Raw genomic sequence first — 115343 nt, 5'->3', positions numbered from 1 at the left:
CCGGAGCGGGCGATCAGCGCCGCCGAGCGGATGGAACGGCGCGTCGATGAAACGCCAGCGCTCGCACCCGCGCTGCGGATGCGCGCGTATTCGCAGATCGGATCGATCTACCAGGGCGCAGGCCATATCCGCGCCGCGGAGGCCGCGTACCTCCGCGCCTACGACGTCTCTTCGCGGCTCGACGAACGCGATGCCGGGCTGGTGCAGGCCGCCACGCTCAACAATATCGGGCTGATCCATGCCGACTATCTGGCCTCGCCCGAGGTGGCCGACAGGTACTACCTCAAAGCCCTGGCCACAGCGGCCAGCGTGGGACTGGAAGACCCCCTGATCGTGCACAACCATGCGCTCAACCTGGTCGCGCTGGAGCGCGATGCAGACGCCATGGAAACGATCGACGCCGGTGAAGCCATGGCCCAGCGCCAGCAGGCCCATACCGTGGTGCATCGCCTGCGCAGCGAGCGCGCGGGCCTGTGGATCCGGCAGGGACACTTGGAAAAGGCCCGGCCGGTGCTGGCAGCAGCCATCCGCGAACAGGCGAAGAACAGGGACCTGCCCGGGCAAGCGGGCTCGCTTGCGAAACTGTCGGTCCTGCAGCGCAAGGCCGGTGAACACGTGCAGGCGCTGGAGACCGCCCGCGCAGCCTGGGCCCTGGTGGACGACCAGCCACAGCCGCAGAAGCAGCGCGAAGTGTTGCTCGCGTGGATGGCGGCGCATGCCGCGCTTGGGCAGGCGGAGCAGGCGCTGGCGGTGGGTGCCCGCCTGCACGGATTGGAGATGGAAGCGCTGAGGCATCAGCGGCTGGAGTTGCTGGCCGACCTGCAGGCGCGGAGCGAAAGCGCACAGGCCCAGCGCGAACTGGAGCAGATGCGCCACCAGGCACAGATCCGCGTGCTGAATGACGAGAAATCCGCGCTGCTGCGTCGTGCGGGCGTGACGCTGATGACCCTGCTGGTGCTGGCAGGTGTCGGCTTCGGCCTGTTGCAGCGTCGCAAGAACCGGCAGCTGCGCAAGGTCAGTGCCACCGATCCCCTGACCGGCCTGCGCAATCGCCGCGCCGCCACGGAGTCGCTGAAGGCCATGTCGCTGCAACGGCCCGCCGCCGGTACGCGCCATGTGCTGTTCCTCATCGACATCGACCACTTCAAGCAGGTCAACGATGGTCATGGCCACCACGCCGGCGACCAGGTGCTGGTGGCGCTCTCGCGCCAGCTGCGCGAACTGGGGCGTGCGGACGACGTCATCGCCCGTTGGGGTGGCGAGGAGTTCCTGATGGCGTGCGCGGACCTGACCGAAGCCCAGGCCTGCACGGTGGCGGCGCGCGTGCAGGAAACACTGTGCGATGTGCACGAGTTGGCGCCAGGCCAGCGCTGGCCACTGACCGTCTCGCTGGGCTTCGCCCCTTTCCCGTTCTTCGACAACACCACAGGCGGTTGGGACTACGCGCTGCGCATGGCCGACCGTGCCCTGTATGCGGCCAAGGACCGTCGCAACGCTTGGGCCGGATTGTGGGGACGCACGCTCCCACCCGGCATCGCCCTTCAAGCGCTGCTGGAGGAGCCTGAAGACGCGATCCGCAGCGGTGCCATCGAACTGGTGGCCAGCTACGCCGTGGAACGTCTGCCGCGCGTGCCAGCGACCCGCGCTGCCTAGGCGGCTTCCGCCCCGGTCCGCTGACGCAGGTCCTGCCGGTAGCGGCGGCTGCACGGCAGCGCGCTGCCATCCTTCATGTGCACGCGCGCATCACCGGTGTCCAGCGGCTCGATCGAGGCCACCTGGTCCAGGCTGACGATGTAGCTGCGGTGGATGCGGGTGAAACGGCGTGGATCCAGGCGGGTCTCGATGCCGGCGATCGTGCTCCGCAGCGGGTAGTCGTGGCCGCGTACCCGCAGGTTGACGTAGTTGCCTGCGGCCTGCAGCCACTCGATGTCGTTGGCCGCCACCAGGAACTCGCGCCCCAGCTTGCGCACCAGGAAGCGCTCCGGACGGTCCACCGGCTCCAACGGCGGACCTTCGTCCGGCTCGGCCAGCAGGCTGGCTTCGCCCTGCCAGCGGCGCAGCAGGAAGCGGTAGCCCTCCACCAGCACGACGATCGTGGCGAAGCTGCGGATATCCTTCAGGTACTCGTAGACCAGTTCGCGAGGCCAGGGGCCGAACTCGTAGGTCATGCCCTGGCTGCGGTAGGCCATCACGCGCAGCGCGACCATGCCGGCGACGTGGATGATGCAGACCACGATGCTCGCCAGCAGGTACTCGGGTATCCGCCGGCGCCAATTTTCCCAATGCAGCGGGAAGCGCCGGGTGTACCAGGCGATCGCCGGGATCAGGACCAGCAGCCACACCAGCGCACTGCTCGCCTCCCAGACGGCCGGCTCCCATGCCTCCACGCCGGAGCCCTGCCGCCGCATGTCGATCAGCGTGGTCATGCTGTTGCCGATGCAGTTGGCGCCGATCATCGCCACCCAGAACCCGATCTCCACCCATCGCCGCCAGGGCAGGTAGCGCTCGTAGGTAGGCGGGGGCTGTTCCGTCATGCGCGCATTCTAGCCCGCGCCTCCCGCAACACCGCCGCAACTCGTCCCTTGCTTCCCTCGATTGGGCCCTGCCCCTCCACCATGCGTCCCTTCGCGATGGCGCGGACATGCACGGCCCCCGACGCTGGCCGCCTTGTCGATGAAGGAGACCACCATGCAACGTCGCCACGATCTGGACTGGGTCCGCGTCTGCGCCTTCGGGCTGCTGGTGCTCTACCACGTGGGCATGTACTACGTGACCTGGGACTGGCACGTGAAAAGCCCCGGCGCCAGCCACGCGCTGGAACCGTTCATGATGCTCAGCTCCCCCTGGCGACTGTCGCTGCTGTTCCTGGTGTCCGGCTGCGCCACGGCGTTCCTGCTCGGCAAGGCGCGGCAGGCCGCCGATGCTGCCGGTGGCCGGATGCGCTTTCTTGGGACCCGTTCGTGGCGGCTGCTGGTGCCGCTTGTCTTCGGCATGCTGGTGATCGTGCCGCCGCAGTCCTACTACGAGGTGGTCGAACAGTTACCTGGCGGCTACCACGAGGGCTACCTGGCGTTCTACGCGCGCTACCTGGCCGGTCATGACGGCTTCTGCGATGCCGACGGCTGCCTGGATGTCCCGACATGGAACCATCTGTGGTTCGTCGCCTACCTGTGGGTCTACACCGTCGCGCTGTGGCTGCTCTGGAGGCTCGGGCCCCGCGCCATCAATGCGGCGGAGCGCCACCTGGGCCCCTGGCTTTCCGGCATCGGCGTACTGGCCGGTCCCGTCCTGTTCCTCGGCGTGGCGCGCGTGCTGATGATCGGCCGTTTCGAGCAGACGCACGCCCTGTTGGACGACTGGTACAACCATGTGCAGTACTTCGGCGTGTTCCTGCTCGGCTTCCTCATCGCCCGTGCGGACGGGGTGTGGGATGCCATCGAACGCCAGCGCTGGCCAGCCCTGGCTGCCTGGCTGCTCAGCTGGGCCGGGTTGGTCGCCTACTTCGCGCAGTTTGCCGACGCAGCCCCGCCCGACTGGGCACGCATGGGGATGCGGATGGCCTGGGGCCTGAACCAGTGGTGCGCCATCGTGGCGGTACTCGGTTTCGCCCGGCACTGGCGTCCTGCCGACAACCGGGCGCTGCGCTATCTGGTGCCGGCGGTGTTCCCCGTCTACATCCTGCACCAGACGGTGACCGTGGTCGTCGCCCACCACCTGAAGCCGTTGGCGATACCGCCGATGGTGGAAGGCCCCTTGCTGGTGGCGATCACCTTCGCCGCGTGCTTCGCCGGCTATGAAGTGATCCGGCGCGTGGGATGGCTGCGGCCCTTGTTCGGACTGAAGCGTGCCGGCGATGCGCCGTCCCGCAGTCCGGAGCCCCTGGCCTGGCCGGAGCGCTGACCGGCGCCCTCAATCGGCCGATTGCCAGTGCCGGATCAGCAGCTGGATGCCGCGACGGTTCTGCCAGTCGTCGGTGTCCAGCTGATAGGCCGCCTGGATGCGGGAAGGCGGTGGCTGGTCGTGCCACCCGTTGAACTGGATCGCGTTCAACGGTGCGGCCTGTCCGGGCAGGCGCAACGAGAACTTCAGGTGCTTCTCGCCCACCACGCGCCAGTCCAGCACGTCGAACACGCCATCGAACATGGGTTCCGGGAATCCCTGCCCCCATGGCCCCGCGCCACGCAGCGCTTCCGCGTGCATGCGGTCCAGCTCGCCGGACTGGAGTTCGCCGTCACTCAGGAGTTCTTCCTGCAGCAAGGCGTCGTCGAGCATCGCGGCGGCATGGCGGTGGAAGGCGTCACGGAACACCGGCAGTGCACTTTCATCGAGCGACAGCCCCGCCGCCATCGCATGGCCGCCGAAGCGCTGCATCAGGCCGGGGTTCGCAGTGTCGATGGCCGCCAGCGCGTCGCGGATGTGGAAACCGGGAATCGAGCGCGCCGATCCGCGCAGCGTGGCGCTGCCCGGCTCTGCTGGCGCGAAGGCCACCACCGGCCGATGCAGGCGTTCCTTCATCTTGGAGGCGACCAGGCCCACCACGCCGGGATGCCATTCCGGATCGAACAGGCATGGGGCGAGCGGCACCTGCCCGTCCTCCGCGACATCGATGCGCGCGAGCGCGGCCTGCGCCTCATCCACCATCTGCTGCTGCACGCCGCGACGCTCGGCATTGATGCCTTCCAGCACGCGCGCCATCTCTTCGGCCTGCGTGGCATCGTCGGTCAGCAGGCAGGCGATGCCGAGGGCCATGTCCTCCAGCCGTCCGGCCGCATTCAACCGTGGCGCGATGGCGAAACCGATGTCGGCTGCGGTCAGGCGCGCCGGCTCGCGGCCTGCCACGCGCATCAGTGCCTGCAGGCCCGCACACGCCTGCCCGGCCCGCAGCCGGCGCAAGCCTGCGCCGACCAGGGCGCGGTTGTTCGCATCCAGCGGCACGAGATCGGCCACGGTACCCACGGCGACCAGATCCAGCAGCGTGGAGAGATCCGGCCCCGCGCCGTCGAACGTGCCCCGTTCGCGCAGGAGTCGTCGCAACGCCAGCAACACGTAGAACATCACCCCGACGCCGGCCAGCACCTTGCTGGGAAACGGGTCATCGCGCAGGTTCGGATTGACGATGGCATCGGCCGGCGGCAACGTTTCGCCGGGCAGGTGGTGGTCGGTGACAAGCACGTGCCAGCCCCGCGACTTCGCCGCCGCGATGCCGGCGTGGCATGCGATGCCGTGATCGACCGTGACGAGCAGGTCGGGTTGCAGTGCGTCGAGTTCATCCACCAGCGAGGGCGACAATCCGTAGCCATGCACCATGCGGTTGGGCACCGCAGGCGTCACGTGCCGCGCGCCGAGCAGGCGCAGGCCGCGCACGCCGACCGCGCACGCCGTGGCGCCATCGCAATCGAAGTCGCCCACGATGACGATGTGGCGGTCCTGCGCGATCGCATCGGCGAGCAACGCGGTGGCGCCATCAAGGCCGCCGAGCTGGTCGGGTGGCAGCAACTGCGCCAGGCGTGGTTGCGCCTGATCCATCGAGAGCGCACCGCGGGCTTCGTAGAGGCGTTGCAGGAGCAACGGCACGCCCTCCGGCCACTGACCATTCGCCGCGATGGTCCGACGGCGGATCTTGGGCGAGGTCATGCCGGAACGTGGTCCGGGCGTAGCGTGTCCAGGCGTTGCATCGGGCGGCGCCAGAGGCGCCAGCGTTGCTCGCGGCGCAGCGCGAACAGCGCGCCATCCTCGAAATCCAGAGTCAGCACGTCCAGCTCGCGCTTGTGCAGGGCGTCCAGCAGGGGCTGCAGTGCGTCACGGCACAGCAGATCCAGGTTGCGCAGATGACGCAGATCGATCAACGCATCCACGCCGCCCTCCCCGCTCGCGTGCACAGGTTCCACCCCGGCCGCATGCGCCAGCGACTGCAACAGCACATCGTTGCCTTTGACCTGGCGGAAACCGGTGCGTACGAAGTCCGGCAGCACGCCGCCGCCCCAGAACCACAGCGAGTTCACCGGCGGCTTGCCCTGCGCGACGCGCTGTGCGTTCCAGGGATGGTTGTGCAGCAGCACCTGCGCTTCGCTGAGCAGGGCACGCCAACGGCGGCCCGCTTCGCCTTCCGGCAGGTGCGCGAACAGATCGTCGCCCAGCACGTCATTCACCGGCGCGAACACCGGGAGTTTCGCCTCGGGCGGCAGGCGCAGGTACCAGCGGGCGGGATCCGGCGCGTCCAGCAGCATGCCGGCATCGCCGAACAGCGGCTTCAGTGCGGGCAGCAATTGCGCGGTGTCTTCGTCGCCCAGCGCCAGCGCCTCGCCATACGCCAGCATGCGCGCACCGTTCATGTCGGGCGACACGCGCGCAGGATCGGCACGCAGCCACAACGCGCCGGCGGCATCCCGTGCGTCGCGCTGGCGCGTCAGGGCTGCGACCGGCCAATGGTCCGGCACCAACTGGAAGTGGCGCCGCAGCTGCGCATGCTCGCCCGCCTCACCGGCCGCGCGATCCGCGCGCCCCAGCGCCCGCGCCACATCGGTCGGCAACGCCTGTCCCACCAGACGGGTGCGCGGAGGCAACAGCAGCGTGGCCTGCGCCATCGGCTCAGTCTGCGTAGGAAACGCTGACGATTTCGTATTCGCGCTGGCCGGCAGGCGCGTCTATCGTGACGCTGTCGCCTTCGTGCTTGCCGATCAGCGCCCGGGCCAGCGGCGAGGAGATCGCGATCAGGCCCAGCTTGATGTCCGCCTCGAGGTCGCCGACCACCTGGTAGCGCTTCTCTTCGTCGGTGTCGACATCGGCCAGCACCACGCGGGCGCCGAACACGATGCGCGTACCGGCGTTGAGCTTGCTGACGTCGATGATCTCGGCGTGCGACAGCTCGCCTTCCAGCTGCTTGATGCGGCCTTCGATGAAGCCCTGCTGCTCGCGGGCGGCATGGTATTCGGCGTTTTCCTTCAGGTCACCGTGCGCGCGCGCTTCGGCGATGGCGGTGATCACTTCCGGCCGTTTCACCGTCTTCAGCAGATCCAGTTCCTGGCGCAGGCGCTGCGCGCCCTGCATGGTCAATGGGGCTCTCACCCTTGAAGCTCCTTGTGCAGTTCCTGCAATGCCAGCACCGGGCCCGTGCCACGGTATTCCAGCGAATGCACCAGCGCCTTGGCGCCGGCAACGGTGGTTGAGTAGGTGACGCGGTGCTGCAAGGCCTCGCGCCGGATCGAGAAGGAGTCGGCAATGGCCTGACGTCCTTCCGTCGTGTTGACGATATACACGATCTCGCCGTTCTTGATCAGGTCCACCACGTGCGGACGGCCCTCGACCACCTTGTTCACCTGCTCGCAGTCGATGCCGCGCTCACGCAGCCATGCGGCAGTGCCGGCGGTGGCCACGATGCTGTAACCGCGGCCGACCAGCTCCTGCGCCACCGGCAGCACGCGCTTCTTGTCCGGGTCGCGTACCGAGATGAACACCTTGCCGGCCGGCGGTGCCTTGATGCCACCGGCTTCCTGCGCGCGCGCCATGGCGGCACCGAAGCTGCGGCCCACGCCCATGACTTCGCCGGTGGAACGCATTTCCGGGCCCAGGATCGGGTCCACGCCCTGGAACTTGGCGAACGGGAAGATTGCCTCCTTCACCGAGTAGTAGTCCGGCACGATCTCCCGGGTAGCGCCCTGCCCGGCCAGCGTCTTGCCGGCCATGCAGCGGGCCGCGATCTTGGCCAGCGGCATGCCGGTGGCCTTGGACACGAACGGCACCGTGCGCGAGGCGCGCGGGTTCACTTCCAGCAGGTAGACGATGTCGTCACCGCCATCCTCGGCAGCCTGGATGGCGAACTGGGTGTTCATCAGGCCGATGACCTTCAGTGCCTTGGCCAGTTCCACCACCTGCCGGCGCAGTTCGTCCTGCGTCTTGGCCGACAGCGAGTACGGCGGCAGGGAGCAGGACGAATCGCCCGAGTGCACGCCCGCTTCCTCGATGTGCTCCATCACGCCACCGATCAGCACGTTGCCTTCGGGGTCGGCGATGATGTCCACGTCCACTTCCACTGCATTGTCGAGGAAGCGGTCGAGCAGCACCGGCGAATCGTTGGAAACCTTGACCGCGTCGCGCACGTAGCGGGCCAGGTCGGATTCGCCATAGACGATCTCCATCGCACGTCCGCCCAGCACATACGACGGACGCACCACCAGCGGATAGCCGATTTCGCGGGCCAGCAGCAGGGCTTCCTGGTCGTTCCGGGCGATGCGGTTCGGCGGCTGCTTCAGACCCAGCCTGTCGACCAGTTGCTGGAAACGCTCGCGGTCTTCGGCCAGGTCGATCGAGTCCGGCGACGTGCCGATGATCGGCACGCCATTGGCTTCCAGGGCCTGCGCCAGCTTGAGCGGGGTCTGCCCGCCGTACTGCACGATCACGCCCTTGGGCTGCTCCAGTTCCACGATGGCCAGCACGTCTTCCAGCGTGAGCGGCTCGAAATACAGGCGGTCCGAGGTGTCGTAGTCGGTGGACACGGTTTCCGGATTGCAGTTGACCATGATGGTCTCGAATCCATCCTCGCGCAGCGCGAGCGCTGCATGCACGCAGCAGTAGTCGAACTCGATGCCCTGCCCGATCCGGTTCGGGCCACCGCCCAGGATCATGATCTTGTCGCGGTTGGTCGGCTCGGCCTCGCACTCGTCCTCATAGGTCGAGTACAGGTACGCGGTGCTGGTGGCGAACTCGGCCGCGCACGAGTCCACGCGCTTGTAGACAGGCTTCACCCCCAGCGCCTTGCGCAGCACGCGCACGGCGGCTTCATTCGTGTTCGCCAGTTGCGCCAGGCGCGCATCCGAGAAACCCATGCGCTTGAGATGGCGCATGCGCGCCTTGTCCAGCGAGCCGAGCCCATCGGTGGCCAGTTGCTGCTCGGCGGCGATGATCTCTTCCATCTGGTCGAGGAACCACGGATCGATGAACGACAGCGCGTGCACCTGCTCCACGGTCATGCCGGCACGGAAGGCGTCGGCAACATGGAACAGACGCTCCGGGCCGGGCGCCTTCAGTTCGCGCCGCAGCGTGGTCAGGTCGTCTTCGCTGGTGAGGTCCAGGCCGGTCGGGTCGAGCCCGACCTTGCCGGTTTCCAGGCCGCGCAGCGCCTTCTGCAGCGATTCCTGGAAGGTGCGGCCCATCGCCATCACCTCGCCCACCGACTTCATCTGCGTGGTCAGGCGCGCGTCGGCTTGCGGGAACTTCTCGAACGCGAAGCGCGGGATCTTGGTGACCACATAGTCGATGGCCGGCTCGAACGACGCCGGGGTGAGGCCACCGGTGATCTCGTTCTTCAGCTCATCCAGCGTGTAGCCCACGGCCAGCTTGGCCGCGACCTTGGCGATCGGGAAGCCGGTGGCCTTGGACGCCAGCGCCGACGAACGCGACACGCGCGGATTCATCTCGATGACGACCACGCGGCCGGTCTGCGCATTGATGCCGAATTGCACGTTGGAGCCGCCTGTATCCACGCCGATCTTGCGCAGCACGGCGATGGAGGCATCGCGCAGGCGCTGGTATTCCTTGTCGGTCAGCGTCTGCGCTGGGGCGACGGTGATGCTGTCGCCGGTGTGCACGCCCATCGGGTCGAGGTTTTCGATGGAGCAGACGATGATGCAGTTGTCCGCCGTGTCGCGGACCACTTCCATCTCGAATTCCTTCCAGCCCAGCACCGATTCCTCCACCAGCACCTCGGTGGTCGGCGACAGTTCCAGGCCGCGGGTGACGATGTCGATCAACTCTTCGCGGTTGTAGGCGATGCCGCCGCCGCTGCCGCCCAGGGTGAAGCTGGGGCGGATGATGGTGGGATAGCCGACGCGGGTCTGGATCTCCAGCGCTTCTTCCAGCGTGTGGGCCACGGCGGCTTTCGGACATTCCAGTCCGATCTCGCCCATTGCCACGCGGAACAGCTCGCGATCCTCGGCCATGCGGATGGCGTCGCGCTTGGCGCCGATCAGTTCGACGCCGTATTTCTCCAGCACGCCGTTGTCGGCCAGGTCCAGCGCGCAGTTCAGCGCGGTCTGGCCACCCATGGTCGGCAGCAGCGCGTCGGGCTTCTCCTTGGCGATGATCTTCTCGACGGTCTGCCAGTTGATGGGCTCGATATAGACCGCATCCGCCATTTCCGGATCGGTCATGATGGTCGCCGGATTGCTGTTGACCAGCACCACCCGGTATCCCTCTTCGCGCAGCGCCTTGCACGCCTGCGCGCCGGAGTAATCGAACTCGCAGGCCTGGCCGATGACGATCGGGCCTGCGCCGATGATCAGGATGGTTTTAAGGTCGTTGCGCTTGGGCATGGGAATCTACTTCTCGGATTGTGTGGGGCCGCCGCCCTGGGCATCTGCTCCAGGGGCGCGTCCGACAGGGGCGATGGACGGGCCACGCTCCACCTCTTGTCCCGGCGCGCATGGGCGCGCACGGGTGCACATCACATCAGGGCACCTGGCGACACATCGCACGCCTTCATGCCCTGGAACATCATCTTGATGGCCGCCATCTCGCCCACCGACTTGCCGTCGGCCTTGTCGCCGTCGCCGGCGAGCACGTCGCCGAAGCCACTCAGTGCGCGGAAATCGCGGTACTCGGGATCGCGCGCGATGGTGAGCAGCGCCAGCAACTGGTCGGCACTGGCCGTTCGCATCAGGTCGGCGGGATCCAGGTCGGTTTCCGTCTTCGCCGAGGCGATGCCGGCCTGCACGATGCTGCCGAACACCGGCGCCGCCGTGCGGGCCAGGCGCAGTTCTTCGTCGAACCGGCCCGGGTGTGCCTGTGCGTACTCGACCACTTCAGCCCGCTTCACACGGCGGAAGCCGTCGCGGGAAAGTTCGCTGCGCAGGCAGGCCAACTGCACGGGCGTGACGGCATCGGGCTTGTCCTGCACCGGCCAGGCGGGATTCTCGCCGGCCGCCTCTTCCATGATGGCGCCGACCGGCAGCATGCTGACCAGCAGGTCGGTCATCTCGTCGATCTGCTTTTCACCGGGCGTGGCGGCGACAGCCGGCAGCGCAAGCGCCATCAGCACAGCGGTGACAGCAAGGCGCACGCGCATCAGCGTGCCTCCATCGAGGCCACGAACCGGTCGAACAAGGGCGATACATCGTGCGGGCCCGGCGATGCCTCCGGATGTCCCTGGAACGAGAAGGCGGGGGCATCCGTCAGTTCGATGCCCTGGTTGGTGCCGTCGAACAGCGAGCGATGGATCACGCGCACGTTGGCCGGCAGCGTCGCTTCATCCACCGCGAAGCCGTGGTTCTGCGAGGTGATCATCACGCGGCCGCTGTCGAGATCCTGCACCGGGTGGTTGGCGCCATGGTGGCCGTGGCCCATCTTCATGGTCTGCGCGCCGGCCGCCAGGGCCAGCAGCTGGTGGCCAAGGCAGATGCCGAACGTCGGAACCTTCTTCGCGATGAACTCGCGGATGGCGGTGATGGCGTAATCGCACGGCGCGGGGTCGCCCGGGCCATTGGACAGGAACACGCCATCCGGCTGCAGCGCGAGCACGTCCGCGGCGCTGGTCTGCGCGGGCACCACGGTCACGTCGCAACCGCGTTCGGCCAACATGCGCAGGATGTTGTGCTTCACGCCGAAGTCGTACGCCACAACCTTGAACTTCGCCGGCGCCTGCACGAACGCGTTGCGGTCCAGGTCCAACTGGCCGTCGCGCCAGGGATACGGTGTGTCGGTGCTGACCACCTTGGCCAGGTCCATGCCTTTCAGGCCGGGGAACTTGCGCGCCGCTTCCAGCGCCATCTCCGCGTTGATGCCCTCGCCCGCCATCAGTGCGCCGTTCTGCGCACCGCGTTCGCGAAGGATGCGCGTCAGCTTGCGGGTGTCGATGCCGGCAATGGCCACGATGCCGCGCGATTGCAGCCACTCCGGCAGGGCCTGCTGGCTGCGCCAGCTGCTGGGGCGGCGCGGCACGTCGCGCACGATGAGACCGGCGCACCAGACCCTGGCGGCTTCGTCGTCCTGGTCGGTGCAGCCTGTATTGCCGATGTGGGGATAGGTCAGGGTGACCAGTTGGCGGGCGTAGGACGGGTCGGTCAGGATTTCCTGATAGCCGGTCATCGCGGTGTTGAACACCACTTCGCCGACCGAAAGGCCGTCGGCGCCTACGGAGTCGCCCTCGAATACGGTACCGTCTTCGAGTACGAGAATTGCGGGTCGTGTCACGGGGTTCGCCTTGGGGTGGAGGAACCCTGCCCCACCGACTTGCGGCTGCAAGAAACCGCGAACGCGGCATTTATCCGGTCCGTGGCGATGGGTAACAGGCGAGCGGGAATTGTACGGGGATGGCCTGTTCAGCGCCACCGTTTTTTTGCCTGTCCGACGGACAGCGCCCGCCCGCGGCGAGGCGTGTTCATATTCCGGCGTCCGTATCGGGACGTCCGGCCGGCCTTCAATCCAGCAGATCCCGCACGTGATAGGCGCCCGGCGGGCGTCCCGACAGCACGCGCGCGACGTGCAGGGCACCACGCGCGAAGACATCGCGATGCGTGGCACGGTGGGTCAGCTCGATGCGCTCGCCGAGCCCGGCGAACTGCACGGTATGTTCACCGACAATGTCGCCGGCCCGCAGGCTGGCGTAGTGCACCTGCGCGCCCGCACTGCCGGCGGCCTGTCCCAGCGTCAATGCGGTGCCGGACGGGGCATCCTTCTTGTGGACATGGTGCGACTCCACGATGTCCACGTCCCACCCCGGCAACGCCGATGCCACGCGTTCGACCACGTCGGCCAGCACCGCCACGCCCAGGCTGAAATTCGTCGCCCACACCAGCGGAATGCGTACACTGGCCGCGGCCAATGCCTCCTGCTGCACCGTGGATATGCCGGTGGTGCCGGAGACCAGTGCCCGACCACGGTCGGTGCACAGCGCCAGCACCGGGTCGAACCCTTCCGGCAGGCTGAAATCGATCGCCACGTCGAAGTCGGGCACGCCCGCCAGCTCGCTGGCCGCGAAGTGGGGCACGCCATCCACCACCCGCTGCGCAGGCGCGCGTCGCGTCACGGCCGCCACGGTCTGGTACACCGCAGGCTGCTCGGCAGCCAGTCGAAGCAAGGCCTGGCCCATCCGGCCGGAGGCACCATGGATCAGGAGACGTATCGGGGAAGTGTCCATGCAGGCATGGTAGCGGGCGCGTGATGCCAACGCGAACCGGGAATGTCCGGATCAGGGAACCTGCGGATAGCCCAGATGGAATCCCTGTGCGAACGGCACCCCGAGTTCCTTCAGCGTCTGCAGTTGCCGCTCGTTCTCGACGCCCTCGGCGATCAGTTCCGCCTGCGTGCCCTGCGCGAACGTCAGGAGCGCTGCCACGAGCGACTGCACGCGCGGACGCTGGTCGATTTCACGCACCAGCGTGATGTCGAGCTTGATGATGTCCGGCGCCAACCTCAGCACGTGGCGCAAGCTGGCGAAACCTGCCCCGGTATCGTCCACGGCGATGCGGACGCCGGCCTGCTGCAGCGAGGACAGGCACTGGCCAAGGCGCGCGTAATCTTCCACGGCGGTGTGTTCGGTGATTTCCAGCACCAGCCTTTCCGGGGCGTGGCCGGCGAGCAGGTCGTGGAATCGTGCGTTGCAGGCGGTTTCGGGCGATACGTTGACGGCAAGGAAGGCGTCATCGGGAAGGGAGGGCAACCGCGCCAGGGCGACCGCTGCGGCGGCCAGTTCCAGTTCCACGCTCAAGCCGCTGCTCGCCGCATCCTCGAACCAGCGGCCTGTCGACAAGTCGTATTCCAGCGGAAACCGCGCAAGCGCCTCGTACCCCACCACCACGCCGTCGGCGAGCCGGACGATCGGCTGCAAGGCCGCCGTGAGCTGCGCCCCGTCCAGCACCTGCAGTAGTCGCTCCCGGGCGTCCTGCGCATGGCGCCGCTCGCGTTCGCCCTGACCCATGCGGGCATCCAGCGCTGCGCGCATCTGCGCATGCTCGATGGCCTTGTACATGCTCGCGGCCACGAGCGTGCTCAAATGCTCGAGCGTCCTGCAGTCCGTGTCCGCGTAGGCGGCGGGCGTGGTCGCCAGGACCTTCAGCACACCCACCACCTGTCCGCGGAAGCTCAGCGGCGCGACCAGCATCGAACGCAACCCCACGCTGCGGCACGCCTCACGATTGACGCGAGGATCCACTTCGCTGTCATCGCATCTCAACACCTGCTGCTCTTCGATGCACCGGCCGGACAAGCTGCCGGACACCGGCAGGCTGAAGCCGACCTGCCCTTGCGCGATCCCGCTGGCCGACCAGTAGCGCATCACGTCGCCGTCGCGGATTTCCAGCACCGCGCCGGCTGAGCGGGTGAGTTCCTGCGCACGATGGGTGATCGCGTCCACGACCTCCTGCGGTTCGGGACCTGCGGCGGCGATTTCGCTTTGCGCCGCGACGATGCGCTGCAGCAACGCAATATCGGCGGCGGCCGACGATGCCGCTTCGCCGCTTCGCATGTCAGGCCACACTGACGACAACGACGTCAATCTGTTATCCCGGCTCATCTCCCCACACTCCCTGCGGATGATGAAAGTGATGCCATGCATGCCGGCACCGGACACACGCGATGCTAGTGGGACGCCACGATCCTGTCGAGTAAACGCATGTATCAGGCGAGATGCCGTACGCATGAAGCGCCGTGCATTGTTTCATTCGTGCGAAGAAGCGCCCGTCAACCGTTTGCCCCAATCCTCGACGGCGCCCTGCGCAAGGCGGCGTTCGAACAGCGCCCGCCATGACGGTACCAGTGGCAGCACCAGCACCTCGCGCAGCAGGCCGGGCTCTGGCGATCGCCGGTACAGCAGCTCGATCAGGCGCGCGAGTGGCCACGCGGGATGTGGCCGCGCCTCCAGCGTCATGCGATCACCTGCCTGCACTTCTCCCTCTTCGAGCACGCGGTAGTACCAGCCGGTCCGCCCCGAGTCCTGCACGCGACGGGCCATGTCGGACACGGCGAAACGGTCCGACAGTTTCCAGCACGGCTGCCGGGACTGGGATACCTCCACCAGCGCCGTGCCCAGCCGGAAGCGGTCGCCAAGACAGATCGCGTCCTCGGTCATGCCATGCGTACTGATGTTCTCGCCGAATGCACCGGGAGCATCGAGCAGTGGATGCGCCCCGATATCGTCGCGCCATCGGGCGTAGTGGTCTGCAGGGTAGTGATGGATGGCCTTGTCCGGCCCGCCATGCACGCGCAGGTCGCCTTGCTCGTCCCCCAGGATGCCCAGCAGGGTGACCCGCTGCTTGCCCTCCAGCCATGATTTCGCGATCGCGCTGCGACTGCCGGGACGGGTGAATTCAACCGCCTTGCCCGCGAACACCCCATCGATGGCCAAGGCCCTCATCTCCGTCGGCGTGCTCATGCCAACACCTTCCCCAGGCCCGTGCCGTTGATGTCACCCACCACACGTGCCAGCGCCCTGGGGTCCACGTCCGCATCGAATCCGATGCGGAAATGCACCTCGCCCTCCGGCGTGCGCGATGAATGAATCGATGACAGGCTGACGGCGTGCCGCTCGAACACGTGCAGCAGAGCACGCAGAGAGCCCGGCCTGTCTTCCGGCAGGTGCACGCTGAGCGCCTGCGTGCCGGCGAGATCGGCCAGCAGATAGCCGATGCGCTCGTAGCTGTAGTTGCCCTCGGCCAGTGTCGTGTCGCCGAAGGCGTCGCGGTTCTCGCGCAGGAATTCCTCGCGGAACGCCGCGCGCGCCATATCCGTCCCCTCGCCCACCAGCGACGCCATCCGGGTGATCTGCGTGCCCAGCGCCCGCAGTGTTTCGCCGGCATAGGGATTCCCGAACTGGATGTCTTCGTAGATGGCCGGATTCAACGACAGGATGCGCGCGATGATCGCCGCATCCATCTCGAAGGATGCGGAGCGGAACGGCATCAATGCGGCCAGGTCGCCGACCCGCGCCGACTGCGCGCGCAGGACGCCCGCCTGGGCCAGATGCGAGGCGTGCACCATGGCCTGCACCAGCGCCATGACCCGGTCGTGCTGCTCGGGCGTCGCCTGCACGCATTCCGCCTCGATTGCAGCAAGGAGCGACACCACCCAAGGCCGCCATGTGTCGAGGCGCGCCTCGCAGACCACCATCACCCTGCCCTTCAGGGTCGGGGCCTTGGGCGGCGCGGTCATCGGATGCAGACCGACCACCTCGGCGCGCGAGGCCAGCATCGCCGCTACCGGCACAGCCTTGATCGAGGTGACATCCAGCCACAACCGGCCAGCCTCGCTTCCCCCGGCAAGCGCCGCATACCGGGCGACCAGCGCCCCGGTGTGGCGGATCGGCGCCGAGAAAACCAGGACGTCCGCCCGCCGCACGAGTTCGGCCTCGTCCGCCGAGGCGGGATCGGCCGGGTCGTGGCCGATGACCTCCAGACCCATGCGCACGCGGAAGAAATGCAGCAGCCAGCGGCCATAGGCGCCTGCGCTGCCGACGATGCCGATCAGCGGAGGGACATTGGGCGTCACGCGCTGCACCGATCGGCGCTCACTGCTTCACCGCTCCTTCCTCTGTCAGGTAGACCACCTGCGCGCGCAGGTCGGGCATGATCTTCCGCATGACCTGAGAGAAACCCTCGTTGTACTCGGGCGAGCACACCGGTCCCGGCGTCCGGTCATCCAGTGTGCGCCGGACATACAAGCGGGCGCCTTCCTGGCGGAACGTCGAGGCGTAGCTCAGCGTACCCTCGTGCAGGCTGACGTCCTTCGGCACGGCGATGATCCGCATCAAGGCAGGAAACTCGAACGTGTATTCCTCTTCCGAGTGGTAAGCGCCGCAACTGCTCTCGCCTTCCGGCTGGTCCGGGTCGCCGAGCTGCGAGGCCACCAGCATGGAGACCGGGGTGAAACTGAGGAACCAGGGCTGCACCTGGAAGCCGCCGGTCGTCGGAATCATCCGGTCGACCTCGAAGTCCGCCTCCATGTTGAAGGTCTCCAGCATCGGCACCGGATCGTCGTACGTCACCTTGCCGTTCGCGGTCAGGGCGTTCCCCCGGAAGTAGTTGCGGACCAGCTTGTCGGCGTCGCCCGCGCCAAAGTTGCGGAACTGCGACCGCGCCGCGACCGCCATGCGCCCGCTCAGTTCCACCCGCTGCGTGCCCTTGATCGAGCCGTCGGGCTGGATGCGGATGGCCGTGCGCAACTTCTGCCATTCCGAGCCCACCTGCGTCGCCGGCGTCGTGGCGCCGTCGCGATGGCCGTCCACCAGCAGCACCGGCTTGCCTGCAGCGCCGTCCGGCAGGCTGCCGAAGGGTGTCGTGGCCGCGGTGGAGTCCACGTACAGGTCCAGGCTGGGGATGTAGTTGATCACGTGGTTGACGACCGATGCGACCGGGATGTCCGGCAGTGTGTACGTGCCTCCCGCATTGATCAGCGCCTGGGTGCTGTCGATGCCGCGCGCCTTCAGCAGCGCCTGCAGCAGGGTCGCGTGGTCCTTGCAGTCGCCCATGCGGTTGTCGAGGACCACGTCCAGGTCGCGCGGCACCACGGCGCCCAGGCCGATGCAGTTACCCGCATAGGTGATCTTCGTGGATACCCATTCGTAGAGCTTCTTCGCCGTCTCGCGCGGGTCCTTGCTCTTGCCCGCGATCTCCGCGGCGAGCGTGCGCAACCGGGGCGTCAGTGCCGCCTTGGCGTTGGCCGGGCCACCGTAGGCCGCCGCGATGTCGGCGTAACTGGCGAAGGTGGAGAACGCGTAGCCCGGGTAGCGGTCGGCGGTGAAGACCGTATCGCGCAGGCTCTCGCGGTCGACTGGCTGGCGGTTGCTCCATTGCCAGCGCACGATCCGGCGGCCGTCGCGCGTTTGGACCGCGGGCTGGGTCATCTGCCAGTTGCGCCACGTGGCCTGCATCGCCTCCGGCGCATCGATGGTCACCTGCACGTCGCCGTAGTACGCGGCCGGGCTGTAATTGCGGATCACCGAGAAATGGCCCGGAAACATCGGCTGGGTGGCCGTCACCCGGTACGTGAACACCGTGATGTCGCCGACGGCGAGTTCCGGGAACACGACGGTAAGCGTCGTCTGGTCGGAGTAGATGGGCGAATCGCCCTCCCGCCCCGAACTGCTGCTGACCTGGTAGTTGCCCTTGGGCACATCGACGCGGCGGCCATCCGGCTTCAGCGTGTAGGCTTCGACCACCTCGGCCTTCTGGATGCTGGTGCTGTAGCTGACCGACGCATCCTTGGCGGCTTCCAGGGCGCTGTCCTTCAGCACCTTGATCGCAGTTTCCTGCTCCTGCACGAAACTGCCATCGGCATTGAGCACGAATCGCGTCGACTCGCGCTCGACCTGCAACGGCCGGTCCTCGGCCGCCCATGCGGGCGCCAGCACGACCAGCGCCAATACTCCCCACCACTTCCCCTTGTTCGTACGCACGCGGCCTCCCTTCATCGTGGACTTGAATGAAAACGGCCCCGGGGTCGCCGGGGCCGTCGCAGGATGCCACAAGCTGCTCCCCCGCGCGGGCGGCGGGGTAGCGCAGGAAATCAGGAGGTCATGCGGTCCCAGAAGCCCTTGACGCCATCCAGGAACGTGGCCGACTTCGGTGAGTGCTTGCGGGCTTCGTCGCCGCTGAACGTGGCCTCGAATTTCTCCAGCAGTTCCCGCTGCTCGGGGGTCAGGTTGACCGGCGTTTCCACCACCACGCGGCAATACAGATCACCCTCGCTGCGGCTGCGCACGGACTTGACGCCCTTGCCGCGCAGACGGAACAGCTTGCCGGTCTGCGTTTCCGCTGGAATGCGGATCTCCGCCTCGCCATGCAGCGTGGGAACGCGCACGGTGTCGCCCAGTGCCGCCTGCGAAATACGGATGGGCACTTCGCAGTGCAGGTCGTCGCCATCGCGCTGGAAGATGTCGTGTTCGCGCACGCGCACTTCCACGTACAGGTCACCAGGCGGCGTGCCCGGCGGGCCGGCTTCACCCTCCCCGGTCAGGCGGATGCGGTCACCGTTGTCCACGCCGGCCGGAATCTTGACCGACAGGACCTTTTCTTCTTCCACGCGCCCGGCGCCATGGCATTCCGTGCAAGGATTCCGGATGATCTGTCCGCGGCCACCACAGGCCGGACACGCCTGCTGCATGGCGAAGATGCCGCGCTGCATACGGACGTTGCCGCGTCCACCGCAGGTGCCGCAGGTCTCCACCTTGCCATCGGCCGAACCCGAGCCCTTGCACGGCGCGCAGGCGACCAGCGAGGGAATGTCGATGCGCTTCTCGACACCGGCGACGGCTTCCTCCAGGTCCAGCTCCATCACGTAGCCGACATCCGCGCCGCGCCGTGCCGCGCGGGCACCGCCTCCGCCGAAGATGTTGCCGAAGATGTCGCCGAAAATATCGCCCATGTCGGGGCCACCGGCACCGCCGCCGCCCATGCCGTGCTCGAACGCGGCATGCCCATGGGCGTCGTAGGTGCGGCGCTTGGCGCCGTCCGACAAGACTTCGTAGGCCTCCTTGCACTCCTTGAACGCGGCCTCGGCGGCGGCATCGCCCGGATTGCGGTCCGGGTGGTGCTTCATGGCACAGCGGCGGTAAGCCTTCTTCAGGTCTTCGTCACTGGCGTCGCGGGCCACGCCCAGGACTTCGTAGTAGTCGCGTTTGCTCATGGAGCCGTGATTCGTGAGGAGTTATGGGTGATTCGCAAAAGCAACTGCCTGTTCGATGTCCAGGATCCGCGACGGAAGAAGTGGAGCTTGCGCTCCACCCTTCCGAATCACGAATCCCGAATCACTCATCACGGCTTCTTGTCGTCCTTCACCTCGGTGAATTCCGCATCGACCACGTCGTCCGCGGGGTTGCTCTGGTCCGCATCGGCGGTGCCCGGCTGCTCCGACGCGGCGGCCGCATACAGCGACTGGGCGGCTTCCTCCAATGCCTTGGACTTGGCTTCGATCTGCGCCTTGTCGTCGCCCTTCATCGCCGTGTCGAGGTCGGCGATGGCGGCTTCAACGCGGCCGATCACGTCGCCCGGCACCTTGCTGCCGTGTTCGGTGATGGCGCTGCGGGTGGCGTGCAGCAGGCCGTCGGCCTGGTTGCGCGTCTGCACCAGTTCCTGAAACTTCTTGTCTTCCTCGCGATGCGCCTCCGCATCGGCCACCATCCGCGCGATCTCGTCCTCGGACAGGCCCGAACCGGCCTTGATCTCGACCTTCTGTTCCTTGTTGGTCTTCTTGTCCTTGGCCGACACGTGCAGGATGCCGTTGGCGTCGATGTCGAACGACACCTCCACCTGCGGCATGCCGCGCGGCGCCGGCTCGATGCCGGACAGGTCGAACTTGGCCAGCGACTTGTTGAAGCGGGCCTGCTCGCGCTCACCCTGCAGCACGTGCACCGTCACCGCGGACTGGTTGTCCTCGGCGGTGGAGAAGGTCTGCGAGGCCTTGGTCGGGATGGTGGTGTTCTTCTCGATGATCTTGGTGAACACGCCGCCCAGCGTCTCGATGCCCAGCGACAGCGGGGTCACGTCGAGCAGCAGCACGTCCTTGACGTCGCCGGCCAGCACGCCGCCCTGGATCGCGGCGCCCAGCGCCACGGCCTCATCGGGGTTGACGTCCTTGCGCGGCTCCTTGCCGAAGAACTCGGCCACCGCCTGCTGCACCTTCGGCATGCGGGTCTGGCCGCCGACGAGGATGACTTCGCCGATGTCGCTGGCGCGCAGGCCGGCGTCATTCAGCGCGATGCGGCACGGCTCGATGGTCTTCTTCACCAGGTCTTCGACCAGCGCTTCCAGCTTGGCGCGGGTCAGCTTGATGTTGAGGTGCTTCGGGCCCGAGGCGTCGGCGGTGACGTACGGCAGGTTCACTTCGGTCTGCTGCGAGCTGGACAGTTCGATCTTGGCGCGCTCGGCGGCGTCCTTCAGGCGCTGCAGGGCCAGCGGATCCTTGCGCAGGTCGATGCCCTGGTCCTTCTGGAACTCCTCGACGAGGTAGTCGATGACGCGCTTGTCGAAGTCTTCGCCACCCAGGAAGGTGTCGCCGTTGGTGGCCAGCACTTCGAACTGCTTCTCGCCGTCGACGTTGGCGATCTCGATGATCGACACGTCGAACGTGCCGCCACCCAGGTCATAGACGACGATCTTGCGGTCGGCGCCGCCGTCGCCCTTGTCCAGGCCGTAGGCCAGCGCGGCCGCGGTGGGCTCGTTGATGATGCGCTTGACGTCCAGGCCGGCGATCTTGCCCGCGTCCTTGGTGGCCTGGCGCTGGCTGTCGTTGAAGTAGGCCGGCACGGTGATCACGGCTTCGGTGACGGTTTCGCCGAGGAAGGCTTCGGCCGTCTTCTTCATCTTCTCCAGGATGCGCGCGGAGATTTCCTGTGCCGACAGCTTCTTGCCGTCGGAGGTCTGCACCCAGGCATCGCCGTTTTCATGCGGAATGATGGCGTAAGGCACCAGGTCCAGGTCCTTCTTCACTTCCGCGTCGGTGAACTTGCGGCCGATCAGGCGCTTCACCGCGTAGAAGGTGTTCTTCGGGTTGGTGACCGCCTGGCGCTTGGCCGACGCGCCCACCAGCACTTCGCCGTCCTTGGTGTAGGCGACGATGGAGGGCGTGGTGCGGTCGCCTTCCGAGTTTTCGATGACGCGGGCCTTGCCGCCGTCCATGATCGCCACGCACGAGTTGGTCGTGCCGAGGTCGATGCCGATGATCTTGCCCATGGTGAATGCTCCCTAGCAAATTCTGTCTGGATCCGGCCGGTGGCCGGGTGGATGGTCTCGATATAGGGGTGCGATGACGCCGTTCAAGCGCCCCGCGAAGGCGTTCAGTCGTGTTTTGCCACGACGACCAGTGCCGGGCGCAGCAGGCGGCCATTGAGTACGTAGCCCTTCTGGAACACCTGCACCACGCTGCCGGGGTCCGCGCCGGGGGCATCGGCCTGGCTGATGGCCTGGTGATGCTCGGGATTGAAGGCTTCGCCGGCAGGGTCGAGCAGGGTCAGGCCATTGTCGCCGGCCACTTTCAGCAACTGCTTGTAAGTCAGCTCGAGCCCGTCGCGCAGCGGACTGGGCTCATTGCCCGCCGCTGCCAGCCCGGCGTCCAGGCTGTCGAATACCGGCAGCAGGTCGCCCAGCAGGCGTTCGTTGGCGAACTTGCGCGCCTGCTCGATATCGCGCGCCACGCGCTTGCGCTGGTTGTCCAGGTCGGCGCGCTCGAGCAGCGACGCCGCGCGCAGCTGGTCCACTTCATTGCGGAGGGTTTCCAGTTCGGCGATCAGCGCGCCTTCGACGTCCTGCGGCTCGTTGCCGCCGCCCAGGTCGGAATCGTGTTCGTGTTGGTTCATTTCGGGTCCCATCGCGGCAAGTCCGGCCGCCCAAGCCCCAACCTATGGGGCCGGCGTTTCCGGATTCAAGGCCGCACCCAGTACATCCGCCGCCGCCTGCACCACCGGAATGATCCGGTCATACGCCATCCGGGTAGGCCCGATGACGCCCAGCACGCCCAGCACCTGCCCGCCCGCCATGTAGGGGGCGGTCACCACCGAGACGCCGTCGTGCGGCGCCAGGCCGGTGTCCTCGCCGATAAAGATGCGTACGCCCGGCGCTCGGATCGTGCGCTCCAGCAACTGCAGGATCTCGCGCTTGCGGGCGAATGCCTCGAACAGGTCGCGCAGCCGTTCCAGATCGGACAGTTCCTGCACGCCCATCAGGCGGGTCTGTCCTGCCAGCACCACGTCGTCGTTGGGTGGCGTGAGGGCCTGCTCCGCCAGTTCGATGGATTCGGCCAGCAACCCCTCCATCTCGGTCTGCGCCCTGCGCAGGTCGTGCAGCAGGTTCGCGCGGATCTCGGACAGGGGCCGGCCGGCGAACTGGGTGTTCAGGTAGTTGGCGATGCGCTCGAGTTCGGACCGGTCGTAGGCCCGGCGCGTTTCGATGACGCGGTTCTGCACGTCGTTGTCGGCGAACACCAGGATGGCCATCACCCGCTGGCCATCCAGCGGCACGAAATCGATGTAGCGGAACGCGAACTGCTCGCGCCGCGGCACGCTGACCACGCCCACGAAGTGGGTCATCGCCGACAGCAGCTCGGAGGCGTTGCCGAGCAGCGCCTGGGTCCCGGCGCCGGCCGGCAGTTCCGAACGCAGCCGGGCCACTTCGCCCTCTCCCAGCGATTTCACCTGAACCAGGCTGTCCACGAACACCCGATAGCCCTGCGCCGTCGGGATGCGCCCGGCGGAGGTATGCGGCGAACTGAGCAGGCCGACCTCCTCAAGTTCCGAGAGGATGTTGCGGATCGTCGCCGAACTGACTTCCAGCCCGGCGTGCCGGGCCAGCGTCTGCGACCCCACCGGCTCGCCGTCGCGGATATAGCGCGAGATCAGCGTGCGCAGCAGTTGGCGGGCGCGCGGATCCAGCGGGGGCGACGGCGAATTCATGTCCGTTAGATAACGTTGCGCCCGCGGCATTGCAAGTCGAGCGCCCCCGGGTGTCTCAGAACCTGAGCCGGCACCGCTTACAATCCGCCGCATGCTCAGACACCTCGCCATCAAGGATTTCGCCGTCGTCCGCGCCGCCGAGCTGGAGTTCGGCGATGGCATGACCGTCATTTCAGGAGAAACCGGCGCCGGCAAATCGCTGCTGGTGGACGCGTTGGGCTTCCTTTCGGGGCTACGGGCCGACAGCGGAGTGGTCCGGCATGGCGCGGAGCGCGCCGAGCTCTCCGCCGAGTTCCTGGCTTCGGCGGGCTCTCCGGCGCACACCTGGCTCGCGGACAACGAGCTCGACGACGATGGACAGTGCCAGTTGCGCCGGGTGATCCGTGCCGACGGCGGCTCGCGCGCCTGGATCAATGGCCGCAGCGTGACGCTGTCGCAGCTTTCCGACCTCGCGGCCCGCCTGGTGGAAATCCACGGCCAGCATGAACACCAGGCCCTGCTCGCCCGCCAGAGCCAGTTGGCGCTGCTGGATGCCTTCGCCCGCAATGGCGACGAGCGCAGCGCCGTGCGTGACGTGGCGCTGCGCTGGAGCACCCTCCTGCGCGAACGCGAACAGTTGTCCGGCCAGGGCGATGTCTCGGACAGGATCAATTACCTGGAGCACCAGTTGGCCGAGTTGCAGCGTGAAGACCTGTCGCCGACCGCGCTGGAGGCCCTGGTGGCCAGCCATCGCCGCCAGGCCCACGCCACCGGCCTGATCCAGGCCTGTGACGCGGCGCTGGGTCAACTGGCCGGTGACGACGCCCCCTCGTTGACGCGCCATCTGCAGCAGGTGCGCGCCGACCTCGCCCGCCAGGCCGAACATGAGCCGCGCCTGCGCGACGTGGATGCGCTGCTGGACGGCGCGGCGATCCAGGTCGAGGAAGCCCTGTCGCTGCTCGGCCAGGTCCGGGACGACCTGGACGGCGAACCCCTGCAGTTCGATGCGCTGGAGCGCAAGCTCGCCCGCGTGCACGACCTCGCGCGCAAGCACCGGGTGCCGCTGGAAGGCCTACAGGAGCAGCACGACCGGCTGGCGGCCGAGTTGGAATCACTGCGTGGTGCGGGCGAGCGCCTGCTCCAGCTCAACGGCGAGATCGACGCGGCCAAGGGACACTGGCGCGATGCCGCCGCTGCACTGACCCGCACGCGCCAGCGCGCCGCCAAAGCACTGGGCGACACCACCACCGCACTCATCGCCGAGCTGGGCATGGGCGGTGGCCGCTTCGGGATCGAACTGGAGCCTCAGGACGGCGAACGCCCGGATCCGACCGGCGCCGAACGCATCGAATTCCTGGTATCCGCCAACGCTGGCCAGCCGCCCCGCCCGCTGCGCAAGGTCGCCTCCGGCGGCGAACTCGCGCGCATTTCGCTGGCGATCGAAGTAGCCGCGCTTGGCCTGGATGCGGTTCCCACCATGATCTTCGACGAAGTGGATACCGGCATCGGCGGCGCGGTCGCCGAGATCGTCGGCCAGAAACTGCGCGCACTCGGCGCCCAGCGACAGGTGCTGTGCGTCACCCATCTGCCCCAGGTGGCCGCGCAAGGCCACGCGCACTACCGCGTCAGCAAAGCGCCGGTGGAGGGCATGACCCAGAGCGCAGTCGAGAAGCTGGGCGCGAAGCAGCGCGAGGAAGAACTCGCCCGCATGCTGGGCGGCGTGGAAGTCAGCAAGGAAGCCCATGCCGCGGCCAAGCGGCTGCTCGCCAACGCGGTCTGATCCACCCTTGTTGTTTACTTGTGGGAGCGACGCAAGTCGCGAAGCGGGGTCGATGAAGCCTCGTCGCGACTTGCGTCGCTCCCACAGCCCGGGATTTCCGGGCTATCAGCGCTTCTTGCGCACGTACAGCACCAGCGAGTGCTCTTCCAGCTCGTAGCCATGCTTGGCGGCGATCTCGCGCTGCAGTTTTTCGATTTCGGTGCTTTCGAACTCGATGATCTTGCCGGTGTCCACGTCCACCATATGGTCGTGGTGGCCGCCGCGGTCGAGTTCGTAGACGGCCTGGCCGCCCTCGAAGTTGTGCTTCAGCACCAGGCCTGCCGCCTCGAACTGGGTCAGCACGCGGTACACCGTGGCCAAGCCGATCTCGTCGCCGTGGTCCAGCAGCTGACGGTAGATGTCTTCCGCGCTCAGGTGGTGCTGGGAGTTCTTCTGCTCCAGCAACTCCAGGATGCGCATGCGCGGGTGGGTGACCTTGAGGCCGACTTTGCGAAGGTCCTGCGATTCCATGGCGTCTCCGTTCACTCTCGGTTTAGCGCCAGCTGCCTGAAGCTCGGTTGCGGCGGTGCGCGGGAGTGTATCATCGGCCCGGTTTCCTACCGTACCTGCCCCATGCGCAAATTCCTGCTGGTCGCCGTCCTCGCTTCCGCCACTGCCGGCTGCGGCATTCTCTACAAGCAGCCGATCTACCAGGGCAACCTGCTCGAGAAGACGGCCGTTGACCAGTTGCAGGTGGGCCAGAGCAAGCAGCAGGTGCAGTCGCTGCTCGGCAGCCCGTCGATCGCCGATCCGTTCCATGCCAACCGCTGGGACTACACCGCCAGCAACCGCACCAATCGCCGTGGCACGACCGAGATCAAGAATCTCACCCTGGTGTTCAACGGCGACGTGCTGGCCAGTTGGGAAGGCGAATACTTCCCCGAAGCCGACCTCCAGCTTTCGCGCGACGTGCGCAAGTTCGGCCCCAACCTGGCCAAGGAAAAGAAGAAGGGCGGCCGCCGCTGAGGCGGGGCTGACCTGCTATCGGCGCGCCCGTCGACGGCGCGCGTCCTTCGGATCGATCAACAGCGGCCGCAGCACTTCCACGCGGTCGTCCTCGTTCAACACCGTTCCTGCCGTCGCGTTCACGCCGTGAATCGCGATCGCCGCCGATTGCACGTCGTCGAAACCGCTCGCAACCAGCGCATCGGCCACCGTAGCGCCCACCGGCAAATCCAGTTGCACCGTCTCGAACCGGTGCGGCCAGGCGCGGATCACCTCCACGCGCATCTCATTCCCCGCGGTCGGCGGCGCGCACGAAGTCGTCCACCATGCGATCCGCCAGCGTCTGGAAGCCGATCGCCATCGCCGGTGCCAGCAGGCGGCTGGAAGGCTCGAATTCCAGCGTCAGCGTGACCTTGCAGGCCGACTCATCCAGCGCATGGAAATCCCAGCGCCCATGCAGCTTGCGGAATGGCCCATCGACCAGGTTCATGTCGATGCGGTGCGGACGGTCCAGCGTGTTCTCCGTGGTGAACCACGTGCTCAGTGAGCCGAGCCCCAGGTCCAGCCGGGCCACCAGGCGCGTTTCGTCCTGCTCGATGATCCGGGCGGCGCTGCACCAGTCGAACCGGCGGGGATAGGCCGCCACGTCGTTGACCAGGTCGAACATCCGGGTGGCCGAGTGTTCGACCAGGGCGCTGCGGCGAATCGTGTGCATGTGGCTCGCGTAGGGTTCCGCCTTCGGCGACAATAGGACGGATGGCAAAGAAACCGGACAAGAATAAAGCAACGGGCACGATCGCGCTGAACAAGCGCGCGCGCCACGAATACCACCTTGAGCAGCGCCACGAGGCGGGCCTCGCCCTGCAGGGGTGGGAGCTGAAGGCCATCCGTGCCGGCCGTGCCAACATCACCGAGGCCTACGCCACCATCCGCAATGGCGAGATCTTCCTGTTCGGCGCGCAGATCACCCCGTTGATCCAGGCCTCGAGCCATGTCGTCGCCGATGACCGCCGTACGCGCAAGCTGCTGCTGCACCGGAACGAGATCGACAGCCTGATCGGCAAGGTCGAGCGCGATGGCTACACGCTGGTGCCCACCTCGCTGTACTGGAAAGGCAACAAGGTGAAGGCCGAACTGGCGCTGGCCAAGGGCAAGCAGACCCACGACAAGCGCGCCACCGAGAAAGACCGCGACTGGGCGCGCGAGAAGTCGCGCGTCATGCGCCGGCACAACAAGGACGCGTGATTCCATCGCGCAACGCGATGGAATCCCCAAGATTCGCTACGCGAATCTCGGGCCCCAACGCTTGCTTCCGATCCCCCATTCGCGCTGACGCGCGAATTCACCCCCTTACCAAGGGGGTTTGGTCTCACCAGGCTGAACACAGCCGTGACTACGCCTTGTGAAGCAGCGTACCCACCCCTACACTGGTACTCGTCAGGACGTTTCTGACTCCCGGGGGTGCACTGGCTTCGACGGGGGTTGCGAAGTTGCCTGGTGCATGCCGAGGGGGCAGCTTTCCTCGTAAATCCAGCGGCAAAACTCTAGTTGCCAACGACGACAACTACGCTCTCGCCGCTTAAGGCGTAAGCCCTGAAACTGCTTGTGTCCGTGCTCGCAGCGTAAGGTCATCATCACGGAATCGCCGGGAGTGGCTGCCTGTCAGCACCCGGTCAACCTAAAACAGGCTGGTTCTGCGGTGCGCTTTGCCCACCGTGCTGCTGCAGGACGAGACTCAACGGCGGGATAAGCATGTAGTACCGGGGATGGAGTGCCTTCGGACGGCGGTTCAATTCCGCCCACCTCCACCATATGAAGAAAAGCCGGAACCGCAAGGTTCCGGCTTTTTCTTTGCCTGCCCGCATCCGTCAGCTCAGATTACCGATGAACGGACCATTTGCCGGTCAGTCGACTTGGTGCTTCCTGTAAAATCGCCGTCTTTTTTGAGCGTCAGCGTGGCAGCAGTACAACAACGGGTGCCGGTGTCGGCCCCGGCCTTCGTCCGACTCCTGGCCCGATTGGGCGATATCGGCGCGCCTTCCGCAGGTCCCGCCCTTTCCGAGCAGTTGGGCCAGTGGATCGACTGGAACCGCGCCATCGCGCTGTCGCGCGTACTCGACGCGGCGCCACCGCCCGGCTCCTTCCCGATCCAGGCCGAGGGCGAAGCAGCCGCCTGCGCCCGCGTACGCGCCACCTTGCAAACCGCCATCACGTGCACCGACAAGCCCGCAAATCCGACCGGCGAGGATTTCGCGCCGTTCCGTCGCCACTGCGTGGACCTCCAGCGATCCATGCTGGCGTCCACCGGCCAGTTGCGCGGGCGGTTGCGCGATGCCCTGGCCACGGGCTCATCCGACCAGGCGAGGCTGGCTGAAGTGGATGCCGTCATGGAAATGACGCTGAGCCCGCGCGAACACGCCCTGCTGGCCACGACCCCTACCCTGCTCGGCCAGCACTTCGAACGGCTGAAGCGGGCCAACGCCGAGGCGCCCGACGATGCCTGGCTCCCTTCTTTCCGCCGTGACCTGCAGGACGTCCTGCTCGCCGAGCTGGATGTCCGCTTCCACCCCATCGAAGCGCTGCTCGCCGCCCTTCGCACTTCGCACGCCTCCGGAACACCATGATCAGAACCCCTCTCCTCGCTGCCCTGTTCCTGCTGGGCCTCGCCATCGTCACCTGGATCGGGGTCGGTTATGTCGGCACGCATGCGCTGGGCGTCGTGGTCACGCTGGTCATCGGCGGCTGCTACGTGGCCGGTGCGATCGAACTGCACCGCTACCGTCAGTCCACCGCCATGCTGGTGCAGGCCGTCGCGGATACCTCCGCCGCCGGCAGTGGCCTGCACGCATGGCTGGCGCTGCTGCCTCCGGGCCTGCGCCCGTCGGTGCGGCAACGCATCGAAGGCGAGCGTGTCGCCCTGCCCGCGCCGGCGCTGACGCCTTACCTGGTCGGCCTGCTGGTGCTGCTGGGCATGCTGGGCACCCTCCTCGGCATGATGGCCACGCTGCGTGGCACCGGCTTGGCGCTGGAAAGCGCCACGGATCTCGACGCCATCCGCGGTTCGCTGGCCGCGCCGGTCAAGGGGCTCGCCTTCGCCTTCGGCACCTCGATCGCGGGCGTGGCCACCTCGGCGGTGCTCGGCCTGCTGGCGGCGCTCTGCCGCCGTGAACGGCTGCAGGCCGTGCAACAGCTCGATGGCGAAATCGCGACCTCGCTGCGCGTGCACTCCCAATCGTTCCAGCGCGAGGAATCCTTCCGCCTGCTGCAGCAGCAGGCCGCGCTGATGCCCGACCTCGTGGACCGGCTGCAGGCGATGGTCGCGTCGATCGAACACCAGAACAACGCCGCAGGCGAACGCCTCGTCGTCAACCAGCAGGCATTCCACGAACGCACCGAGGCGGCGCAGGTACAGCTCGCCGCTTCGCTCGAGCAAGCCCTGAAGTCGGGTGTCGACGCCAGCGCCCGGGCCGTCGCCGCTGCGTTGCAGCCGGCGACCGAAGCGACGCTTGCAGGGCTTGCACGCGAGAGCGCGGCGATGCAGCACACCGTCACCCAAGCGGTGCAGCGCCAGCTCGACGGCCTGACCGCCAGTTTCGGCGCCGCCTCGACTGCCGCGGCCGCCAGCTGGGCCACGGCGATCGAGCAGCAGCGCCAGACCAATGACAGCCTCACCGGCCAGATGCACGCCTTCTCCGAGCAGCTGGCCAGCCGCTTCGAGCAACAGAGCGCGGCCCTTGTCGATGGTGTGTCCACGCGGCTGGAGCACAACGCCACCGAACTGTCGGACAACTGGAACCAGGCGCTTGCGCGACAGGACGCAACCAGCGCCGCGATCGCCGCGCGCAACGAACAAGCGCTGGCGGTGGCTGCAGGCGGCATCGAACGCCATGCCACTGAGTTGCTGCAGGCGATGGAGCACTCGCATGCCGGTCTGCAGCAGACGCTGGCGGCTCAGGACGAACAGCGACTGTCGGCGTGGGCCGACCGCCTGGCCGCGATGAGCGCCACCCTGCGCGAGGAATGGGAACGTGCAGGCGCGCAGACCGCCCGCCTGCAACAGGAGATTTGCGACGCGCTCGCGCGCAGTGCGCAGGACATCACCACTCAGGCGCAGGTGCACGCCGCGCAGACCATCACCGAGATTTCGCAACTGGTGCAGGTGGCGTCCGAAGCGCCGCGCGCCGCCGCCGAGGTGATCGCGGAACTCCGCCAGAAGCTGTCCGACAGCATGGTCCGCGATACCGCCATGCTGGAAGAGCGCAACCAGCTGATGGAGACACTGCAGACCCTGCTCGACGCGGTGAACCACGCCTCCACCGAACAGCGGGGTGCCATCGATGCGCTGGTCGCCACGTCCGCCGACCTGCTGGACCGCGTCGGCACCCGCTTCACCGACCATGTGCAGGCCGAGACCGGCAAGCTCGAACACGTCGCCGCGCAGGTCGCTGCCGGTGCCACCGAGGTCGCCGGCCTGGGCGATGCGCTGGGCAGCGTGGTCGCCCGCTTCGGCCAGTCCAACGACGCCCTGCTTGCGCGCCTGGAAAGCCTCGAAGGCGCGCTGGAGCGCTCGCTCGTGCGCAGCGACGAGCAGTTGGCCTACTACGTGGCACAGGCACGTGAAGTGGTCGACCTGAGCCTGTCCGCGCAGCGCCAGATCACCGTCGACCTGCAACGCCTGTCCGGGGCCGAAGCCGCATGAGCGTGGAGACCGGAGACGACGCGGACCTTGGCGCGCCCGTCTGGGCCAGCTTCGGCGACCTGATGTCGGTGCTGCTGGGGGCCTTCGTGTTGGTGCTGGTCGGCGTCATCGCGGTGCAGGCGCAACTGTCGCAGCGACTGGACGAAGAAGTCCGCAGGCGCGAGCGGGAAACACAGCAGCGCGATGCGCTCGAGAAGGCCCTCGCGGTGCCGCTGGCCGAAGGACGGGTGACGCTGGTGGATGGCCGCATCGGCATCCGCGGCAGCGTGCTGTTCGCGCTGAACTCGGACCAGTTGCAGCCCGAGGGCCGTGACCTGCTCAAGGGTCTCGCCACTCCGCTCGCGGGCTACCTGCGCACGCGCGACGAGATCCTGATGGTGAGTGGCTTCACCGACGATCGCCAGGTGCGCGACAGCAATCGCCAGTTCGCCGACAACTGGGAACTCTCGGCACAGCGCTCGCTCACGGTCACGCGCACGCTGATCGCCGAGGGCGTGCCGTCGTCGTCGGTGTTCGCTGCAGCCTTCGGCGCGGAGCAACCGGTCAGTGCGAACACCGACGAGGAAGGCCGCGCGCGCAACCGCCGCGTGGAGATCGCCCCCATCCCCCGCCCCGCCAAACGCAGCGGTGACGATGGACGGTGACGCGTTGCCGCTGACGGCGCAGCTGCAGGCGTGGCGTGCCCAGGGCGCGGACCGCGCGGACCCGGCGCGCTTCGACATCCTGCAGGCGCTCGCCGCACGGATCAGCGCGCACGAGGGAGAAGCCCGTCGCCTGCTGGAAGCGCGACTGTCCGGGTTGATCCGGGCGTACGAAAAGACCCTGGCGCAACGACCGTCTGCTGCACCCGCAGCCGAGCGCGCGGCCGTGCCGACTTCCGGACTGCGCGAGCTGGTCGCCGCGTTGCAGGCGCGCGCGGATCACGTTCCAGCCACTGACGCATCCCCCGCCGCGCCTGTGCAACTGACCGAAGCGCGCGATACCTGGGCCCGGATCCGCATCGACAGCCAATTGCGTGCGTCCTTGCACAACGTGCCCGAAGATGCCGGCCCGTTGAACTCCGGCATGCTGGTGCATCGCGCCCTGCACCTGATGCGTGCGGTGTCGCCGGGCTATCTGCAGCACTTCATCGCCTACGCAGACACCCTGTCGTCACTGGAACAGCTCCAGCAGGCGGTCGCCCCGCTGACCGCGGCACCGGAAGCCCCGCGCACGACCCGACGCACCCCGCGCAAACGGAAAGCAGTGGCGACGTAGCGGCTGCAGCACGCGTGGGCGTCGTCTGGCATGTGGGTGTGGGAGCGACGTCAGTCGCGATGAAGCGTTACCGATAGCCCCTCGCGACTCACGTCGCTCCCACGCCTTTGCCGGTCGCAGGCGTCTTCGTCATTCCGAGCCCTTTTGGTGGCTCTCAATGTGAGAAGGATGCCATTGCGAGCGCGATCGTTCGGGCTGGATGTGAGAAAGATCGGGCTTCGGGCCTCCTCCGCAAGGCGGGGAGCTCCGAGGATCGCTTTCGGAATGCCATCCCATCGATCTCAGAAAGCCATCGATGGCTTTCCATGCGAGACAGATCGCCTTCCGAGCCCCATCCGCAAGGCTCGGAGCTTCGCGGATCGCGATCGCAGTGCCATCTTCATCGCATTCCGAGTGTCATCGACGGCGTTCCGAATCCCATCGCTGGCTCTCAATGTGAGACAGATCGCCCTCGGCGCTCGAACGTTGGGGCCCCGGAGCCCCATCGCTCACGCTCCGAGCTCCGTCGCGGGGGCTCACGGTGAAACGGCCGCGCGCTCAGGGCATCGGATACAGCAGATGCTGCCGGCGCAGCGCCTCAAACGCCGCCAGCCCCGGCTGCCAGCGCGCTTCGATGACATCGAGCGTGTCGCCGCGTTCGATGGCCGCGCGCAGGTCGCCCACGCCGGCCAGCCGGTCGAAGAACGGCGGCTGGCCGGGCAGGAAAGCGAAGTCCTTCGGGTGCTGGTCGTGCAGGGCCTTCAGGACCGCGATGCCGGTACGCACGGGAAGGAACGCCGCGCGGTCGGTCACGTGCAGTTGCACGCCGCCGCAGGCCTGGCCGGCATGCTTGGAGAACGTGGGCGTGAACCAGGCGGGACGGAAGCGCACGCCGGGCAATCCGAGTGCGTTGAGCCGCTCGGCCAGTGCGCGCGCATCCACCCAGGGTGCGCCCAGGGTTTCGAATGGCCGCGTCGTGCCGCGCCCCTCGGACACGTTGGTGCCTTCCAGCAGCCCCATGCCCGGATACACCAGCGCGGTGTCCGGCGTGGGCATGTTGGGCGACGGAGGTACCCACGGCAACGCACCGCGCAGCGGTTCATCGCCACGCTGCCAGCCTTGCATCGCGACCACATGCAGTTCGGCACCGATGCCGAACGCGGTATTGAACAGCGTCGCCAGCTCGCCGATGGTCATGCCATGGCGGATCGGCATGGGGAACATGCCGACGAACGACGCCAGCGCCGGATCCAGCACCGGGCCCTCAACCCGCACCCCACCGAGCGGATCGGGCCGGTCCGCCACGATCACCGGAATGCCGGCGCGCTTCGCCGCGCGCATTACGCCCGCCAGCGTGTACGGATACGTGTAGAACCGCGTGCCCGCATCCTGGATGTCGAACACCAGCACGTCGACGCCGACCAGCATCTCCGGCGTCGGTTCGCGGTGCTCGCCATACAGGCTGTACACCGGCAACCCGGTCGCGGCATCGCGCGATGAGGCGACCTTGTCGCCGGCCTGCACGTCGCCCCGCACGCCATGCTCCGGCCCGAACAGCGCCACGAGCGTGAAGTCGGTGCGTGCGGCGAAACGGTCCACACTGCTGCGCAACGCATGGTCCATGCCGGTGGCATTCGTCACCAGACCCACGCGCTTGCCGCGCAGCAGGTCCAGGCGCGAGGTGAGCAGGACATCGATGCCCAGCAGCGGTGCCGTGGTGGCGCAATCGCAGGCTGCAGGAGCCGGCGGCGATGTCGCGGCGGATGCCCCGCGCGCGCCGCAGGCCAACACCACGCCGAGCGCCAGCATCGCGATGCGCCGGCGCGGGTGGCGCGGCGCGGCATGCATCGGTCGCGAGTTCCGGGGCATAGTGTCGCTCTCGTTTGCTATCGTTGTCATGACGATAGCAGCCCGCGTCGGGCGCCGCGCAAGGGGAACATCGCCGGTCTCGACACCGTCTTCCGTTGTCTGATGAGGGATCCGATGTCCCGTACGGCGAAATGCATCATGCGAAGCATGTCCTTCCTTGCCATGGCCGGTGTCCTGGCCCCCGCCACTGCGCAACCTGCGCCGTCCCGCCTGGGCGTGACGCCCTCGGCGCAGTCGCAGGACTTCGTGGCGCACAAGCAGCAGTTCCAGTTGCACAGCCTGCTGACCGAACAGCGCCACCCGCGCAGCTTCGACCTGAGCACGCGCATCGCGGCCGACACCACCGACGGACTGGCGGCGCTGCTGGCGGTGGACGAGGACATCGCGAAGGCCCTGCAGGGCGTGGCCGACGATCCGGCACGGCGGGCAGCGCTTGAAGCGGCCTCGCACGACATCACCCGCGCGCTGCGCGACGGGCATCGCCTGTACTTCTATGGCACCGGCTCGACCGGACGCCTGGCTGAAACGATCGAAAGCGGATTGTGGCGCCCGTTCTGGCAGCGTGCCGCGGCATCGCCGGCAATGGCCAAGATCGAGGCGCGCTTTCCCGGCCTGGGTGAGCGCGTACGTGGCGAGATCACCGGTGGCGACCGTGCACTGATCGCCTCGCTGGAAGGCTTCGAGGACATCCCCGAGATCGGCCGCCTGCAGTTGCAGGACAACGGCATCCAGCGCGATGACCTGGTCTTCGCTGTCACCGAAGGCGGCGAAACCTCGGCCGTGATCGGCACCGCACTGACGGCCGCCGACCAGGCCGGCGTGGACGCGCGGCGTACGTGGTTCGTCTACAACAATCCCGACGACGTGCTGCGTCCGTTCGAGCGCAGCCGTCGCGTGCTGGACGATCCGCGGATCACCAAGATCGCGCTGCCCACCGGGCCGCAGGCCATCACCGGCTCCACCCGCATGCAGGCCACCACCACCAGCCTGTACGTGCTGGGCGTGGTGCTGGAGGATGCGACGCGCACGCTGTTGAGCGAGGTGCTGACGGCGGAAGAACTGGCCTCGCTGGGCTTCGGCGAGTCGGGTATTGCCGATCGCCTGCGCGGCTTCGCCGGCATACAGCAGACTGTTGCGGCGGCCGCGCCGAAACTCGCGGCGTGGACCGATCGCGAAGCCGCCGGTTACGCCGCCGGACATCGCGCCACCTATCTGGCCACGCGCGCGTTGATGCCGGTGTTCGTGGATGTCACCGAGCGCGCACCGACCTTCCGGCTCGGCCCGCTGGACCCCGTGGACGCACCGGAACGGCGTTCGTGGATCCAGGTATGGACACCCGCAGGCAATGCACAACAGGCCTGGCAGGCACTGCTGCACCGCCCCTTCCATGGCCTGGACAAGGCGCTGTACCTGCCACCGTTCGAAACCGGCATCCAGGACCCGTACCTGCGCGAATCCGCGCTGCGCGGGCTGGCCAACGCGGGCGACGAACAGCAGGCGCTGTACGACCTGTCGTACTCTGATGCCAACATGCGCCGCAGCGGACCGCAGGCGGGCGATTCCGGCGCGCTGATCCTGCTCGGCGATGAAGCGCATGACGAGGCGAACCGGCAGTGGCTGCAGGCGTTCGCTTCAGCAGGCGCAGACCTGGTGCTGGTGTCGGTCTCCGCACGTCCGCTGGCCTCCGAGGTCGTGCGCGATGCCGCCGCCCTGCCCCGTCCCGTGCCTGTGATCGCGGTGACGGTGCCGCAGCGCGATGCGTTCGAGCTGGACCAGACCATCGCGCTGAAGATGCTGCTCAATGCCCATTCCACCGGCGTCATGGCCAAGCGTGGCCGCGTGGTCGGCAATACCATGACCAGCGTGCAGCCCGGCAACCTGAAACTGATCGGCCGCGCGACCTGGCTGATCCTGTCGCACGTCAATGCGGTGCTGGAGACGCCCGCGTGGCGCGATGCGCACGGTCGCACCGCGCCGCTGGCCTATGCCGAAGCCAATGCGGTGCTGTTCGAGGCGATCGAACAGCGCCGCAACGCACCGGGTGCGAGCGGGTTGCCGGAAGTCGAGCTATCGGTGGTGGCGGTGCTGGATGCGCTGAAGGCCAGCGCGCCGGTCGACTGGAACGCAGCGGCCACGCGGTTGCGAGCCGGTGGACTGAGCCGCTACCTGGCGCCCTACGCGACGACGATGCGCGACCGCTGATCACGCATGCCCTGGTGGGAACGAGGGCTGACTCCGATCAGCCCTGCCCCTTCGCGCGGGCGAAGGCCGCCGCCAGCGCATTGTCGGCTGGCGCTGCGCCGGGCTTGGCCGGGGCCGGGCCACGCCGGTTGTCGCGGGAAGGACCGCGCTCCTGTCCGCGCGACGGACGCGGATCGTTCGCCCGCGTCTCGCGCGGTGCCTGCGGCGCAGGTGCATCGTCGAGGCGGCGCGTCAGCGCGATGCGCTTGCGGGCCACATCGACCTCCAGCACCTTCACCTTGACGATGTCGCCGGCCTTCACCACTTCGCGCGGGTCTTTCACGTAGCGGTCGGCCAGCGCGGAGATGTGGATCAGGCCGTCCTGGTGCACGCCGATATCGACGAATGCGCCGAAGGCGGCGACGTTGCTGACCACACCTTCCAGGATCATGCCCTCGCGCAGGTCCTTGATGTCTTCGACGCCGTCGGCGAAGCGCGCGGCCTTGAACTCGGGGCGCGGGTCGCGGCCGGGCTTCTCAAGCTCTTTCAGGATGTCGCGGATGGTCGGCACGCCGAACTTCCCGTCGGTGTACTGCTCGGGCTTCACCGCACGCAGGAACACGATGTCGCCGACGATCTGCTTCACCTGCCTGCCGCTGCCGGACAGGATGCGCTCCACCACCGGATAGGCTTCCGGATGCACGGACGAGGCATCCAGCGGCTCGTCGCCGTCGGCGATGCGCAGGAAGCCGGCGCACTGCTCGAACGTTTTCTCACCGAGGCGCGGAACGCCCAGCAGCGCCTTGCGCGTGCGGAAGGCGCCGTGTTCGTCGCGGAAGCGCACGATGTTCTCGGCCACCGTCGACGACAGACCGGACACGCGCGTCAGCAGCGCGGCCGAGGCGGTGTTGACGTCGACGCCGACGGCGTTGACGCAATCCTCCACGCGCGCATCCAGCGCCCGCGCCAGGCGGAACTGGTCCACGTCGTGCTGGTACTGGCCCACGCCGATCGCCTTCGGTTCGATCTTCACCAGTTCGGCCAGCGGGTCCTGCAGTCGGCGTGCGATGGAGACCGCGCCACGGATGCTGACATCCAGGTCAGGGAATTCCTTCGATGCGAATTCCGAGGCGGAGTAGACCGACGCGCCGGCTTCGCTGACGACGATCTTCTCCAGCTTCAGGTCCGCCGCCTGTTTGATCAGGTCACCGGCCAGCTTGTCGGTTTCGCGACTGGCGGTGCCATTGCCGATGGCGATCAGTTCCACCTGGTGCTTCGCGCACAGCGCACGCAGCACGTGCAGCGACGGGTCCCATTGGCGCTTGGGTTCGTGCGGGTAGATGGTGGCGTGGTCGACCAGCTTGCCGGTGCGATCCACCACCGCGACCTTCACCCCGGTACGCAGGCCCGGGTCCAGGCCAAGCACGGCCTTCGGCCCCGCCGGCGCTGCCAGCAGCAGATCCTTCAGGTTGTCGCCGAACACGGCGATGGCCTCGGCCTCGGCCTTCTCGCGCGCCTGGTTGAACAGGTCCAGCAGCAGGTGCATGTGCAGCTTGGCGCGCCAGGTCAGGCGGCAGGCATCCAGCAGCCATTTGTCGGCCGCGCGTCCCTGCGAGGACACACCCGCATGCACCGCCACGCGGCCCTCGGCCTGCAGGTGGCCGGCCTCGGCCTCCATGCCCGGGTCGAGGTCGAGCAGCAGGATCTCTTCGCGGCGCGCGCGGAACAGCGCCAGCAGGCGGTGCGAGGGAATCTTCGCCAACGATTCGGCGTGGTCGAAGTAATCGCGGTATTTGGCGCCTTCGTTCTCCTTGCCCTGTGCCACCTTCGCGCGGATCACGCCGACGTCGGTCATCCATGCGCGCAGTTCGCCGACCAGCGCAGCGTTCTCGCCCCAGCGCTCCATCAGGATCGCGCGCGCGCCGTCGAGTGCGGCCTTGGCGTCGGCGACGCCTTTGTCTGCATCGACGTACGCCGCGGCGGCGGTCTCGGGCACTTGGGTCGGATCGGCGAGCAGGCCGTCGGCCAGCGGTTCGAGTCCGGCCTCGCGGGCGATCTGCGCGCGCGTACGGCGCTTGGACTTGTACGGCAGGTACAGGTCTTCCAGGCGCGCCTTGCTGTCGGCGGCTTCGATGTCGGCGCGCAGCGCGTCGGTCAGCTTGCCCTGCTCGTCGATGCTGGCCAGCACGGCGGCGCGGCGGTCTTCGAGTTCGCGCAGGTAGGTCAGGCGCACTTCGAGGTTGCGTAACTGGATGTCGTCCAGCCCGCCGGTGACTTCCTTGCGGTAGCGGGCGATGAAGGGAACCGTGGCGCCTTCGTCCAGCAGCGCGATGGCGGCCTTGGCCTGCGCGGTCTGTGCGCCGATCTCGGCGGCAATGGTGGCGGCGATGTGCTGGGCGATGTGGAGATTGCGGTCTTGCATTGCGTCCGTACTGGAAAACCCGATGGACCGGGTGGGATGCCGATTGTGGCAACGGATGGCGGCGCTGGAAACGGGTTGACAGCACCCGGTGGAACAGACAAACAAAACGGGCCGCTTGCGCGGCCCGTTTCCCACACGCTGCGACGATGGCTTACGAGCGCACGGGCAGCACGCGGACTTCGACGCGGCGATTCATCGCACGACCCGCGTCGGTATCGTTGCTGGCGACCGGATACCGTTTGCCCATGCCGACGATCTCGAAGCGCTCGCGCTGCAGGCCCTGGCCGATCAGGTAGTTGCCGACCGCGGCCGCACGCTGCTCGGACAGGCGCTGGTTGACCGCGTCGGAACCGATGCTGTCGGTGTGGCCGCTGACTTCCACGATGGTCTGGTTGTACTCGCGCAGCGTGGACGCGACGTTGTTGAGCGCGGGATAGAACTGCGACTTCAGGTCGGCCTTGCCGAAGTCGAAGGTCACGCCATCGGGCAGGTTGAGCTTGATGACGTCGCCGTCACGGCTGACGTCGATGCCCGTACCCGCCGTCTGTCGGCGAAGTTCGGCTTCCTGGCGATCCTGGTAGGCGCCGATGGAGCCACCTGCCAAACCGCCGACACCGGCACCCACCAGCGCGCGCTGGCGGCGTTCGGTGGCATCGCTGCCGCTCAGCAGGCCGGCCACGGCACCGATACCGGCGCCGATCAGGGCACCCGTGCGGGTGCGGTTGGGGTCGTTGGGATCGTTGGTCTGGCCGGTGTAGCTGGCGCAACCGCCCAGCAGGGTGACGGTGAGCGCTGCCAGGGCGCCGGTCTTCAGCATCGTATTCATGGATCCTCCTTGTGGCGTCGGGTGAATACCCGGAACGGTCGCAAGCCTAACCATCGCGCTGTGTAGAACGCGCGATTTCTCCCCTGTTCATTCAGGTGGCGGCGGGGATCAGGACAGCAATGCGCTCGCCGCCGGCGCGTCCAGCGTCCGTTCCCAGTCGCCCATCAGCGACAGGTACAGCAGCTTGTCGAACTCCGGTCCGAAACGCCGGATCACCGCGTCCGGGTCCGGGATCAGCTTGGCGTCGGCGATCAATCCGAAGTGCACGCGGCCGTTGTAGCTGAGGATGGAGACACCGATGCCGATGGAACCTGTCTGCGGCACCCAGAACATCATCTCGCGCAGTCGCGATCCGCCCATGTACAGCGGCTGCTGCGGACCGGGTACGTTGGTGGCCACGGCCGTGGCCTTGCGCGAGAACAGCTCCAGCGCAACGCCCTGGACCGCCGAGGGTGCCATGCCAAGCGCCGCCAGGAGCCCGAACGCGACGATGGCCTGGCGTGAGTTCTTGAGATCGCGCATGCATGCCGCCACGCGCTCCAGCCGGCGGACCGGGTTGTCTTCGCCGACCGGCAGGTCGAGGAACACCAGGCCGAAATGGTTGCCCAGCTTGCGCGCGTGCTCCAGCGGTCGCAGGTTCACGGGCACGGTCGCGCGCAGGGTGATGCCATCGACCTGCTCGCCCCGCTCCAGCATGTAGCTGCGCAGCGCGCCAGCTGCGGCCGCCATCAGTACATCGTTGACGGTGCAGTCACAGGCGCGCCCGACGGCTTTCACTTCCTCCAGGTCCAGCGGCTCGGCCCAGGCCACCCGCTTGCTGACGCCCAGCTTGCCGCGCAGCAGCGTGGGCGGGTCGTCCGACAGCGACAGCGCATGCAGCAGTTCGCGCCCGATCTCGCCACCCTCCTTCGCCAGCACCGTGGCCAGCGAGGGATCGCGGTACATCTCCATGCCCTTGCCCAGCACCTTGCCGCCCAACTGCATGTAGCGGTCGATCGCGCCGACCCGGCGCACGACCTCCACGCCGTCCTTCTTCAGCCATGCCGAGCGCAGGTCCTTGCCGGCGTCCGGCTTGCGGCTGGTATCGGTCAGCGACAGCAGCACCTGCACCAGCGCGATTCCGTCGGCATAGCTGTGGTGGATGCGTGCGACCAGCGCCGAACCCGTGCCATAACGCTCGATCAGGTGGAACTGCCAGAGCGGCTTGGTCTTGTCCAGCGGGGTGGAGGCCATCTGGCTGGTGAAGCGCTCCAGCGCCTTCTTCTCGGACGCCGGATCGCGCCGTCCCGGCAGTGCGGACAGGCGCACATGCCAGTCGAGGTCGAAGTCGGGATCGGTCACCCACGAGGCACCGGCCGGCGTGTCCACGGCCTTCTGCAGGAAGCGCGGATAAGCGAGGAAGCGCTTCTTCACCACCTGCTTGAGCCGGTCGAGCGACATCGGCTCGTCGAACATCAGCACGCCGGTGATCATCATCGGATTGGTCGGACGACACATCCGCAACCAGGCGGTATCCACCCGCGACATCGGCTCGCGACGCGGCTTTGCCGGCGCCTTCTTCGTGGCCATGCTTGCCCTCCTCTCCCGCGCCGAGTGAAGCACGCGGCGCCGAAAGGCGTCAACGCATCTCAGCCACCACTGTCGCGGTACGCCGCCAGCGCACCGTCGCGGCCCTCGGCGAGGTCCATGATGGGTCCGCGTGGATAGTCCGGCGCCACGTGCGCCAGCAGGTCCGGTTTCTGCCAGGGCGCGAAGCGCAGCGGCACCGGCAGCGCCGCCAGTTCCGGCACCCAGCGCGCGATGTACTCGCCCCTGGGATCGAACTTCTCCGCCTGGGTGACGGGATTGAAGACGCGGAAGTACGGCGCGGCGTCGGCCCCCGTGCCGGCGGTCCATTGCCAGCCCAGCGTGTTGTTGGCCAGGTCCGCATCGACCAGTGTGTCCCAGAACCAGTGCGCGCCGTGCAGCCAGTGGTAGCGCAGGTGCTTGGTCAGGTAACTGGCCACGATCATGCGCACGCGGTTGTGCATGTAACCGGTCGTCCACAGTTCGCGCAGGCCCGCATCGATGATCGGGACGCCGGTCCGGCCACGCTGCCAGGCCTCGAGCGCGGCGGGGTCCACCTTCGCCCAGTCGAAATGCGCGAAACGCGGGTTGAGGTCCTGCGTGGTCGTATGCGGGAAGTGATGCAGGAGGTGGTACGCGAACTCACGCCAGCCGAGCTCACGGATATAGCCCTCCATGTCGGCGCCGTTGGCCGCCGAACGAACGCGCTCCAGCTCCGCCATGATCCGCCACGGCGCGATCTCGCCGAAGTGCAGGTGCGGCGACAGTCGCGATGTGCCGGTTCGGTCGGGGCGATCGCGATCGGTGCGGTAGCCGTTGAGTGCCCCCTCGATGAAGATCTCAAGTGCTTCGCGAGCCCCCGCTTCGCCCGGGATCCATGCTTCCCAGAAGCCGATATCCCACGAAGGGCGTGGACGGAGTTCCAATGCCTCCAGCGGCACGCCGGTGATGGCGTCGTCCACCGCCGGCAACCGCGGTGGCGCCGTCCACGGCGCAGGCAGGCGCAACCGGGTCTGCGCGGCGCGCCAGAACGGCGTGAATACCTTGTAGGGCTGGCCTTGCTGGGTGGCGATGTCCCACGGCTCGATCAGCAGGCTGCCGTTGAAGCTCTCCGCGCGCAGCCCGTTGTCACGCAATGCCTGCTTGATCGCGGCATCGCGTGGCTGCGTGGCGGGTTCGTACTTGCGGTTCCAGAAAACCGCGGTGGCACCGGATGCATCGATCAGATCCTGCAACGTGCGTCGGCTGGCTCCATGCCGGATCAGCAGGCGCGAACCGCGTTGCCGCAGGGAGGCATCGAGTGATTCCAGCGATCTGCCCAGCCAGGCCTGCGATGCGGCGCCCGGCACCCATTCGCCTTCCTCTGCCGGCGCGTGCACGTACACCGGCAGTGGCGTGAAGCCCTCATCCAGCGCGGCCTGCAGCGCCGGATTGTCGTCCAGGCGCAGGTCGTGACGGAACCAGACGAGAGCGTTGGGCATGCAGGAAACTCTGGAAGACGGGTGCGTTCGCTTACGTCGCAGGCGCCATGCCGGATGCACCGCCGATGTATTCGCGCGGGATGCGGGCATTGAGCCCGGTCAGGATCTCGTACGGGATGGTGCCCGCTGCAAGCGCCACGGCTTCGCAGGTAATGCCATCGCCGCCCTGGCGGCCGATCAGCACCACTTCGTCCTCGTTGTAGGCACTGCCCCCCGGCCCGAGGTCGACCATGAACTGGTCCATGCACACGCGCCCGACGATGGGATGGCGCGCACCCCGCACAAGCACTTCGCCCCGCGATGACAGCGAACGCGGATAGCCGTCGCCATAGCCGATCGGCACGGTGACGATGCGGGTATCGGTTGGCGCCGTCCAGGTGGCGCCATAACTGACCGTGCGACCGGCGTTGACCACCTTGAAGTAGACCACCTTTGAAACCAGCGACAGCGCGGGCTTCAACGCCACGGTCGGGCGGGAGGCGGGATCAGGCATCACGCCGTACAGCGCGATGCCGGGGCGCACCATGTCCAGGCAGGTTTCCGGGAAATGCAGCACGCCACCCGAGTTGGCCAGGTGGCGGATCGGCATCGGCGCACCGATGCGCTCGAAATGCCGGCAGGCGTCGAGGAAGCGCGCGAGCTGTCCCTGCGTCATCGGCGAGGCGGGATCGTCCGAACACGCCAGATGGGAATAGACGCCCTTCACGGTGCACCAGCGTGAGGCGACTGCGGCCTCGATCAATGGCCCGGCATTCTCGCTGTGCACGCCGATGCGCTCCATGCCGGTGTCCACCTTCAGATGGATCACCGCGCGACGTCCCAACGATTCGGCCGCCAGTTCCACCTGGCGCAGTTTGGCGATCGAGGAGACGGTCACCTCAAGATCGCACGCCAGGAACTGGCTGACCTGCGGTGCATGGATGCCGCCCAGCACCAGGATCGGCACCGTCACGCCCGCGCGCCGCAGCGCGATGCCCTCCTCCACCAGCGCCACGCCCAGTTGCCCGATGCCCTCGGCCTGCAGGTGCAGTGCGACGGGCACCAGCCCGTGCCCATAGGCATTCGCCTTGACGATACCCATCACCGGCACGCCCGCGTGCACCTGCAGCGCATGGAAGTTGTGGCTCAACGCGTCCAGGTCCACGCGGATGCGGGTGGGACGGTCGTTCGCTTCGGGACGGAACGAGGCCGCGAAGTCCATTCCCTCGATGTGGTCGGGTCCAGGCATGGGGTGATTGTAGCGGTGCGAATGCGGATGCCCGCTGCTTCAGCGCCCGTCCTTCCCGGCACGGTGCCCAAGCAACCAGCGTTGCCACCCACGCGACCGCGCGCGGTAGGCGAGCGCCGCCGGCACACGGACGTCGATGCAGGTGCCCTCGCCCGGTCGCGATGCGACGTCCAGCGTCGCGCCCAGCCGCTCTGCACGTTCGCGCATGCCCGCCAGCCCCCAGTGCCCGTGCCTGCCTCCGCGTGCCAGCACATCGGGTTCGATGCCGCGGCCGTCATCGATGAAGCGGACGCGCACGCCATCCGTTGCCTGTTCGATCACGACTTCGATGTGCCCCGCATGCGCGTGGCGGAACGCATTGACCAGCGCTTCGCGCCCGATCTGCACCAGTTCGTCCTGCACGATCGGATCCAGGGGCAGAGCCAGTCCCTCCATCGTCACCCGGCAGGAAACATCCGCATCGCTGGCCAGGTCGGCCGCCATCCGGACAAACACGTCGGACAGTCCACCCGCATGGTGGGTCGCACGCAGGTCGAGCACACGGTCGCGCGCCTCCACCAGTACGTCGTCGGCGCGCTCCAGCACGGACTCCAGGGCGTCCCGCCCGGGTGCGCTCGCCCCCAGCGATCCCGCCACCGCATGGAAGCGCAGGATCAGCCCCTGCACGCTCTGCAGCAGCGTGTCGTGCAACTCGCGGGCGATGCGCTCGCGTTCGCGGTGGCGCTCCTGCAGGCGGTCATGGATCTGCCGGGATACGCGGCGAAGACGCATCAGGTAGGCGACCCACAGCAGTCCGGCGATCAGGGCGATGCACAGCAGGGCGAACCATGGGGTCTGGTAGTACCGCGGCGCGATCGAGAACGCGATGCTGGCGCCCGTCTCGTTCCACACCCCATCGTTGTTGGCCGCCAGCACGCGGAACACATAGTGCCCCGGCCCCGGATCGTTGTAGTACGCCACGCGACGCGTGCCGGCCTCCTGCCATTCCTGCTCGTAGCCTTCGAGCCGGTAACGGAACCGGACCCGCTCGGGGATGGCCAGGCTCAACGCGGTGTAGCCAATCTGCAGGTTTCGCGCGCCGGCAGGCAGCGACAGCGGGCCGCCCTCCAGGCGATGGTCCCGGCCGTCGACGGACAGCGCGCGGATCGCCACGGGCGGTGGCAACGGATTGCGCTGGATGGCCTTCGGATCGATCGACACCACGCCGCTGGTGGTGGCGAACCAGAGCTTGCCATTCCCGGCCTGCAGCGCGGTCGGGATGGGTCGGAACTGCGCAGGGACGCCGGGCAGTCCGTCGAGGAAGTCGAAGAGATCGTACGCAGCGTGCGGCGAATCCTTGAGCACCGCCTCGATGGCGCTGGCCGGCACCCGCACGATGCCTCGCGCACCGTTGAGCCAGAGATCGCCGTCCGCCGTCTCCACGATGCCGGAAATGCCACGGAACGGGCTGTCCGCGCGCGCGCGCAGGCTCTGGATGCGGTCGCCGCGCAGACGCGCAAGACCCCGCTCGCCGCCGATCCAGATGCCGGCGCGCCCCTGGTGCAGCGCACTGACGTTGCCGACGTCTAGACCCTTCGAGGGGCCGAATACCTGCAGGCTGCCTTCCCGCATCCGCGCGATGCGGTTGTGCGCGAAGCCCATCCACAGCTGACCTTCCTGGTCGGCCAGCAGGCTCAGCGGCGACGAGCCATCGCGCGTACCCGCGAGTTCCTGCAGATGGGTCCAGTGGCCGTTACGCAGACGATGGATGCCTGGGGTATTCAACGACACCCACAGCGTGCCGTCGGTCGTCCGCGCGATCGCCTGCACGCCCGAATACGCTCTGACCGGCAGGGGCGCCGCGGGCGCCAGCCTGCCGTCACGCAATGTCCACAGTCCTTTGGGACCACCGAGCCAGACCACGCCTTCGTCGTCCCTGTAGGCTGCGGTCAGCGGCGGAGGCAGCGACAACGTCTCGAGCGTATCGTCCCGCAGCCGCATCAGGGGCCGGTTGCGGCTTCCCGCCAGCACGGCTGCGCCGTCACCGGCGACGATGGCGAAATCGTGCGCGCCGTCGGGCAGACGGGCCAGCACCACGTTGGCATGGCGGAAACGGTCCAGTCCGCGACTGCTGCCTACCCAGATCGTGCCCTCGCGGTCTTCCAGCAGCGGCAATGCATAGTCCGAACTGAGGCCGTCGCGCTGGCGATAGCTCTCGAAGTGCGGTTGCCCTTCGCCCGCCAGCCGGTAGACGCCATCACCCAGGGTGGTGGCCCACAGTGCGCCATCGCGGTCGAACAGCAGGCCGGCGGATGGCAGCGGCAGCCCAGCGGTCGACGCGGCAGCACTCGGCAAAGGCAATGCGCGGACCGCCCCATCCGCCTCCGCAATCCAGATGCCGCCTTCCGATGCCTGCGAAAACTGGCTGATCCTCCCCACCGGCGCCTGCACGCGCTGGAAGGCCCGGGCTCCACGCGGCAGAAAGGCGGCGCCTTGCTCGCTCGCCACCCACAGCGTGCCGGACGCATCGTTGAACACAGTGCGCGCCTGCCGGCCGGGGAATTTCCATTCCGGCCCCAGCGCATGCCATCGCCCCCGTTCCAGATAGACCAGCCCGGTGAAGGTGGCGGCCCACAGCCGGCCATCGGCATCGCGGGCGAAACTGAAGACGGTTCCGCTGGGCAGACCTTGTGCTTCACCGTAGTGATTCAGTTTGCCCGCATGGATGTGGCTGACGGCACCGTAGCGGAAACCCACCCAGAGCCCGCCCTCGGGAGGCGCGTACAGGGCTGAAACACTGGTCGCGGGCAGCGACTCGCCGGCCGGAGGCTCATAACGCTCGAACTGCACGCCATCGAAGCGGTACAGGCCGATCTGGGTGGCCAGCCAGAGATAGCCGTCCGCGGTCTGCGCCAATGCGGTGATCTGACCCGGCGCGCCATCCTTGACGCTCCATGCCGTGTGGTGGAACTGCGACAGCTGGCGGTGGATCTCGAGAGCCGACGCCGTCTGCATGCACGCAAGCAGCACCAGACCGGCCCATGCGGCCCGCCAGCCACGCAACCGCCTGCTTGTGCCCGCGCCCGACGCACTGGCCACTGGATTCCCCTGGACGTCTACTCGCTGGCGGCTCTGTTCCGCCACTGCCATCGCCACGGCGATGGGCCATCTGGCCATTCGTGTTCCGGACCGCCGCCGCACCGGGCACCGCGTCCGGGCGCGCCGCAGCGCCCTTCAATGCCTGGTATCGGCTCCCCCGAGGACCGGTCCTGCCCCGTGCAGCGTACTACGCGACAAGCACCGCCGCGAACATCGATGGGGTCATTCGAACGCGCCGATGCTGTCGTGGCTCAGGTTGTCGAAGCGGGTGTATTCGCCGAAGAAGCGCAACTTGCACGAGCCGGTCGGACCCGAACGCTGCTTGCCGATGATGATCTCGGCCAGGCCTTTGTCCGGCGAGGTTTCCTTGTTGTAGTAGTCGTCGCGGTAGATGAAGACGATCATGTCGGCATCCTGCTCGATGGCGCCCGATTCGCGCAGGTCCGCCATCACCGGACGCTTGTCGGTACGCGTTTCCAGCGAACGGTTGAGCTGCGACAGCGCGAGCACCGGCACGTTGAGTTCCTTCGCCAGTCCTTTCAGGGACCGCGAGATCTCGGAAATCTCGGTAGCGCGGTTTTCGCTGTTGCCCGGCACGGACATCAGCTGCAGGTAGTCGATGACGATCAGGCCCAGGTCGTGTTCCCGCTTCAACCGGCGCGCCTTGGAACGCAGCACGTCCGGCGAGAGTCCGGGCGTGTCGTCGATGAAGACCTTGGCCTGGTCCTTGAGGATGCGGATGGCGCTGGTCACGCGACTCCAGTCCTCGTCTTCCAGCGAACCGGTGCGCAGTCGTGTGGCGTTGATGCGGCCGACCGACGAGATCAGTCGCATCGCCAGCTGCCCGGCCGACATTTCCATCGAGAACACCGCGACGGCCTTCTTCGACTTGATGGCCGCGTACTCGGCGATGTTCAGCGCGAACGTGGTCTTGCCCATCGCCGGACGCGCCGCCAGGATCACCAGATCGGTGGGCTGCAGGCCCGCCGTCATCATGTCGAACTCGGTGTAGCCGGTCGGCAGGCCGGTGACCGTGCCGCCGCTTTCCGAGCGCACGCGCAGGACTTCGAACGCATCCTTCAACGCATCGTTCATCGCCACGAAGTCGGTACGTCCGCGTGCGCCCTGCTCCGCGATCGCGAACACCTTCTGCTCGGCGATCGCGAGCATCTCGTCGCTTTCCTTGCCCTCCGGCTGGAACGCGTCGTTGACGATGTCGGTGCCCACTTCGATCAGCTGGCGCATCACCGCCTTGTCGCGCACGATCTCGGCGTACGCGGTGATGTTGGCGGCGGATGGCGTGGTGCTGGCCAGTTCCACCAGGTAGGCGCCGCCGGCGACCAGTTCCATGTGGCCCTGGGACTCGAACCACTCTCCCAGCGTCACCGCATCGAACGGACGGTTCCTTTCCGCGAGCTCGCTGATCGCGCGATAGATCAGCTGATGGTCGCGACGGTAGAAATCATTCGGCGTGAGCTTGTCGTTGATGCGGTCGTACGCTTCCGGCGCCAGCATCAGGCCGCCCAGCACCGCCTGTTCCGCCTCGATGGAGTTCGGCGGAACGCGCAACTGTTCGATGCGCGAGTCGTGCGGGTCGGAGCGGAAGCCGGTACGTGCGGGCATGGACAGTACAACCAGGTCGGAATGGGGCCGGACCGGACATCGTAGGAGCCCGGCCTGTGGGCACGCGACGGAACAACCTGTGGATAAGTATCTTCAGGCTGATCTTTTGTCGTCTCACCCGCCGCGACGGCACGGGCCGCCTGTCGGCATGCGCCGACGGCAGAAACAGAACGGGCGCCTTGCGGCGCCCGTCTGTCGGCATCACGGATGATGCGCTGGCTGGATCAGGCTTCCGCCTGCACCACGACCTTGACGGTCGTCTGCACGTCGGCGTGCAGCTTCACGGCGATTTCGTACTCGCCGATGTTGCGCAGCGCGCCTTCGCCCATGATGACTTCGCTCTTCTCGAGCGGCAGGCCAGCAGCAGTGAACGCGTCGGCGATGTCGCGCGGGCCGACCGAACCGAACAGCTTGCCCTCGGTCGCGGCATTGGCGGTGATCGTGACGCTGGCACCTTCCAGCTTGGCGGCGCGGGCTTCGGCTTCGTCGTGCACGGCCTTGGCCTTGGCTTCGTAGTCGGCGCGCTTGGCTTCGAACTCGGCGACGTTGGCGGCAGTGGCCGGCACGGCCTTGCCCTGCGGCACCAGGTAATTGCGGCCGTAACCCGGCTTCACGCTGACCTTGTCACCCAGGACACCCAGGTTGGTCACTTTCTGCAGAAGAATCAGTTCCATCGTATTGCTCCGTATTCGTTAGCAGGCCTGGCCTGCAGCGATTGGCTGTCCGAATGACAGTAGGAAGAAGAACCTCCCCGCGAGGGGAGGTCCTGGATTACACGTCGTGGTTGTCCGTGTACGGGATCAGCGCCAGGAAACGGGCGCGCTTGACCGCGGTGGACAACTGACGCTGGTAGCGGGACTTGGTACCGGTGACGCGGCTCGGAACGATCTTGCCGTTCTCGGTCAGGTACTGGCGCAGGGTGTTGAGATCCTTGTAGTCGATCTCTTTCACGCCTTCGGCGGTGAACTTGCAGAACTTGCGGCGGCGGAAGAACTTGGACATGGGTGTGGCGCTCCTAGATGGCGTGCTCAGGCGGCTTCGGCGGTGTCGGAATCGGTCGAAGCCTCGGTGCTGGCCTCACCTTCGTCATCGTCACGGCGGCGGCGCTCGCCACGCTCGGGCTTGTCGCCCTTCTCGTCCTTGTTCTTCATGATCAGGGACTGCTCGGTATCCGGACCATCGCGCTTGATGACCAGGTTGCGCAGTACCGCATCGTTGAAGCGGAAGCTCTCGACCAGTTCGTTCAGGACGGCCTGGTCGGCTTCGATGTTGAGCAGCACGTAGTGGGCCTTCACCAGGTTCTGGATCGGGTACGCCAGCTGGCGGCGGCCCCAGTCTTCCAGACGGTGGATCTTGCCGTTGCCGGTCTCGATCAGCGACTTGTAGCGCTCGATCATGGCCGGCACCTGCTCGCTCTGGTCCGGGTGGACCAGGAACACGACTTCATAGTGACGCATCGTTATTTACCTTTCGGATGTGGGCCCGGCATGCGGAGTGCGCGCCGGGCAGGACAGCCCCCCGACCACTCCGCGATGGTGCCGGCGGGGTGCGGTGGGGCAAGGACCCGCGGCCAGTAGGCCATCGGGAGCCGGAAATTATGGCAGGTCAGTGACTTAGGAGCAAGCCGGAGCCATCAACACCCCAGCGGGGCAGCAACCCCGCCCCCCCCCCCACCAGTACACTCAGGCCGCGTCGGCCGTGGTGGTGAAGCTCTCGCCGCAGCCGCATTCGGCGGCCGCGTTGGGATTGTTGAACAGGAAGGTCTCGCCCAGGCCCTGCTTCGCGAAATCGATCTCGGTACCGTCCACCAGCGCCAGGCTGTCGGCATCCACATAGATCCGCACGCCCTGGAAGTCGAACACCGTATCGCCCTCGCGCTGTTCGCGGGCCAGGTCGGCCACGTGACCCCAACCGGAACAGCCGGTGCGGGTCACCCCGAAACGCAGGCCCAGTGCCCCCGGGGTCTGTTCGACGAAACGCTGCACGCGTTCCAGCGCAACCGGCGTGAGGGTGATGGCCATGCGGTGCTCCTGCGGGACAACTGGAAAGGAATTATAGCGGTGGCCGCGCAGCGTGGGCCGCGCGGCTCTTGTAAACTCCGCGTTCCATTAATGTGTCTGTTTACGGAAGGATTCAAGCCATGACGGTGGTGAGCGTCGAACATGCGCTGGCGGGCAAGCTCCCGGCCGGCGGCGAAGTCACGGTGCGCGGCTGGGTGCGCACGCGGCGCGACTCCAAGGCAGGCCTGTCGTTCGTCAACGTCAGCGACGGCTCGTGCTTCGCGCCGATCCAGGTGGTGGCCCCGGACACCCTGTCCAACTACGAATCCGAAGTGAAGCACCTGACCACCGGTTGCGCGATCATCGCCACGGGCATCCTCGTCGCTTCACAGGGCCAGGGCCAGAGCTTCGAGATCCAGGCGTCTTCCATCGAGGTCGTCGGCTGGGTGGAGGATCCCCTCACCTACCCGATGCAGCCCAAGCAGCACTCGCTGGAGTACCTGCGCGAGTTCGCCCACCTGCGTCCGCGCACCAACCTGTTCGGCGCGGTCGCGCGCATCCGCAACTGCCTGGCCCAGGCCGCGCACCGCTTCTTCCACCAGAACGGCTTCTACTGGATCAGCACGCCCATCGTGACCACGTCCGATGCCGAGGGCGCCGGGCAGATGTTCCGCGTATCAACGCTGGACCTGGCCAACCTGCCCCTCGGCAAGGACGGCGCGGTGGATTTCTCGCGCGACTTCTTCGGCAAGGAAACCTTCCTGACCGTGTCCGGCCAGCTCAATGCCGAGGCATATGCGCTGGCGCTGAGCAAGGTCTACACCTTCGGGCCGACGTTCCGGGCCGAGAACAGCAACACCACCCGCCACCTGGCCGAGTTCTGGATGATCGAACCCGAGGTCGCGTTCAACGACCTGGCCGCGAACGCGCAGCTGGCCGAGGACTTCCTGAAGTACATGTTCCGCGCCGTGCTGGATGAGCGTGGCGACGACTTGGCCTTCATCGCCGAGCGCGTGCAGCCCGATGCGACCACCCGCCTGGAAGCTTTCGTCAACGCGCCGTTCGAACGCATCGACTACACCGATGCCATCGGCCTGCTGCAGAAGTCGGGCCACAAGTTCGAGTTCCCGGTGGAATGGGGCCTGGACCTGCAGACCGAGCACGAGCGCTGGCTGACCGAGCAACATGTCGGTCGCCCGGTGGTGGTGACCAATTACCCCGAGCACATCAAGGCCTTCTACATGCGCCTGAACGACGACGGCAAGACGGTCGCCGCGATGGACGTGCTGGCCCCGGGCATCGGCGAGATCATCGGCGGCAGCCAGCGCGAGGAGCGCCTGGACATCCTGGACGCGCGCATGGCGCAGTTCGGCCTGGATCCGGCGCACTACGGCTGGTACCGCGACTTCCGCCGCTACGGCACCGTGCCGCATGCCGGCTTCGGCCTGGGCTTCGAGCGCCTGGTGGTGTACGTCTGCGGACTGGGCAACATCCGCGACGCCATCCCCTACCCGCGCGCACCCGGCAACGCGGAGTTCTGATCGATGCTGCTGTTCTTCGCCCTCTGCTTCGTCGGCATCGCCATCGCCGGATTCTGTGCGTTCGTGATCTTCTGGCCGCTGACGCTGGTGCACGTCCGCGACCGCCATGCCGCGCTGGGTGCGCAATGGGGCGAGGGCGCCTTCCTCAAGCCGGTCGCGCTGCGCTGGCTGTTGGGCGGTGGCTATCGCCGGATCACCGACAGCTCGCTGTCGGGCCTCGCCACCCCGGCGCGGATCTCGCTGTGCGTGATCTTCGTCGGGCTGGGCATGGCCGGGCTGTTGTGGCTGTGGGCGGAGGCCCTGGGATGAGCGACCACATGAGCGAACACTGGTACCTGGCTTCACTGGGCCGCACGCTGATCTGGGCACGCCTGCGCGTACTGGAGGCAGGCACAGCCGAGGTACTGGACAGCGACGGGCATACCCTGCCCTATGACAGCGAAGACACCGCGCGCGCCGCGCTGTTCGATGCCGAATTCGTTGCCTGGGACGGTCTGGACGAAGATGACGCGCTTGCGCGCGGCTTCTCGCTGCACGACGTATCTCCCCCGCATGCGGACAGCGACGACGTGCTGCGACCGATGATGGTGCAGTCGCTGGGCGCCCGCGCCTGAGGCACGCGCCATGTACACGCCGCGCGCGTTCGCCGAGACTGACCTGGCCGGACTGGACCGGCTGATCGCACGCGACGCCTTCGTCACGCTAGTCACCGTCGCCGACGGCCTGCCCTTCGTCAGCCACCTGCCGGTGCTCTACACCCGGGATGGCGACCGCGTGCTGATCGAAGGCCATTGGGCCAGGCCCAACCCGCAGGCACGGCATGCCGGCAGCGCACTGATGATCGTGCATGGCCCGCACGCCTACCTGTCGCCCGGCTGGTATGCGGACAAGGAGGAAGCCGCGCGCGTGCCCACGTGGAACTACGCGGTTGCGCACCTGCACGGCACGCTGGACATCACCGAGGAGACCAGCGCCCTGGCCGGCATCGTGGATCGCCTGAGCCAGGTGAACGAGACCTCCGTCGGCAACGATTGGCGGTTCGAACACGAGCGCGCCGACCACGTGCGACAGCTGCGCGGCATCGTGGGTTTCCGTTTCGTCGTCGAGCGCATCGAGCTGAAGTTCAAGCTCAGCCAGAACCATCCTGTCGCCAACGTCGAAGGTGCTGCCGCCGCGCTGCAGCAGTTGGGCGGCGAAGACAATCTGGCGGTGGCCAGCCTGATGCGCGAGCGCCTGGAGCGCCGCAAGGACGGCGCGGGAGCGACGTAAGTCGCGACGGGGGATTTCAGTCCTCCGGGGTTGCCGGGAAAGCATCTCGACTTGCGTCGCTCCCACAGGGCTACACTCGACGCCTTGTCCTTCCGGGAACGATGCATGGATCTCAATCTTGCCGGCCGGCACGCACTGGTCTGCGGCGCGTCCGAGGGGATCGGACGCGCCGCCGCGCACGAGCTCGCCCTGCTCGGCGCTGATGTCACCGTGCTGGCGCGCCGATCCGACGTGCTGCGGGACGTGGCCAACGCCCTGCCTGTCGTCGCCACAGGCCAGCGCCACGGCACGCTGGCCGTCGACATCGCCGATGCGACAACGCTCCGCGACAACGTCACCGGGCTGGTCGCCACGCACCGGGTCCACATCCTGGTCAACAACACCGGCGGCCCACCCGGTGGGCGAGCCATCGAGGCCGTGGCGGATGACTACCTGGCAGCGTTCCAGCAGCACCTGCTCGCCAACCAGGTGCTCGCTCAGGCAACCCTACCCGGCATGCGCGAAGCCGGCTGGGGCCGCATCGTCAATGTCGTCTCGACCTCGGTGCGGGAACCCATTGCCAATCTGGGGGTATCCAACACCATCCGAGGCGCTGTCGCCAGCTGGGCCAAGACGCTGTCGAAGGAACTGGCCATGGATGGCATCACGGTCAACAACGTGCTGCCCGGCTACACGCGCACGCAGCGGCTGGAGCAGATCCTGCGCGACCGCATGCAGGCCACCGGCAAGGATGAGACCACCGTCAGCAGCGCGATGCTGGCCACCGTGCCGGCAGGTCGTTTCGCCGACGCGCACGAGGTCGCCGCCGCCATCGCCTTCCTCGCCTCGCCCGCCGCGGGCTACATCAACGGCGTCAGCCTGGCCGTGGATGGCGGGCGCATGCAATCGATCTGATCCGCCGGCACAGGGGGCTTGCCAGCCGGGTTAAGCTAGTGGGCATGGACCGCTTCAGCCACTTCATCGCGGGCGAGCCGCGCCACGGCGGCGCATGGCGTCCCGTGTTTGAGCCCGCGTCGGCCCAGGTCTATGCCGAGGTCGCCGAGGGCACCGAAAGCGATGTGCTGCATGCCGTCGATGCTGCGGAATCGGCATTTCCCGCGTGGGCGGCCTTGACCACGACCGGGCGTGCGCGCTGGCTGGAAAAACTCGCCGATGCGCTCGAGGGCCGCCTTGAGGAATTCGCCCTCGCCGAATCGCGCGATGCCGGCAAACCGCTGGCGCTGGCGCGCGACATCGAAATTCCCCGCGCCATTGCCAACCTGCGCTTCTTCGCCCACGCGGCAACCCAGTTCGCCAGCGAGTCGCACCATGGCGAAGCCGGGCTGAACTACACGCTGCGGCCGCCACTGGGCGTGGTGGCCGCGATTTCGCCATGGAACCTGCCGCTGTACCTCTTCACCTGGAAGATCGCCCCGGCATTGGCCGCCGGCAATACGGTGGTGGCCAAGCCTTCGGAAATCACGCCCGCCACGGCCTCGATGCTTGGCGCGTTGGCCGCAGAGATCGGCTTTCCGCCCGGCGTGCTGAACATCGTGCATGGCACAGGCCCGGCGGTGGGCGAGCCGTTGGTGCTGCATCCTGCGATCAGGGCAGTGTCTTTCACCGGCAGCACCGGGGTGGGCCGTCGCATTGCCGGCCTCGCCGGGCCGCTGCTGAAGAAGGTCTCGCTGGAACTGGGTGGCAAGAACGCCACGCTGGTATTCGCCAACAGCGACTGGCGCGCACACCTCGACACCCTGCTCCGCTCCGCTTTCCAGAACGCCGGGCAGATCTGCCTGTGCGGGTCGCGGTTGCTGGTGCAGCAGGCGATCTACGACGAATTCCGCGATGCATTGATCGAACGCGCGCGCGGGCTGCAGGCGGGGGCACTGGACGATCCCGCCACGCGCCTCGGCGCGATGGTGTCGCAGGCGCACTTCGACAAGGTGCTGGCCTGCATCGCACGGGCACGAACCGAGGGCGGCCGCGTGCTGCTCGGTGGGCATGCGCTGGAGCGGCCCGGCTGGTTCATTGCGCCCACGGTCATCGAAGGCCTCGGACCCCAGGCAGCCACCAACTGCGAGGAAATCTTCGGCCCGGTCGTGACCCTGCAGCCTTTCGAGGACGAGGCCCATGCGCTCGCGCTGGCCAATGCCGGCGACTACGGCCTGGCGGCCACGCTGTGGACGCGCGACCTGGATCGGGCCCATCGGCTGGCGTCGCAACTGCGTGCCGGCATCGTCTGGATCAATACCTGGATGACCCGCGACCTGCGCACGCCGTTCGGCGGCGTGGGCGCATCCGGTCTCGGCCGCGAAGGTGGCCACGAGGCCATGCGTTTTTTCACCGAACCCAAGAACGTCTGCGTGGCGTTGCGCTGAGGACCATAAAACCCCATGTCCGACCTGTCCGAACTCGAGAAACTGCTGCAGAACAACCGCGACTGGGCCGCCCGCATCAAGCAGGAGGATCCCGGCTTCTTCAAGCGGTTGTCGCAGCAGCAATCACCGCGTTACTTGTGGATCGGCTGCTCCGATTCGCGCGTGCCGGCGAACCAGATCCTGGGCCTCGACCCCGGCGAGGTCTTCGTCCACCGCAACATCGCTAACGTGATGTCGCACGGCGACCTCAATGCGCTGTCGGTCGTCCAGTTCGCCGTCGACATCCTGAAGGTCGAACACATCCTGCTGGTCGGTCACTACGGCTGCGGCGGCGTGCACGCCGCCATGACCGGCCTGCGCGTGGGGCTGGCCGACAACTGGCTGCGCCATGTCGCCGATGTCGCACTCAAGCACAACGATCTGCTGGAACAGGTCGATACCGAATCCCTGCGCCACGCCCGCCTGTGCGAACTCAACGTGATCGAGCAGGTGTTCAACGTGTGCCAGACCACCGTGGTGCAGGATGCATGGGCACGCGGCCAGCCGCTCGCGATCCACGGCTGGGTCTACAGCCTGTTCGACGGCCGCGTGCGCGAGCTCGGCATGGACGTGGCCGCACAGGATGAACTCCAGCCTGCGTACCAGCGTGCGCTCGCCGGCGTCCCGGGCAAGGGGAAGCGCGATGAGTGATGTCATCCATGCCGATGCCGCGCCGAAGCCCGTCGGCCAGTATCCCCACGCGCGCCGCGTGGGCGACCTGCTGTTCCTGTCCGGCATCGGCCCGCGCGATCCGGCCAGCAATGCCATCGTCGGCAACGTGCACGACGCCGAGGGACGCCTCATCAGCTATGACATCGACGCACAGTGCCGTGCCGTGTTCGCCAACGTCCGCGCAGTGCTGAAGGCCAGCGGTGCACGCTGGGAAGACCTGGTGGACGTGACGGTGTACCTCACCGACATGGCCCACGACTTCAAGGCGTACAACCGGGTGTGGGCGGAGTATTTCCCCGACCCGGCGGCGGCGCCCTGCCGCACCACGCTGGGCATCACCTCGCTGCCGACCCCGATCGCCATCGAACTGAAATGCATCGCGCACCTGTCCGAGGCCCGCTGACATGCTGCCCAATCCGCTCAACTTCCAGGCATGGATCGACGAGCACCGCCACCTGCTGAAGCCGCCGGTCGGCAACAAGGTCATCTACGACGGCGACTTCATCGTCATGGTGGTCGGCGGCCCGAACGCGCGCACCGATTACCATTACGACGAGGGTCCGGAGTGGTTCTACCAGTTGGAAGGCGAAATGGTGCTGCGTATCCAGGAGAATGGCGCGCCGCGCGACATTCCGATCCGGGCGGGCGAGATCTTCCTGCTGCCGCCGCGTGTGCCGCATTCGCCGCAACGCATGCCGGGCTCGGTCGGCCTGGTGATCGAACGCAAACGCCTGCCGCACGAAGACGACGGCCTGCTGTGGTTCTGCGAACACTGCAACGCGAAGGTGTACGAGGAGTACTTCCACCTGAACGACATCGAGCAGGATTTCTTCAGGGTGTTCGAGGCCTTCTACCGCAGCGACGACCTTCGCACCTGCAAGGCCTGCGGCCATCTGAACCCCCGCCCGAGCCGCTATGAGATGCAGGCCGATTCGCAAGCCGACATCACCTGAGGTGAGGATGCGCGCGCCCCGGGGGATGGGTCCCGTTCGGCACTGCAGCGCGAATCCCGCTCGGGCAGCCCCTACAATCCGACGATGCTGAAGATCGACACCCACGCGCACTTCCTGCCCCGCGACTGGCCCGACCTGGCGGCCAAGTACGGTGACCTGCGCTTTCCCGTGATCCACCACGGCGACGACGGCCGCCATCGCATCTACAAGGACGGCAAGTTCTTCCGCGAGATCTGGCCCAAGACGTGGGACCCGGAAGAACGCATCGCCGACTACGCCAAATTCGGTGTGCAGGTGCAGGTCATCAGCACAGTGCCGGTGATGTTCAGCTACTGGGCCAAGGCGCACCATGCGCTGGAGCTGCACCAGGCGCTCAACGACCACACCGCTGCCGCCTGCCGCGACTATCCGCGCCACTATGCGGGCATCGGCACGGTGCCGATGCAGTCGCCGCGATTGGCGGTGCAGGAACTGGAGCGCTGCATGGACCAGTTGGGCCTGCAGGGCGTGCAGATCGGGAGCCATGTCAACGACTGGAACCTCGACGCGCCGGAACTGTTCGAATTCTTCCTGGCGGCCAGCGAACTGGGCGCAGCGATCCTCGTGCACCCCTGGGACATGATGGGCGCCGCATCGATGCCCAAGTACTGGCTGCCCTGGCTGGTCGGCATGCCGGCCGAGCAATCGCGCGCCGCCTGTTGCCTGATCTTCGGTGGCGTGCTCGAACGGTTGCCCGGGTTGAAGGTCTGTTTCGCCCACGGCGGCGGCAGCTTTCCTTACACCATCGGCCGCATCGAGCATGGCTTCAACATGCGGCCCGACCTGGTGGCCACCGACAACCATCGCAATCCGCGCGAATACCTTGACCGGGTCTATTTCGATTCCTGGGTCGCCGATCCACGCGCGCTGCATTACCTGCTAGACACGGTCGGCCACGAGCGCGTGATGCTGGGCACCGACTACCCGTTCCCGCTGGGCGAACAGGAGCCCGGCGCCGGCATCGCCGCCCTGGGCCTGGACGAGACCCGGCAGGCGCGCCTGTATCACGGCACCGCGCTGGAATGGCTGGGCTTGCCCGCCTCGAGGTTCCTGTGAGGATACTCCCTGTAGGAGCGACGTCAGTCGCGACCGCACGGCACGATCTTGCAAGGACCTTCAGTATCTTCGGGGGAGACCAGCCCATTCGACGTCATCTCCACCGACACTCCACGGTCGCGACTCACGTCGCTCCTACAACCCAAAGATCATCTCCGAACCACATTCCATGACCGACCCGCTGTCCCGCACCCACATCATCGCCCTCGATGCCGCCGACCCCTTGCGTCCGCTGCGCAACGAATTCCTGATCCCGCGCCACAAGCACAACGACCAGGTCTACTTCTGCGGCAACTCGCTCGGCCTGCAACCGAAGGCAGCGCGCACCTACATCAACGAGGTGCTGGACAAGTGGGCCAACGAGGCCGTCGAAGGCCACTTCACGGGCAACGCGCAGTGGATGACGTACCACGAACTCGTGCGCGAGCCGCTGGCGCGCCTGGTCGGTGCGGAGCCGGCGGAAGTGGTGGCGATGAACACGCTGACCGCCAATCTTCACCTGATGATGGTCAGCTTCTACCGTCCGACGGCGGAGCGTCCCGCTATCCTGATGGAGGCCGGCGCATTCCCTTCCGACCGGCATGCGATGGAGTCGCAGGTACGCTTCCACGGCTTCGATCCCGCCACCGACCTGATCGAAGTGGAACCGGACCTGCCCGATGGCACGCTGTCGATGGCGGCCATCGAACGCGCCATCGTCGAGCACGGCCCACGCCTGGCGCTGGTGCTGTGGCCCGGTGTCCAGTACCGCACCGGGCAGGCGTTCGACCTTGCCGAGATCGCGCGGCTTGGCCATGCGCAGGGCGCCGTCGTCGGCGTCGACCTGGCGCACGCGGTCGGCAACCTGCCGTTGCAACTCCACGACAGCGGTGTCGATTTCGCCGTGTGGTGCCACTACAAGTACCTCAACTCCGGTCCCGGCGCGGTGGCGGGCTGCTTCGTGCATGCGCGCCATGCCCGGACGGACAGGCCAAGGTTTGCGGGCTGGTGGGGCCACGAGAAGGAGACACGTTTCCGCATGGGGCCGGCCTTCGTGCCCACGCCCGGTGCCGAGGGCTGGCAGCTCAGCAATCCGCCGATCCTTGGGCTCGCGCCGCTGCGTGCATCGCTGGAACTGTTCGAGAAGGCCGGCGGCATGGACGCTATCCGGACCAAGTCGCTGAAGATCACCGGGCTGCTGGAAGCGCTGATCCAGGCACGGCTGTCCGACGCACTGCAGATCATCACGCCAGCCGACACCGCACAGCGCGGTGCGCAGCTGTCATTGCGGGTGATCGGTGGCCGCGAGCGGGGCCGCGAACTGTTCGAATACCTGCTGTCCGTCGGCACCGTCGGCGACTGGCGCGAACCGGACGTGATCCGCATCTCGCCCGCCCCGCTGTACAACCGCTACATGGATGTCCACCGCTTCGTCGAGGAAGTCGAGACGTGGCGGGGGTTCTGATCCGGAGAAACGAGTTTGGTCACTGACGGCAAGCGACACATCACCATCATCGGCGCCGGCCTCGCCGGCGCGCTGCTGGCGACCCTGATGGCGCGCGCCGGCTGGCGCGTGGAGGTGTTCGAGAAGCGCGGCGACCCGCGTGTGCAGGGCTATGCCGGTGGACGCTCGATCAACCTGGCACTGACCGAACGTGGCCGCCATGCGCTGCGGATGGCGGATGCGGACGATGCGGTGATGCGGCAGGCGGTGATGATGCGCGGGCGCATGGTGCATGCCCTCGACGGACGGCTGCAGTTGCAGCGCTACGGGCGCGACGACTCCGAGGTCATCTGGTCGATCCATCGCGGCGACCTGAACATCACGCTGCTGGACCTGGCCGAACGCGCAGGCGCCGTCATCCGGTTCAACCGCCGGTTGGAATCCGTGGATTTCGAAGCGCGCATCGCCCGCTTCGTCGACGAGCAGGACGGCGGCGTCCACCCTGTCGAGTTCACCGCCCTGATCGGCGCCGACGGTGCCGGCTCGTCCTTGCGTGGCGCCATGCAACGGCGGGAGGATCTCGGTGAACGCACCGAGTTCCTCGACCACTCATACAAGGAGCTCGAGATTCCCCCTGCCGCCGACGGCAGCTTCATCATGGAACCGAACGCCCTGCACATCTGGCCGCGCGGCCACTACATGTGCATCGCGTTGCCCAACGACGAACGCACGTTCACGGTGACGCTGTTCCTGCCCAACGAAGGCGATCCGGGTTTCGACAGCGTGCGCAGCGGCGCGGATGCGAAGGCGCTGTTCCTGCGTGATTTCACCGATGCGGTGCCGCTGATCCCGCGACTGGAACAGGACTGGGACGCCAACCCCACCGGCCTGCTCGCCACACTGTATCTCGAACGCTGGCACCTGCAGGGCCAGGCCGTGCTGCTGGGCGACGCCGCCCACGCGATGGTGCCGTTCCACGGCCAGGGCATGAACTGCGCGTTCGAGGATTGCGTCGCCCTCGCCCACCACCTGCAATCCACGCAAGACCTCGCGGAGGCTTTCGCTGCCTTCGAAGCCGAGCGCAAGCCCAATGCATTGGCGATCCAGGAAATGGCGCTGGAGAACTACGTGGAGATGCGCGACAAAGTGGACGACAGCGGCTTCCTGCTGCAGCGGGAACTGGAGCGCGCGCTGCAGGAGCGCCATCCGCACCGCTTCGTGCCGCACTACACGATGGTCAGTTTCATGCGCATCCCGTACTCGGTGGCGCAGCATCGCAGCCACGTGCAGCGCGACCTGCTGGTACGGCATACCGCCGGGCGCGGCGCCCTCGACGGAATCGACTGGGCAGCGGTCGATGCCGATGTGCTCGCGCGCTTGCCGGTGCTGGAGGAAATGGCAGGGTGAGCGCCAGCTTCCTGTTCTACGACCTCGAGACCTTCGGCGCGGATCCGCGCCGCAGCCGGATCGCGCAGGTCGCGGCCGTGCGTACCACGCCCGCGCTGGAACTGATGGAGGAGCCGGTCAGCTTCTTCGTACAGCCAGCGGATGACCTGCTGCCCTCGCCCATCGCCACGCTGATCACCGGCATCACGCCGCAACAGGCGCTGCGCGACGGCGTCAACGAAGCCGAAGCCTTCGCCCGCATTGCCGACGAGATGGGCCGGCCCGAAACCTGCACGCTGGGCTACAACAGCCTGCGCTTCGATGACGAGTTCGTGCGTCACGGCCTGTTCCGCAATTTCCATGAGCCTTACGAGCGCGAGTGGCGTGGCGGAAACTCGCGCTGGGACCTGCTGGACGTGATGCGGCTGATGCATGCGCTGCGGCCGGACGGCATCGTGTGGCCGAAGCGGGACGACGGTGCAACGTCCTTCAAGCTGGAACACCTGGCGCTGGCCAACCGTGTCCGCGAAGGCGATGCGCACGAGGCTCTGTCGGATGTGTACGCCACCATCGGCCTGGCCCGGCTGATGCGGCAGGCCCAACCCCGCCTGTGGGACTACGCACTGCAACTGCGCGACAAGCGCTTTGCCGCGCGCCTGCTGGATGTCACGGCCATGCAACCGGTACTGCATGTCTCGCAGCGCTATCCCGCTAGCCGCCTCTGTGCGGCGCCGGTGCTGCCGTTGGCGCGGCATCCGCGCATCGACAATCGCGTGGTGGTGTTCGACCTGGAAAGCGATCCGGCCGCACTGCTGGCCTTGGCGCCCGACGAGATCGCCGACCGTCTCTATACCCCGGCCGCCGATCTGCCGGAAGGCGAGCAGCGGATCCCGCTGAAGGAAGTCCATCTGAACCGTGCACCGGCGCTGGTCGCCTGGTCGCATCTGCGCCCCACCGACATGGACCGGCTCGGCATCGATCCCGCGCGCTGCGAGCGCCATGCGGAAGTCCTGCGCGAGGCCGGCCCGGAGCTTGCGGAGAAGGTGCGGCAGGTGTTTGCCGGCGAGCGGCAGTTCACTCCCGGCGACGTGGATGCTTCGCTTTACGATGCTTTCCTGGCGGACGCGGACAAACGCCGGTTCACCGAGGTACGGACGACGCCGCCTGCGCTGCTGGGCCAACGCGATTTCGGCTTCCGCGATGTCCGCATGCCCGAATTGCTGTTCCGCTATCGCGCGCGCAACTGGCCCGGCTCGCTCTCTCCCGCCGAGCGCCAGCGTTGGGACGACTATCGCCGGCAGCGCCTCGCGACCGACAGCGGGATGTCCGAATACAGCTTCGCCAGCTTCGATGCCGAACTTGCGGAACTGCGGATGACGCATGCCGCCGATGCGGACCGGCTCGCGCTGCTGGACAGGATCCAGCAGTGGCGCCAGGACCTGCAGGCCGGCCTCTAGTACGCCGGGCGACATCGAGGGCAGCCTTGTCGGCCTGATGACGCCGGCTTGTCTAGAATGGCGGCCATGGCCACCTACTTCTCCGATGCCAGCTTCAAGTTCCTGCGCGGGCTGGCCCGCCACAACGACAAGACCTGGTTCAACGACCACAAGGCGCAGTACGAGGATCACGTCCGGCAGCCATTCCTCCGGCTCCTGACGGACCTGCAGCCCGACCTGGCGGCAGTGAGCCTGCACTTCCGCTCCGAACCGAAGACGGTAGGCGGGTCGCTGTTCCGCATCTATCGTGACGCACGCTTTTCCAACGACAAATCCCCGTACAAGTCCTGGCAGGGTGCACGCCTGTTCCACGAGCGCCACAAGCAGGTGCCCGCACCCTCGTTCTACCTTCACTTGCAGCCTGGCGAATGTTTCGTCGGTGCCGGACTCTGGCATCCCGAGCCGGACACGCAGCGGCGGGTGCGGCAGTTCATCCTGGACAACCCGGGCAGTTGGAAGAAGGCGGCGCACGATGCGCCTTTCCGGCGGCGCTTCGAGTTCGAAGAGAGCGAGAAACTGGTACGCCCTCCGCGCGGGTTTCCCGCCGACTTCGAGTTCATCGAAGACCTGAAGCACCGCAATTTCGTGTTCTGGCGCTCGCTGGACGACGCCACCATGACCGGTCCGAAGCTGCGCCAGACCGTGGCGGCCGATCTCAAGGCGCTTGGCCCGTTCATCGACTACCTGTGCGCTGCGCTGGACCTGGAGTTCTGACCCGGAGGTTTGCCGATGAAGAAGTGGCTCGTGATCGGGGTGGTGGTCGCCCTCCTGCTGGGGTTGGCGGGCTATGTGGCCGCCGGGCCCTACCTGGCCATCCACGGCATCCGTACGGCGCTGGCGGAGCAGGACACCGGCAAGCTGCAGAAGCATGTCGATTTCGCTTCGTTGCGCGTGAACCTGCGCGCGCAGGTGGAGGACTCGCTCGCACGGCGCGCCGGACCGGAGCTCAGCGGCAACCTGTTCGGTGCCGCGGCGCTTTCGATCGCCAACAGCATGCTGGGGCGCGGGGTGGATACGATGGTCACACCGATGGGTATCGCCGCGATCCTGGAAGGCCGCGCCACATGGAAGCGCGCCGTCGGCGACACCGTGGGCGGCGACACCTACGCCCCGCCGACGCCGGCAGATCCGCTCAGGCAGGCCAGCCACCGCTACGAGTCGTTGTCCCGTTTCACTGCCACCGTGCACGACGATGAGGGCGACCCGGTGGTGTTCGTCTTCACGCGTCAGGGCCTGCGCTGGCGGCTGACCGACATCCGCCTGCCGCTGTAAGGCGGGCCAAGGCCCGCCCTACGGGTTCGCCACCCCGTGCGGAACATGACCCGCGGCCACATGGTGGCGTGCGCTGTCGATGTTGTGTTGCGAATCGTCGAAGAAGATGTCGGCACCGAAGGCTTCCAGGAACGGCCCCTTGTGGCGGCCGCCGAGGAAGAGCGCCTCGTCCAGGCGCACGCCCCACTCGCGCAGCGTGCGGATCACCCGCTCGTGCGCCGGCGCGGAACGCGCGGTGACCAGGGCGGTGCGGATAGGCGAACGCTCATCGGGCGGGAATACCTGCTGCAGCTGGTGCAGTGCCGACAGGAAGTTGCGGAACGGGCCACCGGACAAGGGCTCGCGTGCACGCTGTTGCTCGTGCCGGCCGAACGCCTCCACGCCCTGTTCACGGGAAATGCGCTCGCTCTCGTCGCCGAAGATGACCGCGTCGCCATCGAACGCGATGCGCAGTTGGTGTTCGTGGCGCTGCTGCGGTGCGCCTGCCGGCAGGATGGTCGCCGCCGCGATGCCGTGCTCCAGCGAGCGCCGCACCGATTCCGGGTTGGCCGACAGGAACAGGTCGGTGCCGAACGGCTTGACGTAGGGCCAGGTAGGCTCGCCGGCCGTGAACGTGGCACGCACGATCCCCAGGCCGTAGTGCTGGATGGAGTTGAAGATGCGCAGGCCGGTATCGGCCGAGTTGCGCGAGAGCAGGATCACTTCGACGCGCGGCGCTTCCGGAGGCGCCCCTACGTTGAGTGCCAGCAGCTTGCGCACGACGGGATAGGCGATGCCCGGCGCCAGCACATCGTCTTCGTGCGTGCGCTGGTAGTCGGAATAGGCCTGTACGCCCTCGCGCTCGTACAGCGCGTGGCTTTCCTCCAGATCGAACAGGGCGCGCGACGTGACCGCGACGGTCAGCAAACGGGGGGTGTTGTCGGCCATGCGCACAGTATCGGCGATCTGTGGCGCATGACGCGAGACGCCGTGCCCCTATCCCCCGGGTGCAGCGGCGATACGCACCCGTGCCGGCGGCCCCCTGCGATTATCGGGCGTGATGGCGCGCACTTCGACCAACAGGTCGATCGGCGACTGTTCCGAAGGCGGTCCATCGCGCCAGAGGAACACGAACTCGCTGCGACGGCCCTCAACGCGCCCCGCCACCGGCTCGCGGGGAAAGATCGCAAGGGCGTCCTCACCGAGCACGCGGAACTCGAACCCCAGTTCACGCAGCTTGTAATCCGTGCCGCGAGGCCACTCCACGCCCAGCGTCAGCAGGCCACTGGCATCGCACGAGGCGTGTCCGTCCACGCCGCGCGTCAGGCTGACCACGTCCAGCAAGGGCGGCTTCAGGGTGCCGTCTTCGACCAGCGCCGACGACGCACCGCCGGCCGCGAACGCGGTGGTGCCAGTGGACAGATTGCAGGCCGCCACGTCGGTCGCGGCAAGCATGGCGCACAGCGCCAACGCGCACTTCAACTGCATCGTGACCCCTCCCCGGGCGGATGCGAACCGAATCGCTATGGGGCGCTGGATACCATGCGTGGGATGACCCGGCAAGCCGCAATGCGGCGAAACCACGATGTCCGCCGGGACAATCTTCAGGTCATGAACTGCTCGCTGAGGATGCGTTCCTCGAGATTGTGTTCGCGGTCGAACAGCAGGGTGACCGTGCGGTCACGCGACTCGCGGATGGTCACCTCCACCACGTCCCGCACCTCGTGCGAATCGGCAGTGGCACTGACCGGGCGCTTGTACGGGTCGAGCACGCGGAACCGGATCTCGGTATCGGCCTTGAGGATGGCGCCACGCCAGCGGCGCGGACGGAACGGCGCGATCGGCGTCAGCGCAATGGTGTGCGAACCCAGCGGCAGGATCGGCCCGTGCGCGGAGAAGTTGTAGGCGGTGCTGCCCGCCGGCGTCGCGGTCAGCACGCCATCGCAGATCAGCTCGTCCAGGCGGGTTTCGCCGTTGAGGTCGATCTGGATGTGCGCCGCCTGCCGTGTCTGGCGCAGCAGCGACACTTCGTTGTAGGCCAGCGATGAGGTGGATGTGCCGGACTCGGTCAGTGCCTGCATTTCCAGCGGTCGCAACTTGGCCGGTTCCGCCGCGGCAATCCGGTCGAACAGGCCGTCCGAGCGATAGTGGTTCATCAGGAAACCCACGGTGCCCAGCTTCATGCCGAACACCGGCTTGCCGAGCGCGCCGTGCCGATGCAGCGTCTGCAGCATGAACCCATCGCCGCCCAGCGCACACAGCACGTCCGCCTGGTCCGGCGCATGCGCGCCGTGCTCACGTTGCAGCGTCGCCAGTGCCTCCTGTGCCTCAGGCGTGGGACTGGCGAGGAAGGCGATGCGGGGTGTGGACATCCGTGGCTCCATCGTGGCCTGTACAGCGTACAGAAAAAAACGCCGGGAGCGTTTTTTGACAACGCGCGGCGTTGGCCCACCGGGTGGCTGCGATGGAAGGCGGCCACAAAAAAGGCGGCCCGAAGGCCGCCTCGTTCCACTCACATGACGTGCAATCAGCCCTGGGACGCCAGCTGCCCCAGCCGCTGCACCGCCACCGATGCGGTGGGGTAGTCGAGCGTCTTCTGCGCGGCCAGCTCGTTGAGCATGTTCAGCGTGAAGCGCAGCCCGGCGTCGTCGCGGCCCAGCCAGGCCTTGACCTTGGCGTCGGCGTTGCCGCCCGGCAGCGACAGCAGCTGGTTGGTTAGCGTCCGCTGGTGCGCCGCCAGTTCATCACGCAGCACACCGCGCGCGACGGCATGCCAGCGACCATCGACCTTCAACGCTTCGATCTGGTCCTGCAGCCACGGCAGGTGCAGCGCCTCGCCCAGGCGGTAGTGCGCCTTCGACACCTCGACCGGCTTGAGCTTGCGCGCCCGGGCCAGTTCGATAATGTCGCAGGAGGGCTCCAGGTACGGCAGCGCCGCGATCTGGCCGGCCAGCGCAGGCGGCAGACCCTTGTCCTTCCATTCCTGCAGGCTGGCGTTGTACGCCGGGCGCAGCGAGTCCGGTAGCACGCCGTCGGCCGCACGGATCTCGTTGAAGCCGTCGTGATAACGCTCCACCGCGGTGGCGATGGCCGGGATCGGACCCTGGCGGGTCAGCAGCCAGCGGGTGAAGTTGCGCTGCACCTGCCAGATGACCTGCAGGGCGTCGATCTGCACCGATTCCGGCACCTTGCCGTCCAGCGCGTCGATCTGGTTCCACAGCGCCCGTGCGTCCAGCGTCTCGCGGGTGATGGTGAAGGCCTTGGCGACTTCCGCCGGCGAGCGGCCCGTGTCTTCCTGCATGCGCAGCAGGAAGGTGGCCCCCATCCGGTTGATGGTGGTGTTGGTGACCGCCGTGGCGATGATCTCGCGCTTCAGGCGGTGCTTCTCCATCTCCGAGGCGTACTTCTTCTGCAGCGGCTGCGGGAAGTAGCGCTGCAGCTCCTTCGATAGGTAAGGATCCTCGGGAATGTCGGATTCCAGCAACTGCTGGAACGCCACCAGCTTGGAGTACGACAACAGCACCGACAGTTCCGGACGCGTCAGGCCCTGGCCACGCGCCTTGCGCTCGGCCAGTTCGGCGTCGGATGGCAGGAATTCGATCTGCCGGTCCAGCAGGCCCTGCGATTCCAGTGTCTGGATGAAGTGCTGTTTGGAGCCCAGGCGCGAGACGCTCATCCGCTCCATCAGGCTGATCGCCTGGTTCTGGCGGTAGTTGTCCCACAGCACCAGGTCGGCCACCTCGTCGGTCATGTCGGCCAGCAGCTTGTTGCGCGCGTCCATGCCCAGCTTCTTGGCCTGCACCACGCCGTTGAGCAGGATCTTGATGTTCACCTCGTGGTCCGAAGTGTCCACGCCGGCCGAGTTGTCGATGAAGTCGGTGTTGAGCAGCACACCATGCTGCGCGGCCTCGATGCGGCCCAGCTGGGTCAGGCCCAGGTTGCCGCCCTCGCCCACCACCTTGCAGCGCAGGTCGCGACCATCGACACGCAACCCGTTGTTCGCACGGTCGCCCACGTCGGCATGCGTCTCGCTGGCGGCCTTGACGTAGGTGCCGATGCCGCCGTTCCACAGCAGGTCCACCGGCGACTTCAGAATGGCGCTCATCAGCTCATTGGGTGTCATCGACTTCACGCCATCGGCGATGCCGAGTGCGGCGCGCACCTCGGGCGTGATGTCGATCGACTTCGCGCTGCGCGGATGGATGCCGCCGCCCTTGGAAATCAGCTTGGCATCGTAGTCGGCCCAACTGGAGCGCGGCACCTTGAACATGCGGTCGCGTTCCTTGAACGACTTCGCCGCATCTGGGTTCGGGTCCAGGAAGATGTGGCGGTGATCGAATGCGGCCAGCAGGCGGATGTGTTCCGACAGCAGCATGCCGTTGCCGAACACGTCGCCGGACATGTCGCCGATGCCGACGCAGGTGAAGTCTTCGGTCTGGCTGTCGCGGTTCATCGCGCGGAAATGGCGCTTGACCGACTCCCACGCGCCGCGCGCGGTGATGCCCATGCCCTTGTGGTCGTAGCCCACCGAGCCACCGGACGCGAACGCATCGCCCATCCAGAAACCGTGCGCGATGGCCAAGCCGTTGGCGATGTCAGAGAACGTGGCCGTGCCCTTGTCGGCGGCGACCACCAGGTACGGGTCGTCCTGGTCGTGGCGCACCACGTCCACCGGCGGCACGATCCTGTTGCCGACGATGTTGTCGGTGATGTCCAGCAGGCCCTGGATGAAGAGTTTGTAGCAAGCGATGCCTTCGGCCAGCACGGCGTCACGGTCGCCGCCGGCGGGCGGACGCTTGACGAAGAAGCCGCCCTTCGCGCCGACCGGCACGATGACGGTGTTCTTGACCATCTGCGCCTTCACCAGGCCCAACACCTCGGTGCGGAAGTCCTCGCGGCGGTCCGACCAGCGCAGGCCGCCACGCGCCACCGGGCCGAAGCGCAGGTGCACGCCTTCCACGCGCGGGCCGTACACGAAGATCTCGCGATAGGGACGCGGCTTGGGCAGGTCCGGCACCTTGGCGGAGTCGAACTTGAAGCTGATGGTGTGTGCCGGCTGCCCGTCCTTGCCGCGCTGGTAGAAGCTGGTGCGCAGCGTGGCTTCGATAGCGCCCATGAAACCGCGCAGGATCCGGTCCTCGTCCAGGCTGGACACGCGGTCCATCAGCTTGATCAGCGCCCGGTGCGCCGTCTCGACCTGCAGGTCGCGCTTGCCACCGCGCGCGTCGACCAGCATGGTCAGGATCTTCTGCGCGGCGTCGTCATTGCCGGCCAACGCCTTGAGCTCGGCAGCGAAACGGTCCTGGCCCTCCTTGATCTGCGCCTTGCTCTCGCTGCCGGTGGCGGGATCGAAGCGTGCCTCGAACAGTTCCACCAGCAGTCGCGCAAGCAGCGGATAGCGGTTGAGGGTTTCCTCGACGTAGCTCTGCGAGAACGGCACACCGGTCTGCAACAGGTACTTGCAGTAGCCGCGCAGGAGGGCGACCTGGCGCCAGGCCAGGCCGGCGCCCAGCACCAGCCTGTTGAAGCCGTCGTTCTCCGCATCGCCGCGCCACACGCGGGCGAAGGCCTCCTCGAAGGTGGAGGCCAGGCGCGCGATGTCGAACTCGCCGCTGAGCGGTTCCACCTCGAATTCCTGGATGTAACGCGCGCCCTGTCCCGTCTCCAGACGGAACGGATGCTCGGAGATCACGCGCAGTCCCATGTTCTCCATCAGCGGCAGCGCATCGGACAACGGGATGTCGGTTTCCTGGCGATACAGGTTCAGGCGCAGGCGACCCTGTCCGGGGCGCTTGCGTCGCGACTCGTGCAGGCTCAGGCGCAGGTCGTCCGGACCGGTGAGTGCAGCGAGATGCTCCACGTCGCGCGCGGCACCTTCCGGCGACACCACTTCGATGTAGCCCGCCGGCAGCGCACGGCCATAGCCGCCCGCCAGCAACAGGCCCTTCGACTCGCCGTGGCGCGTGATCAGGGTTTCGCGCAGGTCGTCCTGCCAGTTGCGCAGCAGGTGGGCGATGTCGCCTTCCAGCGCGGAGGTGTCGACTTCGACCTGCTCGCCCGCCTTCGGGCGAATGGTGATGTGCAGCTGCGCCAGCGGCGACTCGCCGAGCAGCACGCTGCTGTCGACGTACTCGCCCCGCATGGCGTCCTTCAGCAGCGACTCGATGCGCAGGCGCACATCCGTATTGAAACGCTCGCGGGGGATGTAGACCAAGGCCGAATAGAAGCGGCCATAACGGTCGCGACGCAGGAACAGCTTGCTGCGCACGCGCTCCTGCAGGCCCAGGATGCCCATCGCCGTGCGGTAGAGCTCTTCGTCGCTGGACTGGAACAGTTCCTCGCGTGGCAGCGTCTCCAGAATGTGGCGCAGCGCCTTGCCGCTGTGGCCGCTGGGCGACAGGCCGGACTTCTGCATCACGTATTCGTGGCGCTCGCGCACCAGCGGGATTTCCCACGGACGGCGGTTGTAGGCGCTGGACGTGTACAGGCCGATGAAGCGCTGTTCGGCGATGGGGTTTCCCTTCGCATCGAACTCGAGCACGCCGATGTAATCCATGTTGCCCGGGCGATGCACGGTGGAACGGCGATTGGTCTTGGTGAGGATCAGCGCATCCACCGAACCGCCCTGCGGCAGGTAGTGCGCAGCCAGCGTCTTGATGTTGCGCGGCGGCGTGGTATCGCCTTCGCGCAGCAGGCCCAGGCCGCTGTCCTCGACGGCCGCCAGGATGCCGGTGCCCTTCTCGACCCGGTATTCGCGATAGCCGAAGAAGGTGAAATGGTCGGCGGCGGCCCAGCGCATGAACTCCTGCGCTTCGCGACGCCCGTCGTCATCCACCGGCATGCGGCGGGTGGCCATGTCGTCGGCGAGCGACAGCATCTTCTCGCGCATGGCGCTCCAGTCGCGGACGATCGCCCGGACTTCCTCCAGCACGGCACGGATGCGCTTCTCGATGGCCGCCATCTCATCGGGCGGCAGGCGATCGATCTCCAGCAGCATCAGCGATTCGGGCTTGCCCTCGCCCACGGCCTGCACCTTGCCCGCTTTGTCGCGCGTGAAGCGCACCAGCGGATGGCCCAGCACGTGTACGCCAACTCCCATCTCGGCCAACGCCATGCTGACGGAGTCCACCAGGAACGGCATGTCGTCGTTGACGATCTGCAGCACGGTATGCGGCGATTCCCAGCCATGCGATTTCAGCATGGCATTGAAGATCCGCACATTGGCGGTGCCGGGCTTGCGGGTGCGCGCGAACGCCAAGGTGTCGGCGGCGATCGCAGCCCATCCGTCCGCCGTGTGGTGCGGATACTCGTCTTCTTCCATGCGCTTGTAGAACGCTTCGGCGAATGTCTGTGCCTCGGCCTGCGCGGAGGCCCCCGACACCCGCTTGCGGATCGCCGCGAGGATCGGCGACAGCGAGAACGCGTCGGCCGCCGCCTTGCCCTTCTCCACCGCGGCCTTCGCCGCCTTCACCGGTCGGGCGGCCACCTTCTTGGTGGGCGTCGCCTTCGGGGTCACCGATCTGGTGGCCTTGATGGCTTCCGGTTTGGGCGTCTTTTTGGAGGCTTTTTTCGGGCTGCGCACAGCGTTCATGCAGAGAGTGGCTCAACAATTGGTAGTCGAATGGTCATTGTATCCCCCGGCGCCATGACAAAACTTGCTGCGAGGCGTCATAAGCAAGGCTTGCAATCGCGCGGATGATTGATTAGCTGCACACGCTCCGTGACCTCCGCCGCGTGCGAGCAGTGCCCCTCGCAAGACGCACCGTGCGCCGCCGCATGGACGGAGCGCCGGATCGTCACGCGGTCTTTACCGGGCTAGCGGCCTCTTTGTGCACGGAAATGCCGCAAATACAAGGCTGTCGCAATTCTAAACTGGACGGTATAGTCTAGCCCGCATGCAACCCGCCACCACTCCCGCGCTCGATCAGCGTCGCAGCCGTGTCCACGACGCTGTGCGCGAGCTCATGGCCGAGCAGGGCTTCCGTATCAGCATGGACGCCGTGGCCGCACGCGCGGGCTGTTCGAAGCAGACGCTGTACGCGCACTTCGGCAGCAAGCAGGAACTGCTGCGCAGCGTGATCGCCGAACACCAGGAACCCGCCACGGCCCGCCTGTCGCCCGCGGTCGAAGACCCGCGCCAGGCGCTGCTGGCCTTCGCCGAAGAACACCTGCGGCGCCTGTGCGATCCCTCGGTGGTCGCCACGCGCCGGCTGCTGATGGCAGAAGCGCACCAATTTCCCCAGGAAGCGCAGGCGCTCTACCGTGACGCCTGCGATACTCTCGTGGAGCGCCTTGCCGCCTGGCTGCAGCACGCGATGGACCAGGGCAGGCTGAGGCATGACGACCCGCACTACGCCGCGGAGCTGCTGCTCAGCATGATGACGGGACTCGATTTCGACAGGCAGCATTTCGGCGTACCGCATCGCGCCAGCGCGAAAGCGCGCGGCCGTTGGGCCGGGTTTGCGGTCGATGCCTTCCTGCGCGCCTTCGCTCCCGCCACGCCAGACCACGAACGTCCCGCGCCTGCCGTGCCCGGCCGGCGCCTGCGATCCCTGCCTACCCCTTCCCCGACATCTAGAAAAAGAAACGGAGCTTCCCCATGACCGCCCCCATCCGTTCCCTGGTACTGGCCAGCGCCCTGCTCGCGGCCCTGGCCGCGTGCAGCAAGCCCGAACAGCAGCAGATGCCCCCACCCGAGGTGGTGGTGATGAGCGCGACGCCAAAGGACGTGCCGCTGGAGCGCGAGCTGGTGGGTCGCCTGTCGCCGTTCCGCAGCTCCGATGTCCGCGCCCGCGTGGCGGGCGTGGTGCAGAAGCGCGTGTACCAGGAAGGCAGCGACGTGAAGGAAGGCCAGACCCTTTTCCTGATCGATCCCGCCCCGCTGCAGGCCTCGTTGAGCGCCGCGCAGGCCAATCTCGCGTCAGCGCAGGCCACCTATGCGAATTCGAAGGCGGCCGCTGATCGTGCGCGCCAGCTGGCGCCGCAGAAGTTCGTCTCCAGGTCCGACCTGGACAACGCGGAAGCCGCCGAACGCAGCTCCGCCGCTGCCGTGCAGCAGGCCCGTGCCAACGTGCAGACCGCGCGCATCAACCTGGGCTACGCCAGCGTCACCGCGCCAATCTCCGGCCGCGCGGGCAAGCAGCAGGTCACCGAGGGCGCCCTGGTCGGCCAGGGCGATGCCACGCTGCTGACCACCATCGACCAGATCGATCCGCTGTATGCGAACTTCTCGATGAGCTCGAGCGAGTTGCAGACATTGCGCCAAGCGCAGGGCGCAGGCCAGGTGCAACTGGCCGCCGAGGGCCAGCGCACGGTGCAGGTCCTCCTGCCGAACGGGCAGGCCATCGACCAGACCGGTACGCTGGACTTCTCCGACACCGTCGTCGATCCCGCCACCGGCAGCGTCTCCCTGCGCGCCACCGTCCCCAACCCGGACCGCACCCTGCTGCCGGGCACCTTCGTCACGCTGCGTGCCACGCTGGGCGAACAGAAGGGCGCCTTCCTGATCCCGCAGAGCGCGATCCAGCGCGACACCGTCAGCGCTTACGCGATGATCGTCGGCAAGGATGGCAACGTCGTGCGCAAGAACGTGACCACGCAGCAGGCCGTCGGCAATGACTGGCTCATCACCGACGGCCTGGCCGCCGGCGACCAGGTGATCGTCGAGGGATTGCAGAAGGTCAAGGAAGGCGCGCCCGCCAAGGGCATCACCGCCGAGCAGGCCGCTGCCGCCAAGGCTGCGCAGGCCAAGGCCGCCCCGGCGCAAGGCAAGGCCGAGTAAGAAGGACCCTCCCCCATGCCCAAGTTCTTCATCAACCACCCGATCTTCGCCTGGGTCGTGTCGATCCTGATCTCGCTCGCCGGCGTGATCGCGATCCTCAACCTCGGCGTCGAATCCTATCCTTCCATCGCGCCGCCGCAGGTAACGGTCAGCGCGACCTATCCCGGCGCCAGTGCCCAGACCACCGAGCGGTCGGTCACCCAGGTGATCGAGCAGCAGCTGACCGGCATCGACAACCTGCTGTATTTCAGTTCGAGTTCCAGTTCCTCCGGCCAGGCCTCGATCACGCTGACCTTCGAGACCGGCACCGACGCGGACATCGCCCAGGTGCAGGTGCAGAACAAGGTGTCGCTGGCCACGCCGCGACTGCCCAGCGAAGTCACGGCCCAGGGCGTGGTGGTGGCCAAGGCCAACGCCGGCTTCCTGATGGTGGTGGGCCTGCAGTCCGACAATCCCAGCATCGACCGCAACCGCCTGAACGACATCATCGCCTCGCGCGTGCTGGACCAGATCTCGCGCGTACCCGGCGTGGGCAGCACCCAGCATTTCGGTTCCGAGTACGCCATGAATGTGTGGCTGGATCCGGGCAAGCTGCAGGGCTACAACCTGTCGGCCACCGAAGTGCTTGCAGCGGTTCGCGGACAGAACGTGCAGTTCGCTGCAGGCTCCATCGGTGCGGACCCCGCTCCCGAGGGCCAGGCGTTCACCGCCACGGTATCGGCGGAGGGCCGCTTCAACTCGCCGGAGCAGTTCGAGCAGATCATCCTGCGCGCCAACAGCGACGGCTCCACCGTGCGCCTGAAGGACGTCGCGCGCGTGGAGTTCGGCGCACAGGGCTATGGCTTCGACACGCAGTACAACGGCAAGCCGGTCGGTGCCTTCGCGGTGCAGCTGCTGCCTGGCGCGAACGCGCTGAACGTGGCCGAGGCCGTGCGCGCCAAGCTGGATGAGCTCCAGCCCAGCTTCCCGTCGGGCGTCAGCTGGTTCTCGCCGTACGACACCACCACCTTCGTGAAGATTTCCATCGAGGAAGTGGTCAAGACGCTGATCGAAGCCGTCATCCTGGTGTTCCTGGTGATGCTGGTGTTCCTGCAGAACTTCCGCGCCACCATCATCCCCACCCTGGTCATTCCGGTCGCGCTGCTCGGCACGTTCTGGGGCCTGAGCCTGATCGGCTTCACGATCAACCAGCTGACGATGTTCGCGATGGTGCTCGCCATCGGTATCGTGGTGGACGATGCCATCGTGGTGATCGAGAACGTCGAACGCATCATGGCGGAGGAAAAACTGCCGCCACGGGAAGCCACGATCAAGGCCATGGACCAGATCACCGGCGCGGTGATCGCGATCACCGTGGTGCTGGCGGCGGTGTTCATCCCGTCCGCGCTGCAGGGTGGCGCCTCGGGCGAGATCTACAAGCAGTTCGCCCTGACCATCGCCATCTCGATGGCCTTCTCGGCCTTCCTGGCGCTGGGCTTCACACCGGCGCTCTGCGCCACCTTCCTGAAGCAGCACGAACACGACAGCCACGAGAAGAAGAACATCGTCTTCCGCGTCTTCGAGAAGTACTACGGCAAGGTCGAGAAGACCTACGTGGGCCACATCGGCTCGGCCATCAAGCATGCGCCCCGCTGGATGGTGGTGTTCGCCCTGCTGACCGTACTGTGTGGCTTCCTGTTCACGCGCCTGCCGAGCAGCTTCGTGCCCGAGGAAGACCAGGGCTACGCCCTGGCCATCGTGCAGTTGCCGCCGGGCAACACCCTGCAGAACACCAAGCAGGTGTTCAACCAGGTGCGTGGCACGCTGCAGCAGATGGACGGGTTCGAAGGCGTGATGGAGATCGCGGGCTTCAGTTTCGTTGGCCGCGGCGAGAACGTCGGCATGGCCTTCATCCGGCTCAAGGCCTGGGACGACCGCGACGTGACCGTGCCGGAGTTCATCCAGCAGGCCAACCAGCGCCTGTACGGGATCAAGGGTGCGCAGATCTTCGTGGTGAACCTGCCGACCATTCAGGGCCTGGGCCAGTTCGGTGGCTTCGACATGTGGCTGCAGGACCGAGCGGGCCTGGGCGAGGAAGCGCTGATGGCGGCCCGCAACCAGTTGCTGGGTGCGGCGGCACAGGACCCGAGCCTGATGGCGGTGCGTCCCAACACGCTGGAGAACGCGCCGCAGCTGCAGCTGCACGTGGACCGCGTGCAGGCGCAGGCGATGGGCCTGTCGGTCAGCGACATCTACAACGGCATCCAGCTGATGCTGGCGCCGGTGTACGTCAACGATTTCTTCTACGAAGGCCGCATCAAGCGCGTGAACATGCGCGCCGACGCCGCCTACCGCACCGGCGCCGATTCGCTGTCGCGCATCTACACCCCGAGCAGCCAGCAGACCGACGCCAGCGGCGGTCGCGCGATGATCCCGCTGTCCAACGTGGTGCAGTCGCAGTGGGCTTCCGTGCCTCCCTCGTTGTCGCGCTACAACGGGTATTCGGCGGTGAACATCAACGGTTCCGCGGCGCCGGGCGGCTCGTCCGGGCAGGCGATGACCACCATGGAGAACATCGTCACCGACCAGCTGCCGCAGGGCTTCGGTTACGACTGGAGCGGCATGTCCTACCAGGAAATCCTGGCCGGCAACAGCGCCACCCTGCTGATGGTGCTGTCGCTGGTGGTGGTATTCCTCTGCCTGGCGGCGCTGTATGAGAGCTGGTCCATCCCGGTGGCGGTGCTGCTGGTGGTCCCGCTGGGCGCCCTGGGCGCGCTCGCGTTCACGCTGCTGCGCGGCCTGTCCAACGATCTGTTCTTCAAGATCGGCCTGATCACCATCATCGGGCTGGCGGCGAAGAACGCGATCCTGATCGTCGAGTTCGCGGTGATGGAGCGCAAGCAGGGCAAGACGCTGCGCGAAGCGGTGATCTCGGCCTCGCACCTGCGCTTCCGGCCGATCCTGATGACCTCGTTCGCCTTCATCATGGGCGTGGTACCGATGGCGATCTCGACCGGCGCCGGCGCCAACGCGCGCCATGCGATCGGCACCGGTGTCATCGGCGGCATGTTCTTCGCCACGTTCCTGGGCCTGCTGCTGATCCCGGTGTTCTTCATCGCGGTGCGGCGCATGCTGGGCGACAAGATGGACGAGCCCTCGAAGGAGTACCTGCTGGAGCAGGAAAACCCCGCCTCACGCTGAGACGGGTAGAGGTGCAGAAAGCCCCGGCCATGCCGGGGCTTTCCTTTTGCGGGCCACCCCAACGCGGGCACGGAGCTCGCCCTGCTGTCCGCGATGCCGCTCCATCCCGGGCCTGCGGGGCCACGCGCCATGCCCTCCTGCACTATGTGCGCCGGTCTCGATCCGTGATAATCGCGCGCCTGATCATGTCGATCGCGCCATCGCTCGTTCGTCGACCTGACGACTTCCCCGACTTGACGAAGACCCCTCCATGACACGGAAAGATCCGCACGCAAGGAAAACGCCCTCCACCACCCGCCGCATGATCCTGATGCTGATCGCCGTCGTGGTGATCTTCGGCGGCGTGTTCGCCGTCAAGGCGATCATGGGCAAGGGCATGAACGATTTCTTCGACAACATGCCGCAGCCGGCCGCGGCGGTGACCGACTGGACCGCCAAGCAGGAGGAATGGGTCGACGCCCAGCAGGCGGTCGGTACGTTCGTGGCCATCAACGGCACCGACGTGACCACCGAAGCAGGGGGCGTGGTGCGCAGCCTGTCCATCGACGTCGGCAAGCCGGTCAAGGCCGGCACCGTGCTGGCCCAGCTCAACACCGCCAACGAACTGGCCGTGCTGAAGTCGCTCGAAGCCTCCGCCAAGCTGGCGGCGGTGCAGCGCGACCGCTGGCAGGCCCTCGCGCGCGACAAGCTGGTCTCGCAGGCCGAGGCCGAAGAGCGCGCCACCGTGGCCGCCACATCGCTCGCACAGGTGGAGGCCCAGCGCGCCCTGATCGCGCAGAAGACCATTCGCGCCCCGTTCGACGGCGTGCTCGGCATCCGCAGGGTCAACCTGGGCCAGTACCTGACGCCGGGCGATGCCATCGTCAGCCTGCAGGCACTGGACCCCATCTATCTCGACTTCACCCTGCCCGAGCAGCGCGTGGGCCAGATGCTGCCGGGGGCGAAGATCCGTGCCACCGTCGACGCCCTGCCCGGCCAGGTGTTCGAAGGCGAAGTCACGGCGGTGGAACCGCAGGTCGACCCGGCCACTCGCAACTTCAAGGTGCAGGCGACGCTGGCCAATCCGGAATACAACCTGCGACCCGGCGCATTCGCGCACGTGGGCTTCGATACCGGCGACAGCCGCAAGGTGGTGGTGGTGCCGCAGACCGCGATCAGCTTCAACCCCTACGGCAACGCGGTGTACGTGATCCAGGAAGTCCAGCGCGCCGAAGGCGAAAAGGACATGCAGGGCAAGCCGCTGACCGGCAAGAAGCTGGTGGTACGCCAGCGCTTCGTGAAGACCGGGACCACCCGCGGCGACCTGATCGCCGTCACCGAAGGGCTGAAGCCCGGCGAACGCGTGGCCACCAGTGGCCTGCTGAAGCTGCGCAATGACGCCGAAGTGGTGGTGAACAACAAGGTGCAGCCGGTGACCGAGGCCCAGCCCAAGCCCGAAAACCGTTGACGGAGCGACGGCATGAAATTCACCGACATCTTCATCAACAAACCGGTGCTGGCGATCGTCGTCAGCCTGTTCATCCTGCTGTTCGGCCTGCGCTCGTTCACCGAGTTGAACGTGCGCCAGTATCCCGAGCTGCGCAACGCCGTGGTGAACATCAGCACCACCTACTACGGCGCCGACGCCGACCTGATCCAGGGATTCATCACCACGCCGCTGGAACGCGAGGTGGCGAGTGCCGAAGGCATCGAGTACCTGAGTTCGACCAGTTCGGCCGGTGTCAGCCTGATCCAGGCCTACATCAAGCTGGACCAGGACCCGAACGAGGCGCTCACGCAGATCGCCGCCAAGGTCAACAAGATGCGCGGCCAGCTGCCGCCGGAATCCGAGGATCCGGTGATCGACCTGCAGCAGGGCCAGCAGATCGCGGCGATGTACGTGTCCTTCGCCAGCGAGACCCTGGACAACAACCAGATCACCGACTACCTGACCCGCGTGGTGCAGCCCAAGCTGGTGACGGTCTCGGGTGTACAGCGTGCCGACATCCTCGGCGCCGGCACGTTCGCCATGCGCGTATGGTTGAAGCCTGACCGCATGACGGCCCTGCAGGTGACCGCCAGCGACGTGGCCACGGCGTTGTCGTCCAACAACGTGCTGGCCGCGGTCGGCTCGACGAAGGGACAGATGGTCGCCATCGACATGACCGCGTGCACCGACCTGCGCAATGCCGACGAGTTCCGCCAGCTGATCATCCGCGAGCAGAACGGCGCCATCGTCCGCCTGGGCGACGTAGCGGACGTGCAGCTGGGCTCGGAGAGCTACGGCACGTCGGTCCGCATCAACGGCGAAGCCGCCACGTTCATGGGCATCTTCGTGTCGCCGGACGCGAACTCGCTGGACGTCATCAAGGACGTGCGCACGCTGTGGGACAACGAGATCGTCCCCCAGCTGCCGGAAGGCATCAAGGCCACGATCCCCTACGACAGCACCGAGCAGATCCAGGACGCCATCGACGAGGTCGTCAGCACCATCGTGGAGGCGGTGATCATCGTGATCGTGGTGATCTTCCTGTTCCTGGGCTCGCTGCGCAGCGTGCTGATTCCCGCAGTGACGGTGCCGCTGTCGCTGGTTGGCGCGCTGTTCCTGATGCTGCTGATGGGTTTCACCATCAACCTGCTGACCCTGCTGGCAATGGTGCTGGCAATCGGCATCGTGGTGGATGACGCGATCATCGTGCTGGAGAACATCCACCGCCACATCGAGGAAGGGATGTCGCCGTACGAGGCGGCGATCAAGGGCGCACGCGAGCTGGCCTGGCCGGTCGTGGCCATGACCACCACGCTGGTGGCGGTGTACCTGCCGATCGGCTTCCAGGGCGGCATGACCGGGGTGCTGTTCACCGAGTTCGCCTTCACCCTGGCCGGCTCGGTGCTGCTGTCCGGTGTCATCGCGCTGACGCTGACTCCGATGATGTGCGCCAAGATCCTCAAGCCGCACAGCGAAGGCGGCAAGGGCAAGCTGGAGAAATGGCTGGACGAGCGCTTCGAGAAGATCAATGCCGGTTACCAGCGCCGCCTGCACGGCACGATGGAAACCAAGTCGGTGATCGGGGTGTTCGGCATCCTGGTGCTGGTGTCGTGTGCGTTCCTGTACATGACCGCGCCCAAGGAGCCGGCGCCGCTGGAGGACGAAGGCTTCATCTTCTCCGTCGCCAGCGCGGACCCCTACTCCACGCTGGACTATGTCGAGCGCTACACCGAGGAAGTGACCGCCATCGCCAAGGGCGTGCCGGAAGTACAGGACTACTTCCTGTTCAACGGCGGCTTCGGCGGCAGCGGCGGCGGTGCTAGCCCGATGGCAATGGCCGGATTCGTGCTGAAGCCCTGGAGCGAGCGTGATCGTTCGACCAACGCGGTGCTGCAGCAGGAACTGCAGCCCAAGATGAGCCAGGTCAGCGGCCTGAACATCTTCGCCCTGGTTCCGCCCTCCCTGCCCAGCGCGGGCGGCGATGGTGGTGGTGGCGAGTTCGTCATCGGGGGCGTGGGCGACCTGAGCCAGTTGGCGGAGTTGGCCGACCAGATCCTGATGAAGGCGATGGAGAGCAAGCGCTTCATCTTCCTGGACAAGGACCTGAAGATCGACAAGCCGCGCATCGAGGTCAACATCGACCGCGACAAGGCGGCCAGCCTGGGCATCGACATGCGTACGCTGGCGGCCGACATGGCGGCGATGCTGTCCGGCGGCTATACCAACCGCTTCGCGATGCAGAACCGCTCGTACCTGGTGATCCCGCAGGTGCAGCGCAGCGACCGCCTCAACGCCAGCGACCTGGAGAACTACTACACGCGCACCCGCGACGGCGAACTGATTCCGCTGTCGACGCTGGTCACGCTGAAGGAAAGCGCGCAGCCGCAATCGCTGAAGCGGTTCCAGCAGCTCAACGCGGTGTCCATCACCTTCGCCCCGCGCCCCGGCGTGAGCAAGGGCGAGGCGCTGGCCATCCTGGAGCAGGCCGCGAAGGAAGTGCTGCCACAGGGATACTCGGTGGACTACGCGGGCGAGTCGCGACAGTACAAGCAGGAAGGCGCGGCGATGCTGGTCACGCTGGCACTGGCGCTGATCGTGATTTTCCTGGTGCTGGCGGCGCAGTTCGAGAGCTTCCGCGATGCGCTGATCATGCTGTTGACCGTGCCGATGGCGATCTGCGGCGCGCTGTTGACGGTGAACGTGCTGGCGATCCTCAGCGGCATCCTGGGCATGATGCAGATCGAAGCCTTCCCCGGCATGAGCATCAACATCTACACCCAGGTGGGCCTGGTGACGCTGGTCGGCGTGATCTCCAAGCACGGCATCCTGATCGTGGAGTTCGCCAACAAGCTGCAGATCGAGCGTGGCCTGTCCAAGCGCGAAGCGATCGAGGAAGCAGCCGCCATCCGCCTGCGCCCGGTACTGATGACCACCGCCGCGCTGGTATTCGCGATGATCCCGCTGCTGATCGCCAGCGGCCCGGGTGCGGCGTCGCGCTTCTCGATGGGCGTGGTGATCGCCTCGGGCATGACCATTGGTACGTTGTTCACCCTGTTCGTGCTGCCCGCGTTCTACCTGTACCTGGCCCGCGACCACGCGCACGACCGCAAGGATGCGGATGATGTTCCGGCAACGGTGGATGGCGAGCCCGCGCACGGGCATTGACCAGGCATGCAGTCGATGGAATGAAGAAAAGCCCCGGCCATGCCGGGGCTTTCTTGTAGGAGGGGCTTCAGCCCCGACCGTCTACGCGCCGCGTCGGCCTTCTGAGCTGGAGCCCCTCCCGCAAAACATCTACTTCGGCGCGTTGGCCGCCGGCGCGATGTAGGCCCTGCGCGCAGCGCGGACTTCGTCATGGTGATCGGAGGCCCACTGCGCCAGCATCTCCACCCGCTCGAAGAACGACAGCCCCAGTGACGTCAGCGCGTAATCCACGCGCGGCGGCACCGTCGGGAATACCTCGCGGCTGACCAACCCGTCCTGTTCCAGATGCCGCAGCGTCTGGGCCAGCATGCGCGGTGAGATGTCGGCGATGCGCTTGCGGATCTCGGAAAAGCGCAGCGTCCCCGCCGACAGCTCGTGCAGGACCAGGACCGTCCAACGGTCGCCCAGCCGATCAAGCACATCGCGGATAGGGCAGTTTTCGACGAGGATCAGCGATTGGCGATGCAGGGTCATGGTCCGACTCCAGGGCATGGTTACTGACCGGTAACCCGGTTACTTCAGGCTCCCTGCTTGTGGGGGCGGCAGCCTTTACTACCATATCGTAACCAACATCCTTTCCGTTACCAAAACAGGAGCCTGTCATGAACGCCCCCGCCCCCACCCTGCTGGTCACCGGCGCTTCCGGACAGCTCGGCAGCGCCGTCGTCCGCCATCTGCTGGATACGCTGCAGATTCCTGCCGACCGGCTCATCGTCACCAGTCGCACTCCGGAATCGCTGGCGGACCTGGCTGCGCGCGGCGTGACCGTGCGTGCCGCCGATTTCGACCAGCCGGCCACGCTTGCGGCCGCCTTCGCCGGGGCCGACCGGCTGCTGCTCGTCAGCACCGATGCCTTGATGGAACCGGGCAAGCGCCTCGCCCAGCACCGCGCCGCCGTGCAGGCCGCCGCGGATGTGGGCGTCGGGCATGTTGTCTATACCTCGCTGCCGTCGGCCGCCACATCGCACGTGTCATTCGCGCCCGACCACTGGGGCACCGAGCAGACACTGTCCGCGTCCTCCCTCGGCTGGACGGTACTGCGCAACGCCTGGTACTTCGAGAACCTGGCCTATTCCCTGCCGGGCGCCTTGGCGTCCGGAGAGTGGGCGACGGCGGCGGGCGAAGGACGCATCGCCTACATCGCGCGCGAAGATCTGGCGCACGCCGCGGCGGTAGCACTGTCATCCGAGGATACGTCGAACCAGATCCTCACCTTGACCGGTGAACACGCGTGGTCGGCGCGCGACGTCGCCGCGCGCGCCTCGGCACTCACCGGCAAGCCGCTTGCCGTCGTCGACATCACGCCAGAGAAGTTGATCGAAGGCCTGAAAGCGCACGGCTTTCCGCCGGTGCTGGCCGACGTGTTCGCCTCGTTCGACGCCGCGACCGCTGCCGGCGATCTCGGCGAGGTCACGGACGACTACCGCCAGCTCACCGGCCGGTCGCCGACCGCACTGGATGCGTGGCTGCCGGCAAACCTCGACCTGCTGACCAAGGCGCACTGAGTCCGAAAACAAGAACCCCGGCGCAACGCCGGGGTTCTCGGTATCACTGGAGATCGATGATCAGGCCGGCTTGGCCGCCTTCTGCTTCGCGATCCACTGATCAACGCGACGCTCCAGCAACGTCAGCGGAAGCGCGCCGCCGCCGAGCACGGTGTCGTGGAATCCCTTGATGTCGAACGTGTCGCCGAGTTCGGTTTCCGCCTTCCTGCGCAGGTCCTGGATCTTGATCATGCCGATCTTGTAGGCCGTGGCCTGCCCCGGCATGATCAGGTAGCGCTTCACCTCGGACTCGATCGCCGCCCGCGGCACCGCGCTGTTGGCGTCGAAGTACTCCACCGCCTGCTGCTCGGTCCAGCCCTTGGCATGCAGTCCGGTATCCACCACCAGGCGGATCGCGCGCCACATCTCGGAACTCAAGCGACCGAACTCGGAGTACGGGTCCTTGTAGGTTCCCGGCATTTCCTTCGCCAGCCACTCCGAATACAGGCCCCAGCCTTCCGCATACGCGGTGACGCCGTACTGGGTGCGGAACTTCGGCACGCCGGTCAGTTCCTGCGCGATGGCGATCTGCATGTGGTGGCCCGGCAGGCCCTCGTGGTAGGCGATCACCTCCAGCTCGGGCTTGGGCATCGCGCCCATGTCAGACAGATGCGCGTAGTACACGCCCGGGCGCGAACCATCCGGCGTACCCGGGTAGTAGTGCTGGGCGGCACCGTCCTGCTCACGGAACGGCTCCACGCGCTTGACCACCAGGTCGGCCTTCGGCAGCAGGCCGAAGTAGTCCGGGAGCACCTTCTTGATGTTGTCGATGGCCGCCGTGGCGTCATCGATGTACGCCTGTCGGCCGGCGTCGGTGTTGGGGTACTTGAACTGCGCATCGCTGTCGATGAAGGCGAAGAAGGCATCCAGGTCACCCTTGAAGCCCACCTTGTCCTTCAGCGCCGTCATCTCGCCCTTGATGCGCTCCACTTCCTTCAGTCCCAGCGCATGGATCTCGTCCGCGGTCATCCCGGTGGTGGTCATCTGGCGCAGCTGGTACTCGTAATACGCCTTGCCGTTCTTGTGCGTGCTGCCGACACCGGTGGCATTGACGGCGGCCTTCGGCAGCTCTTCCTCACTCCACGCGATCACGCCCTCGTACGCTGGCTTGAAGTGCTCCATCAGCGCCTTGCGCGCTTCATCCTTGAGCGCCGTGGCGCGGGCGGCATCGATCTTGCCCGCCTTGACCAGCGCATCGGCCTTGGCCTGCGCGTCGGCCCAGATCGCGGAGTCCTTGCCGGCCGAGAACGGCGCACCGGTAATGACTTTCTTCGCCTGGTCGATCACCCCCTCGTAGGCGAACTTCGGCGGACGGATGTCCTGCCCGGCCGAGGCACGCGCACGATCCAGCAACTGTCCGAAGGCACGCTGGGTCGCCTTCAGGCGGGCGACGTAGGCCGTGTAATCCGCCTCTTCATCCACCTTGTGGAAGCTGATCAGGAACGTTGGCCAAAAGCCCTGCGCACCGTTCATCTGGTCGAAGGCGTAGCCGTCCTGCAGGAACGGCAGGCCATCACGTGCGTTCTCGTACTGCAGCTTCCACAGGTCATACGAGAACTTGGTTTCGTCGTCGAGCTTGGCGTAGTCGAAGGTCTTTTCCATCTCCTCGACGCTGGCCTTGGCCCAGGCCACCTGATCGCGCTGCGACTGTTCGGACATGTCGTCCACCTGGTCGTACAGGTCCTTGCGACCCTGGAAGGTCAGCTGGATCGGGCTGAACTTCAACTGTTCCTCGTACTTCGTCTCGAACCAGGCATTCAGCCGCTGGCTCTCGGCAGCGATGTCGGCGGCGGACGCAGCGACGGCCGGGGTACCGGCGGCACCGGTCTCCGGCGTGGCGGCGCGGTCGCAGGCGGTCAGGGCAAGTGCGAGGGCACAGGCGATCAGGGTTTTGCGCATCGGGGTCTCCAGGAAGGATACGGAGGACAGACCCCCGCATTCGGACACTCTACCCAACCCGCTCCGCCCCGTCCCATGACCAAAGATGGGGGGCGCGATGTGGCCTCGCTCACGGATCTGCGGACGAAAAAACGCCGCCCGTAGGCGGCGCTCGTTTTTCGGAGGCGCTGGATTCAGCGCAGGCCGGTCTCATTGCGGGCGATGACCAGGCGCTGGATCTCGCTGGTGCCTTCGTAGATCTCGGTGATCTTGGCATCGCGGAAGTAACGCTCGATCGGCATTTCCTTGGAATAGCCCATGCCCCCATGGATCTGCAGGGCCTGGTGGGTAATCCACATGGCGGCCTCTGAGGCGGTCAGCTTGGCGATCGCCGCCTCGTTGCTGAAACGCTGGTCCTGGCCCTTCACCCACGCCGCGCGCAGCGTCAGAAGCGTGGCCGCGTCCAGCTTGCACTTCATGTCGGCGATCTTGGCCTGGGTCATCTGGAACGTGCCGATCGGCGCGCCGAACGCCTTGCGCTCCTTCACGTAGGCGATGGTGGCCTCGTAGGCGGCGCGGGCGATGCCGATGGCCTGGGACGCGATGCCGATGCGGCCGGCATCCAGCACGCCCATGGCGATCTTGAAGCCCTCGCCTTCCTTGCCCAGCACATCGTCCGCCGTGGCCACGTAGTCGGTGAACTCGATCTCGCAGGTGGCCGAGGCACGGATGCCGAGCTTGGGCTCGGTCTTGCCGCGGTGGAAACCGGCCTTGGCGGTATCGATCAGGAAGGCCGTGATGCCGCGCGCGCCCTTGTCGGGTTCGCTCATCGCGAACAGCACGATGTACTTGGCCACGGGGCCGGAGGTGATCCAGCTCTTCTTGCCATTGATGACGAAGCTGCCATCGGCCTGCTTCACCGCGCGGCAACGCATCGCGGTGGCATCGGAACCCGACTGCGGTTCGGTCAGCGCGAACGCGCCGATCTCGCGGCCTTCGGCGATGGCGCGCACGCAGGTCTGCTTCTGCTCCTCGGTACCGAACTTCAGGATGCCGTTGCAGAACAGCGAATTGTTGACCGACATGATGGTCGAATGGGCCGCATCGCCTGCGGCGATCTCGATCATCGCGAGCACGTAGGCGATCGGATCCATGCCCGCCCCGCCGTACTCGGCCGGCACCTCGATGCCCATCAGGCCGTTCTCGCCCAGCAGGCGGATGTTGTCCAGCGGGAACTCGCCGGTCCTGTCGTGGTGCTCCGCGCTGGGCGCGATCTTTTCCTGGGCGATCCGGCGCGCGACGTCCTGGATCATCAATTGCTCTTCGGTGAATGCGAAATCCACGGGTACCCCTCTGCATACGTACTTGAATACCAATTGTAACCCGCGACCATCCGTGGGCGTATGCCGCTGGTTGACCTTGGCGCCGCCGCGGGGGCAGAATATCTCTATATCGCGATAGGAAGATATTTATGGATCTGGAGGCCTGGTCGACCCGATTGAAAGTCTTTGCCGACGCCACCCGCGTGCGCCTGCTGGCGCTGCTGTCGCGCGAAGAATTGACCGTCGCCGAGTTGTCGGCGATCACCCAGTTGGCCCAGCCGCGCGTCTCCACCCACCTGGCAAAACTGAAGGAGGCCGGGCTGGTACGCGACCGCCGCGCGGGCGTGTCGGCCTACTACCGCTTCGACGAAGACAACCTGGACACGGTACAGCGTGAACTGTGGCGCAGCCTGCGCGATGGCAGTGACGATCCGCTGCTGCGCCAGGACGCCGAGCGCGTGGACAACGTGCTGGCCAACCGTGCCGCCGACCAGAACTGGGCCGACAGCGTGGCCGGCGACATGGAGCGCCACTATTCGCCCGGCCGCACCTGGGAGGCCCTGGCCCGGACCGCCCTGCCGCTGCTCGAGACCGGCGACGTGCTGGACATCGCATCCGGCGACGGCGTGCTGGCCGAGTTGCTCTCGCCACATGCGAGCCGCTACGTCTGCATCGACACCAGCACCCGCGTGGTGGCGGCGGCCGGAGAACGCCTGCGGCGCTTCCCGAACGTGGAAGTGCGCGAAGGCGACATGCACGCACTGCCATTCAAGGACGGCAGCTTCGACCTGGTCGTGCTGATGCATGCGTTGACCTATTCCAGCAAACCCGCACAGGCCGTGGCCGAGGCCGCACGCGTGCTGCGCAAGGGAGGCCGCCTGCTGCTCAGCAGCCTGGGCAAGCACGAGCACCGCTCGGTCGTGGAAGCCTACGGGCACATCAATCTCGGGTTCTCGGACAGGGAGCTCCGCAAGTTCGCCGAGAAGGCCGGGCTGGAGATCGCCAATGCGGAAACCGTCACCCGTGAACGCCGGCCACCGCATTTCGAAGTCCTTTCCCTCACGGCGGTAAAGCCATGAACGTCCTGCCCTGGTTGAATCCCGCCCGCGTGTCCCTGCTGCTCAAGGCGCTGGAAGAACGCATCCTGATCATCGATGGCGCGATGGGCACCATGATCCAGCGCCATGGCCTGCAGGAAGCCGACTACCGCGGTACCCGTTTCGCCGAGGGTTGCGATGCGCAGCACACGCATGAGCACGGCGCGGGCTGCGGCCACGACCTCAAGGGCAACAACGATCTCCTGCTGCTCACCCGGCCTGAAGTCATCGCCGGCGTGCACAGCGCCTACCTGGAGGCAGGGGCTGACCTGGTCGAAACCAACACATTCAACGCAACCTCGATAAGCCAGGCCGACTACCACCTGGAACACCTGGTCTACGAGTTGAACAAGGCGGGGGCGCACGTCGCGCGCCAGTGCTGCGACGCCATCGAGGCGACCACGCCGGACAAGCCCCGCTTCGTCATCGGCGTGCTGGGACCGACCAGCCGCACCGCTTCGATCAGCCCGGACGTGAACGATCCCGGCTACCGCAACACCAGCTTCGACGCGTTGCGCGCCACCTATCGCGAGGCCATCGAAGGCCTGATCGATGGAGGCTCCGACACGTTGATGGTAGAAACCATCTTCGACACGCTCAATGCCAAAGCCGCCCTGTACGCCATCGAGGAAGTCTTCGATGCGCGCGGTGGACGGTTGCCTGTGATGATCTCGGGCACCATCACCGACGCCTCCGGCCGTACGCTGTCGGGACAGACCGCCGAAGCGTTCTACACGTCGGTCGCGCATGGTCGCCCGCTGTCCGTCGGGCTCAACTGCGCGCTGGGTGCGAAAGACCTCCGCGAACACGTCGAAACCCTCTCGACCGTCGCCGACGCGTATGTCAGCGCACACCCCAACGCCGGTTTGCCGAATGCGTTCGGCGAGTACGACGAGACACCCGAGGAAATGGCGGCCACGTTGAAGGAGTTCGCACAGTCCGGCCTGCTCAATCTCGTCGGCGGCTGCTGCGGCACCACGCCCGCACACATCCGGGCCATCGCCGACGCCGTCGCGGGCGTCGCGCCCCGCCGCCTGCCTGCCCTGCTGGAGGCCGCCGCGTGAATACCCGCGTCCGCCACACCCGCCTGTCCGGCCTTGAACCGCTGGTCATCACCCCGGACCTGCTGTTCGTCAACGTGGGCGAGCGCACCAACGTCACCGGCAGCGCCCAGTTCCGCAAGCTGATCAAGGAAGAGCGCTACGAGGAAGCGGTCGAGGTCGCGCGCCAGCAGGTCGCCAGTGGTGCCCAGATCCTCGACGTCAACATGGACGAAGGCCTGATCGATTCAGAGAAAGCGATGGCACGCTTCCTCAACCTGATCATGTCCGAACCCGACATCGCCCGCATTCCGGTGATGGTCGATTCATCCAAGTGGAGCGTCATCGAAGCGGGCCTGAAGTGCCTCCAGGGCAAGAGCGTGGTCAATTCGATCTCGCTGAAGGAAGGCGAGGAAGCCTTTGTCGAGCATGCCCGCAAGGTGCTGCGCTATGGCGCGGCCGCCGTGGTGATGGCCTTCGACGAAACCGGCCAGGCCGACACCTGCGCGCGCAAGGTGGAAATCTGCACCCGCGCCTACCGGATCCTGACCGAGGAAGTCGGCTTCCCGCCCGAAGACATCATCTTCGACCCCAACATCTTCGCGGTCGCCACCGGCATCGAGGAACACGACAACTACGCCGTTGACTTCATCGAAGCCACCCGGATCATCAAGCAGACGCTGCCGCATTGCCATGTCTCGGGCGGCGTATCGAACGTGTCGTTCTCGTTCCGCGGCAACGAGCCCGTGCGTGCGGCGATCCACTCGGTGTTCCTGTACCACGCCATCCAGGCCGGCATGGACATGGGTATCGTCAATGCGGGCGGCCTGCCCGTCTACGACGACCTCGACGCCGAGCTCCGCGAACGCGTGGAGGACGTGATCCTCAACCGTCGCAAGGATTCGACCGAACGGCTGCTGGAGATCGCCGAGCGCTACAAGGGCAGGAAAGGCGAAGCGCCGGTGGAAAACCTGGCCTGGCGCGAGAAACCGGTGCGCGAGCGCCTGGCGCACGCGCTGGTGCACGGCATCGACGCCTTCGTCGACCAGGACACCGAGGAAGCACGCGCGCAGGCTGCGCGCCCGCTGGACGTGATCGAAGGCCCGCTGATGGACGGCATGAACGTGGTCGGCGACCTGTTCGGCGCCGGCAAGATGTTCCTGCCGCAGGTGGTGAAGTCCGCCCGCGTGATGAAGAAGGCGGTGGCCTACCTGCTGCCCTACATCGAAGCCGAAAAGCTGCGCACCGGCGACGTGGGCAAGTCGAACGGCAAGATCGTCATGGCCACAGTCAAGGGCGACGTGCACGACATCGGCAAAAACATCGTCGGCGTGGTGCTGGCCTGCAACAACTTCGACGTGGTGGACCTGGGCGTGATGGTGCCCACGCAGAAGATCCTGGACAGCGCAAAGGCCGAGAACGCGGACCTGATCGGCCTGTCCGGTCTGATCACGCCGTCGCTGGAGGAAATGACCCACGTGGCGCGCGAGATGCAGCGGCAAGGCTTCTCCATGCCCCTGCTGATCGGGGGTGCGACCACCTCCCGTGCACACACTGCGCTGAAGATCGATCCGCACTACGATGCGCCCACCGTGTGGGTGAAGGATGCCTCGCGTGCCGTGGGTGTGGCGCAATCGCTGATCTCGCGCGACATGCGCGCGGCGTTCGTGGCCGCCAACGATGCCGACTACGCGGAAATCCGCGAACGCCACCGCAACCGTGGCGATGCGAAACGGCTGGTCTCGCTGGAAAAGGCGCGTGGCCAGAAGTTCAACGGCGGTTGGGGCGACTATTCACCGCCCGCGCCCAACCAGCCCGGCCTGCACGTCTTCGAGGATTATCCGCTGGCGGAACTGGTCGAGTTCATCGACTGGACGCCTTTCTTCCAGGCATGGGAGCTGGCGGGCAAGTATCCCGCCATCCTGACCGACGACGTGGTGGGTGCGCAGGCCAGCGAGCTGTACCAGGACGCGCAGACAATGCTGAAGCGCATCGTTGCCGAGAAATGGTTGACGGCGAAAGCGGTATTCGGCCTGTGGCCGGCCAACAGCGTCGGCGATGACGTCGAACTCCAGCACGCGGGTACCACCGAGCGCCTGTATTTCCTGCGCCAGCAAGTGGACAAGCCTGCCGAGCGTCCGGACTTCTGTCTTGCGGACTTCATCGCACCGAAGGATTCCGGCAGGCAGGACTGGATCGGCGCCTTTGCCGTCACCGCCGGCATCGGTATCGATGAACATGTCGCCCGCTTCGAGGCCGACCACGATGACTACAACGCCATCCTGCTGAAAGCCCTCGCCGACCGGCTTGCCGAAGCCCTCGCCGAGCGGCTGCACCAGCGCGTGCGCAAGGAGTTCTGGGGGTTCGCGTCCGACGAAGCATTGGGCAACGAGGCCTTGATCGCCGAGCAGTACCGCGGGATCCGTCCGGCACCGGGCTATCCCGCCTGCCCGGAACACAGCGAGAAAGCCACCCTGTTCCGCCTGCTGGACGCACCCGGCAATGCCGGCATGTCGCTGACGGAGAGTTTCGCGATGCTGCCGACGGCGGCGGTGTCCGGTTACTATTTCAGCCACCCGCAGAGCCAGTACTTCGTCGTAGGTCGAGTATCGAAGGAGCAGGCGGCCGACTACGCGAAACGCAAGGGCGTGGAGCTGGCGCAGGTGGAAAGATGGCTGGCGTCCAACCTGGACTACGACCCGGAATAACCGCCATCACGCACGGCGGCACGTTCACCCCCTGTCGAGAGGCCCGGCAGAGCGGAGCGCAATGCGCGCTCCGCTAGAATGTGCATCCCGCCCGTGCCTGCGTCCCTCATGCCACCCTCGCCCGCTGCCGAAGGCCGGACGTCACCCGTCGCCGCATATCGAGCAGCGACATGAGGGATGCCATCCCGCCGACCGCGTATCCCGCGGTCCGCCTGTCGAGCTTCTACTTTTCGTACTACGCGGTACTCGGCGCCTTCACACCGTACTGGAGCCTGTACCTGGAATCGCGCGGCCTCAGCGTGGCCGCCATCAGTGTGCTGATGAGCCTGTGGTACGCCACGCGTATCGTTTCGCCCAGCCTGTGGACCACGCTGGCCGCGCGCTCGCCGAATCCCATCCGCTGGCTGCACCTGGGCTGCGCGCTGGCATTGGGCTGCTTTGCGCTGTTCCTGCTGCCCCTGGAACACGCAGGCCTGTTCGTGGTGATGCTCGGCTTCTGCTTCGCCTACAACGCCGTGATGCCGCAGTTCGAATCGATCACGATGTCGCATCTCGGTGCGCGCAGCGACCGCTATGGCCTGATCCGCGTCTGGGGCTCGATCGGCTTCATTCTGGTGGTATCGCTGTTCGGCTGGCTGATCGACGCACGCCGGCTGGGCGTGGGTGCATTGCCATGGTTGATGCTGCCGGTGCTGGCGGCCGTCTTCGCATCTGCGTTGTCGAACCGCTACGCGCGCGAGCCGGAACACCACCCGATCGATCCGCAGGACGGCTTCCGCGCGCGATTGCGCAGGCCACAGGTGATCGCGTTCTTCGTGGCGGCGTTCCTTACCCAGATCTCGTTCGGCCCGTTCTACACGTTCTTCTCGATCTACCTCTCCGAACACGGCTACACGACCGCGACACAGGGCGTACTGTGGACGGTCGGCGTACTGGCCGAGATCGGCGTGTTCTTCCTGGCCAGCCGCATCTTCCGGCGCTGGGATGCCAGTCGCGTCCTCATGGTCGCGCTGCTCAGTGCGTCGGTGCGCTGGCTGGTCACCGCCCTGTTTCCCGACAACACGCCGGTGATGGTGCTGGCGCAGCTGACGCATGCGCTCAACTTCGGCGCCTTCTTCGCGGCCGCCATGCAGTTGCTGGTGCGCTTCTTCCCGGGCCGCATGAATGGACATGGCCAGGGCGTGTTCTATGGTCTATCGTCCGGCGTGGGTGGCGTGGTGGGCGCGTTGCTGGCAGGCCAGCTTTGGCGCTTCGGGGGCGAGACCGCATTCCTTGCGTCGTCGGTGATCGCGTTGATCGCCGCCTTCATCGTCTGGAACTGGCTGATCCGGCCCGGAATGTCCCCAGCGCAGTCGAGCGACGACTGATCGATCCACCTGGGCCTAAGAATCGTGGCGTGCCCCCTCCAGGATGCATACGCTCTTCAGGAATCGCCCGATCTCGTCTGCCGCCGCGACCGGTGCCACCTGGAACAGGAAGTGCGGTGCGTCGATGACGACCTGCTGCGCATTGCGTGCCAGACGAACGATCTCATCACCTGCCCTTGCTGCTATCAGCCTGTCCCGGCGGGCCTGCAGATGGAGCAGCGGAAGGTCCAGCGCAGCGAGCTGACGACGGACGTCCACGCGCAGCGCCGCCAGCGCGCGTTGGCGCAACACGTCGATGGGGATTGCCTCAAGGACGGCATCCAACTCTCTCCGCAATGGCGTCGGCAGCATCCCGCCTGCCAGAACGCGTTCCAGTGCGAACACGGGCAACGACAAGGCCGGTAATCGATCCAGTACCGCCGCACAAGCGAGGCTGAAAGGGAGCGGTGCGCGGACGAAACTCGCCGCCAGCACCACGGCTCTGACATGACCTGGGTTGCGATGGGCGAGCATCAGGGCCAGGGGACCCGCGAACGACTCGGCGATCAGTACCGTATCCGTGTGCCGCCGCAATGCCGGACCCAGCGCTTCCGCCAGCGCCGCATAGCCGCTGAAGCATCCTGCGTCATACGCCAGCACCTCGGCGTCGTAATCGCCCTGGAATGCATCGAGCAAAGGCGTGTAGAGCCGACCGGTGCCATCCAGCCCGGGCAGCAGGCAGAGACGGGGACGACGATCAGTGCGCGTCACCACACCAGGTCGTCGGGCACCTGGTATTGCGGGTCGGCATAGGGGTCCTGATCGGCCGGGGCGTCCGGATCGACTTTCAACGCGACGGCGGGCGCGAAGATCGCTTCGGCCTCGGCGAGCACCGCGGCGGTGACCAGCAGGTAGCGGCCGTTCTGCTGCACCACGCCCAGTTCGCCCGCATTGAGTGCTTTCAATTGCGCTGCATTGACATAGATGCGCTTGATTTTGCCGCCGTACGGGAAGTGGCGTGCGATATCGGCTTCCGCGTCATTGAGGCCCTTGTCCTGCAGGAACGCATCGAGCTTCGCCCTCGCTTCGCGGCGCAGGCGTGCTTCCTCCTGCTTCACGCGCTCGGCTTCGATGCGCTCGTCCTTCTCGCGCTGGGCGCGGATGGCGTAGGCCTTGGCGAGGTCGATGTCTTCCTGGCTGCGCTTGGGCCTGGGCTTGCCTCCACCCTGCGGCGGGCGCGGCTTGCCGCCGTGGCCCGGTTTCGGGTGCGCGGCACCCTTGCCGGTCGGCTTCTGCGCGTCGCGCCGCTGATCAGGCCGACGGTCGGGTTTGCGCTCGGGCTTCGGTGCGGGCTTGAAGCCCAGGCCCAGCAACTGGTCGCGGAGTGAATCGGTCATCGGTCTTTCGTGGGGACTGCTGTGTCCCAAGCGTATCAATAATGCGGCGGCGGCGGTTCGTTGGCGGGGTCCTCGAACAGCGAGGTACGTACCTTTCCGAGCTCCTCCACCATGTGCCGGAGCAGCAGCGCGGTGCGCTGGTTCTCGGCCCGTGCGTCCGCCAGCGCCTCGCTCAGCTCGTTGAGCGAATGCTCCTGGAACGCCAGACGGGTTTCCATCTCCACCAGGCGGCGCTCGAGCGTGTCGCCCTGCAACAGCAGGTCAGTCTGCATGCAAGGATCTCCCGCGCCCGATGCCGTAATACGCGATGCCTGCGGCTTCCACTTCGCCGGGGTCGTACAGGTTGCGGCCGTCAAAGACCACCGCATCGCCGAGGGTGTCGCGCAGGCGCGCGAAATCCGGGCTGCGGAACTGCTTCCACTCGGTCACCACCACCAGTGCATCGGCACCCTCAACGGCAGTGCGTGCGTCATCGCAAAGCACCAGGTCGTCGCGTTCACCGAAGATCCGGGCGGCTTCCTCGCGGGCCTCCGGGTCGTAGGCGCGGACCTTCGCACCGGCGTCCCACAACTCCGCCAGCAGCCTGCGGCTGCTGGCTTCGCGCATGTCGTCGGTGTTGGGCTTGAACGACAGCCCCCAGACCGCGAACGTCCTGCCACGGATGCCCTCGTCTTCGCCGCGGTCATAGTGACGCTGTATCAATTCGAACAGATGGGCCTTCTGGCGGTGGTTGACGGCCTCCACGGCCTGCAGCAGTTCGGCCTGGTAACCATGCTGCTGCGCGGTGCGTGCCAGCGCCTGCACATCCTTGGGGAAGCAGGAGCCGCCGTAGCCTGCGCCGGGATAGATGAAATGCCAGCCGATGCGCGGGTCGGAACCGATGCCCTGCCGCACATGCTCCACGTCGGCACCGACGCGTTCGGCGATGTTCGCGATCTCGTTCATGAAGCTGATCTTGGTGGCCAGCATCGCGTTGGCGGCGTACTTGGTCAGCTCGGCAGAGCGCACGTCCATGACGACGATGCGCTCGTGGTTGCGATTGAAGGGTGCGTAGAGACGGCGCAGTTTCTCCACGGCCTGCGGATCCGAGGCGCCGATGACGATGCGATCAGGGCGCATGCAGTCGTTGACCGCATCGCCTTCCTTGAGGAACTCGGGATTGGAGACGACATCGAACGCGATCTCCACGCCGCGCGCCGCGAGTTCGGCGTCGATGGCCGCCCTCACCTTGTCGGCGGTGCCGACCGGCACCGTGGACTTGTTGACCACGATGCAAGGCTGCTGGAGGTTGCGGCCGATGGTGTCGGCCACCGCCAGGACGTACTGCAGGTCGGCGCTGCCGTCCTCGTCGGGAGGGGTACCCACGGCGATGAACACCACGTCACCGTGCGCGATGGCCTCTTCCGCAACGGTGGTGAACCGCAGGCGCCCCGCGGCATGGTTGGCCTTCACCATCGGCGACAGGCCGGGCTCGTAGATGGGGACGACGCCGTGATTGAGACCATCGACCTTCGCGGGGTCGATGTCCATACAGACCACGTCATGCCCGACCTCGGCCAGGCAGGTGCCTGTCACCAGCCCGACGTAACCGGTACCGAAGATCGCAACGCGCATGAAAGCACTTCCTGGCCGGGGGAGCCGCGATTACACCAGCGACTTATTGCAGCACGCCCATCAATTCGACGTCGAAGGTCAGCGTCGCATCCGGGCCGATCTTGCCGCCGGGTGCACCATTGGGACCGTAGGCCAGGTTGGACGGGATCCAGAAGCGGTACTTGGCGCCCACGGGCATCAGGGCCACGCCTTCGGTCCAGCCTGCGATGACCTGGTTCAGGCCGAACTCGGCCGGCTCACCGCGCGCATACGAGCTGTCGAAGACTTCGCCGTTGAGCAGCTTGCCTTCGTAGTTCACGCGCACGCGGCTGGTGGACATCGGCCGCTGTCCGTTGCCCTGGCGCAGCACCATGTACTGCAGCCCCGACGGGGTGGTGACCACACCGGGCTTGGTCTTGTTGGCGGAGAGGAACTTGGCGCCCTCGTCGCGATTGCGCTGCGACGCACCGGCCTGACGCTTGGCGATATAGGCCTGCATCTCGGCCTGCGCCTGCTCCACGCTCAGCAGGGGCGTGCCGCTCTTGCTGGTCAGCGTCCGCACGGCTTGGGCGAGCACGGCCGTGTCCAGCTCATCCTTGAACGGCATCAGCGAGGGGCCCACCACATAGGTGCCCAGGAACAGGCCGACCTTGGTCTTGTCGACCGCCGGCGGCGTGCTGCCCGGCGGCATGCCGGGGACCGGCTGGCCTTCGGCCACGGCGAGGTTCACCCGCAGCAACTGGTCGGTCGCCTGCGCTTCCTGCTCGGAGATCAGCGCGGGCTTGCCAGCGAACGTGTTGATGATCGCGCGCTCGAACGCAGCCACATCGAGGAATGGCCCCACCGGTTGCAGCGAATTGCCCACATCCACACCAATCGCGTAGCTCACCTTGTCGCGCTCGGTGACCAGCGCGGTTTTTTCCTGTGCAGACACGCTGCCTCCCAGCATCGAAAACGAGATTGCCAACAACACGGCTGCGCCGCGGACCGACCGCTTCATCCTTTCTGCTCCTGGAACCTGCGCCACGATGGCGGCGCCAAACCCGTATTGTGGCATGCCAGCCACCCGCGAAGGCACTGCATCAACGCGCAGCGCGCGGGGCCTTCAATTCGCGCTCGATCGCTTCCACCACGGCGGGGTCTTCAGGCGAGACCTTGCTGGGGAAATTCGCCACCACGCGACCGTCGCGGCTGATCAAGTACTTGTGGAAGTTCCATCCCGGGGCAGTGCCCGTGGCCTGCGCCAGCGAACGGTAAAGCGGCGTCGCTTTCTCGCCCGTCACCACCACTTTCTCGAACATCGGGAACTTCACGCCATAGGTCAGCGTGCAGAACTCCTGGATCTCCTTCTCGCTGCCCGGCTCCTGGCCCTTGAAGTCGTTGGAGGGGAAACCGAGTACCGCGAATCCCTGACCGGCATAGCGCTTGTGCAGCGCCTCCAGCCCTTCGTACTGCGGCGTGTAACCGCATTTGCTGGCAGTGTTCACCACCAGCAGCACCTGGCCCGCATACTTTTCCTTCAGGTTGACGGGCACCTTGCCGGCCAGTGGGCGGTAGGCGACGTCCAGCAAACCGGCGGCCAGCACGGTCGCGGAGACACTCACGAGCGCAAGAAATGACAGCATTTTCAATGACTTGAACTTCATGACCTCACCCCGCTATTACGAACATGACAAGTATGCCTTCAGTTGGGTGACAAAACCCGGTCACCCCGTTGACGCCCTGTGTTTTGGTGTTATAGTTGAATACAACACCACTCACCCAACTCACGGGGGGATGCCATGAACCAGAAATTGACCCACGCCCTGCCCAGCCTCGCCGTCGGCGGCCTGCTGCTGGCAGTGGGCGCGCTGGCGGCCGTCACCGGCGCACGCACGGCCGAGGTGGAATCCGCCGCGCTGGTGGGCGCGCTGGAATCCGAAGCCCTCGAGATCGCAGGCGACGACGGCAAGCCCGAAGCCCGGCAGCACAAGCGCCGCGCCCGGGCATCGCTGGCCATGCCCTATTTCTCCTTTGGCCAATCGCTGCGTCCGAGGAGCTGAGCCATGACTTCCATCCAATGGAGCGACGGCGCTCCCATCTACCGCCAGCTGAAGGATCGCGTGATCGCGATGATGCTGGACGGCATCCTGAAGCCGGGTGACGCGCTGCCCTCCGTCCGCCAGGTGGCGGCGGAGTACCAGCTCAACCCGATCACCGTTTCGCGTGCCTACCAGGAGCTGGCGGATGAAGCCCTGGTGGAGAAGCGCCGCGGCCTGGGCATGTTCGTCACCGACGAGGCGGCCAAGAAGCTGCGCGGCACCGAGCGCGAGCGGTTCCTGACCGAGGAATGGCCCGCTGTCGCCGAGCGCATCGAGCGCCTGGGCCTGTCCATTGAAGATCTGCTGCAATCCAAGGGGAACAAGTGATGAATGCCGCAATCGCCAACGCCGTGGTGTCGGCCCACGGCCTGCGCAAGGCCTACAGGAACAAGCTTGCGCTGGACAACACGAGCTTCGAGATCGAAGCGGGCAAGATCATCGGTCTGATCGGTCCCAACGGGGCCGGCAAGACCACCGCGCTGAAGGCCATCCTGGGCCTGACGCCATTCGAAGGCCAGCTGAAGGTGCTGGGCATGGATCCGCGCAAGGACCGCGACGAGTTGATGAAGGATGTCTGCTTCATCGCCGACGTGGCGGTGCTGCCGCGCTGGATGAAGGTCAAGGAGGCCATCGACTTCGTGGGCGGCGTGCATCCGCGCTTCGATCGCGCCAAATGCGAGCGTTTCCTCGCCAATACCCAGTTGAAGCCCAACCTGCGCGTGCGCGAAATGTCCAAGGGCATGATCGTGCAGCTGCACCTGGCGCTGGTGATGGCCATCGACGCGAAGCTGCTGGTGCTGGACGAACCCACGCTGGGCCTGGACATCCTGTATCGCAAGCAGTTCTACCAGCGCCTGCTGGAGGACTACTTCGACGAACAGAAGACGATCATCGTCACCACCCACCAGGTGGAAGAGATCGAACACATCCTCACCGACGTCATGTTCATCCGCGACGGCAAGATCGTGCTCACGTCGCAGATGGAGGACATGGCCGAGCGCTACACCGAAGTGCTGGTCAGTGGCGAGGCGGTTGACCAGGCCCGCGCCCTGAAACCCATCGACGAACGCGCCCTGCCCTTCGGCAAGACCGTGCTGCTGTTCGACGGCGTGCCGAAAGGCCATCTCGCCGCCCTCGGCGAAACCCGTACCCCTGGCCTGGCCGACCTGTTCGTCGCCATCATGAAAGGAACCTACGCATGAACGCCGTGACTTCGACATTGGGTAAATCCTCCAAGCCGGGCGCGTTCACGTGGCTGCTGAAGCGCGAGTTCTGGGAAAACCGTGGCGGATTCTTCTGGGCGCCTGTCATCACCGGCGGCATCTTCGTGGTCCTCAACCTGATCCTGGCCGTCATTGGCAGCATCGCCGCACGTGGCCAGATGAACGGCGGTGGCTTCAGCGTCGAGGAGGCGCCGGAAAAGGCCCACCAGATCGTCGGCGGCATCGGCGACGGCATGCTGCTGGGCGGCGTGATCCTGGCCTGCGTGGTCCTGGCCTTCGTAGTCTTCTTCTATGCGCTGGGCACGCTGTACGACGACCGCCGCGACCGCAGCGTGCTGTTCTGGAAGTCCTTGCCCATCTCCGACACGCACATGGTGCTGTCCAAGCTGGCGTGGGCGCTGCTGCTAGCGCCGTTGCTGGCGGTGGGCGTGGGCATCCTGATCGGCATGGCGATGTGGCTGATCTCGGCGCTGACCATTTCGATCAACGGCTTGCCGGCTGGCGGCGCGGTGTTCACCCACTCGCATCCGCTGCGCATCATCGGCGGCGTGCTTGCCTCCCTGCCCGTCTACGTGTTCTGGGCGTTGCCGGCGGTGGGCTGGCTGATGTTCTGCTCGGCCTGGTCGCGCAGCAAGCCGTTCCTCTGGGCGGTGCTGGTGCCGGTGCTGGCGTGCGTCATCATCAGCATGACCGACATCCTGCCGGGCCTGGAGGTCCGCCACGATCTGATCTGGTACACCGTGGTTTACCGCGGGCTGGCGAGCGTGATCCCGGGCGCTTGGTTCCCCACCCTGCAGGGCGGAGCCACAAACCCACATGCCGACTTCAACTCCCCGGACGAACTGGCCAATGCCATCGACCTGACCCGCAGCTGGCAGGCCTTCGCCACGGCCGACCTGTGGATCGGTGCAGTGATCGGCGTGGCCCTGATCATCGGTGCCATCTATCTGCGTCGCTGGCGCGAAAGCGAATAAGCCCCCCGGGGCGGCGCTCCCCACCGCCGCCCGCTTCGATCCGACACGACAAGGGACATCCCATGCGCAAGTACGCTCTACTGGTCCACAGCGCCTCCATCGCCGCCGTCCTGCTGCTGGCGGCCTGCCAGCCGGCACAGGACAAGCAGGACAACGCGCCCACCGGCATCGCCGCTGAAGCGGTGGGCGAAGTGGCCAAGGGCCTGGGCGAGGCCAGCCAGGAAATGGAAAAGGCCCGCGAGGAAATCGCCACCGCGCGCGAACGTCTGGCGCGCGAGAACCTGTCGCTCAACCGCAACGAAAACGGATCCCTGCCCAAGGCCGAGATAACCCCGACCGGCGATCTGTTGATCGAAGGCAAGGCGGTCGCGACCACTCCGGAACAGAAGGCGCTGGTGCTGGCCTATCGCGGCGAGCTGCTGGGCGTGGTCGGCGACGGCATGGCCATCGGCATGGAAGGCGCCCGCGTGGGCATCGATGCTGCGGCCTCGGCCTTGAAGGGTGTGCTGGCTGGCCAGTCCGGCGACGAGATCGGCCAGCAGGTCGGTGAACAGGCCAAGGCGAAGATCAAGCCCATGGTGGCGCAGCTGTGCACACGCCTGCCTGGACTGCTCAGCGCGCAGCAGGCGCTGGCCGCCGCACTGCCCGAGTTCAAGCCTTACGCGAGCATGGACCAGTCCGACGTGGATGACTGCGGCGATGCCAACGGCGACGGCAACTGGAGCTTCTGAGTTTTCTGCCGTCGGCCGCATCATGCGCGGCATGCAAGCCCCAGGGGATTCGCGCAAGACGCGCACAGATCCCCCATACGAAGGAGATCCGACATGCATTCCACACGCATCCACCGCTCCCTGATGCCCCTGCTGCTGGCGAGTCTGCTGCCGCTCGCCGCGCAGGCCGCGAACACGAAGGAAAGCAGCATCGACCGCGAGATCAGTGCCGACTTGGCGAGCGCGCGCAACGAAGTGCGGGCAGAACTGGCCGTTGCCCGCCGTGAGCTGGAAACCGGCAACCTGCAGCTGGGCGATAACATGCGCTTCGGGGCATCGTCCGGCAACCGCGCCGCCGACAAGGACACATCACTTCCGAAGGCGGAGATAACTCCCCTTGGTGACTTCCTGATCGAAGGCAGGCCGGTCGCCATCGACGGCCGCCAGCGGCAGGAACTGCTGCTTTATCGCGGCCAGATGATCGACATCGCCAAGGCCGGCATCGACATCGGCGAGCGCAGCGCGCAGGCGGCGTTGGACGCGGTGGACCGGGGCATCTTCAGCCTGATGTTCGGCGCCATGACCGGCAGCCTGGAGCGCCGCGTGGAAAAGACTGTGAGGGAAACCATCGAACCGGGCGTTCGGCAGATCTGCCACAGCCTGCCCGCGTTGCTGGTCAGCCAGGAGCGCCTGTCCGCCAGCCTGCCGCCATTCCGTCCCTACGCCACGCTGGAAGCGGACGATGTCGAGGACTGCGAGAAGGAAGTCCGCCGCGAGTTTGCCAAGCGGTAACCCCCATTGAGTTCGCCGGGCGCGCCGCCCCTCGCCGCCGGCAGCTTCCGCATGACTGACCTGATTCCGGAGACCCGCCGATGCGTACCGCCCTTATCGCCTCCCCGCTGCTCGCCCTGCTCTCCCTGTCCGCACCCGCGCTGGCGTCGGACAGGTACTGCAAGCACGAAGCGCCACGCCAGCTGACGCTCGACATCGGCGACGCAAAGACCGTGGTGTTCGAGGTCGGCCCGCACGATCTGACGGTGGAGTCGCGTGCCGGTGCGCCTGCCGCGATGGATGGCAGGGCCTGCAGCAGTCACGCCGACCGGCTCGCTCGCCTGAAGATCGAACAGCGGCGCGCCGGCGACAAGCTGATCGTGCGGATGTACCAGGAAGGCAGCTTCAGCGGTCTTTCGTTCGGCAGCAACTACGCTTACATGAACCTGACGGCGACCCTGCCCGACCATCTGCCCGTGCAGGTGAAGGTCGGCTCGGGCGAAGCCGAGGTCACGGGCGCGCCGGTGTTCAGCGCCGATGTCGGCTCCGGCCACGCCGTGGGCCGCGACATCCGCGGACTCGCCGCCACCTCGGTGGGCTCGGGCGATATCGATATCCAGGGTGCCGGCAGCCTGAAAGTGGTGTCGATCGGCTCGGGCGATGTGGAGGCGCACAAGGTGCAGGGCACGACCCATGTCGGCAGCATCGGGTCGGGCGGCTTCAGCCTGGCGGGCAGCGGTGACGTGGAGATCGGCTCGATCGGCTCCGGCGGCGCGGATCTGCGCGACATCACCGGTGACGTGGTCGTCGGCTCGGTCGGCTCCGGTGGCGTGGAGGTCCGCAACGTCAGCGGTGGACTGACCGTCCGCTCCGTCGGCAGTGGCGACATTGACCACGATGGCGTCAAGGGCGCGCTCGACATTCCCAAGCATCACTGACTTTCAAGGAACGACATGAACCGCATCATTCCGATCGCGTCGGCACTCTCCCTCCTGTTGCTGGCCGCGTGTTCGCGGGGCCCGCAGCCAGGCGACAGCGCCGAAGTCTCCGGTGCCTTGTGGGGCCAGAACCTCAAGCTCAACGCCACCGGTCACCCGAAGGCGGAGATCTCGGCCAAGGGCGACTTCATCATCGACGGCAAGACGGTCGAGGTGACTGATGCCCAGCGCACGCTGCTGGTGGCCTACCACCGTGAACTCGGCGGTATTGCCGATGCGGGCATCGCGACGGGCAAGGAAGGCGCCAAGCTGGCGGGCAAGGCCGTCGGTGCTGCAGTGAAAGGCATCTTCAGCGGCAATCCGGACCAGATCGAGCAGCAGATCGAATCTGAAGCGAAGAAGGTGGAAGCCGAGGCCATGAAGATCTGCGAGCGCCTGCCCGGCCTGTACAAGGCGCAGCAGGATCTCGCCGCGTCACTGCCCTCGTTCCAGCCGTACGCGACGATGGACCTGGATGACGTCGAGGATTGTCGCAGCAGCCAGAGCAGCAGCTATGCCGCAGGTGAAGACGTCGGACGCGCGATCGGCGAAACCATCCACGGTGATGCGAAGGACGGCTCGAACGTGAACGCGGCGGCGGAAGCCGATGCGGCCGCAGCCGCCGAACCGGCGGAAGCCCCCTCCCGTTGACGCCTCCCGTTGACGCCTCCCGCGCCGCCCGGGCGGCGCGCCAGCGCCCTAGCGCGCATACCTACCCTGCGGAAAAGACATGAAGCCACTATTGCCCATCGCCCTGGCTGTCGCCCTGGGCATCTCCACCGCGCATGCGGCGGATGCCGCCGATCCAGTGCGCGAACGCGCGTTCCAGGACCATATCGCCTACGTCGCGACGTTCGCGATGCCGGTGTTGATCGAGAAGTGTGTCGCGACCGATGCCACCTACCTGCAGCGCGCCGCACCGGCGTACTTCCGCTACGTCAACACCCACCAGGACCAGATTGAACGAGGACGGCTGCTGACACTGGCCGAATTCGAACCCGGCGACACGCTGGCCGGATACCGGGAGCGCACCCTGGCCCAACGACTGGGCCGGCTGGACACCGGGACGCCCGAGCAGAAGCAGCAGATGTGCGAAGGCGCGCTGGCGATGCTGTCGGGGACGAAGATCCCGGGCGAGTGGCCGCCGCGCGACTGACGCGCGGCGACACCCTCAACCGCCCCCGCCACCCGGTTTGCCATGGATGCCACCCTTGGCCAGCACGGCCGGATCCAGCAGCGGTCTGAGCGTCTTTTCCGGCAGCCCGGTGACTTCGCGCGCCACGTCCAGCACCGGCCGGTTCTGCTTGTAGGCCTGCTTGGCGATGGCGGCGCCCTTCTCGTAGCCGATCACCGGGTTCAATGCCGTCACCAGGATCGGATTGCGGTCCAGCGCTTCCTGCACGCGGTCGCCACGCACCTTGAGGCCGGCGATGCAGTCATCCGCCAGCAACCGCGTCACGTTCGACAACAGTTGGATGCCGTCCAGCAGGTTGTTCGCGATCAGCGGCAGCGTGACGTTCAACTGGAAGTTGCCGGTCTGGCCGGCCACCGTCACGGCGGTGTGGTAGCCCATCACCTGCGCGCACACCATCACCGTGGCCTCCGGGATCACCGGATTCACCTTGCCCGGCATGATGGAACTGCCCGGTTGCAGCGCCGGCAGTTCCACTTCGCCCAGGCCCGCCAACGGCCCTGAGTTCATCCAGCGCAGGTCGTTGGCGATCTTGGTCAGCGCGACGGCCAGCACGCTGAGCTGGCCGGACAGTTCGACCGCGTCGTCCTGCGCCGCCAACCCCTCGAACTTGTTCTGCGCACTTTCGAAGCGGGTACCGGTCAGCGTGGACAACACCTTTGCCGCGCGCGTGCCGAAGCGCGGATCGGCGTTGATGCCGGTCCCGATCGCCGTGCCGCCGAGCGGCAGCCGGCGCACGCGCGTGAGCGTGTCCTCGATGCGCGCCTGTGCCGAGGACAGCTGCGCCGACCATGCGGAGAACTCCTGACCGAAGGTCAACGGCATGGCATCCATCAGGTGCGTGCGGCCGGTCTTGACCACTTTCGCCAGCGCCTTGCCACGCGCGTCGATGGTCTTGCGCAGATGCCTGACGGCCGGCAGCAGGTCCTCCATCACCGCCAGTTGCGCCGCGACGCGCAAGGCGGTCGGGATGACGTCGTTGGAGCTCTGCCCCAGGTTGACGTGGTCGTTCGGGTGCACCGCCGCCTTGCCCGCACGCGTCGCCAGCGTGGCGATCACCTCGTTGGCGTTCATGTTCGACGAGGTGCCCGATCCGGTCTGGTAGACATCGATCGGGAAATGCGCGTCGTGCGCTCCGGAGGCAACCTCCTGCGCGGCCGCCTGCACGGCCTTGGCGATACCCTTGGGCAGCAGGCCGAGGTCGGTGTTGACGTCGGCGGCGGCACCCTTCACCAGCCCGAGCGCACGGATGAAGCCGCGTGGCATCGGCCGCCCGGAAATCGGGAAGTTCTGCACGGCGCGCTGGGTCTGCGCACCCCATAGCGCGTCCACGGGCACCTGCAGTTCGCCCATGCTGTCGTGCTCGATACGGGTGCGTGCGGCGCGGGGCTTGCCTGCGGTCTTCTTCTGGGTCATCACCGTCTCCTGGAGGGATTCACGGCTTGCGCGACGGCAGGGAAGCCGGCGGCTGGCGGGGGCCACAGGATACGCCAGGCCGGATCGCCGCTTTCCCGGGGTAAAATGGAACGCTCCCTTTCAGCTTCCTCCCTCGCGCCCATGTCGGATTCGTCCCTGCTCGCCCTGTCCCCCCTCGATGGCCGCTACGCCGGCAAGGTCGATGCGCTGCGTCCGATCTTCTCCGAGTACGGCCTGATCCGCGCCCGCGTGAAGGTGGAGGTCGAGTGGCTGCTGGCACTGGCCGCCGAACCGGGCATCGTGGAGCTGCCCGCCTTTTCCGCGGCGGCGACGGCGAAGCTGCGCGCGCTGGCCGACGGCTTCAGCGTTGCCAACGCCGCACGCGTGAAGGAAATCGAGCGCACCACGAACCACGACGTCAAGGCGGTGGAGTACTTCATCAAGGAACAGCTGAAGGACGATGCCGGACTGGCGCCGGCGCTGGAGTTCGTCCACTTCGCCTGCACGAGCGAGGACATCAACAACCTGTCCTACGGCCTGATGCTGGAACAGGCGCGCCGCGAAGTGCTGCTCCCCGCACTGGACGGCGTCGCCGCGACGCTGCGCAAGCTGGCCCACGCGCAGGCCGCACAACCGATGCTGTCCCGCACGCACGGCCAGACTGCATCGCCCACCACGCTGGGCAAGGAGATCGCCAATGTGGTGGCGCGCCTGGAGCGCCAGCGCGCGCAGATCGCCGCAGTCGAGCTGACCGGCAAGATCAATGGCGCGGTGGGCAACTACAACGCCCACGTGGCCAGTTACCCCGACGTGGACTGGCCCGCCTTCGCGCATCGCTTCGTCGAAGGCCTGGGCCTGGTGTTCAACCCCTATACCACCCAGATCGAGCCGCATGACAACGTGGCCGAAATCGGCGACGCCGCGCGCCGAGCCAATACCATCCTGATCGACCTGGCCCGCGACATCTGGGGCTACATCTCGCTGGGCTATTTCAAGCAGCGCCTGAAGGAAGGCGAAGTCGGTTCGTCGACGATGCCGCACAAGGTCAATCCGATCGACTTCGAAAATGCGGAAGGCAACTTCGGCATCGCCAACGCGCTGTTCGAGCATTTCAGCGCCAAGCTGCCGATCAGCCGCTGGCAGCGCGACCTGACCGACTCCACCGTGTTGCGCGCATTGGGCACGGCCTTCGGTCACACGCAGGTGGCGCTGGATTCGCTGGCCAAGGGCCTGGGCAAGCTGGAAGTGAACCCGCAGCGCCTGGACGCCGACCTCGACGCCGCCTGGGAAGTGCTGGCCGAAGCCGTGCAGACGGTGATGCGTCGCCACGGTCTGCCGAACCCGTACGAACAGCTCAAGGCGCTGACCCGCGGCCAGGGCATCACGGCCGATTCGATGCGCGCGTTCATCGAATCGCTGGACCTGCCTGACGATGCCAAGCAGCGCCTGCGCAAGATGACACCCGGCAGCTACACCGGCCTGGCGGAACGACTGGCGCGCGGAATCTGACCGGGGCCGAGCCGGACGGGACGACGATGCACCTGCTGATCAACATCGACGTATCCGACCTGGCCGCTGCGGAAACGCTCTACACGCACGCATTCGGCCTGGTCGCCGCGCGCCGTTTCGGCGATGGTGGCGTGGAACTGCTGGGTGCGCAGGCACCCATCTACCTGCTGCAGAACGCCGCGGGTTCCGTCGCGACGACGGACGCGCTGCGCGACTACACCCGCCACTGGACGCCCGTGCACCTGGACGTGGTGGTGGAATCCCTTGAACCTGCCCTCGACCGCGCCCTGCAGGCGGGTCTGGTACAGGAAACCCCCATCCGCGAGACGAACTGGGGCCGCATCGTCCGCCTGGCCGACCCCTGGGGCCATGGCTGGTGCCTGCTGCAGTTCGTCAATCGCGGCTACGACGAGATTGCCACATGATGTTCCGCGCCACGCTGCTCTGCGGTTTGCTTGCCCTCGCCCTTCCGATCGCCGCGCTCGCCTCCGACACGCCTGCCGCCAAGGCCTGCACCGATGACGCCGGCTGGAACGACCCTGCCACGCCGCTGCGGGTCTACGGCAACACGTGGTACGTCGGCACCTGCGGCATCAGCGCACTGCTGGTGACCTCCGACGAAGGCCACATCCTGGTCGACGCCGCCACGCCGCAGGCCGGCGCGCAGATCCTTGCCAACATCCGGACGCTCGGCTTCAAGCCGGAGGATGTGCGCGCCATCGTGTTCTCGCATGAGCACTACGACCATGCCGGCAGCCTGGCGGAGTTGCAGCGTGCCACCGGCGCACCCGTGTATGCGCGCGCACCCGCCGTGGACACGTTGAAGCGCGGCATGCCGGACCGCCGCGACCCGCAGTTGGAGGTGGCGGAACCCATCACACCGGTCGGGAATGTCATCACGCTCGCCGATGACGGCGTGGTGCGCGTCGGCTCGCTGGCCCTGCAAGCGGTCGCGTCGCCCGGGCATACACCCGGCGGCACCAGTTGGACCTGGCGCTCCTGTGAAGGCGACGCCTGCCACCCGATGGTCTACGCCGACAGCCTGACCGCGATCTCCGACGATGTGTACCGCTACAGCGACGACGCCGCGCATCCAGGCTACGTCGCGGCCTTCCGCGACACGCTGGCACGCATCGCCGCGCTCGACTGCGGCATTCTCGTCACGCCCCACCCGTCCGCGAGCCGCCTGTGGACGCGGATCGGCCCCCGTGCGGACAGTCCGCTCGTGGACGCCGCCGCCTGCCGCGCGTATGCGCAGTCCGCCACCGTGCGCCTGGACAAACGGCTCGCCGATGAAGCCGCCACGCCATCGCCCTGACGAGCGCGTCGCCTTGATCGGCATCAATGCCCGGCGCCTTGTCCTTCGCGACGCTGGTCACCCTCTCCCATGCCCGGTTTGCCGCCGCGCGAATCCGAACCCATGAACAAGAAAAAGTCCTCGCGGTCCTCCTCCCTTCCCTTCGAGATCGATGCGACCCGCGATTTCCCGCTCGGCATGCATGCCGAACGCTTCCTGCGCGATTACTGGCACAAGCGGCCACTGCTGATCCGCAATGCGTTCCCGGATTTCGAGACCCCGGTGCAGCCTGAAGACCTCGCCGGGCTGGCCTGCGAGGAAGGCGTCCTGGCCCGGCTGATCAGCCTGGACCGCGACACCGGCACGTGGGATGTACGCACGGGCCCCTTCCAGGAAGAGGATTTCCCCGGCCTGCCGCACCATGACTGGACCCTGCTGGTGCAGGACGTGGACAAGTGGGATCCCGACGTACGCGCGCTGCTGGAGCAGTTCCGCTTCCTTCCGCGCTGGCGCGTGGACGACATCATGATCAGCTTCGCCGCCACCGGCGGTTCGGTCGGCGCGCACGTGGACCACTACGACGTGTTCCTGCTGCAGGCACAGGGTGAACGGCGCTGGATGATCGATGCGAGCGTGGCGATGGGAAATGCGGCCCCCAACCTGGCATTCCAGGACGATGTGGCGATCAAGCTGCTCCGCGACTTCAATGCCACGCACGAGTGGGTGTTGTCGCCAGGCGACATGCTCTACCTGCCGCCGCTGGTGCCCCACCACGGCGTGGCGGAAAACGCCTGCCTGACGTTCTCGGTAGGCATGCGCGCGCCCTCGTCGGCGGAACTGATCGGCGACTACCTGGACACGCTCATCGCCGAGGCCGACGAGGCCGTGCGTTATCACGACGAAGACCTGACGGCTCCGCAGGACCCCAACGAAATCGACGCCCGTGCGATGGAACGCGTGGTCGAGGCGCTGAATGCCCTGCGCATGAACGACCCCGACCTCGTGGGGGACTGGTTCGGCCGCTTCATCACCACGTATCGCGCGTCCGGCGATGTCATGCCCGCGCCGGAGACGCCGTCCCGCATCGAGATGGAATGGGACCTGCAACAGGGAGCACGCCTGTTGCGTCATCCCTTCTCGCGTTTCGCATGGCGCCGCCGCCGCCAGGGCGCCAGCCTGTTCTGCAATGGCCTGGACTATGCCCTGCCGGTGAAGGACGCCCAGCAGTTGGCGGCGCTGGAAGGACTGGATAGCACCACGTACGGTGCGCTCAGCGATGCCGGCCGCGACGCGGTGATGGCGCTCGCCGCGCAGGGCCACTACCAGCTGGCGTTCGACGACGACGATCCCGACCCGCAGGACGAAGACGCATGAAGGCCGCGCAGGACTACCACGTCGAAGCCGTCGACTACGCCACCACCTCCGCGCTACTGCACGAGGTACGGGATGCCGTGTTCGTGCAGGAACAGCAGGTCCCCCGCGATCTGGAGCGCGATGCGCTGGACCCGCTCTGCCACCACGTGCTCGCCCGCAACGGCGCCGGGCAGGCCATCGGCACTGCGCGCCTGACGCCCGACCACCGGATCGGTCGCATGGCGGTGCTCCCGGCCTGGCGTGGCCGGGGGGTCGGCGCGGCCATGCTGGGCGCGCTGCTGGAGGAAGCGCGCCGTCGCCACTGGCCCGACGTGTCACTGCACGCACAGGTCGATGCCGAAGGCTTCTACGCCCGCCAGGGTTTCCTGCCCGAAGGCGAGCGCTTCTTCGAAGCCGGCATCGAGCACCAGGGCATGCGCCGCACATTGTCCGGACCCGCCACCATCGCCCATCGCGCCGAAGCAGTCGCCATCACCACGGCCATCGTGGCCCAGGCCCGACGGACGCTGGTGATCTGCAGTCGCGCGCTGGACCCGGGGCTGTGGGATGCTCCATCTGTCGTGGATGCAGTCCGCCATTTCGCCACCCGCCAGACAGGCGCACAGATCCAGGTGCTGCTGCAGGATGCCGGCACGCCCCAGCGCATGCTGGCTCCCCTGATCGGGCTCGGGCAGCGCCTGCCCAGCGTGTTCGCCTTCCGCGAAGTGCAGGACCCGGTCGACCTGTCTTATACGGCCGCCTTCGTCGCCAACGATGATCACGGCTACTACCACCGGCCGCTGGGCCATCGCTTCGACGGCGAAGCCGGCCTGACGCATGCCGGCCGTGCCCGCCAGCTGAGCGACGAGTTCACCCGGATGTGGGAGCGTGCGCGTCCGGTGACCGAATACCGTGCGCTGGGCATCTGATCAGGCACCGCCGTCGCCACGCCCGGCCGCATCGCCTGCCCGCAACCTGCGCCTTTAGTCCAATCCGGTTACGCCCCCCTCCCGGCATGGGGGTATAATTTCCGGGTTTTCGTCCATGCGCGTGAGACTCAGCGCGATATGGGCCGCAAGCGCCCCCTCGACTACCCACAGCACGCCATCGCCATCGTGGACAATCTCCTGAAGCAGTTCGCGCAATCCTCGCAGCTCAACGGGGGCAACGCCTCCTACGTCGAAGACCTGTACGAGCAATACCTCGTCGCCCCGGACAGCGTGGGCCCCAAGTGGAAGGCCTACTTCGACGGATTCAAGGGCCACGAGGCGGGTGATGTCCCGCATTCGGTGGTGATCCAGCAGATCACCGACGCCGCCCGTCAGGCCGCCAACAACGGCCATGTCGTGGCCGCCGGCGGCGACGAGCGCGAGCGCAACGTGGGTCGCCTGATCACCGCCTATCGTTCGCGCGGGCACCTGGGGGCGCAGCTCGACCCGCTGGGCCTGACCCCGCCGGTCAATCCGCCGGACCTGGACCTGGCCTTCCACAACCTTTCCGAACGCGATCTCGACAGCGAGTTCAGCACCGGCAATGTCGGCGGCAACACGCGCATGAAGCTGCGTGACCTGCTGGCTCGGCTGAAGGCGGCCTACACCGGCCCCATCGGCGTCGAGTTCATGCATATCCCGGAAGTCGACCAGCGCCAGTGGCTGTACCAGCGTCTGGAAACCGCCGGTGGCCAGTTCGGCCTGTCCGCGGAGGCCAAGCGCCGCACGCTGGAGCGCCTGACGGCGGCCGAGGGCCTGGAACGCTACCTGCATACCAAATACGTGGGCCAGAAGCGCTTCTCGCTGGAAGGCGGCGACGCGCTGATCCCGCTGCTCGACACCATGATCCGCAGCGCGGGCGAAGGCGGGGTCAAGGACATCGTGGTCGGCATGGCCCACCGCGGCCGCCTCAACGTGCTGGTCAACACCCTGGGCAAGAGTCCGCGCAAGTTGTTCGACGAGTTCGAAGGCAAGTTCGAACACGACAACAGCCTGGCCCACGCCGGCGACGTGAAGTACCACATGGGCTTCTCCGCCGACATCGCCACGCCCGGCGGCCCGGTCCACCTCGCGCTGGCGTTCAATCCCTCGCACCTGGAAATCGTCGACCCGGTCGTGGCCGGCAGCGTGCGTTCGCGCCAGGAGCGCCGCACCGACGCCGCGCGCCAGACCGTGCTGCCGATCATCATGCATGGCGACGCCGCGTTCGCGGGCCAGGGCGTGGTGATGGAGCTGTTCCAGATGTCGCAGGCGCGCGGCTTTGCCGTCGGCGGCACGCTGCATGTCGTGATCAACAACCAGATCGGCTTCACCACCAGCAACAAGGAAGACGCCCGTTCCACCATGTACTGCACGGATGTCGCCAAGATGGTCGGCGCCCCCGTGTTCCATGTGAACGGTGACGATCCGGAAGCGGTGGTCTTCGTGGCGCAGATGGCGTACGACTTCCGCCAGCAGTTCAAGAAGGACGTGGTGATCGATCTGGTGTGCTACCGCCGCCACGGCCACAACGAGGCGGACGAACCCGCTGCGACGCAGCCGGTGATGTACCAGACCATCCGCAAGCACGCGACCACCCGCGAGATGTATGCCGCCAAGCTGGAAAGCGCGGGCATCATCCCCACCGAGGGCGGCAAGGCGCTGGTGGACGAATACCGCAACAAGCTGGATTCCGGCGAATACACCACCGAGTTGGCCAAGCAGAAGGGCGACGAGCTGGCGATCGACTGGTCGCGCTACCTGTCCGGCAAGCTCAGCGATCCGGTCGACACCAAGGTCAAGCGCACCTCGCTGGACTCGCTGGCGAAGATCATCACCACGATCCCGGCCGGCGTGGTGCTGCATCCGCGCGTAGCGAAGATCTACGAAGACCGCGTGAAGATGGCCGCCGGCCAACAGCCGGCCGACTGGGGCTTCGCCGAGAACCTGGCCTACGCCACGCTGCTGGCGGAAGGCAATGGCCTGCGCCTGGTCGGCCAGGATGCGGGGCGCGGCACGTTCTTCCACCGCCACGCGATCCTGCACGACCAGAAGACCGACAGCTATTACCTGCCGCTGCGCCAACTGGTGGAGCAGCCGGAACAGGCGACCGTCATCGACTCGCTGCTCAGCGAGGAAGCGGTGATGGCGTTCGAGTACGGCTTCTCGACCACGGATCCCAACACGCTGTGCATCTGGGAAGCGCAGTTCGGCGACTTCGCCAATGGTGCGCAGGTGGTGATCGACCAGTTCATCGCCGCTGGCGAAGCCAAGTGGGGCCGCATCAGCGGGCTGACCCTGCTGCTGCCGCATGGTTACGAAGGCCAGGGCCCGGAGCACAGCTCCGCACGCCTGGAGCGCTTCCTGCAGCTGTGCGCGCTGGAGAACATGCTGGTCTGCGTGCCGACCACGCCCGCCCAGTGCTACCACATGCTGCGCCGCCAGATGCGCATGACCACCCGCAAGCCGCTGGTGGTGATGACGCCGAAGTCGCTGCTGCGCCACAAGCTGGCCGTGTCCACCCTGGACGAACTGGCCAATGGCGAATTCCAGCATCTGATCCCCGACGCCGGCGCCGATGCCAAGAAGGTCAAGCGCGTCGTGGCCTGCTCGGGCAAGGTCTACTACGACCTGGTGGAAGACCAGCAGAAGCGCGGTCAGGACGACGTCGCCATCCTGCGCATCGAGCAGCTCTACCCGTTCCCGCGTGAGCAGCTGGCTGCCGAACTCAAGCGCTACGGCAAGGCCACCGAAGTGGTCTGGTGCCAGGAAGAGCCGCAGAACCAGGGTGCGTGGTACCAGATCAAGCATCACCTGCAGGCCTGCCTGTCCGACAAGCAATCGCTGCATTACGCGGGCCGTCCGCGTTCGCCCTCGCCCGCCGCCGGCCATTTCGCCGAGCACGTCGAGGAACAGCTGAAGCTGGTCGCCGATGCGCTGGTCAACAAGCTCGGCAACGACAACGTTGCCGAATAAACCCCAAGATTCCTAGAACAACACCACCAGGACGTCCCATCCCATGGCCACTGAAGTCAAAGTTCCGGTTCTGCCCGAGTCCGTCTCCGATGCCACCATCGCCGCCTGGCACAAGAAGGTGGGCGACGCGGTCAAGCGCGACGAGAACCTGATGGACCTGGAAACCGACAAGGTCGTGCTGGAAGTGCCCTCGCCCGTCGATGGCGTGCTGAAGGAAATCAAGTTCAAGGAAGGCGACACGGTGACCAGCCAGCAGTTGCTGGCCATCATCGAAGAAGGTGCCGTGGCTGCCGCCGCGCCCGCTGCCGCCGAAGAGAAGAAGCCCGCCGCCGGTGCGCAGGAAGTGCAGCCGAAGGCCGAGGCCGCCAAGGCCGACGCTGCCGCGCCGTCCAGCACCAAGCCGGCCGCCGCTGCCGCCGGCACCGACGGCCTGCCCCCGGGCGCGCGCTTCACCGCCGTCACCCAGGGCATCGACCCGGCCAACGTCGAAGGCACCGGCCGCAAGGGCGCCGTGACCAAGGAAGACCTCATCAACTACGCCAGCGGCAAGACCGCCGGCGTCAGTGGCGGCGCGCGTCCGGAAGAGCGCGTGCCGATGACCCGCATCCGCACGCGCATCGCCGAGCGCCTGATGCAGTCCAAGAACTCCATCGCCATGCTGACCTCGTTCAACGAAGTCAACCTGGCCAAGGTCATGGAGATGCGCAAGGAGCTGCAGGACGACTTCGTGAAGGCCAACGGCATCAAGCTCGGCTTCATGAGCTTCTTCGCCAAGGCCGCCGCCAACGCGCTGCAGCGCCACCCGGTGGTCAACGCCTCGGTCGATGGCAGCGACATCATCTACCACGGCTATGCCGACATCTCGATCGCCGTCTCCACCGAGAAGGGCCTGGTCACGCCGGTGCTGCGCAATGTCGAGCGCATGGGCTTCGGCGACATCGAGAAGGGCATCGCCGAGTACGCCAAGAAGGCGCGCGACGGCAAGCTGGGCCTGGAAGACCTGCAGGGTGGCACCTTCACGATCACCAACGGCGGCACCTTCGGCTCGCTGATGTCCACGCCCATCGTCAACCCGCCGCAGAGCGCCATCCTGGGCATGCACGCCATCAAGGACCGCGCCATCGTCGAGAACGGCCAGGTCATCGCCGCGCCGATGATGTACATCGCGCTGAGCTACGACCACCGCATCATCGACGGCAAGGACGCGGTGCTGTTCCTGGTGGACATCAAGAACCAGCTGGAAAACCCGCACCGCATGCTGCTCGGCATGTGATGCACCGAGCCCCTCTCCCTGCGGGAGAGGGGTTGGGGAGAGGGGCAACGGAGACACACCCTCTGGCCTCGCGATAGAACGCGGCAGCCCCACCTCTGATTTGGAGTCTCCCACTCCATCGCCCCTCATCCGCCCTTCGGGCACCTTCTCCCGAGGGGAGAAGGGAAAAGGCAAAGGACACTGAAATGGCTGAACAATTCGACGTCGTCGTCATCGGTGCCGGTCCTGCCGGCTATCACGCCGCCATCCGTGCCGCGCAGCTGGGCATGAAGGTCGCGTGCATCGACGCCGCGCTGGGCAAGGACGGCAAGCCCGCGCTGGGCGGCACCTGCCTGCGCGTGGGCTGCGTGCCCTCCAAGGCACTGCTGGACTCCTCGCGCCAGTTCTGGAACATGGGCCACCTGTTCGGCGACCACGGCATCAGCTTCAAGGACGCGAAGATCGACGTCGAGGCGATGGTCGGCCGCAAGGACAAGATCGTGAAGCAGTTCACCGGCGGCATCGCGATGCTGTTCAAGGCGAACAAGATCACCCCGTACTACGGCTTCGGCCAGCTGCAGCCCGGCAACGTGGTCAAGGTGAAGCAGCACGATGGCAGCGAAGTCGAGCTGAAGGGCACCAACGTCATCATCGCCGCCGGTTCGGATTCCATCGAACTGCCGTTCGCCAAGTTCGACAACGAGACCATCGTCGACAACGTCGGCGCGCTGGACTTCACCGAAGTGCCGAAGCGCCTGGCCGTGATCGGCGCCGGCGTGATCGGCCTGGAACTGGGCAGCGTGTGGAAGCGCCTGGGCGCCGAGGTCGTGATCCTTGAAGCCCTGCCCGACTTCCTGGCCGCCGCCGACGCGGAAGTGGCCAAGACCGCCGCCAAGGAATTCAAGAAGCAGGGCCTGGACATCCGCCTGGGTGCCAAGGTCAGCAAGACCGAAGTCACCGGCAAGGGCAAGAAGAAGGAAGTCGTGGTCACCTACGCCGATGCAGAAGGCGAGAAGACCCTGACGGTCGACAAGCTGCTGGTCGCGGTCGGCCGCAAGGCCGCCAGCAAGGGCCTGCTGGCCGACGGTACCGGCGTGAAGCTCAACGAGCGCGGCCAGATCGAAGTGGACGACCACTGCCACACCGGCGTGGATGGTGTGTGGGCCGTCGGCGACTGCGTGCGTGGCCCGATGCTGGCGCACAAGGGCTTCGAGGAAGGCATCGCGGTGGCCGAGCTGATCGCCGGCCTTCCCGGCCACGTCAATCTCGACACCGTGCCGT

General features: G+C 66.8%; 96 protein-coding genes, 1 other RNA gene and 1 pseudogene (2 of these 98 only partly in view). 53 read left to right on the top strand and 45 right to left on the bottom strand.

The features are described 5' to 3' along the window. Positions 1-1653 carry the 3' portion of a GGDEF domain-containing protein gene (locus tag IB223_RS08465; protein ID WP_192201136.1) on the top strand. The gene continues 276 nt to the left of window position 1, outside the view, so only the last 1653 of its 1929 coding nucleotides appear in the window; the start codon falls outside the window, past its left edge; it ends in the stop codon at positions 1651-1653. Here the strand turns inward: IB223_RS08465 and IB223_RS08460 are convergent. Further along, positions 1650-2534: a LytTR family DNA-binding domain-containing protein gene (locus IB223_RS08460; RefSeq protein WP_192201135.1), complete on the bottom strand. Its 885-nt coding sequence runs from the start codon at positions 2532-2534 to the stop codon at positions 1650-1652. The two genes, IB223_RS08465 and IB223_RS08460, sit on opposite strands and share 4 nt — an antisense overlap. A gap of 154 nt (positions 2535-2688) precedes the next feature. Between IB223_RS08460 and IB223_RS08455 the strand changes: the two genes are divergently transcribed. Beyond that, positions 2689-3900: an acyltransferase family protein gene (locus IB223_RS08455; protein ID WP_225590860.1), complete on the top strand. Its 1212-nt coding sequence runs from the start codon at positions 2689-2691 to the stop codon at positions 3898-3900. Between the two features lie 9 nt (positions 3901-3909). Here IB223_RS08455 and recJ read toward each other — a convergent pair whose 3' ends face one another. The 15 genes from recJ to hrcA all read right to left on the bottom strand — a co-directional run bounded on the left by recJ (position 3910) and on the right by hrcA (position 23368). Continuing rightward, positions 3910-5634, bottom strand: coding sequence for a single-stranded-DNA-specific exonuclease RecJ (gene recJ / locus IB223_RS08450; RefSeq protein WP_192201133.1), 1725 nt, complete (start codon positions 5632-5634; stop codon positions 3910-3912). After that, complete coding sequence (locus IB223_RS08445) at positions 5631-6584, bottom strand: phosphoglycerate mutase (protein WP_192201132.1); 954 nt, start codon at positions 6582-6584, stop codon at positions 5631-5633. Before IB223_RS08445 ends, recJ begins: the two co-directional genes overlap by 4 nt. Positions 6585-6588: 4 nt before the next feature. After that, the gene (greA, locus tag IB223_RS08440; protein WP_185742123.1) at positions 6589-7053 is read right to left on the bottom strand and encodes a transcription elongation factor GreA; all 465 of its coding nucleotides are present in this window, start codon (positions 7051-7053) and stop codon (positions 6589-6591) included. 8 nt (positions 7054-7061) lie between these two features. Then, a complete protein-coding gene (gene carB / locus IB223_RS08435) occupies positions 7062-10307 on the bottom strand; it encodes a carbamoyl-phosphate synthase large subunit (protein WP_192201131.1) in 3246 nt (1081 codons plus the stop codon). 131 nt (positions 10308-10438) lie between these two features. Next, positions 10439-11059, bottom strand: coding sequence for a hypothetical protein (locus IB223_RS08430; protein WP_192201130.1), 621 nt, complete (start codon positions 11057-11059; stop codon positions 10439-10441). Further along, a complete protein-coding gene (gene carA / locus IB223_RS08425; protein ID WP_192201129.1) occupies positions 11059-12183 on the bottom strand; it encodes a glutamine-hydrolyzing carbamoyl-phosphate synthase small subunit in 1125 nt (374 codons plus the stop codon). The genes IB223_RS08430 and carA overlap by 1 nt, the downstream gene beginning before the upstream one ends. Before the next feature lie 226 nt (positions 12184-12409). Further along, positions 12410-13129 (bottom strand): 4-hydroxy-tetrahydrodipicolinate reductase, encoded by a 720-nt coding sequence (dapB, locus tag IB223_RS08420; RefSeq protein WP_192201128.1) that lies wholly within the window; start codon positions 13127-13129, stop codon positions 12410-12412. A gap of 51 nt (positions 13130-13180) precedes the next feature. Beyond that, positions 13181-14455 (bottom strand): EAL domain-containing protein, encoded by a 1275-nt coding sequence (locus IB223_RS08415; protein WP_192201127.1) that lies wholly within the window; start codon positions 14453-14455, stop codon positions 13181-13183. Between the two features lie 192 nt (positions 14456-14647). After that, positions 14648-15361 carry an MOSC domain-containing protein gene (locus IB223_RS08410; protein WP_192201126.1) on the bottom strand — a complete coding sequence of 238 codons (714 nt, stop codon included), beginning with the start codon at positions 15359-15361 and terminating at the stop codon, positions 14648-14650. Then, the gene (locus IB223_RS08405) at positions 15358-16473 is read right to left on the bottom strand and encodes a prephenate dehydrogenase (RefSeq protein WP_192201125.1); all 1116 of its coding nucleotides are present in this window, start codon (positions 16471-16473) and stop codon (positions 15358-15360) included. The genes IB223_RS08410 and IB223_RS08405 overlap by 4 nt, the downstream gene beginning before the upstream one ends. Before the next feature lie 19 nt (positions 16474-16492). Continuing rightward, the gene (locus tag IB223_RS08400; RefSeq protein ID WP_192201124.1) at positions 16493-18379 is read right to left on the bottom strand and encodes a DUF3857 and transglutaminase domain-containing protein; all 1887 of its coding nucleotides are present in this window, start codon (positions 18377-18379) and stop codon (positions 16493-16495) included. Between the two features lie 110 nt (positions 18380-18489). Then, the gene (gene dnaJ / locus IB223_RS08395) at positions 18490-19608 is read right to left on the bottom strand and encodes a molecular chaperone DnaJ (RefSeq protein WP_192201123.1); all 1119 of its coding nucleotides are present in this window, start codon (positions 19606-19608) and stop codon (positions 18490-18492) included. 128 nt (positions 19609-19736) lie between these two features. After that, positions 19737-21653 carry a molecular chaperone DnaK gene (dnaK, locus tag IB223_RS08390; RefSeq protein WP_192201122.1) on the bottom strand — a complete coding sequence of 639 codons (1917 nt, stop codon included), beginning with the start codon at positions 21651-21653 and terminating at the stop codon, positions 19737-19739. Between the two features lie 104 nt (positions 21654-21757). Next, positions 21758-22276 (bottom strand): nucleotide exchange factor GrpE, encoded by a 519-nt coding sequence (grpE, locus tag IB223_RS08385; RefSeq protein ID WP_142125400.1) that lies wholly within the window; start codon positions 22274-22276, stop codon positions 21758-21760. A gap of 42 nt (positions 22277-22318) precedes the next feature. Then, positions 22319-23368: a heat-inducible transcriptional repressor HrcA gene (hrcA, locus tag IB223_RS08380; protein WP_192201121.1), complete on the bottom strand. Its 1050-nt coding sequence runs from the start codon at positions 23366-23368 to the stop codon at positions 22319-22321. A 91-nt stretch (positions 23369-23459) separates the two neighbouring features. Between hrcA and recN the strand changes: the two genes are divergently transcribed. After that, positions 23460-25127 carry a DNA repair protein RecN gene (recN, locus tag IB223_RS08375; RefSeq protein WP_192201120.1) on the top strand — a complete coding sequence of 556 codons (1668 nt, stop codon included), beginning with the start codon at positions 23460-23462 and terminating at the stop codon, positions 25125-25127. 105 nt (positions 25128-25232) lie between these two features. Here the strand turns inward: recN and fur are convergent, their stop codons facing one another. Beyond that, positions 25233-25637 (bottom strand): ferric iron uptake transcriptional regulator, encoded by a 405-nt coding sequence (fur, locus tag IB223_RS08370; protein WP_142125397.1) that lies wholly within the window; start codon positions 25635-25637, stop codon positions 25233-25235. A 102-nt stretch (positions 25638-25739) separates the two neighbouring features. On the opposite strand from fur, the gene bamE reads away from it, so the two are divergent. Then, on the top strand, positions 25740-26132 hold the full coding sequence (gene bamE, locus IB223_RS08365; RefSeq protein WP_192201119.1) for an outer membrane protein assembly factor BamE: 393 nt from the start codon (positions 25740-25742) through the stop codon (positions 26130-26132). Between the two features lie 15 nt (positions 26133-26147). Here the strand turns inward: bamE and IB223_RS08360 are convergent, their stop codons facing one another. Further along, positions 26148-26396, bottom strand: a complete 249-nt coding sequence (locus IB223_RS08360) for an RnfH family protein (protein WP_192201118.1) — start codon at positions 26394-26396, stop codon at positions 26148-26150. Position 26397: 1 nt separating this feature from the next. After that, positions 26398-26826 carry a type II toxin-antitoxin system RatA family toxin gene (locus IB223_RS08355; RefSeq protein ID WP_192201117.1) on the bottom strand — a complete coding sequence of 143 codons (429 nt, stop codon included), beginning with the start codon at positions 26824-26826 and terminating at the stop codon, positions 26398-26400. A gap of 41 nt (positions 26827-26867) precedes the next feature. Here IB223_RS08355 and smpB point away from each other — a divergent pair, with 41 nt between their 5' ends. The 6 genes from smpB to IB223_RS08325 all read left to right on the top strand — a co-directional run bounded on the left by smpB (position 26868) and on the right by IB223_RS08325 (position 32067). Next, positions 26868-27356, top strand: a complete 489-nt coding sequence (gene smpB, locus IB223_RS08350) for an SsrA-binding protein SmpB (RefSeq protein WP_142125393.1) — start codon at positions 26868-26870, stop codon at positions 27354-27356. A gap of 212 nt (positions 27357-27568) precedes the next feature. After that, positions 27569-27922, top strand: a transfer-messenger RNA (tmRNA) gene (gene ssrA, locus IB223_RS08345). Between the two features lie 132 nt (positions 27923-28054). Then, complete coding sequence (locus IB223_RS08340) at positions 28055-28735, top strand: DUF3348 domain-containing protein (RefSeq protein WP_192201116.1); 681 nt, start codon at positions 28055-28057, stop codon at positions 28733-28735. Further along, the gene (locus tag IB223_RS08335; RefSeq protein ID WP_192201115.1) at positions 28732-30810 is read left to right on the top strand and encodes a DUF802 domain-containing protein; all 2079 of its coding nucleotides are present in this window, start codon (positions 28732-28734) and stop codon (positions 30808-30810) included. Before IB223_RS08340 ends, IB223_RS08335 begins: the two co-directional genes overlap by 4 nt. Beyond that, entirely contained in the window at positions 30807-31454 is a 648-nt protein-coding gene (locus IB223_RS08330) for an OmpA family protein (RefSeq protein ID WP_192201114.1), read from the top strand. The genes IB223_RS08335 and IB223_RS08330 overlap by 4 nt, the downstream gene beginning before the upstream one ends. After that, on the top strand, positions 31444-32067 hold the full coding sequence (locus IB223_RS08325) for a DUF2894 domain-containing protein (protein ID WP_192201113.1): 624 nt from the start codon (positions 31444-31446) through the stop codon (positions 32065-32067). Before IB223_RS08330 ends, IB223_RS08325 begins: the two co-directional genes overlap by 11 nt. Before the next feature lie 537 nt (positions 32068-32604). Here the strand turns inward: IB223_RS08325 and IB223_RS08320 are convergent. Beyond that, the gene (locus IB223_RS08320) at positions 32605-33915 is read right to left on the bottom strand and encodes a DUF1343 domain-containing protein (RefSeq protein WP_225590855.1); all 1311 of its coding nucleotides are present in this window, start codon (positions 33913-33915) and stop codon (positions 32605-32607) included. A 138-nt stretch (positions 33916-34053) separates the two neighbouring features. Between IB223_RS08320 and IB223_RS08315 the strand changes: the two genes are divergently transcribed. Then, positions 34054-36117, top strand: a complete 2064-nt coding sequence (locus IB223_RS08315) for a hypothetical protein (RefSeq protein ID WP_192201112.1) — start codon at positions 34054-34056, stop codon at positions 36115-36117. A 37-nt stretch (positions 36118-36154) separates the two neighbouring features. Here IB223_RS08315 and IB223_RS08310 read toward each other — a convergent pair whose 3' ends face one another. The 11 genes and pseudogenes from IB223_RS08310 to IB223_RS08260 all read right to left on the bottom strand — a co-directional run bounded on the left by IB223_RS08310 (position 36155) and on the right by IB223_RS08260 (position 50341). After that, the gene (locus IB223_RS08310) at positions 36155-38518 is read right to left on the bottom strand and encodes a Tex family protein (protein ID WP_192201111.1); all 2364 of its coding nucleotides are present in this window, start codon (positions 38516-38518) and stop codon (positions 36155-36157) included. 151 nt (positions 38519-38669) lie between these two features. Next, a pseudogene (locus IB223_RS08305) lies at positions 38670-39242 on the bottom strand (OmpA family protein); the annotation flags it as partial. A 210-nt stretch (positions 39243-39452) separates the two neighbouring features. After that, positions 39453-40913 (bottom strand): wax ester/triacylglycerol synthase family O-acyltransferase, encoded by a 1461-nt coding sequence (locus tag IB223_RS08300; protein ID WP_192201109.1) that lies wholly within the window; start codon positions 40911-40913, stop codon positions 39453-39455. Between the two features lie 59 nt (positions 40914-40972). Beyond that, complete coding sequence (locus IB223_RS08295) at positions 40973-42391, bottom strand: deoxyribodipyrimidine photo-lyase (RefSeq protein WP_192201108.1); 1419 nt, start codon at positions 42389-42391, stop codon at positions 40973-40975. 31 nt (positions 42392-42422) lie between these two features. Further along, positions 42423-43619 carry an alanine racemase gene (gene alr, locus IB223_RS08290; protein ID WP_192201107.1) on the bottom strand — a complete coding sequence of 399 codons (1197 nt, stop codon included), beginning with the start codon at positions 43617-43619 and terminating at the stop codon, positions 42423-42425. Between the two features lie 39 nt (positions 43620-43658). Next, entirely contained in the window at positions 43659-46775 is a 3117-nt protein-coding gene (locus IB223_RS08285; RefSeq protein WP_192201106.1) for a sensor histidine kinase, read from the bottom strand. 144 nt (positions 46776-46919) lie between these two features. After that, positions 46920-48320 (bottom strand): replicative DNA helicase, encoded by a 1401-nt coding sequence (locus IB223_RS08280; RefSeq protein ID WP_192201105.1) that lies wholly within the window; start codon positions 48318-48320, stop codon positions 46920-46922. A 224-nt stretch (positions 48321-48544) separates the two neighbouring features. After that, a complete protein-coding gene (gene rplI / locus IB223_RS08275) occupies positions 48545-48994 on the bottom strand; it encodes a 50S ribosomal protein L9 (protein ID WP_192201104.1) in 450 nt (149 codons plus the stop codon). 97 nt (positions 48995-49091) lie between these two features. Then, positions 49092-49322: a 30S ribosomal protein S18 gene (rpsR, locus tag IB223_RS08270; RefSeq protein ID WP_055942998.1), complete on the bottom strand. Its 231-nt coding sequence runs from the start codon at positions 49320-49322 to the stop codon at positions 49092-49094. Positions 49323-49348: 26 nt separating this feature from the next. Continuing rightward, positions 49349-49777, bottom strand: a complete 429-nt coding sequence (gene rpsF, locus IB223_RS08265) for a 30S ribosomal protein S6 (RefSeq protein ID WP_142125379.1) — start codon at positions 49775-49777, stop codon at positions 49349-49351. Between the two features lie 225 nt (positions 49778-50002). After that, positions 50003-50341 carry an iron-sulfur cluster assembly accessory protein gene (locus IB223_RS08260; protein WP_192201103.1) on the bottom strand — a complete coding sequence of 113 codons (339 nt, stop codon included), beginning with the start codon at positions 50339-50341 and terminating at the stop codon, positions 50003-50005. Between the two features lie 119 nt (positions 50342-50460). On the opposite strand from IB223_RS08260, the gene asnS reads away from it, so the two are divergent. The 15 genes from asnS to IB223_RS08185 all read left to right on the top strand — a co-directional run bounded on the left by asnS (position 50461) and on the right by IB223_RS08185 (position 63826). Continuing rightward, a complete protein-coding gene (gene asnS / locus IB223_RS08255; RefSeq protein WP_192201102.1) occupies positions 50461-51861 on the top strand; it encodes an asparagine--tRNA ligase in 1401 nt (466 codons plus the stop codon). A 3-nt stretch (positions 51862-51864) separates the two neighbouring features. Further along, complete coding sequence (locus IB223_RS08250; protein WP_192201101.1) at positions 51865-52170, top strand: hypothetical protein; 306 nt, start codon at positions 51865-51867, stop codon at positions 52168-52170. Continuing rightward, positions 52167-52475, top strand: a complete 309-nt coding sequence (locus IB223_RS08245; protein ID WP_192201100.1) for a hypothetical protein — start codon at positions 52167-52169, stop codon at positions 52473-52475. The genes IB223_RS08250 and IB223_RS08245 overlap by 4 nt, the downstream gene beginning before the upstream one ends. Before the next feature lie 10 nt (positions 52476-52485). Beyond that, complete coding sequence (locus IB223_RS08240) at positions 52486-53130, top strand: FMN-binding negative transcriptional regulator (protein ID WP_192201099.1); 645 nt, start codon at positions 52486-52488, stop codon at positions 53128-53130. Positions 53131-53235: 105 nt separating this feature from the next. Then, positions 53236-54024 carry an SDR family oxidoreductase gene (locus IB223_RS08235; protein WP_192201098.1) on the top strand — a complete coding sequence of 263 codons (789 nt, stop codon included), beginning with the start codon at positions 53236-53238 and terminating at the stop codon, positions 54022-54024. A gap of 44 nt (positions 54025-54068) precedes the next feature. Then, entirely contained in the window at positions 54069-55490 is a 1422-nt protein-coding gene (locus IB223_RS08230; protein ID WP_192201097.1) for an aldehyde dehydrogenase, read from the top strand. A 24-nt stretch (positions 55491-55514) separates the two neighbouring features. Further along, positions 55515-56180 carry a carbonate dehydratase gene (gene can, locus IB223_RS08225; protein WP_192201297.1) on the top strand — a complete coding sequence of 222 codons (666 nt, stop codon included), beginning with the start codon at positions 55515-55517 and terminating at the stop codon, positions 56178-56180. Beyond that, positions 56173-56604, top strand: coding sequence for a RidA family protein (locus tag IB223_RS08220; RefSeq protein ID WP_192201096.1), 432 nt, complete (start codon positions 56173-56175; stop codon positions 56602-56604). Before can ends, IB223_RS08220 begins: the two co-directional genes overlap by 8 nt. Position 56605: 1 nt before the next feature. Continuing rightward, positions 56606-57154, top strand: a complete 549-nt coding sequence (locus IB223_RS08215; protein WP_192201095.1) for a 3-hydroxyanthranilate 3,4-dioxygenase — start codon at positions 56606-56608, stop codon at positions 57152-57154. Positions 57155-57238: 84 nt separating this feature from the next. After that, positions 57239-58249 (top strand): amidohydrolase family protein, encoded by a 1011-nt coding sequence (locus tag IB223_RS08210; protein WP_192201094.1) that lies wholly within the window; start codon positions 57239-57241, stop codon positions 58247-58249. A gap of 169 nt (positions 58250-58418) precedes the next feature. Then, positions 58419-59693, top strand: a complete 1275-nt coding sequence (gene kynU / locus IB223_RS08205; protein ID WP_192201093.1) for a kynureninase — start codon at positions 58419-58421, stop codon at positions 59691-59693. A 15-nt stretch (positions 59694-59708) separates the two neighbouring features. Further along, positions 59709-61079, top strand: coding sequence for an NAD(P)/FAD-dependent oxidoreductase (locus tag IB223_RS08200; RefSeq protein ID WP_192201092.1), 1371 nt, complete (start codon positions 59709-59711; stop codon positions 61077-61079). Next, on the top strand, positions 61076-62515 hold the full coding sequence (sbcB, locus tag IB223_RS08195; protein ID WP_192201091.1) for an exodeoxyribonuclease I: 1440 nt from the start codon (positions 61076-61078) through the stop codon (positions 62513-62515). The genes IB223_RS08200 and sbcB overlap by 4 nt, the downstream gene beginning before the upstream one ends. A gap of 66 nt (positions 62516-62581) precedes the next feature. Beyond that, entirely contained in the window at positions 62582-63268 is a 687-nt protein-coding gene (locus IB223_RS08190; protein WP_192201090.1) for a DUF2461 domain-containing protein, read from the top strand. Between the two features lie 15 nt (positions 63269-63283). After that, a complete protein-coding gene (locus tag IB223_RS08185; protein ID WP_192201089.1) occupies positions 63284-63826 on the top strand; it encodes a DUF2939 domain-containing protein in 543 nt (180 codons plus the stop codon). Between the two features lie 18 nt (positions 63827-63844). On the opposite strand, the gene IB223_RS08180 is transcribed toward IB223_RS08185, so the two are convergent. The 4 genes from IB223_RS08180 to IB223_RS08165 form a co-directional block, all read right to left on the bottom strand. Beyond that, positions 63845-64753 (bottom strand): 5'-nucleotidase, encoded by a 909-nt coding sequence (locus IB223_RS08180; RefSeq protein WP_142125360.1) that lies wholly within the window; start codon positions 64751-64753, stop codon positions 63845-63847. A gap of 48 nt (positions 64754-64801) precedes the next feature. Then, positions 64802-65293, bottom strand: coding sequence for a hypothetical protein (locus IB223_RS08175; RefSeq protein WP_192201088.1), 492 nt, complete (start codon positions 65291-65293; stop codon positions 64802-64804). A 116-nt stretch (positions 65294-65409) separates the two neighbouring features. After that, positions 65410-66177: an NAD kinase gene (locus IB223_RS08170; protein WP_192201087.1), complete on the bottom strand. Its 768-nt coding sequence runs from the start codon at positions 66175-66177 to the stop codon at positions 65410-65412. A gap of 155 nt (positions 66178-66332) precedes the next feature. Then, on the bottom strand, positions 66333-71276 hold the full coding sequence (locus IB223_RS08165) for an NAD-glutamate dehydrogenase domain-containing protein (protein ID WP_343227179.1): 4944 nt from the start codon (positions 71274-71276) through the stop codon (positions 66333-66335). A 424-nt stretch (positions 71277-71700) separates the two neighbouring features. Here IB223_RS08165 and IB223_RS08160 point away from each other — a divergent pair, with 424 nt between their 5' ends. From IB223_RS08160 to IB223_RS08140, 5 genes are all read left to right on the top strand, one after another. After that, the gene (locus IB223_RS08160) at positions 71701-72408 is read left to right on the top strand and encodes a TetR/AcrR family transcriptional regulator (protein WP_192201085.1); all 708 of its coding nucleotides are present in this window, start codon (positions 71701-71703) and stop codon (positions 72406-72408) included. Then, positions 72405-73586: an efflux RND transporter periplasmic adaptor subunit gene (locus IB223_RS08155; RefSeq protein ID WP_192201084.1), complete on the top strand. Its 1182-nt coding sequence runs from the start codon at positions 72405-72407 to the stop codon at positions 73584-73586. The genes IB223_RS08160 and IB223_RS08155 overlap by 4 nt, the downstream gene beginning before the upstream one ends. 15 nt (positions 73587-73601) lie before the next feature. Further along, complete coding sequence (locus IB223_RS08150; protein ID WP_192201083.1) at positions 73602-76766, top strand: multidrug efflux RND transporter permease subunit; 3165 nt, start codon at positions 73602-73604, stop codon at positions 76764-76766. 250 nt (positions 76767-77016) lie between these two features. Continuing rightward, a complete protein-coding gene (locus IB223_RS08145) occupies positions 77017-78213 on the top strand; it encodes an efflux RND transporter periplasmic adaptor subunit (protein ID WP_192201082.1) in 1197 nt (398 codons plus the stop codon). A gap of 12 nt (positions 78214-78225) precedes the next feature. Then, positions 78226-81399 (top strand): efflux RND transporter permease subunit, encoded by a 3174-nt coding sequence (locus IB223_RS08140; protein WP_192201081.1) that lies wholly within the window; start codon positions 78226-78228, stop codon positions 81397-81399. Positions 81400-81528: 129 nt separating this feature from the next. On the opposite strand, the gene IB223_RS08135 is transcribed toward IB223_RS08140, so the two are convergent. Beyond that, positions 81529-81912 (bottom strand): helix-turn-helix domain-containing protein, encoded by a 384-nt coding sequence (locus tag IB223_RS08135; RefSeq protein ID WP_142125351.1) that lies wholly within the window; start codon positions 81910-81912, stop codon positions 81529-81531. Positions 81913-82040: 128 nt separating this feature from the next. On the opposite strand from IB223_RS08135, the gene IB223_RS08130 reads away from it, so the two are divergent. Further along, positions 82041-82943, top strand: coding sequence for an SDR family oxidoreductase (locus tag IB223_RS08130; RefSeq protein ID WP_192201080.1), 903 nt, complete (start codon positions 82041-82043; stop codon positions 82941-82943). 60 nt (positions 82944-83003) lie between these two features. Here the strand turns inward: IB223_RS08130 and IB223_RS08125 are convergent, their stop codons facing one another. Further along, positions 83004-84881: a DUF885 domain-containing protein gene (locus IB223_RS08125; protein WP_192201079.1), complete on the bottom strand. Its 1878-nt coding sequence runs from the start codon at positions 84879-84881 to the stop codon at positions 83004-83006. Between the two features lie 173 nt (positions 84882-85054). Then, positions 85055-86203, bottom strand: a complete 1149-nt coding sequence (locus IB223_RS08120) for an acyl-CoA dehydrogenase family protein (RefSeq protein WP_192201078.1) — start codon at positions 86201-86203, stop codon at positions 85055-85057. Positions 86204-86331: 128 nt separating this feature from the next. Here IB223_RS08120 and IB223_RS08115 point away from each other — a divergent pair, with 128 nt between their 5' ends. From IB223_RS08115 to IB223_RS08100, 4 genes are all read left to right on the top strand, one after another. Next, positions 86332-87261, top strand: coding sequence for a metalloregulator ArsR/SmtB family transcription factor (locus IB223_RS08115; protein WP_192201077.1), 930 nt, complete (start codon positions 86332-86334; stop codon positions 87259-87261). Then, entirely contained in the window at positions 87258-88343 is a 1086-nt protein-coding gene (locus tag IB223_RS08110; protein WP_192201076.1) for a homocysteine S-methyltransferase family protein, read from the top strand. Before IB223_RS08115 ends, IB223_RS08110 begins: the two co-directional genes overlap by 4 nt. Then, positions 88340-91027, top strand: coding sequence for a methionine synthase (metH, locus tag IB223_RS08105; RefSeq protein WP_192201075.1), 2688 nt, complete (start codon positions 88340-88342; stop codon positions 91025-91027). Before IB223_RS08110 ends, metH begins: the two co-directional genes overlap by 4 nt. Before the next feature lie 170 nt (positions 91028-91197). Beyond that, a complete protein-coding gene (locus tag IB223_RS08100) occupies positions 91198-92394 on the top strand; it encodes an MFS transporter (RefSeq protein ID WP_192201074.1) in 1197 nt (398 codons plus the stop codon). 15 nt (positions 92395-92409) lie between these two features. Here IB223_RS08100 and IB223_RS08095 read toward each other — a convergent pair whose 3' ends face one another. From IB223_RS08095 to IB223_RS08070, 6 genes are all read right to left on the bottom strand, one after another. Then, positions 92410-93144 (bottom strand): alpha/beta hydrolase, encoded by a 735-nt coding sequence (locus tag IB223_RS08095; RefSeq protein WP_192201073.1) that lies wholly within the window; start codon positions 93142-93144, stop codon positions 92410-92412. Next, positions 93141-93770 (bottom strand): DUF2058 family protein, encoded by a 630-nt coding sequence (locus tag IB223_RS08090; protein ID WP_192201072.1) that lies wholly within the window; start codon positions 93768-93770, stop codon positions 93141-93143. Before IB223_RS08090 ends, IB223_RS08095 begins: the two co-directional genes overlap by 4 nt. 35 nt (positions 93771-93805) lie before the next feature. After that, positions 93806-94042, bottom strand: a complete 237-nt coding sequence (locus tag IB223_RS08085; protein WP_192201071.1) for a SlyX family protein — start codon at positions 94040-94042, stop codon at positions 93806-93808. After that, positions 94032-95384: a UDP-glucose/GDP-mannose dehydrogenase family protein gene (locus IB223_RS08080; RefSeq protein WP_192201070.1), complete on the bottom strand. Its 1353-nt coding sequence runs from the start codon at positions 95382-95384 to the stop codon at positions 94032-94034. Before IB223_RS08080 ends, IB223_RS08085 begins: the two co-directional genes overlap by 11 nt. Positions 95385-95427: 43 nt before the next feature. Then, entirely contained in the window at positions 95428-96363 is a 936-nt protein-coding gene (locus IB223_RS08075) for an FKBP-type peptidyl-prolyl cis-trans isomerase (protein WP_192201069.1), read from the bottom strand. 82 nt (positions 96364-96445) lie between these two features. Next, on the bottom strand, positions 96446-96988 hold the full coding sequence (locus tag IB223_RS08070) for a glutathione peroxidase (protein WP_225590972.1): 543 nt from the start codon (positions 96986-96988) through the stop codon (positions 96446-96448). Between the two features lie 156 nt (positions 96989-97144). Between IB223_RS08070 and IB223_RS08065 the strand changes: the two genes are divergently transcribed. From IB223_RS08065 to IB223_RS08025, 9 genes are all read left to right on the top strand, one after another. Further along, positions 97145-97405 (top strand): hypothetical protein, encoded by a 261-nt coding sequence (locus tag IB223_RS08065; protein WP_192201067.1) that lies wholly within the window; start codon positions 97145-97147, stop codon positions 97403-97405. Positions 97406-97408: 3 nt separating this feature from the next. Next, positions 97409-97771 (top strand): GntR family transcriptional regulator, encoded by a 363-nt coding sequence (locus tag IB223_RS08060; protein ID WP_192201066.1) that lies wholly within the window; start codon positions 97409-97411, stop codon positions 97769-97771. Continuing rightward, positions 97771-98646, top strand: coding sequence for an ABC transporter ATP-binding protein (locus IB223_RS08055; protein WP_192201065.1), 876 nt, complete (start codon positions 97771-97773; stop codon positions 98644-98646). The genes IB223_RS08060 and IB223_RS08055 overlap by 1 nt, the downstream gene beginning before the upstream one ends. After that, complete coding sequence (locus IB223_RS08050; RefSeq protein ID WP_192201064.1) at positions 98643-99641, top strand: ABC transporter permease; 999 nt, start codon at positions 98643-98645, stop codon at positions 99639-99641. Before IB223_RS08055 ends, IB223_RS08050 begins: the two co-directional genes overlap by 4 nt. 62 nt (positions 99642-99703) lie before the next feature. Beyond that, a complete protein-coding gene (locus IB223_RS08045) occupies positions 99704-100372 on the top strand; it encodes a hypothetical protein (protein WP_192201063.1) in 669 nt (222 codons plus the stop codon). A gap of 93 nt (positions 100373-100465) precedes the next feature. Further along, complete coding sequence (locus IB223_RS08040) at positions 100466-101143, top strand: hypothetical protein (protein ID WP_192201062.1); 678 nt, start codon at positions 100466-100468, stop codon at positions 101141-101143. Between the two features lie 80 nt (positions 101144-101223). Then, on the top strand, positions 101224-102060 hold the full coding sequence (locus IB223_RS08035) for a hypothetical protein (RefSeq protein WP_192201061.1): 837 nt from the start codon (positions 101224-101226) through the stop codon (positions 102058-102060). Between the two features lie 15 nt (positions 102061-102075). Continuing rightward, positions 102076-102750, top strand: coding sequence for a hypothetical protein (locus IB223_RS08030; RefSeq protein ID WP_192201060.1), 675 nt, complete (start codon positions 102076-102078; stop codon positions 102748-102750). A gap of 79 nt (positions 102751-102829) precedes the next feature. Then, a complete protein-coding gene (locus IB223_RS08025; RefSeq protein ID WP_192201059.1) occupies positions 102830-103255 on the top strand; it encodes a hypothetical protein in 426 nt (141 codons plus the stop codon). Positions 103256-103270: 15 nt separating this feature from the next. On the opposite strand, the gene IB223_RS08020 is transcribed toward IB223_RS08025, so the two are convergent. After that, positions 103271-104707 (bottom strand): class II fumarate hydratase, encoded by a 1437-nt coding sequence (locus IB223_RS08020; protein ID WP_192201058.1) that lies wholly within the window; start codon positions 104705-104707, stop codon positions 103271-103273. A 141-nt stretch (positions 104708-104848) separates the two neighbouring features. On the opposite strand from IB223_RS08020, the gene purB reads away from it, so the two are divergent. From purB to lpdA, 8 genes are all read left to right on the top strand, one after another. Next, positions 104849-106216, top strand: a complete 1368-nt coding sequence (gene purB, locus IB223_RS08015) for an adenylosuccinate lyase (RefSeq protein ID WP_192201057.1) — start codon at positions 104849-104851, stop codon at positions 106214-106216. Positions 106217-106242: 26 nt separating this feature from the next. Beyond that, positions 106243-106641: a VOC family protein gene (locus IB223_RS08010; RefSeq protein ID WP_192201056.1), complete on the top strand. Its 399-nt coding sequence runs from the start codon at positions 106243-106245 to the stop codon at positions 106639-106641. Then, entirely contained in the window at positions 106638-107534 is an 897-nt protein-coding gene (gene bla, locus IB223_RS08005) for a subclass B3 metallo-beta-lactamase (protein ID WP_192201055.1), read from the top strand. Before IB223_RS08010 ends, bla begins: the two co-directional genes overlap by 4 nt. A 102-nt stretch (positions 107535-107636) precedes the next feature. Continuing rightward, on the top strand, positions 107637-108887 hold the full coding sequence (locus tag IB223_RS08000; protein ID WP_192201054.1) for a cupin domain-containing protein: 1251 nt from the start codon (positions 107637-107639) through the stop codon (positions 108885-108887). Then, complete coding sequence (locus tag IB223_RS07995) at positions 108884-109795, top strand: GNAT family N-acetyltransferase (RefSeq protein WP_192201053.1); 912 nt, start codon at positions 108884-108886, stop codon at positions 109793-109795. Before IB223_RS08000 ends, IB223_RS07995 begins: the two co-directional genes overlap by 4 nt. Positions 109796-109981: 186 nt before the next feature. Next, positions 109982-112810 (top strand): 2-oxoglutarate dehydrogenase E1 component, encoded by a 2829-nt coding sequence (locus IB223_RS07990; RefSeq protein ID WP_343227178.1) that lies wholly within the window; start codon positions 109982-109984, stop codon positions 112808-112810. Positions 112811-112853: 43 nt separating this feature from the next. Continuing rightward, positions 112854-114083, top strand: a complete 1230-nt coding sequence (gene sucB, locus IB223_RS07985) for a dihydrolipoyllysine-residue succinyltransferase (protein ID WP_192201051.1) — start codon at positions 112854-112856, stop codon at positions 114081-114083. A gap of 185 nt (positions 114084-114268) precedes the next feature. After that, on the top strand, positions 114269-115343 hold the 5' portion of the coding sequence (gene lpdA / locus IB223_RS07980; RefSeq protein ID WP_192201050.1) for a dihydrolipoyl dehydrogenase. It continues 362 nt past the right edge of the window; the window shows 1075 of its 1437 coding nt (coding positions 1-1075); it begins with the start codon at positions 114269-114271; its stop codon lies off the right edge, out of view.

The sequence above is a fragment of the Pseudoxanthomonas sp. PXM03 genome (assembly GCF_014852005.1).
Lineage (GTDB): Bacteria > Pseudomonadota > Gammaproteobacteria > Xanthomonadales > Xanthomonadaceae > Pseudoxanthomonas_A.
Note: the sequence above shows the minus strand (reverse complement) of the source record. Positions and strands in the feature narration are given on the sequence as shown.

Coding starts and splice junctions, on each gene's coding strand:
- IB223_RS08460 (WP_192201135.1), bottom strand. CDS start 2,534: ATGACGGAACAGCCCCCGCCTACCTACGAGCGCTACCTGCCCTGGCGG.
- IB223_RS08455 (WP_225590860.1), top strand. CDS start 2,689: ATGCAACGTCGCCACGATCTGGACTGGGTCCGCGTCTGCGCCTTCGGG.
- recJ (WP_192201133.1), bottom strand. CDS start 5,634: ATGACCTCGCCCAAGATCCGCCGTCGGACCATCGCGGCGAATGGTCAG.
- IB223_RS08445 (WP_192201132.1), bottom strand. CDS start 6,584: ATGGCGCAGGCCACGCTGCTGTTGCCTCCGCGCACCCGTCTGGTGGGA.
- carB (WP_192201131.1), bottom strand. CDS start 10,307: ATGCCCAAGCGCAACGACCTTAAAACCATCCTGATCATCGGCGCAGGC.
- IB223_RS08430 (WP_192201130.1), bottom strand. CDS start 11,059: ATGCGCGTGCGCCTTGCTGTCACCGCTGTGCTGATGGCGCTTGCGCTG.
- dapB (WP_192201128.1), bottom strand. CDS start 13,129: ATGGACACTTCCCCGATACGTCTCCTGATCCATGGTGCCTCCGGCCGG.
- IB223_RS08415 (WP_192201127.1), bottom strand. CDS start 14,455: ATGCGAAGCGGCGAAGCGGCATCGTCGGCCGCCGCCGATATTGCGTTG.
- IB223_RS08410 (WP_192201126.1), bottom strand. CDS start 15,361: ATGAGCACGCCGACGGAGATGAGGGCCTTGGCCATCGATGGGGTGTTC.
- dnaJ (WP_192201123.1), bottom strand. CDS start 19,608: ATGAGCAAACGCGACTACTACGAAGTCCTGGGCGTGGCCCGCGACGCC.
- dnaK (WP_192201122.1), bottom strand. CDS start 21,653: ATGGGCAAGATCATCGGCATCGACCTCGGCACGACCAACTCGTGCGTG.
- grpE (WP_142125400.1), bottom strand. CDS start 22,276: ATGAACCAACACGAACACGATTCCGACCTGGGCGGCGGCAACGAGCCG.
- hrcA (WP_192201121.1), bottom strand. CDS start 23,368: ATGAATTCGCCGTCGCCCCCGCTGGATCCGCGCGCCCGCCAACTGCTG.
- recN (WP_192201120.1), top strand. CDS start 23,460: ATGCTCAGACACCTCGCCATCAAGGATTTCGCCGTCGTCCGCGCCGCC.
- fur (WP_142125397.1), bottom strand. CDS start 25,637: ATGGAATCGCAGGACCTTCGCAAAGTCGGCCTCAAGGTCACCCACCCG.
- bamE (WP_192201119.1), top strand. CDS start 25,740: ATGCGCAAATTCCTGCTGGTCGCCGTCCTCGCTTCCGCCACTGCCGGC.
- IB223_RS08360 (WP_192201118.1), bottom strand. CDS start 26,396: ATGCGCGTGGAGGTGATCCGCGCCTGGCCGCACCGGTTCGAGACGGTG.
- IB223_RS08355 (WP_192201117.1), bottom strand. CDS start 26,826: ATGCACACGATTCGCCGCAGCGCCCTGGTCGAACACTCGGCCACCCGG.
- smpB (WP_142125393.1), top strand. CDS start 26,868: ATGGCAAAGAAACCGGACAAGAATAAAGCAACGGGCACGATCGCGCTG.
- IB223_RS08335 (WP_192201115.1), top strand. CDS start 28,732: ATGATCAGAACCCCTCTCCTCGCTGCCCTGTTCCTGCTGGGCCTCGCC.
- IB223_RS08330 (WP_192201114.1), top strand. CDS start 30,807: ATGAGCGTGGAGACCGGAGACGACGCGGACCTTGGCGCGCCCGTCTGG.
- IB223_RS08325 (WP_192201113.1), top strand. CDS start 31,444: ATGGACGGTGACGCGTTGCCGCTGACGGCGCAGCTGCAGGCGTGGCGT.
- IB223_RS08320 (WP_225590855.1), bottom strand. CDS start 33,915: ATGCCCCGGAACTCGCGACCGATGCATGCCGCGCCGCGCCACCCGCGC.
- IB223_RS08315 (WP_192201112.1), top strand. CDS start 34,054: ATGCGAAGCATGTCCTTCCTTGCCATGGCCGGTGTCCTGGCCCCCGCC.
- IB223_RS08310 (WP_192201111.1), bottom strand. CDS start 38,518: ATGCAAGACCGCAATCTCCACATCGCCCAGCACATCGCCGCCACCATT.
- IB223_RS08300 (WP_192201109.1), bottom strand. CDS start 40,913: ATGGCCACGAAGAAGGCGCCGGCAAAGCCGCGTCGCGAGCCGATGTCG.
- IB223_RS08295 (WP_192201108.1), bottom strand. CDS start 42,391: ATGCCCAACGCTCTCGTCTGGTTCCGTCACGACCTGCGCCTGGACGAC.
- alr (WP_192201107.1), bottom strand. CDS start 43,619: ATGCCTGGACCCGACCACATCGAGGGAATGGACTTCGCGGCCTCGTTC.
- IB223_RS08285 (WP_192201106.1), bottom strand. CDS start 46,775: ATGGCCAGATGGCCCATCGCCGTGGCGATGGCAGTGGCGGAACAGAGC.
- IB223_RS08280 (WP_192201105.1), bottom strand. CDS start 48,320: ATGCCCGCACGTACCGGCTTCCGCTCCGACCCGCACGACTCGCGCATC.
- rplI (WP_192201104.1), bottom strand. CDS start 48,994: ATGGAACTGATTCTTCTGCAGAAAGTGACCAACCTGGGTGTCCTGGGT.
- rpsR (WP_055942998.1), bottom strand. CDS start 49,322: ATGTCCAAGTTCTTCCGCCGCCGCAAGTTCTGCAAGTTCACCGCCGAA.
- rpsF (WP_142125379.1), bottom strand. CDS start 49,777: ATGCGTCACTATGAAGTCGTGTTCCTGGTCCACCCGGACCAGAGCGAG.
- IB223_RS08260 (WP_192201103.1), bottom strand. CDS start 50,341: ATGGCCATCACCCTCACGCCGGTTGCGCTGGAACGCGTGCAGCGTTTC.
- asnS (WP_192201102.1), top strand. CDS start 50,461: ATGACGGTGGTGAGCGTCGAACATGCGCTGGCGGGCAAGCTCCCGGCC.
- IB223_RS08250 (WP_192201101.1), top strand. CDS start 51,865: ATGCTGCTGTTCTTCGCCCTCTGCTTCGTCGGCATCGCCATCGCCGGA.
- IB223_RS08245 (WP_192201100.1), top strand. CDS start 52,167: ATGAGCGACCACATGAGCGAACACTGGTACCTGGCTTCACTGGGCCGC.
- IB223_RS08240 (WP_192201099.1), top strand. CDS start 52,486: ATGTACACGCCGCGCGCGTTCGCCGAGACTGACCTGGCCGGACTGGAC.
- IB223_RS08235 (WP_192201098.1), top strand. CDS start 53,236: ATGGATCTCAATCTTGCCGGCCGGCACGCACTGGTCTGCGGCGCGTCC.
- IB223_RS08230 (WP_192201097.1), top strand. CDS start 54,069: ATGGACCGCTTCAGCCACTTCATCGCGGGCGAGCCGCGCCACGGCGGC.
- IB223_RS08220 (WP_192201096.1), top strand. CDS start 56,173: ATGAGTGATGTCATCCATGCCGATGCCGCGCCGAAGCCCGTCGGCCAG.
- IB223_RS08215 (WP_192201095.1), top strand. CDS start 56,606: ATGCTGCCCAATCCGCTCAACTTCCAGGCATGGATCGACGAGCACCGC.
- IB223_RS08210 (WP_192201094.1), top strand. CDS start 57,239: ATGCTGAAGATCGACACCCACGCGCACTTCCTGCCCCGCGACTGGCCC.
- kynU (WP_192201093.1), top strand. CDS start 58,419: ATGACCGACCCGCTGTCCCGCACCCACATCATCGCCCTCGATGCCGCC.
- IB223_RS08190 (WP_192201090.1), top strand. CDS start 62,582: ATGGCCACCTACTTCTCCGATGCCAGCTTCAAGTTCCTGCGCGGGCTG.
- IB223_RS08185 (WP_192201089.1), top strand. CDS start 63,284: ATGAAGAAGTGGCTCGTGATCGGGGTGGTGGTCGCCCTCCTGCTGGGG.
- IB223_RS08180 (WP_142125360.1), bottom strand. CDS start 64,753: ATGGCCGACAACACCCCCCGTTTGCTGACCGTCGCGGTCACGTCGCGC.
- IB223_RS08175 (WP_192201088.1), bottom strand. CDS start 65,293: ATGCAGTTGAAGTGCGCGTTGGCGCTGTGCGCCATGCTTGCCGCGACC.
- IB223_RS08170 (WP_192201087.1), bottom strand. CDS start 66,177: ATGTCCACACCCCGCATCGCCTTCCTCGCCAGTCCCACGCCTGAGGCA.
- IB223_RS08160 (WP_192201085.1), top strand. CDS start 71,701: ATGCAACCCGCCACCACTCCCGCGCTCGATCAGCGTCGCAGCCGTGTC.
- IB223_RS08155 (WP_192201084.1), top strand. CDS start 72,405: ATGACCGCCCCCATCCGTTCCCTGGTACTGGCCAGCGCCCTGCTCGCG.
- IB223_RS08150 (WP_192201083.1), top strand. CDS start 73,602: ATGCCCAAGTTCTTCATCAACCACCCGATCTTCGCCTGGGTCGTGTCG.
- IB223_RS08145 (WP_192201082.1), top strand. CDS start 77,017: ATGACACGGAAAGATCCGCACGCAAGGAAAACGCCCTCCACCACCCGC.
- IB223_RS08140 (WP_192201081.1), top strand. CDS start 78,226: ATGAAATTCACCGACATCTTCATCAACAAACCGGTGCTGGCGATCGTC.
- IB223_RS08135 (WP_142125351.1), bottom strand. CDS start 81,912: ATGACCCTGCATCGCCAATCGCTGATCCTCGTCGAAAACTGCCCTATC.
- IB223_RS08130 (WP_192201080.1), top strand. CDS start 82,041: ATGAACGCCCCCGCCCCCACCCTGCTGGTCACCGGCGCTTCCGGACAG.
- IB223_RS08125 (WP_192201079.1), bottom strand. CDS start 84,881: ATGCGCAAAACCCTGATCGCCTGTGCCCTCGCACTTGCCCTGACCGCC.
- IB223_RS08115 (WP_192201077.1), top strand. CDS start 86,332: ATGGATCTGGAGGCCTGGTCGACCCGATTGAAAGTCTTTGCCGACGCC.
- IB223_RS08110 (WP_192201076.1), top strand. CDS start 87,258: ATGAACGTCCTGCCCTGGTTGAATCCCGCCCGCGTGTCCCTGCTGCTC.
- IB223_RS08100 (WP_192201074.1), top strand. CDS start 91,198: ATGAGGGATGCCATCCCGCCGACCGCGTATCCCGCGGTCCGCCTGTCG.
- IB223_RS08090 (WP_192201072.1), bottom strand. CDS start 93,770: ATGACCGATTCACTCCGCGACCAGTTGCTGGGCCTGGGCTTCAAGCCC.
- IB223_RS08085 (WP_192201071.1), bottom strand. CDS start 94,042: ATGCAGACTGACCTGCTGTTGCAGGGCGACACGCTCGAGCGCCGCCTG.
- IB223_RS08080 (WP_192201070.1), bottom strand. CDS start 95,384: ATGCGCGTTGCGATCTTCGGTACCGGTTACGTCGGGCTGGTGACAGGC.
- IB223_RS08075 (WP_192201069.1), bottom strand. CDS start 96,363: ATGAAGCGGTCGGTCCGCGGCGCAGCCGTGTTGTTGGCAATCTCGTTT.
- IB223_RS08070 (WP_225590972.1), bottom strand. CDS start 96,988: ATGCTGTCATTTCTTGCGCTCGTGAGTGTCTCCGCGACCGTGCTGGCC.
- IB223_RS08065 (WP_192201067.1), top strand. CDS start 97,145: ATGAACCAGAAATTGACCCACGCCCTGCCCAGCCTCGCCGTCGGCGGC.
- IB223_RS08060 (WP_192201066.1), top strand. CDS start 97,409: ATGACTTCCATCCAATGGAGCGACGGCGCTCCCATCTACCGCCAGCTG.
- IB223_RS08055 (WP_192201065.1), top strand. CDS start 97,771: ATGAATGCCGCAATCGCCAACGCCGTGGTGTCGGCCCACGGCCTGCGC.
- IB223_RS08050 (WP_192201064.1), top strand. CDS start 98,643: ATGAACGCCGTGACTTCGACATTGGGTAAATCCTCCAAGCCGGGCGCG.
- IB223_RS08045 (WP_192201063.1), top strand. CDS start 99,704: ATGCGCAAGTACGCTCTACTGGTCCACAGCGCCTCCATCGCCGCCGTC.
- IB223_RS08040 (WP_192201062.1), top strand. CDS start 100,466: ATGCATTCCACACGCATCCACCGCTCCCTGATGCCCCTGCTGCTGGCG.
- IB223_RS08035 (WP_192201061.1), top strand. CDS start 101,224: ATGCGTACCGCCCTTATCGCCTCCCCGCTGCTCGCCCTGCTCTCCCTG.
- IB223_RS08030 (WP_192201060.1), top strand. CDS start 102,076: ATGAACCGCATCATTCCGATCGCGTCGGCACTCTCCCTCCTGTTGCTG.
- IB223_RS08025 (WP_192201059.1), top strand. CDS start 102,830: ATGAAGCCACTATTGCCCATCGCCCTGGCTGTCGCCCTGGGCATCTCC.
- IB223_RS08020 (WP_192201058.1), bottom strand. CDS start 104,707: ATGACCCAGAAGAAGACCGCAGGCAAGCCCCGCGCCGCACGCACCCGT.
- purB (WP_192201057.1), top strand. CDS start 104,849: ATGTCGGATTCGTCCCTGCTCGCCCTGTCCCCCCTCGATGGCCGCTAC.
- IB223_RS08010 (WP_192201056.1), top strand. CDS start 106,243: ATGCACCTGCTGATCAACATCGACGTATCCGACCTGGCCGCTGCGGAA.
- bla (WP_192201055.1), top strand. CDS start 106,638: ATGATGTTCCGCGCCACGCTGCTCTGCGGTTTGCTTGCCCTCGCCCTT.
- IB223_RS08000 (WP_192201054.1), top strand. CDS start 107,637: ATGAACAAGAAAAAGTCCTCGCGGTCCTCCTCCCTTCCCTTCGAGATC.
- IB223_RS07995 (WP_192201053.1), top strand. CDS start 108,884: ATGAAGGCCGCGCAGGACTACCACGTCGAAGCCGTCGACTACGCCACC.
- sucB (WP_192201051.1), top strand. CDS start 112,854: ATGGCCACTGAAGTCAAAGTTCCGGTTCTGCCCGAGTCCGTCTCCGAT.